At 66.5% G+C, this 115,343-nt stretch carries 87 protein-coding genes, 1 other RNA gene and 1 pseudogene (2 of these 89 cut by a window edge); 31 read left to right on the top strand and 58 right to left on the bottom strand.

All coding sequences use genetic code 11. The annotated features are described in order from the left end of the window. The 3 genes in view from HLH45_RS03010 to aroE are tightly spaced (each overlapping or abutting the next) and all read right to left on the bottom strand, a layout consistent with a single transcriptional unit that may run on beyond the window. A protein-coding gene (locus HLH45_RS03010) for a hypothetical protein (protein WP_008576468.1) crosses the window boundary here: on the bottom strand, window positions 1-145 show its 5' portion. 92 nt of this gene lie to the left of the window's left edge; the window shows 145 of its 237 coding nt (coding positions 1-145); it begins with the start codon at window positions 143-145; its stop codon lies beyond the left edge, outside the window. Beyond that, the gene (locus HLH45_RS03015) at window positions 142-516 is read right to left on the bottom strand and encodes a hypothetical protein (RefSeq protein ID WP_014091345.1); all 375 of its coding nucleotides are present in this window, start codon (window positions 514-516) and stop codon (window positions 142-144) included. The genes HLH45_RS03010 and HLH45_RS03015 overlap by 4 nt, the downstream gene beginning before the upstream one ends. Then, window positions 506-1,357 carry a shikimate dehydrogenase gene (aroE, locus tag HLH45_RS03020; protein ID WP_008576472.1) on the bottom strand — a complete coding sequence of 284 codons (852 nt, stop codon included), beginning with the start codon at window positions 1,355-1,357 and terminating at the stop codon, window positions 506-508. The genes HLH45_RS03015 and aroE overlap by 11 nt, the downstream gene beginning before the upstream one ends. A 64-nt stretch (window positions 1,358-1,421) precedes the next feature. Between aroE and HLH45_RS03025 the strand changes: the two genes are divergently transcribed. After that, window positions 1,422-2,303: a TolB family protein gene (locus tag HLH45_RS03025; RefSeq protein ID WP_033479111.1), complete on the top strand. Its 882-nt coding sequence runs from the start codon at window positions 1,422-1,424 to the stop codon at window positions 2,301-2,303. Between the two features lie 464 nt (window positions 2,304-2,767). On the opposite strand, the gene HLH45_RS03030 is transcribed toward HLH45_RS03025, so the two are convergent. Further along, window positions 2,768-5,302: a PepSY domain-containing protein gene (locus tag HLH45_RS03030; RefSeq protein WP_008576476.1), complete on the bottom strand. Its 2,535-nt coding sequence runs from the start codon at window positions 5,300-5,302 to the stop codon at window positions 2,768-2,770. A 229-nt stretch (window positions 5,303-5,531) separates the two neighbouring features. On the opposite strand from HLH45_RS03030, the gene HLH45_RS03035 reads away from it, so the two are divergent. Continuing rightward, entirely contained in the window at window positions 5,532-6,284 is a 753-nt protein-coding gene (locus HLH45_RS03035) for a DNA/RNA non-specific endonuclease (RefSeq protein WP_008576478.1), read from the top strand. 374 nt (window positions 6,285-6,658) lie between these two features. Here HLH45_RS03035 and hemB read toward each other — a convergent pair whose 3' ends face one another. After that, window positions 6,659-7,651, bottom strand: a complete 993-nt coding sequence (gene hemB, locus HLH45_RS03040) for a porphobilinogen synthase (protein ID WP_031424711.1) — start codon at window positions 7,649-7,651, stop codon at window positions 6,659-6,661. A gap of 224 nt (window positions 7,652-7,875) precedes the next feature. Continuing rightward, window positions 7,876-8,118 carry a hypothetical protein gene (locus tag HLH45_RS03045; protein ID WP_017156266.1) on the bottom strand — a complete coding sequence of 81 codons (243 nt, stop codon included), beginning with the start codon at window positions 8,116-8,118 and terminating at the stop codon, window positions 7,876-7,878. 223 nt (window positions 8,119-8,341) lie between these two features. Between HLH45_RS03045 and HLH45_RS03050 the strand changes: the two genes are divergently transcribed. Next, window positions 8,342-8,812 (top strand): hypothetical protein, encoded by a 471-nt coding sequence (locus tag HLH45_RS03050; protein ID WP_008576484.1) that lies wholly within the window; start codon window positions 8,342-8,344, stop codon window positions 8,810-8,812. A 99-nt stretch (window positions 8,813-8,911) separates the two neighbouring features. Here the strand turns inward: HLH45_RS03050 and HLH45_RS03055 are convergent, their stop codons facing one another. Continuing rightward, the gene (locus HLH45_RS03055; RefSeq protein ID WP_033479113.1) at window positions 8,912-10,702 is read right to left on the bottom strand and encodes a DUF885 domain-containing protein; all 1,791 of its coding nucleotides are present in this window, start codon (window positions 10,700-10,702) and stop codon (window positions 8,912-8,914) included. A 262-nt stretch (window positions 10,703-10,964) separates the two neighbouring features. Between HLH45_RS03055 and HLH45_RS03060 the strand changes: the two genes are divergently transcribed. Then, complete coding sequence (locus HLH45_RS03060; protein WP_074053315.1) at window positions 10,965-11,336, top strand: hypothetical protein; 372 nt, start codon at window positions 10,965-10,967, stop codon at window positions 11,334-11,336. Between the two features lie 241 nt (window positions 11,337-11,577). Here the strand turns inward: HLH45_RS03060 and HLH45_RS03065 are convergent, their stop codons facing one another. Together HLH45_RS03065 and HLH45_RS03070 are read right to left on the bottom strand one after the other, a co-directional pair. Next, window positions 11,578-13,830 (bottom strand): dipeptidyl aminopeptidase 4, encoded by a 2,253-nt coding sequence (locus HLH45_RS03065; protein WP_033479115.1) that lies wholly within the window; start codon window positions 13,828-13,830, stop codon window positions 11,578-11,580. A gap of 332 nt (window positions 13,831-14,162) precedes the next feature. Continuing rightward, window positions 14,163-14,852, bottom strand: coding sequence for a glutathione binding-like protein (locus HLH45_RS03070; RefSeq protein WP_008576488.1), 690 nt, complete (start codon window positions 14,850-14,852; stop codon window positions 14,163-14,165). Window positions 14,853-15,235: 383 nt separating this feature from the next. Between HLH45_RS03070 and HLH45_RS03075 the strand changes: the two genes are divergently transcribed. From HLH45_RS03075 to HLH45_RS03095, 5 genes are all read left to right on the top strand, one after another. After that, a complete protein-coding gene (locus HLH45_RS03075; protein ID WP_011348939.1) occupies window positions 15,236-18,250 on the top strand; it encodes a TonB-dependent receptor in 3,015 nt (1,004 codons plus the stop codon). 186 nt (window positions 18,251-18,436) lie between these two features. Continuing rightward, a complete protein-coding gene (locus HLH45_RS03080) occupies window positions 18,437-19,138 on the top strand; it encodes a SapC family protein (RefSeq protein WP_008576490.1) in 702 nt (233 codons plus the stop codon). Then, window positions 19,128-20,141, top strand: a complete 1,014-nt coding sequence (locus HLH45_RS03085) for a cupin-like domain-containing protein (RefSeq protein ID WP_008576491.1) — start codon at window positions 19,128-19,130, stop codon at window positions 20,139-20,141. The genes HLH45_RS03080 and HLH45_RS03085 overlap by 11 nt, the downstream gene beginning before the upstream one ends. A gap of 10 nt (window positions 20,142-20,151) precedes the next feature. Continuing rightward, on the top strand, window positions 20,152-21,717 hold the full coding sequence (locus HLH45_RS03090; protein ID WP_033479117.1) for a tryptophan halogenase family protein: 1,566 nt from the start codon (window positions 20,152-20,154) through the stop codon (window positions 21,715-21,717). A 139-nt stretch (window positions 21,718-21,856) separates the two neighbouring features. Continuing rightward, window positions 21,857-22,867: an energy transducer TonB gene (locus HLH45_RS03095; RefSeq protein ID WP_046932079.1), complete on the top strand. Its 1,011-nt coding sequence runs from the start codon at window positions 21,857-21,859 to the stop codon at window positions 22,865-22,867. Window positions 22,868-23,006: 139 nt separating this feature from the next. On the opposite strand, the gene HLH45_RS03100 is transcribed toward HLH45_RS03095, so the two are convergent. Genes HLH45_RS03100 through HLH45_RS03120 form a run of 5 tightly spaced genes read right to left on the bottom strand, consistent with a single transcriptional unit; the run spans window position 23,007 to window position 27,415 of the window. Then, window positions 23,007-24,200: an ABC transporter permease gene (locus tag HLH45_RS03100; protein ID WP_008571232.1), complete on the bottom strand. Its 1,194-nt coding sequence runs from the start codon at window positions 24,198-24,200 to the stop codon at window positions 23,007-23,009. Further along, window positions 24,197-24,943, bottom strand: coding sequence for an ABC transporter ATP-binding protein (locus HLH45_RS03105; RefSeq protein WP_008571231.1), 747 nt, complete (start codon window positions 24,941-24,943; stop codon window positions 24,197-24,199). Before HLH45_RS03105 ends, HLH45_RS03100 begins: the two co-directional genes overlap by 4 nt. A gap of 31 nt (window positions 24,944-24,974) precedes the next feature. Next, window positions 24,975-26,576: an alpha/beta hydrolase gene (locus HLH45_RS03110; RefSeq protein ID WP_046932077.1), complete on the bottom strand. Its 1,602-nt coding sequence runs from the start codon at window positions 26,574-26,576 to the stop codon at window positions 24,975-24,977. Between the two features lie 54 nt (window positions 26,577-26,630). After that, window positions 26,631-26,831, bottom strand: coding sequence for a helix-turn-helix transcriptional regulator (locus HLH45_RS03115; protein ID WP_008575151.1), 201 nt, complete (start codon window positions 26,829-26,831; stop codon window positions 26,631-26,633). Then, complete coding sequence (locus HLH45_RS03120; protein WP_008575149.1) at window positions 26,828-27,415, bottom strand: hypothetical protein; 588 nt, start codon at window positions 27,413-27,415, stop codon at window positions 26,828-26,830. Before HLH45_RS03120 ends, HLH45_RS03115 begins: the two co-directional genes overlap by 4 nt. A 463-nt stretch (window positions 27,416-27,878) precedes the next feature. Here HLH45_RS03120 and HLH45_RS03125 point away from each other — a divergent pair, with 463 nt between their 5' ends. Continuing rightward, entirely contained in the window at window positions 27,879-29,441 is a 1,563-nt protein-coding gene (locus HLH45_RS03125; RefSeq protein ID WP_008575147.1) for a GH39 family glycosyl hydrolase, read from the top strand. A 118-nt stretch (window positions 29,442-29,559) separates the two neighbouring features. Here the strand turns inward: HLH45_RS03125 and HLH45_RS03130 are convergent, their stop codons facing one another. After that, window positions 29,560-29,832 (bottom strand): metal/formaldehyde-sensitive transcriptional repressor, encoded by a 273-nt coding sequence (locus HLH45_RS03130; protein WP_008575145.1) that lies wholly within the window; start codon window positions 29,830-29,832, stop codon window positions 29,560-29,562. A gap of 64 nt (window positions 29,833-29,896) precedes the next feature. Here HLH45_RS03130 and dmeF point away from each other — a divergent pair, with 64 nt between their 5' ends. Then, window positions 29,897-30,898: a CDF family Co(II)/Ni(II) efflux transporter DmeF gene (dmeF, locus tag HLH45_RS03135; RefSeq protein ID WP_008575143.1), complete on the top strand. Its 1,002-nt coding sequence runs from the start codon at window positions 29,897-29,899 to the stop codon at window positions 30,896-30,898. An 85-nt stretch (window positions 30,899-30,983) separates the two neighbouring features. Here dmeF and HLH45_RS03140 read toward each other — a convergent pair whose 3' ends face one another. Continuing rightward, window positions 30,984-31,811 (bottom strand): ferredoxin--NADP reductase, encoded by an 828-nt coding sequence (locus tag HLH45_RS03140; RefSeq protein ID WP_011348949.1) that lies wholly within the window; start codon window positions 31,809-31,811, stop codon window positions 30,984-30,986. Window positions 31,812-31,847: 36 nt separating this feature from the next. On the opposite strand from HLH45_RS03140, the gene HLH45_RS03145 reads away from it, so the two are divergent. The 4 genes from HLH45_RS03145 to HLH45_RS03160 all read left to right on the top strand — a co-directional run bounded on the left by HLH45_RS03145 (window position 31,848) and on the right by HLH45_RS03160 (window position 35,408). Next, window positions 31,848-32,843: an ABC transporter ATP-binding protein gene (locus HLH45_RS03145; RefSeq protein ID WP_029820664.1), complete on the top strand. Its 996-nt coding sequence runs from the start codon at window positions 31,848-31,850 to the stop codon at window positions 32,841-32,843. Continuing rightward, a complete protein-coding gene (locus HLH45_RS03150; protein WP_029820666.1) occupies window positions 32,840-33,652 on the top strand; it encodes an ABC transporter permease in 813 nt (270 codons plus the stop codon). Before HLH45_RS03145 ends, HLH45_RS03150 begins: the two co-directional genes overlap by 4 nt. Continuing rightward, window positions 33,652-34,596: a 2-dehydropantoate 2-reductase gene (gene panE / locus HLH45_RS03155; protein ID WP_008575135.1), complete on the top strand. Its 945-nt coding sequence runs from the start codon at window positions 33,652-33,654 to the stop codon at window positions 34,594-34,596. Before HLH45_RS03150 ends, panE begins: the two co-directional genes overlap by 1 nt. Before the next feature lie 296 nt (window positions 34,597-34,892). Next, window positions 34,893-35,408 (top strand): hypothetical protein, encoded by a 516-nt coding sequence (locus HLH45_RS03160; protein ID WP_029820668.1) that lies wholly within the window; start codon window positions 34,893-34,895, stop codon window positions 35,406-35,408. Window positions 35,409-35,555: 147 nt separating this feature from the next. Here the strand turns inward: HLH45_RS03160 and HLH45_RS03165 are convergent, their stop codons facing one another. The 9 genes from HLH45_RS03165 to mgtE all read right to left on the bottom strand — a co-directional run bounded on the left by HLH45_RS03165 (window position 35,556) and on the right by mgtE (window position 47,500). Continuing rightward, the gene (locus tag HLH45_RS03165) at window positions 35,556-35,957 is read right to left on the bottom strand and encodes an acyl-CoA thioesterase (RefSeq protein ID WP_011348953.1); all 402 of its coding nucleotides are present in this window, start codon (window positions 35,955-35,957) and stop codon (window positions 35,556-35,558) included. 37 nt (window positions 35,958-35,994) lie between these two features. Continuing rightward, complete coding sequence (locus tag HLH45_RS03170; protein WP_008575128.1) at window positions 35,995-36,447, bottom strand: DUF3592 domain-containing protein; 453 nt, start codon at window positions 36,445-36,447, stop codon at window positions 35,995-35,997. Between the two features lie 37 nt (window positions 36,448-36,484). Next, window positions 36,485-36,811, bottom strand: a complete 327-nt coding sequence (locus HLH45_RS03175) for a thioredoxin family protein (RefSeq protein ID WP_008575126.1) — start codon at window positions 36,809-36,811, stop codon at window positions 36,485-36,487. Window positions 36,812-36,815: 4 nt separating this feature from the next. After that, window positions 36,816-37,268, bottom strand: a complete 453-nt coding sequence (locus HLH45_RS03180) for a flavodoxin (RefSeq protein ID WP_008575123.1) — start codon at window positions 37,266-37,268, stop codon at window positions 36,816-36,818. A 570-nt stretch (window positions 37,269-37,838) separates the two neighbouring features. Beyond that, window positions 37,839-38,882 (bottom strand): ribonucleotide-diphosphate reductase subunit beta, encoded by a 1,044-nt coding sequence (locus HLH45_RS03185; protein ID WP_005914812.1) that lies wholly within the window; start codon window positions 38,880-38,882, stop codon window positions 37,839-37,841. Window positions 38,883-39,058: 176 nt separating this feature from the next. Further along, window positions 39,059-41,557 (bottom strand): ribonucleoside-diphosphate reductase subunit alpha, encoded by a 2,499-nt coding sequence (locus HLH45_RS03190; RefSeq protein ID WP_008575121.1) that lies wholly within the window; start codon window positions 41,555-41,557, stop codon window positions 39,059-39,061. 602 nt (window positions 41,558-42,159) lie between these two features. Continuing rightward, complete coding sequence (locus HLH45_RS03195; protein ID WP_008575120.1) at window positions 42,160-43,203, bottom strand: DUF475 domain-containing protein; 1,044 nt, start codon at window positions 43,201-43,203, stop codon at window positions 42,160-42,162. 105 nt (window positions 43,204-43,308) lie between these two features. Then, window positions 43,309-46,017, bottom strand: coding sequence for a bifunctional acetate--CoA ligase family protein/GNAT family N-acetyltransferase (locus tag HLH45_RS03200; protein WP_008575117.1), 2,709 nt, complete (start codon window positions 46,015-46,017; stop codon window positions 43,309-43,311). Window positions 46,018-46,132: 115 nt separating this feature from the next. Then, window positions 46,133-47,500 (bottom strand): magnesium transporter, encoded by a 1,368-nt coding sequence (gene mgtE, locus HLH45_RS03205; protein ID WP_008575115.1) that lies wholly within the window; start codon window positions 47,498-47,500, stop codon window positions 46,133-46,135. Window positions 47,501-48,125: 625 nt separating this feature from the next. On the opposite strand from mgtE, the gene HLH45_RS03210 reads away from it, so the two are divergent. Together HLH45_RS03210 and HLH45_RS03215 are read left to right on the top strand one after the other, a co-directional pair. Next, a complete protein-coding gene (locus tag HLH45_RS03210; protein WP_008575113.1) occupies window positions 48,126-48,953 on the top strand; it encodes a carbonic anhydrase in 828 nt (275 codons plus the stop codon). Window positions 48,954-49,169: 216 nt separating this feature from the next. Beyond that, on the top strand, window positions 49,170-50,981 hold the full coding sequence (locus HLH45_RS03215; RefSeq protein ID WP_008575111.1) for a monovalent cation:proton antiporter-2 (CPA2) family protein: 1,812 nt from the start codon (window positions 49,170-49,172) through the stop codon (window positions 50,979-50,981). 104 nt (window positions 50,982-51,085) lie between these two features. Here the strand turns inward: HLH45_RS03215 and zwf are convergent, their stop codons facing one another. The 5 genes and pseudogenes from zwf to HLH45_RS03235 all read right to left on the bottom strand — a co-directional run bounded on the left by zwf (window position 51,086) and on the right by HLH45_RS03235 (window position 58,694). Beyond that, window positions 51,086-52,936 carry a glucose-6-phosphate dehydrogenase gene (gene zwf / locus HLH45_RS03220; RefSeq protein ID WP_008575109.1) on the bottom strand — a complete coding sequence of 617 codons (1,851 nt, stop codon included), beginning with the start codon at window positions 52,934-52,936 and terminating at the stop codon, window positions 51,086-51,088. Next, entirely contained in the window at window positions 52,933-54,732 is a 1,800-nt protein-coding gene (locus tag HLH45_RS03225; RefSeq protein ID WP_008575107.1) for a glycoside hydrolase family 15 protein, read from the bottom strand. The genes zwf and HLH45_RS03225 overlap by 4 nt, the downstream gene beginning before the upstream one ends. Before the next feature lie 63 nt (window positions 54,733-54,795). Next, a pseudogene (locus tag HLH45_RS21705) lies at window positions 54,796-55,094 on the bottom strand (phosphotyrosine protein phosphatase). A gap of 26 nt (window positions 55,095-55,120) precedes the next feature. Continuing rightward, window positions 55,121-58,441, bottom strand: a complete 3,321-nt coding sequence (locus HLH45_RS03230; RefSeq protein WP_014091380.1) for an ankyrin repeat domain-containing protein — start codon at window positions 58,439-58,441, stop codon at window positions 55,121-55,123. Continuing rightward, window positions 58,434-58,694 carry a YcgL domain-containing protein gene (locus tag HLH45_RS03235; RefSeq protein WP_005914803.1) on the bottom strand — a complete coding sequence of 87 codons (261 nt, stop codon included), beginning with the start codon at window positions 58,692-58,694 and terminating at the stop codon, window positions 58,434-58,436. The genes HLH45_RS03230 and HLH45_RS03235 overlap by 8 nt, the downstream gene beginning before the upstream one ends. Window positions 58,695-58,913: 219 nt before the next feature. Here HLH45_RS03235 and HLH45_RS03240 point away from each other — a divergent pair, with 219 nt between their 5' ends. Genes HLH45_RS03240 through HLH45_RS03260 form a run of 5 tightly spaced genes read left to right on the top strand, consistent with a single transcriptional unit; the run spans window position 58,914 to window position 63,809 of the window. Then, window positions 58,914-60,113, top strand: a complete 1,200-nt coding sequence (locus HLH45_RS03240) for a beta-ketoacyl-[acyl-carrier-protein] synthase family protein (RefSeq protein ID WP_008571172.1) — start codon at window positions 58,914-58,916, stop codon at window positions 60,111-60,113. Continuing rightward, window positions 60,113-60,886, top strand: coding sequence for a beta-ketoacyl synthase chain length factor (locus HLH45_RS03245; protein WP_008571171.1), 774 nt, complete (start codon window positions 60,113-60,115; stop codon window positions 60,884-60,886). The genes HLH45_RS03240 and HLH45_RS03245 overlap by 1 nt, the downstream gene beginning before the upstream one ends. Then, window positions 60,883-61,704: a glycosyltransferase family 2 protein gene (locus tag HLH45_RS03250; protein ID WP_008571170.1), complete on the top strand. Its 822-nt coding sequence runs from the start codon at window positions 60,883-60,885 to the stop codon at window positions 61,702-61,704. The genes HLH45_RS03245 and HLH45_RS03250 overlap by 4 nt, the downstream gene beginning before the upstream one ends. Continuing rightward, on the top strand, window positions 61,701-63,323 hold the full coding sequence (locus HLH45_RS03255) for an NAD(P)/FAD-dependent oxidoreductase (RefSeq protein ID WP_008571169.1): 1,623 nt from the start codon (window positions 61,701-61,703) through the stop codon (window positions 63,321-63,323). The genes HLH45_RS03250 and HLH45_RS03255 overlap by 4 nt, the downstream gene beginning before the upstream one ends. A 24-nt stretch (window positions 63,324-63,347) precedes the next feature. After that, the gene (locus HLH45_RS03260; protein ID WP_031424760.1) at window positions 63,348-63,809 is read left to right on the top strand and encodes a hypothetical protein; all 462 of its coding nucleotides are present in this window, start codon (window positions 63,348-63,350) and stop codon (window positions 63,807-63,809) included. Between the two features lie 3 nt (window positions 63,810-63,812). Here the strand turns inward: HLH45_RS03260 and HLH45_RS03265 are convergent. Together HLH45_RS03265 and fabG are read right to left on the bottom strand one after the other, a co-directional pair. Further along, window positions 63,813-63,888: non-coding RNA, sX9 sRNA (locus HLH45_RS03265), on the bottom strand. Between the two features lie 61 nt (window positions 63,889-63,949). Next, a complete protein-coding gene (gene fabG / locus HLH45_RS03270; RefSeq protein ID WP_008571168.1) occupies window positions 63,950-64,681 on the bottom strand; it encodes a 3-oxoacyl-ACP reductase FabG in 732 nt (243 codons plus the stop codon). A gap of 182 nt (window positions 64,682-64,863) precedes the next feature. On the opposite strand from fabG, the gene HLH45_RS03275 reads away from it, so the two are divergent. After that, on the top strand, window positions 64,864-65,403 hold the full coding sequence (locus tag HLH45_RS03275; RefSeq protein ID WP_008571166.1) for a hypothetical protein: 540 nt from the start codon (window positions 64,864-64,866) through the stop codon (window positions 65,401-65,403). 9 nt (window positions 65,404-65,412) lie between these two features. Here HLH45_RS03275 and HLH45_RS03280 read toward each other — a convergent pair whose 3' ends face one another. The 10 genes from HLH45_RS03280 to xanC all read right to left on the bottom strand — a co-directional run bounded on the left by HLH45_RS03280 (window position 65,413) and on the right by xanC (window position 72,404). Continuing rightward, window positions 65,413-65,844, bottom strand: coding sequence for a hotdog family protein (locus tag HLH45_RS03280; RefSeq protein ID WP_008571165.1), 432 nt, complete (start codon window positions 65,842-65,844; stop codon window positions 65,413-65,415). Then, the gene (locus HLH45_RS03285; protein ID WP_008571164.1) at window positions 65,831-68,197 is read right to left on the bottom strand and encodes an MMPL family transporter; all 2,367 of its coding nucleotides are present in this window, start codon (window positions 68,195-68,197) and stop codon (window positions 65,831-65,833) included. The genes HLH45_RS03280 and HLH45_RS03285 overlap by 14 nt, the downstream gene beginning before the upstream one ends. Beyond that, entirely contained in the window at window positions 68,187-68,468 is a 282-nt protein-coding gene (locus HLH45_RS03290) for a hypothetical protein (RefSeq protein ID WP_041469883.1), read from the bottom strand. Before HLH45_RS03290 ends, HLH45_RS03285 begins: the two co-directional genes overlap by 11 nt. Then, window positions 68,404-68,631 carry a hypothetical protein gene (locus tag HLH45_RS03295; protein WP_011348969.1) on the bottom strand — a complete coding sequence of 76 codons (228 nt, stop codon included), beginning with the start codon at window positions 68,629-68,631 and terminating at the stop codon, window positions 68,404-68,406. The genes HLH45_RS03290 and HLH45_RS03295 overlap by 65 nt, the downstream gene beginning before the upstream one ends. 138 nt (window positions 68,632-68,769) lie before the next feature. Then, window positions 68,770-69,417, bottom strand: a complete 648-nt coding sequence (locus tag HLH45_RS03300) for a LolA-related protein (RefSeq protein WP_014091387.1) — start codon at window positions 69,415-69,417, stop codon at window positions 68,770-68,772. Continuing rightward, window positions 69,341-70,315 (bottom strand): lysophospholipid acyltransferase family protein, encoded by a 975-nt coding sequence (locus HLH45_RS03305; protein WP_008571161.1) that lies wholly within the window; start codon window positions 70,313-70,315, stop codon window positions 69,341-69,343. The genes HLH45_RS03300 and HLH45_RS03305 overlap by 77 nt, the downstream gene beginning before the upstream one ends. After that, window positions 70,312-70,539 (bottom strand): ApeI family dehydratase, encoded by a 228-nt coding sequence (locus HLH45_RS03310; RefSeq protein ID WP_223866257.1) that lies wholly within the window; start codon window positions 70,537-70,539, stop codon window positions 70,312-70,314. The genes HLH45_RS03305 and HLH45_RS03310 overlap by 4 nt, the downstream gene beginning before the upstream one ends. Before the next feature lie 71 nt (window positions 70,540-70,610). Beyond that, on the bottom strand, window positions 70,611-71,360 hold the full coding sequence (locus HLH45_RS03315) for a lysophospholipid acyltransferase family protein (RefSeq protein ID WP_008571158.1): 750 nt from the start codon (window positions 71,358-71,360) through the stop codon (window positions 70,611-70,613). Between the two features lie 53 nt (window positions 71,361-71,413). Further along, on the bottom strand, window positions 71,414-72,097 hold the full coding sequence (locus tag HLH45_RS03320; protein WP_008571156.1) for a COG4648 family protein: 684 nt from the start codon (window positions 72,095-72,097) through the stop codon (window positions 71,414-71,416). Between the two features lie 37 nt (window positions 72,098-72,134). Beyond that, on the bottom strand, window positions 72,135-72,404 hold the full coding sequence (gene xanC, locus HLH45_RS03325; RefSeq protein ID WP_005914783.1) for a xanthomonadin biosynthesis acyl carrier protein XanC: 270 nt from the start codon (window positions 72,402-72,404) through the stop codon (window positions 72,135-72,137). Window positions 72,405-72,707: 303 nt separating this feature from the next. Here xanC and HLH45_RS03330 point away from each other — a divergent pair, with 303 nt between their 5' ends. Continuing rightward, window positions 72,708-74,057, top strand: a complete 1,350-nt coding sequence (locus tag HLH45_RS03330; RefSeq protein WP_033478397.1) for an NAD(P)/FAD-dependent oxidoreductase — start codon at window positions 72,708-72,710, stop codon at window positions 74,055-74,057. Further along, window positions 74,054-75,061: a chorismate transformation FkbO/Hyg5 family protein gene (locus HLH45_RS03335; protein WP_008571153.1), complete on the top strand. Its 1,008-nt coding sequence runs from the start codon at window positions 74,054-74,056 to the stop codon at window positions 75,059-75,061. The genes HLH45_RS03330 and HLH45_RS03335 overlap by 4 nt, the downstream gene beginning before the upstream one ends. A 305-nt stretch (window positions 75,062-75,366) precedes the next feature. Here the strand turns inward: HLH45_RS03335 and HLH45_RS03340 are convergent, their stop codons facing one another. Continuing rightward, complete coding sequence (locus HLH45_RS03340; RefSeq protein ID WP_033478396.1) at window positions 75,367-76,710, bottom strand: AMP-binding protein; 1,344 nt, start codon at window positions 76,708-76,710, stop codon at window positions 75,367-75,369. Window positions 76,711-77,306: 596 nt separating this feature from the next. Here HLH45_RS03340 and HLH45_RS03345 point away from each other — a divergent pair. From HLH45_RS03345 to hemF, 4 genes are all read left to right on the top strand, one after another. Continuing rightward, the gene (locus tag HLH45_RS03345; RefSeq protein WP_033478395.1) at window positions 77,307-79,667 is read left to right on the top strand and encodes a S9 family peptidase; all 2,361 of its coding nucleotides are present in this window, start codon (window positions 77,307-77,309) and stop codon (window positions 79,665-79,667) included. A 430-nt stretch (window positions 79,668-80,097) separates the two neighbouring features. Beyond that, window positions 80,098-80,814, top strand: a complete 717-nt coding sequence (locus tag HLH45_RS03350; protein WP_033478394.1) for a hypothetical protein — start codon at window positions 80,098-80,100, stop codon at window positions 80,812-80,814. Continuing rightward, window positions 80,811-81,380, top strand: coding sequence for a hypothetical protein (locus HLH45_RS03355; protein WP_008571149.1), 570 nt, complete (start codon window positions 80,811-80,813; stop codon window positions 81,378-81,380). Before HLH45_RS03350 ends, HLH45_RS03355 begins: the two co-directional genes overlap by 4 nt. A 417-nt stretch (window positions 81,381-81,797) precedes the next feature. Continuing rightward, entirely contained in the window at window positions 81,798-82,697 is a 900-nt protein-coding gene (gene hemF / locus HLH45_RS03360) for an oxygen-dependent coproporphyrinogen oxidase (RefSeq protein ID WP_008571148.1), read from the top strand. A gap of 848 nt (window positions 82,698-83,545) precedes the next feature. Here the strand turns inward: hemF and polA are convergent. Further along, window positions 83,546-86,347, bottom strand: a complete 2,802-nt coding sequence (polA, locus tag HLH45_RS03365) for a DNA polymerase I (protein ID WP_008571146.1) — start codon at window positions 86,345-86,347, stop codon at window positions 83,546-83,548. Between the two features lie 76 nt (window positions 86,348-86,423). On the opposite strand from polA, the gene HLH45_RS03370 reads away from it, so the two are divergent. Next, window positions 86,424-86,714, top strand: a complete 291-nt coding sequence (locus HLH45_RS03370) for a DUF2782 domain-containing protein (RefSeq protein WP_008571145.1) — start codon at window positions 86,424-86,426, stop codon at window positions 86,712-86,714. Window positions 86,715-87,077: 363 nt separating this feature from the next. On the opposite strand, the gene tssA is transcribed toward HLH45_RS03370, so the two are convergent. From tssA to HLH45_RS03425, 11 genes are all read right to left on the bottom strand, one after another. Continuing rightward, the gene (gene tssA / locus HLH45_RS03375) at window positions 87,078-88,121 is read right to left on the bottom strand and encodes a type VI secretion system protein TssA (protein WP_008571144.1); all 1,044 of its coding nucleotides are present in this window, start codon (window positions 88,119-88,121) and stop codon (window positions 87,078-87,080) included. Window positions 88,122-88,170: 49 nt separating this feature from the next. Beyond that, window positions 88,171-96,354, bottom strand: coding sequence for a two-partner secretion domain-containing protein (locus HLH45_RS22115; RefSeq protein WP_046932143.1), 8,184 nt, complete (start codon window positions 96,352-96,354; stop codon window positions 88,171-88,173). Window positions 96,355-96,365: 11 nt separating this feature from the next. Further along, the gene (locus HLH45_RS03385) at window positions 96,366-98,042 is read right to left on the bottom strand and encodes a ShlB/FhaC/HecB family hemolysin secretion/activation protein (protein ID WP_033478460.1); all 1,677 of its coding nucleotides are present in this window, start codon (window positions 98,040-98,042) and stop codon (window positions 96,366-96,368) included. Beyond that, on the bottom strand, window positions 98,039-98,500 hold the full coding sequence (locus HLH45_RS03390) for a hypothetical protein (RefSeq protein ID WP_033478461.1): 462 nt from the start codon (window positions 98,498-98,500) through the stop codon (window positions 98,039-98,041). Before HLH45_RS03390 ends, HLH45_RS03385 begins: the two co-directional genes overlap by 4 nt. Continuing rightward, on the bottom strand, window positions 98,497-102,198 hold the full coding sequence (locus HLH45_RS03395; RefSeq protein ID WP_046932144.1) for a bifunctional serine/threonine-protein kinase/formylglycine-generating enzyme family protein: 3,702 nt from the start codon (window positions 102,196-102,198) through the stop codon (window positions 98,497-98,499). Before HLH45_RS03395 ends, HLH45_RS03390 begins: the two co-directional genes overlap by 4 nt. A gap of 4 nt (window positions 102,199-102,202) precedes the next feature. Further along, entirely contained in the window at window positions 102,203-102,919 is a 717-nt protein-coding gene (locus HLH45_RS03400; protein ID WP_008574082.1) for a PP2C family protein-serine/threonine phosphatase, read from the bottom strand. Beyond that, complete coding sequence (gene tagF / locus HLH45_RS03405; protein ID WP_008574079.1) at window positions 102,916-103,491, bottom strand: type VI secretion system-associated protein TagF; 576 nt, start codon at window positions 103,489-103,491, stop codon at window positions 102,916-102,918. Before tagF ends, HLH45_RS03400 begins: the two co-directional genes overlap by 4 nt. Then, window positions 103,488-107,018: a type VI secretion system membrane subunit TssM gene (tssM, locus tag HLH45_RS03410; RefSeq protein WP_046932147.1), complete on the bottom strand. Its 3,531-nt coding sequence runs from the start codon at window positions 107,016-107,018 to the stop codon at window positions 103,488-103,490. Before tssM ends, tagF begins: the two co-directional genes overlap by 4 nt. Continuing rightward, the gene (gene icmH, locus HLH45_RS03415; RefSeq protein ID WP_008571954.1) at window positions 107,015-108,292 is read right to left on the bottom strand and encodes a type IVB secretion system protein IcmH/DotU; all 1,278 of its coding nucleotides are present in this window, start codon (window positions 108,290-108,292) and stop codon (window positions 107,015-107,017) included. The genes tssM and icmH overlap by 4 nt, the downstream gene beginning before the upstream one ends. Next, window positions 108,274-109,608 carry a type VI secretion system baseplate subunit TssK gene (gene tssK, locus HLH45_RS03420; RefSeq protein ID WP_033478593.1) on the bottom strand — a complete coding sequence of 445 codons (1,335 nt, stop codon included), beginning with the start codon at window positions 109,606-109,608 and terminating at the stop codon, window positions 108,274-108,276. Before tssK ends, icmH begins: the two co-directional genes overlap by 19 nt. Before the next feature lie 502 nt (window positions 109,609-110,110). Continuing rightward, window positions 110,111-111,001 carry an aldo/keto reductase family oxidoreductase gene (locus HLH45_RS03425; protein ID WP_008571956.1) on the bottom strand — a complete coding sequence of 297 codons (891 nt, stop codon included), beginning with the start codon at window positions 110,999-111,001 and terminating at the stop codon, window positions 110,111-110,113. 249 nt (window positions 111,002-111,250) lie between these two features. On the opposite strand from HLH45_RS03425, the gene HLH45_RS03430 reads away from it, so the two are divergent. Then, entirely contained in the window at window positions 111,251-112,132 is an 882-nt protein-coding gene (locus HLH45_RS03430; RefSeq protein WP_033478595.1) for a LysR family transcriptional regulator, read from the top strand. A 58-nt stretch (window positions 112,133-112,190) separates the two neighbouring features. On the opposite strand, the gene tagH is transcribed toward HLH45_RS03430, so the two are convergent. The 3 genes from tagH to HLH45_RS03445 all read right to left on the bottom strand — a co-directional run. Continuing rightward, window positions 112,191-113,522 (bottom strand): type VI secretion system-associated FHA domain protein TagH, encoded by a 1,332-nt coding sequence (tagH, locus tag HLH45_RS03435; protein WP_008571959.1) that lies wholly within the window; start codon window positions 113,520-113,522, stop codon window positions 112,191-112,193. A 319-nt stretch (window positions 113,523-113,841) separates the two neighbouring features. After that, window positions 113,842-114,390 (bottom strand): DUF6931 family protein, encoded by a 549-nt coding sequence (locus HLH45_RS03440; protein WP_008573306.1) that lies wholly within the window; start codon window positions 114,388-114,390, stop codon window positions 113,842-113,844. Then, window positions 114,387-115,343 carry the 3' end of a type VI secretion system Vgr family protein gene (locus HLH45_RS03445; RefSeq protein ID WP_008573304.1) on the bottom strand. The gene runs 1,011 nt beyond the window's last position, so the window shows 957 of its 1,968 coding nt (coding positions 1,012-1,968); the start codon falls outside the window, past its right edge — the gene reads right to left on this strand; its stop codon occupies window positions 114,387-114,389. Before HLH45_RS03445 ends, HLH45_RS03440 begins: the two co-directional genes overlap by 4 nt.

Below are 115,343 nucleotides of genomic sequence, written 5' to 3' on the forward strand. Positions count from 1 at the left end.
CGACGCCATTGGGCCCGAAACGTTCGTACAGCAGGCCGCCGCGATTGACCGCCGCCAGCGCCTGCGGATGCAGCAGCGTCCACACGCCCTGCCCGGCACAGACCAATCCAACGATCACCAGCAAGATGGCTTTGAGCGGGATCACGGGCGCGGACCAGTGCCAGCCGGCAAACGCTGCAGGCTGGCCGCCAGCGTCCACACCAGTACGCCGATGCCGACGGCCTGCATGGCCATCAGCACGAAGTGGGCGATGCCGACCACCACGCTGATCTGGCGCACGTTGCCTTGCTGCAGCAACACCATCGGAATCGCCTGGACGGCGACCTCGGCGAACAGGCAGCCCAGCAGCAGCCAGAGCGCGGCCAGCCCCGCGCGCCGCAGCGGGCTATGCGGTACGCGCCACAACAGAGCCAGCCCGAGCAGCACCGCAATCAGCATCGGCACGCGCGACAGCAGGCTAGTGACCAGGGTCAGCAGGATCGCGGTGGCATCGGCGCTGCCCACGTCAGTCGGCACTGACCAGCACGGTCTCGCGCGCGCGCAGCGCGGCATAGACCGGGTCGGTGTCCGGGCGCACGCCATGCCACAGCGCGAAGCTCTCGGCAGCCTGTTCCACCAGCATGCCCAGTCCATCGATGGCGTACCGGCATTGCGCCGCGCGCGCCCAGGCCAGAAACGCAATGGCGGTGTCGCCGTAATTCAGATCGACCGCGGCCGTCAGGCTGTTGACCAGACCCAGTGGCAATGCGAACGCACCGGCATCGCGGTCGCGACCGGCGGCAGTGGCATTGACGATCAGTTCGAAGTCGCCCAGCTCGCGCAGGTCTTCGATGTAACGCGAGGTCACCCGCGCCGGCTCGCCCAGCGCATCGCACAAGGCATCGGCGCGCTCGGGCGAGCGGTTCACCACCACCATTGCGGTGATGCCCGCCTCCAGCAGCGCCGGCGCCACACCGCGTGCAGCGCCACCGGCGCCCAGCAGCAGCACGCGGCGGCCACGCAGATCCAGGCCCTGGCGTTCGGTGAGATCGCGCACCAGGCCGGCGCCGTCGGTGTTGTCGCCCTGCCACTGGCCGTCGTTGCGCACCAACGTGTTCACCGCCCCGGCCAACCGCGCGCGATCGCTCAGGCTGCTGGCCAGCGCATAGGCGGCTTCCTTCAACGGCAGGGTGACGTTGGCGCCCTTGCCGCCCTCATCGGCGAAGCGTTGCAGCGCGGCGCTGAAATCCTCCAGCGGCGCGTCGATGGCGGTGTACTCCAGCGCAATGCCGGTCTGCTTCCCGAACTCGGTGTGGATGGCCGGCGACAGCGAATGGGCGACGGGGTGACCGAACACGGCATAACGGGATACGGGCATGAAACGCTCTCTGGTTGACTAGACTGTGCGCGACTTGGAGCCGCTCTTGAGGCAGGAACACCGCATGCACTATCGATGGACGCTGCTCACGCTGGCGGCAAGTTTACTCTGCGTCCCGTCTGCTTCGGGGCTTGCTGAATTCGGCATCGAGGGCATGGGTGTGGTCTCCACGCCGGCCAACGAGGCGCGCGCCACGCTCAGCCCGGACGGGCAGCGCATCGTTTGGGCCAGCGACCGAGCCGGTGGCACCGGCGGCTGGGATCTGTGGCAGGCGCAGCTGCGCGGCGGGCGTTGGCAGGACGCGCAGCTGCTGCCGATCAATACCGCGCAGGACGAGACCACCCCATTGTTCAGTGCCGACGGCCGCTGGCTGCTGTTCGCCTCCACCCGGCCCGGCGGCGCGGGCGGCAGCGACCTGTACCGTGCACCGGTGGATACGCAAGGCGCCGTGGGCCCGGTGCAATCGCTGGGCGCGGCGATCAACAGCGCCGGCAACGAGCGCGCACCGACGTTGTCGCTGGACGGCACACGCCTGCTGTTCGCCAGCGACGGTCATGGCGGTGCTGGCGGCATGGATCTGTTCGTCGCGCGCTGGGATGGGCAGGCGTTCACCACGCCGGTGGCCCTGGTCGACATCAATAGCGCAGCCGACGAGCTGGACGCAGCCTGGCTCGGCAACGGGCGCGCATTGGTCTGGGCCCGGGGGAAGACCGATGGCCCCAGCCAGTTGCTGCTGGCCATCTGCAAGGACGGTCGTTTTGCCCAGGGCTTGCCGCTGCCACTGTCGTTCAACGGGCCGCAGGAGCGCACTTTCGGCGCGGTCGTGGATACCGCCAAGCCGGGCGAATTGCTGGTGACCGGCAGCGCCCGTGCGCCGCGCGCAGGGCAGTTGGACATCTACCGGATGAAGGCACCGGCAGCCGACGGCGATGCGAGTTGCCGTTGAGTTGGATGGGTGCATCGGTCCGATCGAGACCATGTTGCCTGGGCATTCGCCGCAGAGCTGCTGATCACTTCCAATGCGGGGACAAGCAAACCGTGCGACGCGACGTGCTCATTCTTCGATAAACAGCCCGCGAACTGACTGGCGTTGTGCCTGCGCCGCTTGCTGGACCGTTGGCGGCATAGCTGCCGCCGTTAAACCACAGGAATGGGTTCATGGCGTGTCCCGCGCGCGACGAGGACAGCGCACGCTCGACCGGCGAGGCGTTGTTGATGGGTCCAACAGGTCGTCAGCCGACACAACGCTGCACAAATGCCATGCAAACGTAGAACGCTCGCCACTCGGAGTGGGCGCGTATCCGTCGTCCACGGTGGTCTGCGGCTCTCTGCTCTGCGCACCCGCACAATGCTCACTGGCCAGGTTCTGCTAGCCGATGTAAGGCGGGGCTGGCGCCGTCATCGCCGCGCTCAATACACATCGCGTCGATAACGGCCGGCCGCGGTCAGCGATTCCAATCGCGTGTCGCCGAGCAGTTCTCGCAAGGTTGCATCGACCTCGCGCGCCATGCTGTCCAGACTGCCGCAGACGTAAATGACCGCGCCGCGGTCGATCCAGTGTCGCAGCGTGTCGCCGGCGTCGCGCAAGTGATGTTGCACGTAGCGCTTTTGTGGTTGATCGCGCGAGAACACCCACTCCAGCTGCTGCAGATGCCCACTCGCCTGCCAGGCCTGCAGCTCGTCGGCGAACAGGCGGTCGTGCGCCGCATGCCGTTCGCCGAACAACAACCAGTGCCCATGTACGCCGGCCAACTCGGCCTCGCGTAGCAGCGCGCGCAGGCCCGCAATGCCGGTGCCGTTACCGATCAAGACCATCGGCATCGTTTCGAGCCGATGAAACCCGGGATTGGTGCGCAACCGTGCGCGCACCGGCGTGCCGATCGCCGCATGGCAGATCAACCACCCCGAACCCAGACCGGGACTGCCATCGGCACGCGTCGTCAGCCGCACCACCACCATCGCGGTGCCGTCAGCCGGTACGCTGGCGAGCGAATAATCGCGTGTGGGCAGCCAGGCACATGCATCCAGCCAGGTCTGCGGATCAGGGCGATGGGCAAGCGGCGTTGCGGGCGGCTCGGGCAGGACGCGCTCGGCGGCAGCCTGCTGCAATGGCAGCAGCTGCGCATCCACGTGCACCAGTGCGTCCGGCGCCAGGCCCCATGCCGCCAGACAGGCGCGCACTTGTGCTTGGGCATGCGCAGGCTGCACTTCGAGGATGTCGCCGGCCTGCCACTGCGCATCGGCAGGCGGCTGCAGATCGACGCGCCAGATCGGCGCCCCCTCGCTGCCCGGATTCAGATGCATGCGCGAGGAAAGGGTCCATTCGGTCAATTTGGGCCGTGCCAGCGGCGCCACGCGCATGGGTGCACCGGCGATCTGGCCCAGCTGCGCATGCCATTGCGCCAGCGCCTGCGGGTCGACGTTATCCAGTTCCACCGCAGGAAACAGCGCGCGTGCACCTTGCGCATCCAGCCACTGTTCGACACGCCGCGAGAACCCGCAGAACTGCGCATATTGGCGGTCTCCCAGCGCCAGCACCGCGTAGGTCAGGTGCGGCAATTGCAGGCGTTGCCGCAGCAGCCCACGCTCGAAACCGCGTGCCGCATCCGGTGGCTCGCCATCGCCAAACGTGCTGATCACAAACAGCGCATGCCCGGTGCGTTGTAGCGCCTGCGCATCCAGCTGCGCCAGCGAGCACACCTGCACCGGCAAGCCGGCGGCCTGCAGATGCCCGGCGGCCTGCCACGCCAGGCGCTCGGCAAAACCGCTCTGGCTGGCAAACGCAATCAACCACGGCGCCGCTTGCGAGGCCGGTGCTGCGTCTTGCAACACCTTGCGCGCAGCGCGCAGTTCGCGTTTTTTGCGGCGCCGATCCAGATACAGCATCCAGCCGGTGACGAAGAACACCGACATGCCCAGGCTGGCGAGCATCACCACGATGCGCCCGGGCAACCCGAAGAAACTGCCCGAATGCAGCGGGAACATGCTCGCCGCCAATTGCTGCCCGCGCGGCAGCAGCGCGTAGTCCAGGCGCTGCAGCAGTGCTCCGCTGTCCGGCGCGATATCAAGACTGTTGTAGGCGCGATCGTGAGCGGGATGGTCGGGCAAGAACCGCACATTCAACGGCTGCCCGGCGCGCGCGGGAATGCGCAGATCCAGGGCGGCGCTGCGCGTGGCGGGAATGCCATCGAGCGTGCGCTGCACGCGTGCAAGATCGACGGTGGCCGGGCGGTTATCGCCTTTGTCGCCGCGTATCGCAGGCAGGCCGCCAAGCAAGGCCATCATGCCATCGCGATACCAGGGGTAGGACCAGGTCAGCCCGGTCAGCGCGACCAGAAAATACACCAGCAAGCACCAGGTGCCGAACACCGCGTGCAGGCTCCACAAAAAACTGCGCCCCTGCCGCCGCCATTCCACCACCCACCAGGTGCGCGGGCTCCACCACCGTCGCGGCCAGCGCAGATACAGCCCCGATGCGCAGAAGAACAGCAAGATGAAGGCGCTCGCACCGGTGACCGCCTGCCCGCGTTTGCCGGCCGTCAGATTGCGGTGCAGGTCTTCGATGAAGGCAAACGCAGTGCTCAGCCGCGGCGGCGCGACCCGCTCACCCGTATAGGGGTCGAAATACACCCGGCCCGCGCCCTTGCCGGAGAGGCGCGCGGCAGACGGGCGCGCACCAGTGGGATCGATCAACAGGCGCGTCACCGTCTGTTTCTGCCCGGCACCGGCTGGCGCCAGATCGAGCCGTTGCAGCAACACATCCACCGGCAAGGGCTGCTCGCCCGCCGCATGCCGTTGCGCCAGTTGCGCAATGGCCGGATTGGCCATGCGCACGATCTCGTTTTCGAACGACATCGCCGCGCCGGTCAACCCCATTACCGACAGCACCAGCCCGGCAGTGATGCCGAGCAGCCAATGCAGCTGGAACAGGAGCGTCTTGATCAAGACCTGGACACGAAACAGGACGGCCGCCCATTGTAGATGAGAATGAGTCTCGCATCCGATCTGCATCGATGCCGACGGCGTTCTATGGCTCGCTGCACGCCGCGCCCGGCAGCGGTCTGTCTGGTCTGACGCGTGCTGCCGCGCCGTCATCTGCCGCACATGGCGCGGTCATCGTTTGGACATCGCGCCTTGCCACCTTCCTCACTTCCCTTGGCAAGCGAGCTCTGCAATGTCCTTCCTCCTGCGCGGTTGTGTGGCCCTGGCAGTGTTGTGCACGACCTCCGTGGCGATGGCCGCCACCCGTTGTCCCAGCCTCTACGCGAATGGCACCCCGCCGAGCGTGGGCAGCAGCACGACCCGCGCCACCGAGGTCTGCCACACCGAATACGTGTTGCTGGCCTCGGGCGTGACCAAGGACCCGGTGTATTCGGCCGAGCACCTCACCGACCAACAGGTTGCCGGCGCCGAGGCGATCGGCCGGGTCGGCTCCTTCCACGACGAAACCGGCATCCCCGCCGCTGATCGCTCGAAAAGTTCCGACTACACCAATACCGGCTACGACCGCGGGCACATGACGCCGGCCGGCGATGCATCGACCGAAAGTTCGGAAAAAGAAACATTTTCCATGGCCAATGTCGTCCCGCAGGACCACAAGCTCAACACCGGCGAGTGGGCGCACATCGAAGAGCAGGTGCGTCAGCTGGCCAAGCAGCACGGCGAGTTGTACGTGGTGACCGGCCCGGCGTTCGACAGCGGCACTGCAACGACGATCGGCACCGACAACGTCGCCGTCCCGACGTATGTGTGGAAGGCCATCTACGAACCGGGCGTGGGCGCGGGCGCGTATCTGTGCGTCAACGACAGCAGCATCAACTGCGACGTGGTGTCGATCGACGACCTGGTCGTGATGACCAACGTCGACCCGTTCCCCTCGCTCAGCGCCAGCGTGAAGTCGCAGGCGATCGCGTTGGTGCTGCCCTGAGACGGGATTTGGGATTCGGGATTTGCACCACTATCAGTTGCTGGCTCGGCACTGCGCCGTCGCCAGGCGCGTTGCGCGGCTGACCCGGAAATTTCAAGCGTAGCGCGCCGGTCCTGTTGCGGCGTACGCAAGCCATACCATCAAAAGGTTTGAACGCTAGTGCATGGGAGCGACGTGCCGTCTTGCATCTGATGCAGGCGGCACGTCGACTCCCCGCGATCCAGCGGGCGCTGGCGCATCTGTCAGGCTAACGACGCCCATCGAACCAGACCGCCCGCTCCAGACCCCACTGCACGCAGGCGACTGCCTGGCCGACGCGAGCGGCCCTCACTCTTGCGTAACTGAGTGGCAGCGCCGTCGCACCGTGCTCGCGCTCAGCGCGTTTCGCGCAACCAACGCGCCACTTGCGGGGCGAAATAGGTCAACACGCCATCGGCGCCGGCACGCTTGAAGGCCATCAATGCTTCGAGCACGCACTTGCGCTCGTCCAGCCAGCCATTGGCTGACGCCGCCTTGAGCATCGCGTACTCGCCGCTGACCTGGTACGCAAAGGTCGGCACGCGGAATTGATCCTTCACCCGGCGCACTACATCCAGATACGGCATGCCCGGCTTGACCATCACCATGTCCGCGCCTTCTTCCAGATCCAGGGCGATCTCGCGCAAGGCTTCATCGCCGTTGGCCGGGTCCATCTGGTAGGTGGTCTTGTCGGCCTTGCCCAGATTGCCGGCGCTGCCTACCGCATCGCGGAAGGGGCCGTAGAACGCCGAGGCGTACTTGGCCGAATACGCCATGATCCGCACGTTGAGATGATCGTCGGCATCGAGCGCGCGGCGGATCGCACCGATGCGGCCATCCATCATGTCCGAAGGCGAAATGATGTCCACGCCCGCCTGCGCATGCGACAACGATTGCTTGACCAAGGCCTCGACCGTGATCTCGTTGAGCACATAACCCTTCGCGTCGATGATGCCGTCCTGGCCGTGGGTGGTGTACGGGTCCAGCGCCACGTCGGTCATGACGCCCAGCTCCGGGAAGCGCGACTTCAACGCCCGCACCGCGCGCTGCGCCAGGCCGTCCGGGTTCCAGGCTTCGGCCGCGTCCAGGCTCTTGCCGGCCGGGTCGATCACCGGGAACAGGTCGATCACCGGGATGCCCAGTTCCAGCGCGTTTTCCGCCTCGCGCAGCAGCTCGTCCAGCGACAGGCGTTCCACGCCGGGCATCGACGCGATCGGCGCGCGGCCAGGCAGTTCGTGTACGAACACTGGCCAGATCAGGTCATCGGTGGTCAGCGTGTTCTCGCGCATCAACCGACGCGAAAACCCATCGTGGCGCATGCGGCGGGGGCGATAGTGCGGGTGGGCCATGACAAGGCTCCTGTAGACAGCGCATCAGTTTACGCCCGCCATGATGCGCAGAACGCGCTGCGACGCAGTGTCGCAGCGCTGCAACGGCACGCGGGTTCTTGCTCGCTTTCTCTCAGCCACAGGTCGAGCAAGGCGCCGACGTCTGGCGATGCAGACCCTGCCGGACACGCGCGCACCCGACACATGCACACGCAGGTGCGCATCGCCGCCTTGTCGAGAGCCCGTTAGATAATGCCGCCGCCCAGGGTCAGGCGCATCACCCCGACCACGATCACCAGGCCGTTGAGCACCAAGCCGGTCTTGGCACGGCCACGGTTGCCTGCCGAGGTGAACAACAGCGCGATGGCGGCGATCAGCGCGCCCACCGCCGCGAACGGAATCAGGAACCAGTTGCCCCAACCCAGCAGCGGAATGAAGGCCAACACCATCCAGAGCAGCGCCACGATGCCCCACAACAGGCTGATCAGTCCCACGTGCCACCTCGTCTTGAAGAAAGCACGAGCTTACCGGCGCGGCCGTCCTCACGCCGTGGGCGGGTGGTCATCATGACCAATGGCGGTTTGGCGGCAGCCTCACACCGGCATGGCTAGGGTGCGCCAAAGTGCGGCGCGATTCAGTCCAGGCGCCGGATCATCGCTGCCACTACGCGGATTTCATTACCCAGCTTTCATCACCCAAGGGGGGTCCACCATGCACAAGCAATCGCTGATCAGGAACGTCGCCATCGCCGCGGCGACCGCCGCCTTGCTGGCCGGTTGCGCCAGTAGCTCCAAGGTGATGCTGGGCCAGGCGCGCGCGCCGATCGACCCGGCGCAGGTGCAGGTGTATTCCAACGCCCCGGTCGGCTCGGTGGAAATCGCCCAGCTCGAATCGACCAGCGCCGCCGGCTTCGGCACCCAGGGCCAGACCGACGCTGCCGTGCAACGCCTCAAGCGCGAAGCCGCAAAGCTCGGCGCCAACGGCGTGGTCATCGTCGGCGTAGGCTCCGAACGCTCCGGCGGCGGCCTGTCGGTGGGCGGTGGCAGCTACGGCGGCCGCGTCGGCGGCGGCTTGGGGATCGGCATCCCCACCACCCAAAAGCGCGCGGCCGGAGTGGCGATCTGGGTGCCGGCGGGGGCACAGCAGCGTCCTGCACCGGACGTCTCCCCAGCGACGCGGTAAAGCCCGCAAAGAATCACCCGCATCACTGCGCCAGGGCGCGACGGAAGGCTGTTTGCGGCCTTTTATCGCGCCCTGTTTTTTTGAACTCCACGGAGCTGGTCAGCGCTTGGCCTGTTGCGCCGGAATGAACTGCGTCTCCACCGCCTTGGCCAGCTGATCCGGTGGCAGCAGGCCCTGGTCGAGCAGGAAGTTGTTGAAGGCCAGGCGGTCGAACTTTTTGCCCAGAGCCAGTTCGGTGCGCATGCGCAGTTCGAGGATGCGGGTGTAGCCGTAGAAGTAGCTGCCAGCCTGGCCGGGGGCGCGGACGGTGTAGCGGTCCAGTTCCTGGCGGGTCATGGCCGGCGAGAGGCCGACGTCGTCTTCCAGTACCTGGCGCGCGCGTTCGCGGTCGATCAGGCCCAGGTTGAGCATCGGGTCGAGCATGGCGCGGGCGGCGCGCAGCAGGCGTAACTGCAGGGCGATCAGCTGGCCGTCGAGCGGTTCGTACGGCACCATTTCTGCTTCGGCATACAGCGCCCAGCCTTCGACGTTGACCGAGTTGAAGGCGAACATACTGCGCGCCAGCGAGACGCCGCGTTCGACCATGGCGGTGAACTGCAGTTCGTGGCCGGGGCGGCCTTCGTGGGCGCTGAGCGTCCAGGCGGCCGAGCCGAAGTTGAAGTCGTCGTATTGCTCTTTCTTGGCGCCATCGGCGGTCGGGTTGCCCAGCGGCAACACGAACTGGCCCTGCTGGCCGGTATTGCCGATCAACGGGGCCGGCAGGAAGTGCGGGGCCGGTTGCGCGGCGCTTTCGGCGGCGCTGCCCAGGCGCATCTGCATCGGGCGGTTAGGCACATCGACGATGCGCTGCTGGCGGATGATCGGGTCGATCTGATCGATCACGCCGCGGTAGTGGGTTTCCAACTGGTCGTCGGCGATCTTGTTGCCCTTGAGGGCGCGGATCACCTGCACATAATCGCCGCCCTGCACGCCCTTGGCCTTGGCCACCAGCGGCGCCAGTTGGCGCATGGCCGAACGGGTCTCCATGAACTCCAGTTGCGCGCGCTGGATCAGCTGCTGCGGCGCGATATCGATCCCGACCTGCTTGAGCTGGAAAGCGTAAAGCGGCTCGGGCAGGCGGGTGTCCTTGCGCGCCTTGGGTAGCACGGTGGCGCGGGTCCACGCGGCGTAGTCCTTCAGTTGCGTGGACATGGCCTTGAGCGCCTCGTCGGCGCCGGCGATCTTGTACTTGGCGAACAGCTCGCCAATACCGGCGACGTAGGTGTCCACATTGGCCAGCGCCTGCTCTACTTCGCGCTGGGTGGGCTGCAGCAGGGCCTTGTTGCTCAGTTTTTCCTCGTAGCGCTGGCGCGCCAGCGTGGTGGTGGGCGTGCTTCCCGGTAACAGGCCGACGTAACGCTTGAGGCGATCCAGCGCCTTGGCGCGGCGCTCGGGCACGGTCTGGTCGGAGAGTAGACCGTTGAGACCACTGAAAACCGCCTCGGGAGCATCGCTCCAGGGCAACAGATACCGTTCGTTGAGCTCGCTGCCTTCGATGTTCTGCTCGGCCGCGCCGATCATGATCTGCAGGTCCTGGCGCACGTTGGCATCGCGCTCGGTGGTCAACTTCGTTTGCAGCGTGGCGCGCGCCTTGCGCATGGCATCGCGATAGCGCGCGGCGTTGTCCGGGCCGAGGTCGACGACCTGATCGTCGTAGCCGGGCACACCGAAGAAGCTGGCGTATTCGGGCTGGAACGGCGCCTGCGCATTGAGCAGGATCTGCGCATAGCCGTTGCTGGTCTGCACCCAGGCCGGGCTGGCGGGTACCTTGGCGGTGCTTTGGCTGGTCTGGGCCTGCAGCGGCAAACAGGTGCCGAGCGCCAGAGCGACGGCAATCACAAGAGGCTTCATCGAGAAGATTCCAACAGGGCGATGCGCGACCGTACGCGGAGCGCGCGGCGTCGACAACCTGCCGAAGGTCATCGTGCCTGCTGCCACAGTCCATCTTCTCACCGCACACTAAAGAATCGATGCAAGCAGACAGGCGAAGCGATTCAGACATTGAGCGGGAAAACAGAAGACTGCCCCCCTCCGAGGCCAGCTGCACGCATACCGACTTTGACTTACCATAGATAGAACGTACACTTCAAGAATCGGCACTCAAGGAATTGTCATGAAACGCTGGATAGGGATGTTTGCAGTTCTTCTGTTCACTCAGGCGGCTAGCGCAGCGGGACAAAGTGTTTATCAGGAGCTGGCATGCCGCAGCAATGACCCCTTTGTTTTTTGTACCCAGGGGTGCAAAGACGAGGACAAAAACTGGACTCCGATTGATCCGATCTCCGGAACCTGGGTCGCTGTTCCAGGCTACTGCCCATGGCCAACAAGTACCGGCCCATGTTGTGTTGGCAATGTCTGCTTCAACGTCTGGACACAGACCGCTGTCAAAGCAGTGGGCCAGTACATGAGTATTTGTCCTCAGGCGAAGAAGCAGGGCCAGTGGAAAGGAAAGCAACGGCCTGAAAAAGTTCCGTTTGACCATTAAACGGCGCCTTCCGGATACCGCTTGGTTTGAAGTGCAGCAAGCGCGGAGTTTCTTGCGAGCGCTGCACCTCTCTACGCGCAATTCTGCAGCGAGACGCGAGCCCTGCTTTATCCAAGGGTCGCCCGGCTTCAATACTATGCATTGAGCCGTCTACTCCTTAATGAGAAGAAAGCTTGAATCTCTGACCAAGGAGTAGTCGCCACTCTCTATTTTTCGTAGCTTTCGTCAGTCTCGAACAGAGCTATTCAACAGACGTCGGGCCCCCGACTGGCCCCAAGCAGCGTTTGATAAACGCTTCGGCAGTCTTGTAACGATGCAGCGCCGTGGCACCCGACATCCCATGCTTCGCACCGGGATACGTCATCAATTCGAATGGGGTGCCGCGTTGCTGCAGCGCGCTCATCAGCGCGGTGGAATTGGTGAACAACACATTGTCGTCGGCCATGCCGTGGATCAGCAGCAGCTTGGCGCGCAGGCCATCCAGATGCGTGGCGATGCGTGCCTCGCGGTAGCCTGCGGCGTTGCGAGCCGGCAGATCCATATAGCGCTCGGTGTAATGGGTGTCGTACAGGCCCCAATCTGTGACCGGTGCGCCGGCTACGCCGCAGGCATAGGCGTCGCTGTGCTTGGCCAGCAGCATCAAGGTCATGTAGCCGCCGTTGGACCAGCCCTGCACGCCGATGCGCTTGGCATCCACCCACGGCTGTTGCTTGAGCCAGGCCACGCCTTGCAACTGGTCGTCCACTTCCACCGTGCCCTGCCTGCCGTACAGCGCGCCACCGAACGCGCGCCCGCGCCGCGGCGTGCCACGGTTGTCCAGCGAAAACACCACGTACCCGCGCTGGGCCAGGTATTGGTCGAACAAGGCATCGCCGCGGCTGGGCCAGGCATCGAGCACGGTCTGCGCCGCCGGGCCGCCATACACGTAAACGATGACCGGGTAGCGCTTGGCCGGGTCGAACTTGTCGGGCTTGGTCAGCCGGTAATGCAGCGGTGTCTTGCCATCGGCAGCGGTGAGCGTGCCGAATGCGATCGGGCGCTGCGCATCGCGGTAATTGGCGTACGGATGCTGCGGATCGCTCAGATCGTTCTTCAGCAGCGTGGCGATCTTTTCGCCACTGGCGCGGAACAACTCGATCTGCGGCGGCGTGGTGGTGTTGGACCAGGTATCGACGTACACGCTGGCGTTATTTGCAAAACTGGCTGCGTGCGTGCCGTTGGTGACGGAACGCTTTTCGATCGCGCCACCGGCCAGGGGGACGGCGTAAATATGCGTTTGTGTGGGCCCGTCCTTGCTGGCGGCGAAATACACGTTGCCGGCCTGCTCGTCGACGGCGAGCAGGGCATCGACCACCCAGTTGCCGGAAGTCAGTGGCGTCAACGTGCGGCCGTCTTCGGATGCAAGATACAAATGCTCGTAGCCGCTGCGTTCGGAGTTCCAGAGAAAGCGGCCGTCCTTGAGAAACCGCAGGTCGTTGCTGAGCGGCACCCAGGTGGGCGAGGTTTCGGTGACGAGCGTGCGCTGCACGCCGCTGGCCAGCGTGGTTTCGATCAGCTCAAGGGTTTTCTGGTCGCGCGACTGCCGCTGGAAGGTCAGCCGCTGTGCATCGCGCCAATCCACGCGCGCCAGATAGATGTCCGGGTTCTTGCCCAGGTCGATCCAGCGCGGGGTGGCCTTGGCGCGCGGCGCGATCACACCTAGCTGCACCGCTACATTCGGCTGGCCGGCCTGCGGATAGCGCTGGCTGATCACTTCGGTATGGTCGGCATACACTTCCGGGCGCTTTTGCACCGGCACTTGCGATTCGTCGATGCGCGCAAAGGCGATCGCCGAGTCGTCCGGCGCCCACCAATAGCCGGTGTGACGATCCATTTCTTCGTCGGCGACGAATTCGGCCACGCCATTGCCGATGGTCTCGCTACCATCGTGGGTGAGCTGCAGCGCGTTGCCGTTGGCCAACTCGATGACCCACACGTTGCGCTCGCGCACGAAGCTGACGAAGCCGCCCTTGGGCGAGAGCTTGGCGTCGGTGGCGAAGCCTTCGCCGTGGGTGAGCTTGCGTACCGCGGCCGCGCCGGTCTTGCGCAGGTCGTACAGATACAACTCGCCACCGAGCGGGAACAGCAGCGCGTGCGCATCCGGTGCCCATTGGTAATCGACGATGCCGGTGAACGCGGCGATGCGCTGGCGTTCACGGCGGGCTTTTTCGACATCGCTCAAGACCTCGGTGCCGGGCAGCACGACCTTGGAATCGACCAGCAGGCGCGTCTGGCCGCTGGCGATGTCGTATTCCCACAGATCCAGCTGATTGCGATCATTGTCCTTGCCGCGCAGGAAGGTCACGCGCGAGCCATCCGGTGCCACCTTGGGCTTCATCAACGTGGGACCGGCAAGCGGCAATGGGCCGGTGATGGCCTCCAGGGTGAGTTTTTCGGCATGGGCCATGGGAACGGTGCTGAGCATGAGGGCAAGGGCTACGAACAGGGCGCGCATCGATGATCCTGTCTGACGACTGCGCACAGGATGCGGCGGCGTTGTGGATTTGAGAAGCGCGGCGATCCTGGCGTTGGCCGCTCAGGCGTGCGCGCGTTGGGATTGATGGGGCCGGGGATGCGCATGCATCGCAAGATGTCTGTGGACGATGGGGACTAACGCGCCGCTACGTATGGCGAGGGAGCGCAATTGGGGTCGCTGTCAGTCTCCGGCGATGCCGTACCCTCATCCCAACCCCTCTCCCGTGGGAGAGGGGCGCATGCCGCCCCGTTGATGTGCCGCGCGCGTTTGATGCGCGTGTACTGTTACGCATCCGCGCCTAAGACGTTGCTTCAACGCTTGCCGAACAGGTGCTTGCGCTCTTCATCGCTGAGCGGCTGGCCCGCATTGGGATTGACCTGCTCCTTGAGCGCGTAGGCGCGCTGGGTGGCGGGGCGGGCGGCGATGGCGTCGTGCCAGCGTTTCAGATGCGGGAAGGCCGAATAGTCCGGCTTGAGGTCGCCATACACTTCGATCCACGGATAGCTGGCCATGTCGGCGATGCCGTAGTCGTTGCCCGCCAGGAAGGCGTGGTCGGCCAGGCGCTTGTCGAGCACGCCATGCAGGCGACGCACCTCGGCGTTGTAGCGCTCGATCGCATAAGCAATCTTTTCCGGTGCGTAGACGTTGAAGTGACCCATCTGGCCGCTCATCGGGCCCAGCCCGCCCATCTGCCAGAACAGCCATTCCAGTGCAGCGATCCGGCCGCGGGCATCGCGCGGCAGGAAGCGGCCGGTCTTCTCGGCCAGATACAGCAGGATCGCGCCGGACTCGAACACGCTCTGCGCACCGCCGCCATCGGCCGGTGCATGGTCGACAATGGCCGGCATCTTGTTGTTGGGCGAAATCTGCAGGAATGCCGGTTCGAATTGCTCGCCCTTGCCGATGTTGACCGGCTTGAGGGTGTACTGCAGCCCCGCCTCTTCCAGAAACAGCGTGACTTTGTGCCCGTTGGGCGTGGGCCAGTAGTACAGATCGATCATCGTGCGCTCCAGTCAAAGGTGGTCGTTGCGGCAGGCCTGACTCAAGGGCGGCTGCCTGGCGTGCAGGCGTCGGGCCGGCAACGCACTCGCACCTGACGAATCCGCTTGCCAGGTGCGCATCCAAGGCGTGTGCCCGCTACCTCAGTGCCATCGCATCTTGAGAGAGGTTGCCATCCAAGCGCGATGGTAAGACCAAGCGTTTGCCTATGGCGGCATGACACACCTGGCTCGGTGGAACGATGTGTGACGCGACAGGGTCGCGGCCGATGCTGCAGTGCAAATTGACTTTGTTAAGGCTGCACTAACAAATGCTCGATTGTTCCGTCGACCTTTGCCTGCCCCCGTGGGGCCGGCCTTATCTTCTGTTTGGGGAAGCAATCACCGTGAGAGAGACTCGCACCCTGCCGCGCACGCGGCGCTTGACGTCTGCCCTGCTGTTCGCCTTGTCGACTCCGCTGGCCGCGCAGACCGCGCCGGCGCCGCAATCGGCATCCACTGTCCCGGGTTCCAGTCAGGCCGACCCCGCCACCCTCGATACCGTCCAGGTCAGCGGTATTCGCGGCAGCCTTACCTCGTCGATGAACGTCAAACGCGATGCGCAAGGCATCGTCGACGGCATCGTGGCCGAGGACATCGGCAAATTCCCCGATACCAACCTGGCCGAGTCGTTGCAGCGCATCAGCGGTGTGTCGATCGACCGCTCGCTGGGCGAAGGCTCGCGCGTCACCGTGCGCGGCGTCGGCCCGGACTTCAACCTGGTGCTGTTGAACGGCCGCCAGATGCCGGGCGCCAGCATCGAAGAATCCAATGCCTCCAACTCGCGTGCGTTCGACTTCGCCAACCTGGCGTCCGAGTCGATCTCCGGCATCGAGGTGTTCAAGACCAGCCGTGCCAGCACGCCCACCGGCGGTATCGGCGCGACCATCAACATCAAGACTGCCCGGCCGCTGGATAATCCCGGCATGCATGCCAACGTGGGCCTCAAGGGTGTGCACGACTCTTCCAACGAGAACCTGCCCGGCCGCTTGCAGGGCGATTCGCTGACGCCGGAAATCTCCGGCATCTTCAGCAACACCTCGGCCGACGGACGCTTCGGCGTGTCGCTGAGCGGCAGCTACCAGGAACGCGACTTCGGCTACAGCCAGGTCGGCGTCCCCAATGGCTGGCGCGCATTCCGCGGCGATTCCACCGCCTACGGCACCATTCCGCAGCCGGGCGCACCGGGTTCGGAAAACATCGTCAACCGCCCCGGTCCGAACGATATCTATTCGGTGCCGCAGAACCTCAACTACCGCGTGGTCGGCGTCGAACGCCAGCGCACCAACGGCCAGCTGGTGCTGCAGTACAAGCCGCTGGACAACATCACCACCACGCTGGATTACACCTACTCGGAAAACAAGATCCAGCAGCAGCGCAACGAGATGTCGGTGTGGTTCAACTACGGGCCGTCCGCCAGCTCCTGGACCAAAGGACCGGTCGCCGGTCCGATCACCTATTCGGAAATCGTCAATCCGCCCACCAGCGATCTGGCCACCGCCGGGTCCAATGCGGCCACGCGTAACCAGAACAAGTCGCTGGGTTTCAACGTGGATTGGGCGGTGAACGATCAGTTCAAGCTCAACTTCGACATCCACCGCTCCACCGCCGAAGCCGGCGCGGACAGCCCGTACGGGTCGAGCAACTCGCTGGGCGTGTCCGGCTTCTACCGCGGCACCTCGGTGGTGGATTTCAGCAAGGATTTCCCGGTGCTGCAGCAGCAGCTGGGCTTCGGGCTGAACGGCCTGGACCCGTCGCGCACGCTGGTCACCGGCTCGGCGTTCCGCAACAGCTACATGAAGTCGGAAATCGATCAGGCGCAGGTCAACGGCGATTTCACCTTCGAAAACTATTCGCAGTTGAAGTTCGGCATCGGCAGCACCGAGGTCAAGAACCGCTCGGCGTTTTCCAACGTGCAGCGCGACACCTGGGGCGGCAACGGCACTGCGGCCGATTATCCGGACGACCTGTGGATTCCCAGCTCGTTCGCGCAGTACTTCGATGCGATCGACGGCAGCGGCAATCCGGCGCAGTTCAACCAGCTGTTCCTGTTCGATTTCGAGCGCGCGCGCCAGGCCGCTGCGCAAGCCGCTGGCGACGAGTCGCTGTACCGCATCTCGCCGGTGTTCACCACCGACCGCCGCGTCACCGAAAAATCCAAGAACGCCTACCTGCAGTGGGGCAATAGCTGGGACGATCTGCGCGTGCCGATCAGCCTGGCGGCCGGTGTGCGTTACGAAGAAACCAAAGTGGAAGCGCGCGCGCTGGTGCCGGTGGCCGTGGGCATCGACTGGGTCGCCAACAACGAGCTGCCGATCCGGCTGGCCGACTCGGCGTTTTCCGGTGGCAGCGGCAAGTACGAATACTGGCTGCCCAGCCTGGACCTGAGCTTCAAGCTGCGCGAAGACCTGGTGCTGCGCGGCAGCTACGGCGAAACCATCGGCCGGCCCGGCTGGGGCGACATCCAGGGCGGGCAGACGCTCAACCAGATAGGCCGCATCGAAGGCGGCTCCGGCCAGGAAGGCAATCCGGGCCTGAAGCCATTGCTGTCGCACAACATCGACCTGTCGCTGGAGTGGTATTACGGCGAAGCGAGCTACGCCTCGGTGGGGTTCTTCCGCAAGAACATCGACAACTATGTCGGCGTCACCACCCGCAACGACACCTCGCTCGGCCTGCACACCCCGGTGGGCGGCGCCTACTGGAACCAGGCGCTCGCCAATGGCTGCGCCACTGCCGACCTGACCTGCATCCGCAACTACATCTTCCGCAACTTCGCCGGCCAGCCGGGCGTGGTCCGCGGAACCGACGACACCAATGGCAATGCCACCGGTACGATCAGCGGTCAGCCGGGCGACCCGGTCGCCAACTTCTCCATCACCGCGCCGGCCAACCAGCGCTCGGCCTCGCTGGATGGTTGGGAATTCAACGTGCAGCACATGTTCGGCCAGAGCGGCTTCGGCGTGTCGGCCAACTACACCAAGGTCGACTCCGGGTTGACCTACAACAACTACGTGATCGGCGAGCAGTTCGCGCTGGAAGGCTTGAGCGATTCGGCCAACCTGGTCGGTTTCTACGACAAGGGACAATGGCAGGTCCGTGCGGCCTACAACTGGCGCGACGAGTTCCTGGCCGCGCGTTTTGACGGCAGCGGCCTGCCCAACCCGGTCTACACCGAAGCCTATGGCCAGCTGGATCTGAGCATCGGCTACCAGTGGACCGAGAACCTGTCGCTGAGCCTGGAAGCGATCAACCTCACCAACGAGATACAGCGCCAGCACGGCCGGCAGAAGAACGAGATCATCTATGCCACCCAGACCGGCCCGCGCTACATGCTGGGCCTGCGCTACAAGTTCTGGTGATGCCGCTGGGCGATGCAGGACTGACTGCATCGCTACAGCAACCCACACGTTTCCCGGCAGCCTGGCTGCCGGGAAACGTACACGGCCGTTGCACCGCCCGGGGACGTAAAGGCATCCGGGGCTTGCCGTGCAATGGCGATTCGTTGAAGCATGGGCCACGCGCCCCCGCGTGCAGTGCCAATCCCCATGACCAATGCCGTGTTGTTGAACAATCTCGATCACCGCGATCTGCGGGTGATCACCGCGCACGGCGCCGCCTACGGCGATGACGTGATGTCGGCTGCGACCTTTCCGCAGGAATTTCGCCAGTTGCAGGCGCAATACCCCATCGTGTTCCATCGCAGCGGCGAGCGCAGTTTCCAGCCGCTGGCATTGCTGGGATTACGCCTGGGCGAGAACCTGTTCCTGGATGGCGCGCGTTGGGATGCGCCCTATGTTCCGTTGGCGATTCAACGCCAGCCGTTCCTGATCGGCGAACAGCCCGATGGGCCGATGGTGCATGTGGACCTGGACAGCCCACGCGTCAGCACCACCGAGGGCCAGTTGCTGTTTCGCGAACACGGCGGCACCACCGAATTTCTGGACCACATCAGCCAGGTGCTGCGCACGCTGCACGATGGCCTGGCGGCCAGCACGGCATTCGTCGAACGTGCGTTGCGTTACGACCTGCTCGAACCCTTCGTGTTCGAAGCCACCTTGAACAACGGCCTGGAATGCCGCCTGGCCGGGCTCTATGTCGTGCACGAAGAACGCCTGCGCGCACTCGATGAGGCGGCGCTGCTCGAACTGCACCGGCATGGCGATCTGGAACCGCTGTACATGGCGGTGGCCTCGATTGCGCAATTGCGCCATCTGCTCGAACGCATGAACCGCCGTCATGCCGGCTGAGCCACCCCCCATCCAAGAGCGTCACGGCCTGGACCGGCAACAGCTGGACCCGGCCATCCTTCGCTCCACCAGCCCGCTGGTGCTGCGCGGGCTGGTGCGCGACTGGCCGCTGGCCCGCGCCGGTGCCAGTTCTGCGCAGTCTGCTGCCGCCTACCTGCGTGGTTTCGACCGCGGCGAGGCGGTGGTGGCGCAGGTTGGGCCACCGGAGATCGGTGGGCGCTTTTTCTACAACGCAGACATGAGCGGCTTCAATTTCCGCCCCGAACGCGTGCCGTTGGGCGTGGTGCTGGACACCTTGCTGCGCGACCTGCACGCCTCCCAGCCGCCGGCGATCTACGTCGGCTCCACCACGCTGGACACCTACCTGCCCGGCTTGCGCGCGCACAACCCGATCGCGCTGCCACAGGGCGAGCCGCTGGTCAGCATCTGGATCGGCAACCGCACCCGGATCGCTGCCCATCAGGACCTGCCCGACAACCTGGCCTGCGTGGTTGCCGGGCGCCGCCGTTTTACGCTGTTCCCGCCCGATCAGCTGGCCAATCTCTACATCGGCCCGCTGGATCTCACCCCGGCCGGGCAGCCGGTCAGCCTGGTGGATATCGCCGCACCGGACCTGCAGCGTTTTCCACGCTATGCGCAGGCGCTGGACCACGCCCTGGTCGCCGAGCTGGCGCCGGGCGATGCGCTGTTCATTCCCAGCATGTGGTGGCATCACGTCGAGGCACTGGAGAGCTTCAACGTGTTGGTGAATTTCTGGTGGCGGCAGAGCCCGGCCTACATGGATTCGCCGATGAACGCGCTGATGCTGGCGCTGCTGACCATCCGCGACCTGCCGGCCGAACAACGCGCCACCTGGCAGGAAGTGTTCCGCCACTATGTCTTCGAGTCCGACGAAAGCACCGCCGCGCATCTGCCTGATGCCGCACGCGGCGTGCTGGCCCCGATGGACGACGCCAGCGCGCGCAGCCTGCGTGCGCGGCTGCTGCAACGCTTGAATCGCTGAGGATTTGACCATGCCCGACACCACGCCTTCGGACCCGCAACAGCGCCCGGTACGCCGCGTCGTCATCGCCGGTGGCGGCACGGCCGGCTGGATGGCGGCTGCAGCGCTGTCGAAACTGCTGGGCCGGCACCTGCAGATCACCCTGGTGGAGTCCGACGAGATCGGCACGGTGGGGGTGGGCGAAGCCACCATCCCCAGCCTGGTCACCTTCCACCGCTTGCTGGAAATCGACGAAGCCGCCTTCATGGCCGCCACCCAGGCCACCATCAAGCTCGGCATCGCCTTCGAACACTGGCGCGATGTGGACCAGCATTACATCCATTCCTTCGGGCATGCCGGAACCGACCACTGGAGCGCCGGGTTCCAGCATTTCTGGTTGAAGGGGTGCCAGCGTGGAGTGGCGCGCGACTTCGGCGACTACTGCCTGGAACTGCGTGCGGCGCAGGAAGGCCGCTTCGCGCACCTGCCCAATGGCGGCATGAATTACGCCTACCATCTGGACGCCGGGCTGTACGCGCGCTTCCTGCGCCGCTTCAGCGAAGGCTTCGGCGTCACCCGCATCGAAGGCCGCATCGGCCAGGTGGAGACCGATGCGCAAAGCGGCTTTCTCACCGCACTGACGCTGCAGGACGGCACGCGGGTGGAAGGCGACCTGTTCCTGGATTGCACCGGCTTTGCTGGCCTGCTGATCGGCAAGACGCTGGGCGTGGGCAGCGACGATTGGTCGCGCTGGTTGTTCGCCGACAGCGCGCTGGCGGTGCAGACCGAATCGGTGGGTCCGCCGGTGACCTACACCCGTTCGCGCGCCGACCAGGCTGGCTGGATGTGGCGCATTCCGCTGCAGCACCGGGTGGGGAACGGCCTCGTGTATTCCAGCCGCTACATGGACCAGGATGGCGCCCGCGCGGTGCTGGAACGCAACCTCACCGGGCGCGCGCTGACCGAACCGCGGCCGCTGCGCTTCACGCCCAACCAGCGCCACCGCGTGTGGGAGAAGAACTGCGTGGCGCTGGGCCTGGCAAGCGGATTCCTGGAGCCGCTGGAATCGACCAACATCCATCTGATCCAGCGCGGCATCATCCGCCTGCTGCAGACCTTTCCGCAGATCATCAACGCTGCCGACATCGCCGAGTACAACCGTCAGGCGGCCCAGGAGATCACCCACATCCGGGATTTCGTGATCCTGCACTACCACGCCACCGATCGCCGCGACACGCCGTTCTGGCGCGACTGCGCGGCCATGGACATCCCCGATTCGCTGCGCCACCGGGTGGAGTTGTTCCGCCAGAGCGGGCGGGTCTTCCATCAGGCCAACGAGCTGTTCGCCGAGAACTCGTGGGTGCAGGTGATGCTGGGCCAGGGCGTGGTGCCGCAACAGCACCACCCGGTGGCCGACCTGATGGGCGATGCGGAACTGGGCCGCTTTCTGGAGACCATCCGCGCCCGGGTGGAGGCGGCGCTGGTGCGGTTGCCTGCGCACGCGGACTTCCTGCAGCGCTACTGCCCTGCCCCGCCGCTGCCCGAACCGGCCGCTCGCGTGCCGGCCCCGCCGGTCATGGCGACCCCGGCGGGATAAATTTCGGCGATCTGCAGCGCAACCCTTGGCTTAGACCGCCCCAGCAATGCTAGATTGCGGCATTGCCGTCCATTGCGGGAACAATGGCCGGCGCTCGCCGCAGCAACGTTATCTTTCGCACTCGGGGTAAGGGGGACGCATGTTGGATCTGACACAGGGCCGTATGGCACGCCGGATCGCGCCGGTCATTTTGCTGGTGGGCCTGGCCGCCTGCTCCAAGCAGGAAGACAAGGCCGCCACCACCACGCCGGCGACCGGCGCCACACCGGCGGCAACGGCACCCACGCCGGCCACGGCGGTCTCGCCGCAGGTGCAGTCGATGGCTGCCGAACAATTGCGCGAATCGGCCACCAAAGCGCTGCAGGACAACCGCATGTACGCCCCGGCCGGCGACAACGCGGTGGAGTACTACCTGGCCTTGCGCGAGAAGCAGCCGCAGGATGCCACCGTCAACAGCGCACTGACCGATCTGCTTCCCTATACCCTGATCGCCGCCGAACAAGGCATCAGCCGCGAAGAATTTCCCGAAGCGCAGCGTTTGATCGCGTTGATCGAGAAGGTCGACCCGCAGGCACCGGCATTGCCGCGCCTGAAAAGCGGCCTGGAAACGGGCATGAAGACTGCTGCCAACCGCTCCGAGCAGGATGCCGAGCTGGCCAAGAAGCAGGTCGAGGACAAGGCCAAGCAGGCGGCCGAGCAGAAGCGTCTGGCCGAGCAGCAGAGCCGCGAGGCCGCCGCTGCCCAGCAGATTGCCGCCCAGCAGGAAGCGGCCCGCCAGCAGACCGCCGAGGCCGAGCGCCAGGCCGCTGCGCGGCGTCAGGCCGAAGCGCCGGCACCCACACCGGCGGCACCGCGTCCGGCGCCGGCAGCCGCCGCTGCAGCCGCACCGGCCGCGCAGTCGCTGCGTCCGATCAGCACCCCGGCACCGCGCTACCCCGCCGAAGCCCTGCGCTCGGGGACCTCGGGCGAAGTGCTGGTGGAACTCACGGTCGGTACCGACGGCTCGATCACCGCCTCGCGCGTGCTGCGCGCCAACCCGCCGCGCGTGTTCGACCGCGAAGCCCTCAACGCGGTCAAGCGCTGGCGCTTCGAACCGGTGGCCGCACCGGTGACCACGCGGCGTACGCTGTCGTTCAATCCGGGCGATTGATCGCTGGGTCGTTGATGACATGGAAATGCAAAAGCCCGCAGCGATGCGGGCTTTTGCGTTGTAGCGGTGGTGCAACTCTGGTGTTGCGCGTTGCAGGGTGCCGCCGGGACTTGCCGCAAACAGCCGCCACCCAATACCCTCAGCCCGAAATCGCCAACCGCTCCTGGTGATACCGGCGCACTGCCGCATACCACAGCAAGGCCGCCACACCGAAGCCGGCCAGCAGATACACCGCCCAGGTCTGCAGGTTGATGGTCTCGTGGCGGATCACCTTCAACAGCATCTGGTTCTGCGCCAGAAACGGCACCGCAAAATGCCACAGCTGCGTCTTCAGCGGATAGGCCATCAAGGCGTAGCCCGGCAGCATTGGCAGCAGCAGTAACCAGGTCATGTGCGCCTGCGCTTCCTTCATGCTCTTGGCCGCGGCGGCCAGATAGGTCAGCAGCGAAGTGCCGACAAACAGCATCGGGACCAGGATGAAGAGCATCTGCAGCATCGGCACGAAGCCGACATTGAGCTGGCGACCCAGGTTGGATGTGGACAGCTGCGCGCTCAGCTTGAACGCCAGCAAGGTGAGCAACAGCGACACCATGCCGATCACGCAGGCCGCAGCGATCTTGCCGCTGACGATGGCGCTACGCGGCGCCGGCGTGGCCAGCAAGGGCTCCAGCGACTGGCGTTCGCGCTCGCCGGCGGTGGCGTCCAGAATCAACGAGGCGCCGCCCAGAAACGAGGTGATCACCAGCAACACCGGCAGCAGCATCGCCATCATCTGGCCGCGCTTGGCTTCGGCAGTGGCCAGGTCCTGCGCGGCCACTTCCAGGGGCCTGGACACCTGCGCATCGATACCGCGCGCCAGCAGCCGCAATGCGCCGACCTGCTGGCTGTAGCCGGTGAGCGCGGCCTGCAGGCGCATGCTCGGCACATCGGCCTCGCGGCGGGTGCTGTCCTTGATGATCTCCACCAGCGCCGGCCGGCCTTCGCGCCAATCCTCGGCGTAGCTGTCGCTGATGCGCAGTGCCACATCCACATCCTGGTTGCGAATGGCCGCGGTCAGATCGGCTGGCGCATCCACGGCATTGAGCCCCTGCGCGGCCAGGAATCGCACCAGATTCGGTGCGTTGCTGCGCCCGAGCGTGGGGATCTCCAGCGGCTTGTCGATCTGCGTGCGCACGCGGCTTTCGCTCAACGCGCCCATGCCCAGGATCAGGATCGGGTACAGCAGCGGCGACAACAGCAACGCCAATGCCAGGGTGCGCCGGTCGCGCGAGATGTCCCGCAATTCCTTGCGCAGCACGGTCCACAGCGTGGACAACAACGATGTGGTGCTCATGCGTGCAGTCCCTCGTCCGAGCCGATCGCCTTGACGAAGGCGTCTTCCAGGTTGTGTTCACCGGTGGCAGCGCGCAGTTCGTCGGCGCTGCCGGCCGCCACCACCTTGCCCTTGGCGATGATGACGATGCGGTCGCACAGCGCGGCGACCTCTTGCATGATGTGGCTGGAAAAAATCACGCAGCGCCCCTCCGCACGCAGTTGTTGCAGGAAGCCGCGCATGGCGCGGGTGGTCATCACGTCCAGTCCGTTGGTGGGCTCGTCCAGGATCACGTTGCGTGGATCGTGCACCAATGCGCGCGCAATCGCGGTCTTGGTGCGCTGGCCCTGGCTGAAGCCTTCGGTCTGGCGGTCGAGAATATCGTCCATGTCCAACGCGCTGGCCAGCAGGTGCGTGCGCTGTGCGATCTGGCTGCGCGACAGGCCATGCAACTGGCCGAAGTAGGCGATGTTCTCGCGTGCGGTCAGGCGCTTGTAGACGCCGCGTGCGTCCGGCAACACCCCGAGTGCGCGGCGCACCGTCACCGGGTCGCGGGCGGCATCCACGCCATCGACCGTGACGCTGCCCTGGTCGGGCGTCATCAACGTGTAGAGCATGCGCAAGGTGGTGGTCTTGCCGGCGCCATTGGGGCCGAGCAGCCCGGTGATCTGGCCGTCGGCAGCGCTGAAGCTGACCCCGTCGACGGCTTTCACCAGACCGGTCTTGGTCTTGAACGACTTATGCAGGGTATCGACGACAATCATGCGAGCGCCTCCGTGGCGTGGTCGATGCGACTCATGGTTCCCATCCGTTGAACGAGGTGAAGGCAGGCACGGTGTTGAGGCTGGCAACGCAGGTGGTATCCAGCGCCTTGGCATCGGCGGTCTGCATGAACTGGCTCAGCACCTTGGGCATGCAGCCCAGCCGGAACACGCCATGCCCCTGCCCGGGCGCGATCACATGCCGGCCGTTGGGCAGCCCCTGCAGCACGCGCTCGGCGTAGCGTGGCGGCGTGACCGGGTCGAGCGCGCCGGAGAGCAGCAACACCGGCAAGGTGGAGCGGAACGGCGCGCTTGCGGCGGCCGGCGCCGGCTTGGACGGCCACACCTTGCACGGTGCGAAGAACATCTCGGCGACCTCGTTGCCCAGTAACGTGGTGTCCTGGTGTGCGGGTGGGTGATAACGCCCGGCATCTTCGCTGCACAACACCGACCATTGCATCAGGCGATTCATCTGATCGGACATGCCCGATGCGCTCATCTGCGCCAAGGCCATCAACGAGGCGTAACGGCCTGCGGCAGCTTCGTCCAGCACCAACGGCAGCAACGATGCGGTTTCCGGCGCATACGAGAAACCGAACGCCAGGCCGGCCACGGTGTCGGCAGTGACCTGCTCGTGGCGTAAGCCACCGGTGCGCGGGTCGCGGTAGTCCACCGCCACCGGTGCCTGCCGCAGCCGCTCGACCACCTGGCGCAACTGCGTGGCGGTATCGACTGGAAAGCGCCTGGCGCATGCAGGCTGCTGGCGGCATTGCGCAGACTGCAGCGCGATCGCATCTTCGAAGGTGCGCGCGAACTCGCCGCCGATCACCAGATCGTTCGGCGCCACGCCATCGATCACCACGGTGCGCGTGTGCTGCGGATAACGCGCGGCATAGTGCTGCGCCACGCGCGTGCCGTACGAGGCACCGATCAGATTCAGCGTCTGCACGCCCAGCGCTGCGCGGACCGCATCCAGATCGCCGATGGCTTCGCTGGTGGTGTAGTAGCGCGGGTCGGCGTCGTTGCGCAAACCGTCGGCACATCGGGCCGCATACGCAGTCAATTGCTCGGCGGAGGCCTGGCTGCTGTTCTCCAGCGCCAGCGGCTTGCCCGCCGCGTCGCGACACTCCAGCGGATGCGAGCCGCCGGTGCCGCGCTGATCGACCAGAAAGATGTCGCGCTGCTTGCGCACTTCATGCAGGCCCATGTCCACGATCGCCGCGACCTCAGTGGCCGATTGCCCCGGTCCACCGGCGATGAAGAACACCGGGTCCGGCGTGCTGCCGGCGCCGGCTTCGCTTTCCAGCCAGGCAATCTTCAACGCGATGCTGCGCCCGCTCGGCGCGGCCGGATTTTCAAGCACGCGCAGGCTCGCGCATTGCGCTTCGATGTTGCCGGCAGCACCACCAGCGCTCAGCGTGCACGGCGTGAACAGCAGCGTGCCGTAACGATTGCCCGCGGCAGTGCCGGGCGGCATTTTTGAGGCGGACTGCTGCGCAGTCGTACCCGGCGCTGTCGCGGTGGATTTTGCTGCAACGTCGTTTGCTGCGGCCGGCGCTGCGGCGCGCTGGCATCCGGCAGCCAGCATCGCCATCAGCACTGCCGCCACCATCGTGGATTGCTTGACCATCGTCATCCTGTCTCCTGGCATTGCCTGTCCCCCGACGCTGCATGCGGCCACACGTGACCGTTACTGCCCGTCTTCGTAAAGAAAAACGTGCTCGATCGATTCCCCAAACAGGCGTGCGATCCGAAACGCCAACGGCAGGCTGGGATCGTACTTGCCTGTTTCCAGCGCGTTGATCGTCTGCCGCGACACACCCAGCCGTTCGCCGAGTTCTCCTTGCGACCACCCATTGGCCTCGCGCAATTCGCGCACGCGGCTATTCATTCAAAACGACGCGCGTGGATGCTTTTGGTGATGCCGTAGATGGCGCACAGCAACGGAAACACCCACAGCATCGCCGCGCTCGCCGGAACATCGATCAGCGCGGCGGCCTGCAGAAATCCGGCCGTCATGTACGCACCGCTGACCAGGCCGGCGGCAATGGCGATCGCTTCCAGCTCGATCCGTCGTTGCATCTCGTCCGAATCGCGCACGTAACGCGCCACCGCACGAATGACCAGTACCACCAGCACCGCCGGCAGCAGGGCGATCAATACGCGCGCCCAGTGCGGCCCGACATGCCCGAGCAGATAGCGCCAGAACAGCATCACCAGCACGTACAACAGCATCGGGATGCCGAATTCGCGGTAGTACCGCCGCGCCAACGCCGGACGGGTGCTATCGCGCGGATTGCCGCGCGCCAGCCACATCGGCACCGACAGCAGCATGCATGAGCCACCAATACCGGCACTGACCCCGGCTAGGTAGTTGTTCAACGGCAGCACGTGCCACAGACCCAGCAGCCCAATGCCGAGCAAGACCAGTCCCACGCAGAACACCAGCAGCGCCTTGCGCTTGCAGCTAGTCATCGCACGGCCTCGGTGAAGCCATGACGCGCTGCCCGATCGCTGCGCGCACGCCCGGCGACCGTGCGCACAGCGCATCGCGTTGCGCGGTGATGCCTGCAATCCATGTGCCTATGCTGCCGCCGCATCTCAGTCGCCTGTCAAGTACGCTTGACAGGCAAGATGCGCCCACTGGCGCTTGCTGTCAAGCACCCTTTACACATTCCAATGCGGTTTTTTTTTGCGTCCGCCGTCATTGCCTGGCCCAAGCGGCGAACACCCGTCGCGGGATGTCGGCAGGTAAGACAGACGACACACAGCCGCCGCAGCGTACGCACGGCACATCCGATGCCAAGCCGCGGCAGCGGCCGCGTTCGCATGGCGGCTGCCTAGCGATGTTGTTGGCCCCGCGACATCACTCCGCATGTCGGCAGTGGTCTGCCGCATATGCGTTAGGCTGCCGGCTGGCACTTCAGCAGGAGCGGCGATGCGTTCACATGTCTTGTTGGCAGCGGCGCTGTGCTGCGTGACGGCTTCTGCACCGGCGCAGCACGCAGCGCCGCGCACGATCCAGCTGGATCTGGCCACGGCGGTTGCGCCGATCGATCGTTTCTACGACCTGTCGGTTGGCTCGGATTTTCCCGGCACCTTGATTCGCAGCGACACGCAGGCGCATCTGCTGCCTGCCGTGCAAGAGTTGGGGTTTCGCTACATCCGCTTCCACGATGTCTTCCATGATGTGCTCGGCACCGTCAAACAGGTCGACGGCAAACTGGTGTACGACTGGACCAAGCTGGATCAGTTGTACGACGCACTGCTGGCCAAACGCATCCGTCCCTTCGTCGAACTGGGCTTTACCCCAAGCGCGATGAAGACCTCCGAGCAGACGCTGTTCTACTGGAAGGGCAACACCTCGCACCCGGATCCTGCCAAGTGGAGGCAGTTGATCGATGCGTATGTGCGCCACATCCGCGCGCGCTACGGTGCCGAGGAAGTGCGCCAGTGGTATTTCGAAGTGTGGAACGAGCCCAATCTGAAGGATTTCTGGGAGAACGCCGACCAGCAGGCGTACTTCGATCTGTATGCGAACACGGCGCGCACCATCAAGGCGATCGACCCGCAACTGCGCGTCGGCGGTCCATCCACGGCAGGCGCCGCCTGGGTACCCGGGTTACTGGCCTTTGTCGCCAACAACAAGCTGCCGATCGATTTCGTCACGACACATACCTATGGCGTGGATGGCGGGTTTCTCGATGAAGACGGCAAGCAGGACACCAAGCTGTCTGCGTCGCCGGATGCCATCGTCGGCGATGTGCGGCGCGTGTGCGCACAGATCCAGGCCTCGCCGTTTCCGGATCTGCCGCTGTACTTCACCGAGTGGAGCAGCAGCTATACGCCGCGCGATTTCGTCCACGACAGTTACATCAGCGCGCCGTACATCCTGACCAAGCTCAAGCAGGTGCAAGGCCTGGTGCAGGGCATGAGTTACTGGACCTATACCGATCTGTTCGAAGAACCCGGCCCACCGCCCACGCCCTTCCACGGCGGATTCGGGCTGATGAACCGCGAAGGCATTCGCAAGCCGGCCTGGTTCGCCTACAAATATTTGAATGCACTCAAGGGCCGCGATGTGCCGCTGAGCGACGCACACTCCCTCGCCGCAGTGGACGGCACGCGTGTCGCCGCGCTGGTGTGGGATTGGCAGCAGCCCGTGCAGGCGGTGAGCAATACGCCGTTCTACACCAAACAGGTGCCCGCCACCGAAAGCGCACCGTTGCAGATGCGCATGACCCACGTGCCTGCCGGCACCTACCAGTTGCAGGTGCGCAGGACCGGCTATCGGCGCAACGACCCCTTATCGCTGTATATCGACATGGGCATGCCCAAGGCGCTTGCGCCGCGTCAGTTGACGCAGTTGCAACAGGCCACCCGCGATGCGCCCGAACAGGACCGTCGTGTGCGTGTGGGCGCCGATGGCGTGGTTGCCATCGCGGTACCGATGCGCAGCAACGATGTGGTGCTGCTGACGCTGGAGCCGGCGGCGCACTGACTGCAAGCGCCAGGGTGCCGCGCGTCAGGACGACGCGGCGCGACACGCACATGCAGGCCGTCCCGCGCGCCTGGACCATAACCGGCCGGGGATGAGCGCAATGGTGTGTCGGCCGCGCTTACTTCAGATAGGTCTTGAGGATGGCCGTGATGTCATCCACTGCCAGCTCACGCTCACCCAATGCATCCGGCGCGGCCACGTGATGCTTCAGGTGCTCGCTGAGCAACTCGACCATCAAGCCCTGCGCCGCGCCGCGAAATGCGGCCACCTGGGTCAGCAACGCGGTGCAGTCCACGTCTTGCGCCAGGGCTTTTTCCAGCCCTTCCACCTGCCCGCGGATCCTGCGCACGCGCGCGAGCAGTTTCGATTTGTCCTGATTGAGATGTGCCATGCCATATACCCCCTGGGGGTATTTAGGATACCCTCTGGGGGTACCTTAGCCAGAGCTACCGCCGATGTCGACCACGCACGCTGCGCCGCATTGCGCGCAGTCGCATACCTTTGCCAGCGCCAACCCGATCGCCGAGCGCAGCACCCGCAAGGCGGTGATCCTGACCGTGCTCATGATGGCGGTGGAGATCGTGGGCGGTTGGACGCTCAATTCCATGGCCCTGCTCGCCGACGGCTGGCATATGAGCTCGCACGCGTTGGCGCTGGGACTGGCGTTGTTCGCCTACCGCTTTGCGCGGCAGCATGCCGGCGATGTGCGCTTCACCTTCGGCACCTGGAAGGTGGAGGTGCTGGGCGGTTACACCAGCGCGGTCCTGTTGCTGGGGGTTGCCGCGCTGATGGCATTCCAGTCGGTGGAACGCTTGTTCACGCCCAAGCCCATCCAGTATCAGGAGGCCACCGTGATTGCGCTGATCGGCCTGCTGGTCAATCTGATCTGCGCATGGTGGTTGCGCGACTCGCATGGGCATGCGCACGGTCATCACCATGGTCACGTGCACGCGCATGACAGTCACGGACATGCGCACACGCACGAGGGTCATGGTCATGGCCAGGAGGCGCACAGCGATCTGAATCTGCGCGCGGCGTATCTGCACGTGGTGGCCGATGCCGCGACCTCGGTGCTCGCCATCGTGGCACTGGTGGCCGGCATGCACTGGGGCGTGACCTGGCTGGACCCGCTCATGGGCATCGTCGGCGCGGTGCTGGTCACCGCCTGGGCCTGGGGGCTGCTGCGCAGCACCGGCAGCGTGTTGCTGGATGCGGAGATGGACGCGCCGGTGGTGGCCGAAGTGAAACAGGTCATCGCCGAGCTTGGGCATGCGATCGACATCGCCGACCTGCATGTCTGGCGGGTCGGCAGCGAGCGTTATGCCTGCGTCGTCAGCCTGGTCACTGCAGCCGATATCGATGCGGAGCTGGTGCGCCGCGCACTGCAGATCCATGAAGAACTGGTGCATGTCACGGTGGAGCTGCAGCGCCCGGCGCTTCTGGACGCTGCCGGCTAAAACCGCAGCAACTTGGCGTCACACGCTGCAGGCCACAGCACGCCTGCAGACACAGGCGGCATCGACGCGCCGCCTGCATGCCACCTCAGACCTTGGGCGGCGTGGAGCTGACGTACTTCTCGCGGCGAATCTGCGCACTCGGCAGGCCGGCGGCTTTGAGCGCGTCCAGGCAGGTGTCCACCATGTCCGGGTTGCCGCACAGGTAGGCGATGTCGTGCGCGGCATCGGGCGCGAACTCGGCCAGGTGCTGCTGCACGTAGCCGTGCCGCACATCGGCATGCGGCTGCTCGGGCACTTCGCGCGAGAAGCACGGCACGTAGCGGAACTGCGGGTGCGCATCGGCAAACGCGCGGAAGTCGTCGCCGTACAGCAGCTCGGTCGGGGTGCGTGCGCCCTGCAGCAACACCACCTGCACACCGCGGGTGGCGATTGCCTCGGCCAGCAGCGGCAGCATCGAGCGGTACGGGGTGACGCCGGTGCCGGTGGCGATCAGCACGTAACGCTGGTTGTGATCGCCCGGCTGCAGGCAAAAGCGCCCGTAGGGGCCGCTTGCCTGCAACTGGTCGCCAATCTCCAGGCCTTCGAACAAGGCCGTGGCCGAGCCGCCGGGCACGAAGCTCACCGCAATCTCCACTGCCTCGCCCGGCCCCAGCGCATGATCGTGGATGGTCGCCAGCGAATAGCTGCGCTTGGTCGGCGTGCCATCGGCATAGTCGAAATGGATCTGGATGAACTGGCCGGGCTGGAAATCCAGCGGCTGGCCGTCGTCACGGACGAACTGGCAGTGGGCCACGGTGGGCGCAATCATGCGCCGGTCGACAAGCTTGAGGGGGAATTGAACGGGCACGAACGTATTTGGGACAGTCTGTGATCGGGGCAAGCCCCAACGGGCTTCTATAATAACGGGCTGCAACTCGCTGCGCCGTCACCCTGGCGCGAAGGACCCGGCTTGAATTCCCCATCTCCCCGTGCGCCCGCCCTGCGCGTGTGCGATCTGCGCAAGACCTACGACAACGGCACCCAGGCGCTCAAGGGCGTCTCGCTGGACGTGGCGCCAGGCGATTTCTTCGCCCTGCTCGGCCCCAACGGGGCGGGCAAGTCCACCTTGATCGGCATCATCAGCTCGCTGGTGAACCTGTCCGGCGGCCAGGTGGAAGTGTTCGGCACCGACCTGGTCGCCCACCGCAGCGATGCGATGCGCCTGATCGGCCTGGTGCCGCAGGAAATCAACTTCAACCTGTTCGAAAAGCCGTTCGACATCCTGGTCAATTACGCCGGCTTTTACGGCATGCCGCGCAGCCAGGCGCAAGCACTGGCCGAAGTGGAACTACGCCGCGCCCACCTGTGGGAGAAGGCCCAGGTGATGAGCCGCACGCTCTCCGGCGGCATGAAGCGCCGGCTGATGATTGCCCGCGCCATGATGACCCAGCCGCGCCTGCTGATCCTGGATGAACCCACCGCCGGTGTGGATATCGAAATCCGCCGCGACATGTGGCGCGTGCTCAAGGACATCAACGCCGCCGGCACCACGATCATTCTGACCACGCATTACCTGGAAGAAGCCGAGCACCTGTGCCGCAACCTGGCCATCATCAATCATGGCCAGATCGTCACCCAGGGGCCGATGCGCGAACTGCTGGCCAAGCTCGACGTGGAAGGCTTCCTGTTCGATATCGACGGTGAGCTGCCCGCGCAGTTGCCGGTGATCGAAGGCACCACGCTCACCGCCATCGACGGCCACACGCTGGATCTGGACATGCCGCGCGCGATGGACCTCAACCGCGTGTTCGCCGCGCTGGGCGACGCCGGTATCCGCGTGCGCTCGATGCGTACCAAGAGCAACCGGCTGGAAGAATTGTTCGTTCGTCTGACCGGGCCTGGCGAGACCGTCGCCGCCCCGGCTCCTGCCGCAACGGCGCCCGTGCGCCCGGCAGGCCACCCATGAGTCCTTCGGAGCCGTCGATGTCCGCCACGCCCGCCACACCCCGCCAACGCAACTGGATTGCGCTGGGCACCATCGTGCGCCGCGAAGTGCAGCGCATCCTGCGCATCTGGGGTCAGACCCTGGTGCCGCCGGCCATCACCATGACGCTGTACTTTTTGATCTTCGGCGGGCTGATCGGCTCGCGCGTGGGCGAGATGGGCGGCTACAGCTACATGCAATTCATCGTGCCGGGCCTGGTGATGATGAGCGTGATCCAGAACAGCTACGGCAACATCTCTTCGAGTTTCTTCGGCGCCAAGTTCGGCCGCCATGTCGAAGAACTGCTGGTCAGCCCGATGCCCAATTGGGTGATCCTGTGGGGCTACGTGTCCGGCGCGGTGCTGCGCGGGGTGATGGTCGGGGCGATCGTGCTGATCATCGCGATGTTCTTCACCCCGGTGCGGATCCCGCATCCACTGGTCACGCTGACCACGGTGCTGCTGGGCGCGACCATCTTCTCGCTGGCCGGCTTCGTCAATGCGGTCTACGCCAAGAAGTTCGACGACGTGGCGATCGTGCCCACCTTCATCCTGACCCCGCTGACCTACCTGGGTGGCGTGTTCTACTCGGTGAAACTGCTGCCCGGCTGGGCCGAAGCGGCCACTCACGCCAACCCGATCTTCTACATGGTCAACGCGTTCCGCTACGGCCTGCTCGGTAGCTCGGACGTGCCGATCTGGGTCGCCTACGCACTGATGCTGGGCTTTGTCGCCGTGCTCAGCGCGCTGGCGCTGTGGTTGCTGCGGCGGGGTGTGGGGCTGCGGAGCTGATGGCCATGCGCATCCTGATCCTGGGCGCCGGCGGTACCGGCGGGTATTTCGGCGGGCGTCTGGCGCAGGCCGGCGTGGATGCCACCTTCCTGGTGCGCGAAGCTCGTGCAGCGCAGCTCCAGGCCAACGGCTTGCGCATCCGCAGCCCGCTGGGCGATGCCGATCTGCAGGTGGCGCATGTCACCGCGCAGGACTTGCCGGCATTGGTGGCGCAGCGGCCGTTCGATCTGGTGATCTTGAGCTGCAAGGCCTACGACCTGGACAGCGCGATCGAGGCGATTGCGCCGGCGGTGGGCGAGCACACCACGGTGTTGCCCATCCTCAACGGGCTGCGCCATTACGCGGCCCTGGACGAGCGCTTCGGCGCCGCGCGGGTGCTGGGCGGGCTGTGCTTCATCAGCGCTACCAAGGGCGAGCACGGCGAGATTGAGCACCTGGGCAAGCCGGCGGCGATCACCTTCGGCGAGCGTAGCGGTGACGCACATTCGGCGCGGGTGCAGGCATTTGCCGCCGCCTGCGCGCAGGCCAGCATCGACTACGTGGCCAGCACCCAGATCGCGCAGGAGCAGTGGAACAAGTACAGCTTCCTCACCACACTGGCCGCGGCCACGTGCCTGATGCGTGCGCCGGTCGGCGCGATCGTGGCCACCGACGACGGCCGCGCGTTGATCAACGGCCTGTACAACGAATGCCTGTGGGCTGCCGATGCGGCCGGGCAATCGATTCCCGAGCCGGCACGCGCCAAAGCGTTGCAAACGCTGCTGCAGGTGGATTCGCCGCTCAAGGCCTCGATGCTGCGCGACCTGGAAGCCGGCCAGGACGTGGAAGCGGCGCAGATCGTCGGCGACATGCTGGCGCGCGTGCGCGAAACCGGGCGCAACGCGCCTCTGCTGATGGCGGCCAATGTGCACCTGCAGGCGTATCAAGTGTTGCGGCATAGTTGATCATGGCGGGCAACTGGGGCCGCCTGCGCGTGTGAGCCGTCTCCGCCATCCGCGCTTCGGGCACCTTCCCCGCAGGCGGGGAAGAGCGCGGGACAAAGGATGCGGGTCGCTACACGGCAATGGGTCAAAGGCCTGCATATACACTCCACCGCATTGCTCTGGAACGTCACTTCTCCCGCTCGCGGGAGAAGGTGGCGCAACGCGCCGGATGAGGGCGCGCCGGGTTGGCGCAGCCTTCGCGCTGCAACGACGCGGTGCACACGATGCTCTGCTTCCCATCGTCCGCCTCGCCCCTGATGAAAGCGCTCAGCCACCTGTTTCGTGCCGGTCATTTCGTGATCCTGGCGTTCTTCGTGCTGTGCGCGGCGGGCCTGGTGACGATGGCCGGGCTGGAGTTGTGGCACGGCTTCACACCCGGCGGCGACATGGTGGTGCGCGACCGTTTCAACGTCGTGCTCGAAGCCATCGGCCTGCTGACGGTGGCGCTGGTCACGCTCGAATTGGGCCAGACCATCTTCGAAGAAGAGATCCTGCGCGACGTCAAGGTCAGCGGCCCGACGCGCGTGCGGCGGTATCTGTCGCGCTTTTTCGTGGTCATCGTGATCGCGCTGGCAATCGAAACGCTGGTGTCGATCTTCGAACTGATGCATGCCGACCCGGCCAAGCTGCCTTACGCGGCTGCCGTCGGCTCCTGCGCGGCACTGCTGCTGATCGCCTGGGGTGTGTTCGTCAAACTCAATCGCAGCGCCGAAGAGCTGGAACCGGAGGCGATGGAAGAAACCAAGCGCGAAGACCGCGAAGTGCAAGAGTAAGCGCGCTCACGGCGGCGAGCACCATGTCGCGAGCGGTCGTCAGGCGGGTGTGGATGAAGCGCAGCAACCGCAGTGCACGTGATACATACCGCACCGAGCGCCGGCTGCGCCCACATGGCGGCAGCGCAGTCGTCTTATTCGCTGCTCTTAGCCGGCTGCCGGCAGCGGCGGCACCGCCGTCGGCTTGCCATCGGCATCGAGCGCAATCATCACGAACTGCCCGCGCGTGCACAGCTCGCGTGCGCCGCTGAGCAGGTCTTCGGCGATCAGTTCCACTTCCACCGTGATCGAGCTACGCCCCACCAACACCACGCGGGCGATGGTTTCCACCATCTGGCCCTGGCGGATCGGCAGCTTGAAATCCACCTGATCCGAACGCGCCGTCACCACGGTGCGGCGCGCATAGCGCGAGGCGGCCAGGAACGCGGCCTTGTCCATCCACGCCAGCGCCTGCCCACCGAACAGCGTGCCCAGATGGTTGGTGTGATTGGGAAACACGATCTCGGCCATGCGGGCTTCGGTCGGTGCAACGGGCGTGGAACTGGTCATGAAGAAGTGCCGTAAGAAGGAAGGATAGCCAGCCCGATCATCTGCGCAGCGGCGGCAGGAAGCTCAGGTCCAGGTGGTAGCGCACTGGCCGCTGCGGATCGACGAACACCCGCAGCGACTGCCCCTCGCGCAGGAACGGCTGCGGATCGGTCCACAGATTATCGCTGCGATACTCGGTCAAGGTGTCGTGCGTGCGGTCGTGGCGATGGGCCAGGATACGGAACGGGTGCACGCCGTTGACCTGCAAAGACGCATTGCGTTCAACGCACACAAAACGCGCCTCCACCACCGTGCCATGCCGGCGCAACCACGCAGCACGGCGCGCATGCCAGACGCGATAACCGAGGATGCCACCACCCACGCCGCCGAACGTCACGCCCAGCAGCAACAAGATCCAGCGCGCCTGATCCGGCAGCAGCGCCACACCGGTCAACAAGCCCAACCCCGCCAGCAGGAAGCTCCAGGCGACGATGGTGACCGTGGTGTTCATTGCCGGGCGCCTCGCATCGACCGGGCGCCCGTCGCCATCACAGGCCGCTACGGACCGCCGCTTCCACCTGCGCCGGCGACTGAAAGCCGGGCAGACGCGCCACTTCACTGCCGTCGCGGTAGAGCGCCAGGGTCGGCGTCTGGCGCAGGCCCAGCTCGCGGAAAAAATCATGCCCTAATACTTCAAGCTTGACCTTTAACAACGCTAAGCCGCCTGCGGCATCGCTCTTCGCGAACCTCTCCAGAGACATATCGAGCATCCGACATCCAGGACAGTCGTCCTTATAAAAATCCACGAGCGCGCGCGGGTGCTCGGCCAGCGCGGCAATGTAGTGTTCAGGCGAGGTGACTGTAATGGTCTGCATCGTGTCAATTGTGTTGGCATTGGGCCAGGACTTGATCGGTCCAGGTAGAGATGATCTGCGCATCCGTTGCACCGTGGGGCATCTGCTCGATGGTCAAGCGCGCAAAGGGACTGGAGAAGAACTGTGCGATGCGGTGTACGGCACCGCAATAGTACTCCTCACCCCACTGTGTTTCGCCGGTGCCGAACACGGCTACGCGTGGTGGCTTCCCGATCATCTCCACCAAATCGACGATGAAACGTTTCATTTCGGCAGGCGTACGCCCTCCGTTGGCCGTCCAAGTGCCAAGCATGAACAAGTCATACTGATCTAGCGTCAGCGATGCGTTCGCCAGAGTCTGCATATCGGTTTCAATCCAATCCAATGACAAGCCATGCTCTACACAGCGAGCACGAATCATCCGCGCAACATCGCGCGTGTTGCCGCTAAGCGATGCAACCGCAAGAAGGATTTTCATGTGACGTATTCATGAGATTGCAGCTCGCGTCTTGAACGTCGCAGAGCCCTGATTGATATCTATAAGTAGCATCTTAGTTCCATGCCAACATTTCACTCAGTTAGGGCGCCGGCACACCGGCGCCCTTCCCATTTCCCCAGAGATCACGCCTGCAAATTAATGGCTAGGCAGTGAACGAAAGTGTTGACACACATTCTCCAGGCGTCCATTTCGGAACCTGGTGTACGAATGCACGAACACACTCTTGAAGAGAGTTTTCATGTTGACCTCTTGATCAAAAGAGGCGCAATGAACCGGTGGAAATGGATCTGGCTATCCTACGGAATGCGACCGGCGGCACTAGGCCTAGCGGCCAACTCTCTGTAGGATGCTCGTTGTCAGCGAGTGCAATTGTTGACGAAGCTCCAAATCTGGTGTAGTGCGGATCGCCTCTAGCATCCGTCTATCCCGGGCATCGAGTGGCTACTGTGCGTTAGCGCGCACACAGCCACTCGTTTGATCTGAATCAACTAAGTTGTAAAAGATCAATCTAGAACCCGCCCACAGTGGCGGGTTCTTTTTTGCAGCGCTTTACAAGTCGTCGAAGCCGTTATCCGAATTGGTCTTCTTGTACGAGGCATTACGCATCTCGAAGAAGTCGGTCTTGGTTTCGGTGAAGTTGTCGGCGTAGGCCTTGATCCACGGCATCACGTTGTCGTTAGCGCCTTCGTACAGCTTCTCGATGCCGAGCATGCCGGCCATCTTGTTGGCGCGGTACTTCACGTAGCGGATCATCTCGTCCACGTCGATGCCGTCGATGCCGTCCAGCACTTCGGCAGTCCACTGGGTTTCCAGGTCGATCGCGTGTTCGAAGGCCTTGTGCACGTAGTCGGTAAGCTCGTCGCCCTGCAGCGCCTGGTTCTCGCCGATGATGGCGCGAATCAGCTCGCTGATGAACTTCGAATGCGCCAGTTCGTCGCGGTTGATGAAGCTGATGATCTTGCCGGTGCCGGTCATGCGGTTCTGGCGCACCAGATTGTAGAAATACGCAAAGCCGGAATAGAAGTTGATGCCTTCCAGGATCGAGGACTGGATCAGCGAACGGATCAGCGTTTCGGCCGTCTTCTCGCGCATGAAGTCTTCGTAGGCGCCCATGATCGGCGCGTTGCGCTTGATGATGGTCGGGTGCGTGCGCGCGATTTCGAACACGCGGTTCTGGTCGGCCAGGCCGGTGATCGAAGCCAGCACGTAGCTGTAGCTCTCGTTATGGATCACTTCCTGCTGGCCGATGATCGCGGCATTGGCATGCGCGGCCGGGTCGGTGATGTATTCGGCCACGTTGTAGATGAAACGCGTCTGCGGCGAATCCAGCGTGGCCAGCAAGCCGATGATCGAATCGTAGGCATTCTTTTCGCGCGCCGACAGCTCGTTGTACTGGCGCGCGTCGCCCTTCATGTCCACCTCGTCGGGGATCCAGAAGTTGGTCGACAGTTCCTTGTAGGCCCGATAGAAGGACGGGTACGGAATATCGTTCCAGTTGAGGATGCCCGAGGTCTGGCCGTTGATGATGCCGGTCGAACGGTTCGGGTTGCGCGGCTCAAGGATCTTGATGCGGTCGAGCGGTGTTGCGGACATGGGTTTCTACTCGTGTTTCAGGCGCCGCGCGTACAAACAAAAACGGCGGCGCAACAAATCAATCTGGAGGAAAGCCCCCTGAGTCAGGGGGCGCGCCAAAGGCGCGGGGTGTGGGAGCTGGTGAAGCAGGGTCCACGGTTCGCAACGCGAACCGTGGAAGCGAAGCGCGAATGCGCTTAGCTACTGCACCACTCGCACTCACTGATGTCGATATCGTTGGAGCGCACGTAGTACGTGGTCTTCAACCCTTCGCGCCAGGCGGTCATGTGCAGGTCCAGCAGCGTGCTCGCACGGATGGTGCTGGGCACGTAGAAGTTGAAGCTGATCGATTGGTCCACATGCCGCTGGCGGCGCGCGTTCTGGCGCACGCTGGCGAACTGGTCGACCTTGTAGGCACCCTTTTCGTAGTACGGCCAGGTCTCCAGCGACAGGCCGGGCGCGGCAACCGGACGACGGAAGTCCTTCTTTTCTTCGTAGTAGAACGCGCTGTAGATCGGGTCGATCGAGGCGGTGGAACCGGCGATCTGCGCGGTGCTCATGTTCGGCGCCACCGCCAGCATCCACGCATTGCGCACGCCATTGACCGCCACCTGCGCCGACAGCTCCAGCCACTGCGGACTGTTGTAGTCGCGTGCACGGAAGTACTCGCCGTTGTGCCAGTCGCTGCCGCGGAACACGCTGTAGGTGCCCTTTTCCTTGGCCAGCTCCATGCTCGCCTGGATGGTCAGGTAGTTGATGCGCTCGTACAGCTCGTCGCTGTAGTCCTCGGCTTCCTTGGCATTCCAGTGGATGGACTTCTGCGCCAGCAGATGATGCCAACCGAAGGTGCCAAGACCGATCGCGCGGTACTTCTGGTTGGTGATGGTGGCCTGCGGCACCGGCAACTGGTTCAGATCGATCACGTTGTCGAGCATGCGCACCTGGATCGGGATCAGGCGCTCCAGCACGTCGGCGCCCAGCAGATCGGCCTGGTCGGCCTGCACGGTGATCGCGCGGCCCAGGTTGATCGAGGACAGGTTGCACACGACGAAATCGCCCGCCTTCTTGGTGGTGACGATCTGATTGCCGCTGATGATCTCCTGCATCATCCGCGTCGGGCTCATGTTCTGCAGGATCTCGGTGCACAGGTTGGACGAATAGACCATGCCCTCGTGCTTGTTCGGGTTCTTGCGATTGACTTCATCGCGATAGAACATGAACGGGTTGCCGGTTTCCAGCTGGCTGACCATGATGCGCTTGAAGATCTCGATCGCCTTGACCGTCTTGCGCGTGATGCGCTCGTCGGCGACGACTTCTTCGTACTTGCGACGGAAGCTGCCGTTGGCGTCGCCCTTCTTCTCGTCATAGAAGTCCTGCAGGTACCAACCCTTGATCCGCTTCACTTCGTGCGGGTCGAACAGGTACCAGTCGCCGCGGCGCTCGACCGCTTCCATGAACAGGTCGGGGATGCACACCGAGGTGAACACGTCGTGCGCGCGCAGGCGCTGGTCGCCGTTGTTCAGGCGCAGGTCCAGGAACGCTTCGATGTCGCGGTGGAAGATGTCCAGGTAGACCGCGATGGCGCCCTTGCGCTGGCCCAGCTGGTCCACCGACACGGCGGTGTTGTTGAGCTGCTTGATCCACGGCACCACGCCGCCGGACGAGTTGGACACGCCGCGGATCGCCGAACCCGACGAACGCACATAGCCCAGGTAGGCGCCGACGCCGCCGCCGTGCTTGGACACGCGCGCCACGTCGGTATTGGAGTCGTAGATGCCCTGCAGGCTGTCGTCGACGGTGTCGATGAAGCAGCTCGACAGCTGGCCGCCGACCTTGCCGGCATTGGCCAGGGTCGGGGTTGCCACCGTCATGTACAGGTTGGACAGCGCCCAGTAGGCCTCGCCCACCAGCTGCATGCGGCGCTCGCGGCTGCCCTTGCCGGTGCCGATCTCGTCCTGCATCAGGTACAGCGCGATCGTCAGCCAGCGCTCCTGCGGCAGTTCGAACACACCGCGCGAGCTATCGGTGGCCAGGTAACGCGTGGCCAGCAGGTACAGGCCGTTGTAGGCGAACAGCTTGTCGCGCTCGGGCTCGATCATCTTGCCGGCTTCGATCAGCTCGTCCTTGGAATAGCGGCGCAGGATGTCGTTGGAATAGACATTGCGGTCGGCCAGGCTCTCCTGCAGGCCGACGAACGAGCCGTACTTCTGGCTGGCGTCGTAGAAACGATTGCGGCTGGCGCGCTTGTACAGGCGGCGCAGGTACAGACGCGCAGCGAAATGCTCCCACTCCGGGGTGGTCAGGTCGACGCGGGCTTCGGCCTCGCGGATCAGGTGATCGACCAGGTCGTCGGCGTTGACGCTGTCCTTGCGCTCGACAAACCCGAACACCGAGCGCTTGTAATCGGCCACGTCCAGCTGCGGGAACTCGGCATGGATCTGGTCGATGGCGCGATTCAGGCGCTCCGGCTCGAACGGAATCTTGCGATTGCCCGCTTCTTTCGTGATCCAGGTGGAGACGTTTTGTTCTTCGATGGTCTGTGCGTGCATTGCAATGGCTTGGCGGGGAGGCGGCACGATGTCCGACGGGTCGGTCAATTCCGGCGCGCCGCAGGCGGGCGCGGCAACGCTGGCGGGAACGCTGGTGGGTGTTGCGGTACCGGCGGCGATCGCGGAAAGGGTGTCGTTGGTGGTCATGCGTCCTCCATGCGTAGGCACACGAACCTGCCGGAGCAGGCAACGACCGAGCGGCGTCCAGGGTGCACTGGCGACACAGGACGCACAGCGCGCAGGCCATGGCCTGCGGCGGCATCACCCACCAATTTCCCTCAACTCCCACGGCCGCCATCACGCGGTGTGCTGTCGCATGATGGTGTTCGGTGGCAACGCGCTGCCGTCATCGGGCCGGAAGCGACCGCGGCAATGCCGGGGCGCGTACAGGTCGCTGAGATGGGAGCCGCAGGCAATGTCGCACTTGCGCATCGCCTTCGTCTGATCGGTGCCACTTGGGGGCGGTCACCACCGAACCCCAAGATAGTGGGGTACCCCCAGGGGGTCAACACCAAATGTGCCCAAATTGCGCCGAGCCTTGCGGCACAACGGGCTGCGCTGACGAGCGGTCGCCTCGCGCGGCGGGAGGACGAATCCGACTGCGCAGGTCAAGTCGGGAGGGTCCTGATTCGTTCGCCGCACTCACTCGCCGTCGACACCAGGCGTGCTATCGGTCGCGTTTTTTTACCCGCCGGGCGCCCACGCGCCGGCCAGCCGTTCAGCGACCGCGCAAGCTCGCCGGTGATCGCTCAGATCTCGGTCGGCCCGAGATGGTGGCGCTTTCGGTAGCGGATCGACGACCACACCGACGCGGCGATGAAGGCCACGCCGATCAGGCCGGTCAGCACTTCCGGCACGTGGTAGACGGTGCCCACCAGCATGATGATCGCCAGCACGCCGATGGCGTAATGGGCGCCGTGCTCCAGGAACACGAATTCGTCCAGGGTGCCCTTGTGCACCAGGTAGACGGTCATCGAGCGCACGAACATCGCGCCGATCGCCAGGCCCAGCATGATGATCACCACGTCGCGGGTGATCGCGAAGGCGCCGATCACACCGTCGAACGAGAACGAGGCATCCAGCACTTCCAGATACAGGAACGCGGCGATGCCCGAACGCTTGGCCGGGCCCATGCTGCCGTCTTCGCTCTCTTCGGCCTCGAACAACGCATCCACGCTGCCGACCAGCAGATACAGCAGGATGCCGCCCAGGCCTGCGAACAGCACGCTCTGGAAGATGGCCTCCGGCAGGAACAGCTTGGTGCCCAGCAGCACCGACACCGCCACGATCACCGACATCGCATCGGCCTTGCCCAGCTTGCCGACCAGCCGCTCCACCGGGCCCAGCCAGTGCAGCTTGCGTTCCTGGTCGAACAGGAAATTCAGGAACACCAGCAGCAGGAACATGCCACCGAAGGCGGCGATGGAAGGGTAGTTATCGGTCAGCACCTGGCTGTAGCGGTCCGGCTCCTTCAGCGCCATCTGCATCACCGGCACCAGGCCCATGCCGGTGGCCACCGACACGATCACGATCGGGAACACCAGGCGCATGCCGAACACGGCGATCAGGATGCCCACGGTCAGAAACAATTTCTGCCAGAACGCGTTCATGTGCTTGAGCACGCCGGCGTTGACCACCGCGTTGTCGAACGACAACGACACTTCCAGCACGCTCAGCACCAGGCACAGCCACAGCGCCTGCCAGATCCCCATCGATGAGGTATGGCCCCACCACGCAGCCAGGCCCAGGCAGATGGCGGTGACCACGAACGACATTCTGAAATCGCGAAACATTGACACTCCCAGGCGGGCCGAGACGACAGCCGGAGCAATGGGCCAGATCGAGGCCTGGCAGCCCGGCGTGCAGTGGAGGATGGGGGACCGCGGCGTGACGCAACGTCAGGCCGGGCGCGGCTCGCCCATTATAGGGAGTGTCACCGCCATCAGGGTCGCATCGTCCGGATCCGGGCGCACGCCAAAGCCCAGGCTCTGGCACATCGCCAGCATGGTGCGGTTCTCGCGCAGCACCTGGCCTTCGATCTGTTTGAGGCCCAGCCAGCGCGCGTACTCGATCATGATGCGCATCAGCTGCCAGCCGATGCCGTGGCCCTTGAGGTCCGAGCGGATCAGGATGCCGTACTCGCCGCGCTGGTAATCGGCATCGGCGTGCAGGCGCACCGCGCCGAGCATGTCGCCGGTCTTGGGGTCGATGGCCACCAGCGCGATGGAGCGGGCGTAATCGAGCTGGGTCAGCCGGGCAATGAATTCATGGCTGAAATGCTTGACCGACTGGAAGAAGCGCAGGCGCAGGTCTTCGTCGGTGACGCGGGCGAAGAAGGCGCGGAACAGCGCGTCGTCTTCCGGGCGCACCGGGCGCACCAGCGCATGGGTGCCATCGCCCAGGCCGATCTGGCGCTCCCATTCCTTGGGGTACGGGAAGATCGCAAAGCGCGGATGGCCGCGGCCCTTGTGCAGCTTGCGCGCCGGCGCCACCGCCACGCGGGCGTCCAGCGCAATCACCCCATCGCGGTCGGCCAGCAGCGGGTTGATGTCCAGCTCGGTGATTTCGGGGATGTCGGCGGCCAGCTGCGCCAGCTTGACCAGCACCAGCGCCACCGCACGCTCGTCGGCGGCCGGCACGTCGCGGTAGGCCTTGAGGATGCGCGAGACGCGGGTGCGGCCGATCAGTTCGTGGGCCAGGCGCAGATCCAGCGGCGGCAGGGCCAGCTCGCGGTCGTTGATGACTTCCACTGCGGCGCCGCCGCGCCCGAACACGATCGCCGGGCCGAACACCGGGTCGTCGGCGATGCCGGCGATCAGTTCGCGCGCCTTGGGCCGCAGCACCGTGGGCTGCACGATCACCCCTTCGATCACTGCATGGGGATGCGCGGCGCGCGCACGCGCCAGGATGCCGGTGGCCGCTTCGCGCACCGCCGCCACGCTGGACAGGTTCAGGCGCACGCCATCCACGTCGGACTTATGCGCGATCTCGCTGGACAACACTTTCAATGTCACGGTGCGGCCGACGGCCAGCAACGGGTCGGCCAGCAATGCCGCCTCGTTGGCGGTGGCGGCCACCTGCAGCGGTACGACCGGGATGCCGTAGGCGGCCAGCAGGCGGTTGGTGGCGACCGGATCCAGCCAGCGCCGGCCGGCCGCCAGCGCCTCTTCCACCAGCGTGCGCGCGATGCCGGCATCCACGACGAAGTCTTCCGGCAGGCTGGGCGGGGTTTCCATCAGCGCCGCCTGCGCCTCGCGGTAGCGCACCAGGTGGGTGAAGCCACGCACCGCATCCGATTCGGTGGCATAGGTGGGCACGCGTGCGGCGTTGAGCGCGGCGATCGCCGCATCGTCCTGGCCCAGCCACACCGCAAACACCGGTTTGTCGCGCTGGTAGCGGTTGCGCTGGTCCAGCGCGCGGGTCAACGCCTTGGCCGCATCGGCCGAGGAGGTGAACGCGGTGGGCACATTGACCACCAGCAGCGCGTCGTTTTCCGGATCGTCCAGCAGCGCTTCGATCGCTGCGGCATAGCGCGCGCCGTCGGCGTCGACAATGATGTCGACCGGGTTGCTGCGCGACCAGCCTTCCGGCAGCGATTGATCGAGTTTTTCCAGCGTCTTGGGCGACAACTCGGCCAGGGTGCCGCCGCGCAGCACCAGCTGGTCCACCGCCAGCTGCCCCACCCCGCCGCCGTTGCTCAAAATGGCCAGGCGCCGGCCCGGGAAACTGCCGAGCCGGCCCAGCGTTTCGGCGGCGGCGAACAGCTCGTCCAGCGCGCCCACCCGCAACAACCCGGCGCGTGCGAACGCCGCGCCGTACACCGCATCCGAACCGGCCAGCGCCTGCGCGTGGGTGTCGGCATTGGGATTGATGCGGTACTGGCGGCCGGATTTGACCACCACGACGGGCTTGGCGCGCGCGGCGGCACGTGCGGCCGACATGAACTTGCGCGCATCGCCGATGCGTTCGACGTACAGCAGGATCGCGCGAGTGCGGTAGTCGGTGGCGAAGTAGTCGAGCAGATCGCCGAAATCCACGTCCAGCGTATCGCCCAGCGACACCACCGCCGAAAACCCGACCGAGCGCGCCACACCCCACTCCACCAGCGCGGCGGCAATGGCGCTGGATTCGGAAATCAACGCCAGGTCGCCGGCCTGCGGGCAATGCGCGGCGATGCTGGCATTGAGCCGCGCATGCGGGGCGATCACGCCCAGGCAGTGTGGGCCGAGGATGCGCATGCCCTTGGCGCGCGCGGCCGACTCCATGCGCGCGGCCGGCGAGCCGGGGCCGCTGCCCAGGCCGGCGGTGAGGATGATGGCGGCCGCCACACCACGCCGCGCGGCGATGGAGACGATGCGCGGCACGATGCGCGCCGGCGCTGTAATCACCACCAGGTCCGGTACCCACGGCAGATCGGTCAACCGCGCCACCGTGCGCACGCCATCGATCTCGCTATAGCGCGGGCTCACCCAACCGATCCGGCCGGGAAACCCGGCCGCGCGCAGGTTGCGCACCACCGCCCGCCCGGCCGAGCGCTCGCGCGGGCTGCCGCCCACCACCGCGACGGTGCTGGGACGAAAGACCTGCTGCAGGTGGTACGTACTCATCGGACGGGGGACGCGAATGCCATCGCGCTACGGTACACGCACTGGCGTTTCAGGGCATGGGGTGACGGATGCATGCGCACGTGCATGCATCCGTGATTACCCGAGCGCGAGGCCTCTACAACAGCGTGCCGCTCAAGATCAGCGCGGCGATGCTGAAATAGATCACCAGGCCAGTGACATCCACCAGCGTGGCGACGAAGGGCGCCGAGGCGCTGGCCGGGTCGAAGCCGAAGCGTTGCAACACGAACGGCAGCATCGAGCCGGACAGCGAACCGAAGGTGACGATGCCGATCAGCGCCGCGCCGATGGTCAGCGCCACCATCTGCCAGTGCGGGCCATAGTCGTACAGGCCGGCGGTCTGCCAGATGGTGATGCGCACGATCGCCAGCACGCCCAGGATCGCGCCCAGGGTCAGGCCGGTGGGCAGTTCGCGCAGCGCCACTTTCCACCAGTCGCGCAGGCGGATTTCGCGCAGCGCCAGCGAGCGGATCAGCAGCGAGGTGGCCTGCGAGCCGGAATTGCCGCCCGAGCTCATGATCAGCGGGATGAACAAGGTCAGCACCACCGCCTTGGACAGCTCGTCCTCGAAGTGCTGCATCGCGCTGGCGGTGAGCATTTCGCCCAGAAACAGCACGCTCAGCCAGCCGGCGCGTTTCTTGATCATCTGGCCGAAGCCAATCTGCATGTAGGGCTTGTCCAGCGCTTCCATGCCGCCGAACTTGTGCACGTCTTCGGTGGATTCGGCGATGAGCGCATCGAGCACATCGTCCACGGTGACGATGCCGAGCACGTGGCCGCGCGCATCCACCACCGGGATCGCCAGCAGGTCGTGGCGACGGATCAGCCGTGCCACTTCTTCCTGGTCCAGTGCCGGGTCCACGGTGACCGGGGGATTGACCTGCGCCACGTCCAGGATCGGCGCCTCCGACGCGCCGGTGATCAGGCGGCGCATGGTCACCACCTGCTGCAGCACGCGGGTGTGCGGGTCGAGCAGATAAATCGCGTAGACGGTCTCGCGGCTGCGCTCCACTTCGCGGATGTGCTGCAGGGTGCGGCCCACCGTCCAGTCCGACGGCACGGCCACGAACTCGGTGGTCATCAGCGCGCCGGCGGTGTTGGGCGGGTAGCGCATCAGCGCCTGAATCGACAACCGCGCCTCGGCACTGAGCAGCCACAGCAGCGGCTGGCGCTGCTCGGCATCCAGGCCATGGAAGATATCGGTGGCGCGGTCGTCGGCCATCTGGCCAAGCAGCGTGGCGGCCTGCTCGGCCGGCAGCGACGCCACCAGCATGCTGGCATCGCGCAACTCCGGCTGTTCGAGCAATTTCACCGCGCGCAGCAAAGGCAATGCGGCCAGCACCTGCGCCGCGTCGTCGCGGTCGAGGGTGTTGAGATATTCCACCGCGTCGGCCGTGTTGAGTTCGGCCAGGGGTGCGGTCAGTGCATCGACGCCTTCGGCAAGGCGCAGGGTTTGATCGTACATGGTGGTTCGCCTGGTGACGACCGTCGTCGATGACAGCCGGCGAACCTGGGCCTCAGGCGCGCGCCAGCTGGGTCATCGACCCGGGTCTAGGGTGACTGTCGCTGGACATGGGTAAGGGCTCCAAAGGTGCGTACCGACCGGTGATCCGGGCGATGGCGCGGCGCAGTCTGCGCGCCTGAGTCGGCTTGGTCAATGCCCTGCGCGCAGGCCGCTTAAAGCGCGTTATGCACGTTAAGACGAGATGCGTTGGCCGCCAGCGGCACGGAGCGGGCGCCGCGCGGCTTGCCTTGGCGCCAGTCAAGCCGGCCACGTAGTACCCGCTCCGCACCGCTGGCGGCCAACCCTCCGGGAAGCGCCCTGTGGCGTGCCGGCGCAGGGGGGTTGCGCAGCGTTGCGGAAAGGCTGGGACGCTCGCGCGGCGATACGCCAATGCGTGCCGGGCAGGCGGGTTGCCAGGTGCCGATGCACCGCCGAGATGGCGCCGCGCAACCGCCTGTCGCCGCGCCGTGCTGACCGTCACAGTTCATTGCTACAGTCCGCTTCCCGCAGCGCCCGATGCGTTGCTCTTACGCGATGGCATCGGCCATCGCATCCACGCAGTGCGTTTTCCTTCCGGAGTTTGTGCATGCCCGTTTCAAGGTCGCTTCTGTTACGTCGCATCAGCCCGCTGTGCCTGTGCATCGCCGCCGGATGGGGCGCGGTGGGCATGGCGCAAACCGCACTGCCCGAGAGCACGCCGGTGCAGGCGCACGAGACCGCGCCGCACAGCGGGCACGAATGGGGCTATACCGGCCCGGAAGGTGCCGAGCATTGGGCCGAGCTGGCCAAGGAAAATGCGCTGTGCGGCAATGGCCAGCAGAACAGCCCCATCGACCTGAAAGGCGCCATCGACGCCAACCTGGGCACGCTGCTGTTGAGCTACAGCGCGGTGCCGCTGGTCGTGCGCAACACCGGCCATTCCATCCAGCTGGATCTGCACGACGGCGGCACCATGGCGATCGGCGGCAAGCAGTATCAAGCGTTGCAACTGCACTTCCATCACCCCAGCGAGCACCTGTTGAACGGCCGGCGTTTCCCGATGGAGGCGCATCTGGTGCACCAGGGCCCGGACGGCACGCTGGGCGTGCTGGCGATCTTCTTCGAAACCGGCAAGGCCAACCCGGCGTTCCAGCGGGTGCTCGACGCCATGCCCAAGGACAAGGACCAGACCCGGCAGGTCACCAACGCAACGGTGAGTGCCGAGGCGTTTCTTCCGCCGAGCAATCAACGCAGCTTCTATCGCTACGAAGGCTCGCTGACCACGCCGCCGTGCAGCGAAACGGTGGACTGGGTGGTGCTCAGCCAGCCGGTGCAGGTGTCGGAGGCACAGATCAACGCGTTCGAACGCGTGTACCCGTTCAATGCGCGCCCGCTGCAGCCGCTGGATCGGCGTTTTCTGCTTAAAAGCCGCTGATTGCTCGCACGGAGTGTCGACCGTGTGCGGTGCCATGCGCTGCATGCGCACTGACCGTGCAGGCGCAGGCGGTGCCGGACTGATCCGCGCGCGCATCCGCAGATAGGTGCCGGGCCGCATCGCGCAGCCGCGCGTCGTCGCCGTGCAGATGGCACACGCGTGCGCGCAGGCCAACGGAACTGCGCGTCATAATGCGTGCCTCAATGGAGAGTACGCATGCATAGCGGTGGTCTGGAACTGGCCTTGGTGCTGATGCTGGCCGCCATCGTGGCAGTGCCGGTGTTCAAGCGCTTCGGCCTGGGTGCGGTGTTGGCCTACCTGGTCGCCGGCGTGGTGCTCGGGCCCGATGGCGTGGGCGTGGTGCAGGATGCCGAACGCATCAGCGGCGCGGCCGAGATCGGCGTGGTGATGCTGCTGTTCGTGATCGGGCTGGAACTGTCGCCGGCGCGCCTGAAGGTGATGCGCCATTCGGTGTTCGGCGCTGGCGCCACCCAGGTGCTGGTGACGGCGGTGATCCTGGGCGGTTTGTTGATGGCAGCCCAGTTGGGCTGGAAGAGCGCGTTGATCGTCGGCGTGGCGCTGGCGCTCTCCTCCACCGCGGTGGGGCTGCAATTGCTGGCCGAACGCAAGGCGCTGAGCAGCGACTACGGGCGGCTGGCGTTTGCCATCTTGCTGTTCCAGGATCTGATTGCGATCCCGTTGCTGGCGGCCATTCCGCTGCTCGGCGGCAGCAAGAATGCAACGCTTCAATGGCAGGACGTGGCCAAGGCGATGGCGGCCCTGGCGCTGGTGATCGTGTGCGGGCGCTTTGTGTTGCGTCACCTGTTCAACGTGGTGGCGCGCACGCGCATGCCGGAGGTGTTCACCGCCAGCGCCTTGCTGGTGGTGCTGGGCACCGCCTGGATCATGCAGGAGGCCGGATTGAGCGCCAGCCTGGGCGCCTTCATCGCCGGCGTGTTGCTGGCCGATTCAGAATTCCGCCACGAACTGGAATCGCAGATCGAACCGTTCGAAGGCTTGCTGCTGGGCCTGTTCTTCATCTCGGTGGGCATGGGGATCGATCTCCACCGCGTGGTGGCCGAGCCGTGGTTGATCGCAGCAGGCGTGGCGATGTTGCTGGTGGTGAAGTTCTCGCTGCTGGTGGGTATCGGCAGCGTGGCCAAGCTACCGCTGCGCAGCAGCCTGATGCTGGGCAGCGTGCTGTGGCTGGGCGGCGAATTCGCCTTCGTGGTGTTCAACGAAGCCGACCGCGTGGGCCTGCTGGAGCCGGCCAATCACGACCGGCTGGTGGCCATCGTGGGCGTGTCGATGGCACTGACCCCGCTGTTGCTGCTCGGCATGCAGCGCATCCTCAACGGGCCGCTGCGCGTGCGCGCTCCCAAGCCTGATCGCCCGTACGACACCATCGATGCACAGACCCCCAAGGTGCTGGTCGCCGGCATGGGCCGCTTCGGCCAGGTGGTCGCGCGCCTGCTCACCGCACGGCATGTGCCGTTCGTCGCGCTGGAACACAACCCGGACACGGTGGAAGACCTGCGTCGGTTCGGCAGCCAGCTGTATTACGGCGACCCCACCCGCCCCGAGCTGCTGCGCGCTGCCGGTGCCGAGCGCATCAAGGTGTTCGTGATCGCGGTGGACGACCCGGACACCAACATCAAGACGGTGCGGCTGATCCGTCGCCTGTACCCGCAAGCCACCGTGCTGGCGCGTGCGCGCAACCGCCAACATGCCTGGAAACTGATGGACCTGGGCGCAGAACCGTTCCGCGAGGTCTTCGCCTCCAGCCTGGAGCTGAGCGAACGCGTCCTCACCTCGCTCGGCCTGGGCGAAGCCCTCGCACACGATCACGTCAAACGCTTCCGCCAGCACGACGAAGACCTGCTACGCCGCCAGCACCTGGTCTACGACGACGAAGCCAAGGTCATCCAGACCTCGCGCGATGCACGTGCCGACCTGATGAACCTGTTCGAAGCCGACGTCAAGGCGGATGTGGATGGGGAACCTGCACCCACCACGCAGGACCGCTGAGCTCTTCCGAAGGAACGCGCCCGCGCGCGAACAGGCGTTAACGGAAAGCCCGCCGCGCGCGGGCATGCTCCTACATTTGCAGCGAGTGCATGCCGCTCGCATCCTCAGCGGCGTGGCGTACGCGCTGCGGTTCTGCTCACCGATTTCTTCGCTGCACCGTTGCCCGCCGCAGTCTTGCTAACCGTCTTGGCGGCGGTTTTTGCGACCTTGCTGGTGGCGCGTTTGCGCACCGCTTTCTTGGCCGCGCTGCCAGACAACGTCGCCGCATCCTGCGAGGACTTCGCTGTAGCGGCGGACGCGCGTCTGGCAGACGCCCTGGTGACTTTCTTGGCCGGTGCCTTGCCGACCTTGCTTGCCGTCTTCCGGGTGGCGTTCTTCACCGGCGTCGCAGCACCAGCACGCGCTTCTGGGGGGCGGCGTGGTGGGGGTTTGCGGCCGGGGGTGAGGGCGCGCCAGGCGTGGCCGCCGTTCATGGCCAGCAGTGCGTCGGCGGCCGAGGGGCCGGCGCTGCCGGCGGCATAGTTGGGGAAGTCGCTGGCCGGTTGTTTCCAGGCGTCCAGGATCGGCTGCACGATGCGCCAGGCGCCTTCCACCATGGCCGCGTCCTGGAACAGGCCGGCTTCGCCGTTCATGCAGTCCTGCAGCAGGCGTTCGTAGCCCACGGTGTATTCCTTGGGAAACCAGTCGCGATAGCGGAAATCCATGCGTACCGGCGCCAGTGCGACCTGCGCGCCGGGGCGCTTGACGTCGAACTGCAGCGAGATGCCCTCGTCGGGCTGGATATGCAGCACCAGCCAGTCGGGGCCATAGCCGCCCACTTCGGTGCTGCGGAACGGGGCCAGCGGTGCGGGCTTGAAACGGATCGCGATCTCGGTGGTGCGTTCGCGCAGGCGCTTGCCGGTGCGCAGGTAGAACGGCACGCCGGCCCAGCGCCAGGTGTCGACCTGCAGCTTCATCGCCACATAGGTTTCGGTGTCCGAATCCTCGGGCACGGTGTCTTCTTCGCGATAGCCCGGCACCGCATTGCGATTGACCGCGCCGGAGGCATATTGCCCGCGCACCACATCTTCGGGCCTGATCGGGCGCACCGCCTCGATCACTTCGGCGCGACGGCGATGCATCGCCTCGGTAGTGAACGCCGCCGGCGGTTCCATCGCAATCATCGCCAGCAACTGGAACAGATGGTTCGGCACCATGTCGCGCAGGCAGCCGGTGGGGTCGTAAAAGCGTCCGCGCCCTTCCACGCCGATGGTTTCGGCCGCGGTGATCTGCACATGGTCGATGCGGTCGCGATTCCACACCGGCTCGAACAAGCCGTTGGCGAAACGGAACGCGAGAATGTTCTGCACGGTTTCCTTGCCCAGGAAATGATCGATGCGGAACACCTGATCTTCGTGCAGCACCTTGGCAACCGTGGCATTGAGATGCTGGGCGCTGGGCAGATCGTGGCCGAAGGGTTTTTCCACGATTACCCGGCGCCAGCCTTCGCCTTCGTGTTGCCTGACGAGGCCAGCCTCGCCCAGGTTGAGCAATACCGGCTCGAAGAAGCGCGCGGCGGTGGCCAGATAGAACAGCACGTTGCCCTGCGTGCCATAGCGCTTGTGCAGCTTGTCCAGCACGCCGCCCAGCGATCGGTAGGCTCCCTGATCGGTGAAGTCGCCGCGCAGGTAATGCATGCGCTCGCGCAACCAGTCCCAGGTGGCGGTATCGAATTCGTCGGTCTGGAATTCGGCATCGCGACTGCTGAGCAGCTGCGTCATCGACTGCCCCATGTTGGTCCGCCACGCGCGTTCGCTGATGTCGCCATGATCCATGCCGACAATGGCGAACTCATCGCCCAGCGCACCGGAACGGCGCAGGTTGTACAGCGCCGGCATGACCAGGCGCTTGGTCAGATCGCCGCGTGCGCCGAACACCACGATGATGCACGGCGGTGTGGTTGCTTGCTCACTCATGGATGCGTTTCCTTTTCGCCCATGCGTCCATGCAGGCGCAATGCCGCATTGACCAGGGCCACGTGGGAATACCCTTGCGGGAAGTTGCCGAGCATGCGTTTGCTGCGCGGGTCGTATTCTTCGGCGAGCAGACCGACGTCGTTGCACAGCCCGAGCAGGCGTTCGAGCAGCGCACGCGCCTGGTCGGTGCGGCCGAGCAATGCGTAGTTTTCCACCAGCCAGAAACTGCAGGCCAGGAAGGTGCCTTCGCCGGCCGGCAAACCGTCGGCGCTGTCGTCGGCGCGATAGCGCTCGACCAACCCGTCGATGGTCAGATCGCGTGCGATCGCATCGGCGGTGGCGGCGATGCGCGGATCGTCCGGCGGCAGAAAACCCACGATGGGGATCAGCAGCAGCGAAGCGTCCAGCCGGTCCGAGCCATAGCTCTGCACGAAGTGACCGTCCGGATGCACGCCTTTTTCCAGGACTTCGGCTCGAATCTCTTCGGCAATGCGGCCCCAGTGCGCACGCTTTTCTGCGTCTGCATTGGTGATGCCATCGCGCGCGCCGCAGTCGAAGGCCAGCCAGGCCATCACCTTGGAGTGCACGAAGTGGCGGCGCTCGTCGCGGATTTCCCAGATGCCCTCATCGGGTTCGCGCCACAGGGTTTCCAGCGTTTCCAGAATCTTTTCCAGCAGCGACGCAGACGATCCGTCGTCGTCGGACGGCAGGCCCACGCCCTTTTCGCGGGCGTAATGGAACGCGCCGATCAACTCGCCATACACATCGAGCTGGAACTGATCCACCGCGCCGTTGCCGATGCGCACCGGGCCGGAATGTTCATAGCCGGGCAGCCAGTGCGCTTCCCATTCCTGCAAGCGGCGCTCACCGGCAATGCCATACAGCGCCTGCAATTGATCCGGCGAACCGGCAATGGTGCGTTGGACCCAATCGCGGAAGGCTGCCGCTTCGTCGCGGTACCCGGCCTGCAACAACGCGATCAGCGTGAACACCGAATCGCGCAGCCAGCAGTAACGGTAATCCCAGTTGCGCGTGCCGCCCAGATGCTCCGGCAACGAGGCAGTGGGCGCGGCGACAATGCCGCCGGTGGGCAGATAACTCAGCCCCTTCAACACCACCAGCGAGCGGCGCACCTGCTCGGTCCACGGCCCGACATCGGTACAGCGGCGCGCCCAGCCGTGCCAGAACGCGGTGGTGCGTTGCAGTGCCTGTTCGGCGTCGATCAAGGGCGGCGTGGCTTGATGCGAGGCGCCGTGGCTGAGCAGAAACCAGGTGCTTTCGCCCTCACGCAGGGTGAAGTCGGTTTCGGTGCCCATGTCCTGGCCGCGCAGTGTTTGCGGCGAACGCAATGCAAGCTGATCGGGGCCGGCGATGGCGCGGATGCCATCGACGATGCGCGTCACCCATGGCACCGTGCGGCCGTAGTTGAAGCGGAAGGTCAGGCGCATGTGCATCGGCACGCTACCCTGCACGCAGCGCACGATACGCACCAGATGCTGATGGACTTCGCCGTTTTCGCTGGCGACCATGAAGTCGATCAGTTCCACCGTGCCGTTGTCGGTGATCATGCGCGTGCACAGCACCAGGCTATCGTCCTGGTAGGCGCGCTCGCTGCGGAAGTCGGCAGCCGGCGACAACGCCCATTGCCCGTGTTGTTCCTCACCCAGCAACGCAGCGAACACCGCATCGGAATCGAAGCGTGGCAGGCACAGCCAGTCGATGGTGCCGCGATGGTCGACCAGGGCCGCGCTGTGGCAGTTGCCCAGCATTGCGTGGTCCTCGATACGCACGCTCATTGGTTGGGCGCTTCCTTCCGGCGAAAGAACGCGCAGTCTTGCATGGGCCGTGTCGGGATCAGGTTACGACTGCGCCGGTAAACCCAGCAGCGGTGGCACCGTGTGTTCCAGGCGGCGTACCAGTGCCGGGTGCATAGACGCATCCTCGTCGGGACGCTGCAGGCAGATCACCCGGCGGTGGCGTAGGTGCGCGGCGACGCTCCATGACCAGCACCACCTCTGCCTCCTGTAATAGCCCTGGGGTGACCTGCACTTGCGCATCGGCCGCCAGCCGGCCGATTGCGCCCGCACGCCGGGCCAGCGGCGAAGACGCGCTCGGCGGTGAGGCTGCGCAGGCGGGTGCGGCTGCACACGAACGGCACCCGCAGCGGTTACCCGACGCGCTGGTTCAGCGGCCTTCGCGCAGGAAGCGCGCCATCGAAGAGACGCCCGGCAGCGCCGGTTCGAACTGGCCGGCCACGTCGATGAAGCCGCGCATGATGGCGATTTCGCGCGGGGTACGGTTGAGCGCATCGCGGCGGTCGGCATCGGCACCGGCCCGCAGCAGGCGCTGCACCAGCAGCGGCAGGCCGTGCAGTGCAGCCAGATGCAGCGGGCCGAAGCCGCGCTGGTCGGCCACATCCAGCGAGACATCTTCGTCGAGCAGGCGTTCGACGCCGGCCAGCACCACCTGCTCGTCGCAGGAGGTACCCGGTTCGGCACGCGCGCCCAGCAACAGCAGCAACGGGCTGACCCGGCCACCGGCCAGGTAGTCCGGGTCGGCACCGGCCAGCAGCAAGGTGTCCAGCAGGGCCAACAGGCGGTTCTTGTCGCGCGCGGTGAAGCCGTACAACGCCGCGCAATGCAGCGGCGCCAGCCCCTGATTGTCGGTGGCGTGCACGTCGGCCGCGGCGGTGAGCAGGCGCGCCACGATGTCCGGCAGGCCCAATGCGCAGGCCAGCATCAGCACGGTCACCCCGCCCGGCAGGCGGTGTTCGATCTGCGCACCGGCCTGCAGCAAGGCGGCCACGATCTCGGTCTGGCGCATGCTCACGGCCGCCGACAACGGCGTGGCGCCGCTGTTGGCCGCGCGCTGCGGATCGGCGCCGCGGCCGAGCAGATGCGTCACCACGCCAAGATGGCCACCACCGGCGGCACGCAGCAGCGCGGTGCAGCCTTGCGCGTCGACGGCGTCGACGGCGAGGCCGAGATCGATCAGGCGACGCACCGCATCGGTATCGCCGGTCATCGCGGCGGCCGGCACATCCGCTTCGCGCAGCGTGCGGCGCGGCAGCGACCAGATGCGCCAGTCCAGCCAGTCGGCCAGATCGCGGCGGCCGATCGACAGCGCCACGCCCAGCGGGGTCTGCCCGTCGGCAGCGCGCGCTTCCGGCGAGGCGCCCTGCTTGACCAGCAGTTTCAGCGAGGCATCGCGGCCCAGCGCGGTGGCCAGATGCAGCGCGGTCATGCCGTGGCTGTCGCGCGCTTCGCGGTCCACCCCATGTTCCAGCAACCACTGCTGCAGGCGCAGCCAGCCCAGCCGCACCGCCAGCGACAACGGCGGATCGCCGGCAGCCGACGGAGCGAAGGGGTCGGCGCCACGTTCGAGCAGTTCCAGCGCGAACTGTTCCAGCCCGCGCGATGCCGCATCGTGCTGCACGCAGGCACTCAGCAGCCGGGTCAGGCCACCGGCGCCTGCCGGCGAGACGCCATGCCGTAGCAACGCCTGCAGCGCCGGTACCGCCTCCACGCCGCGCGAAAGCAGCGCAAACATCGGGACATCGCCGCAGGCGTCGCGCACTTCGGCATCGGCGCCATGGCGCAGCAGCCAGTCGACCGCCTCGGCGTTCAAGGCCAGATGCGCATCGTGCAGCAGGCCGCCTAGTTCTTCCGGGGCGCATAGCCGCGCCAGCGCGACCAGACCGTCGCGCTGCCCGAGCTGCAGGCCCTCGCGCAGCAGCACCAGCGGCGGGCGATCGGGCAGCACGGCAACGCCAGGCGCCTCGCCCTGCGCGTCGCTGACCGCGGCCGGCAACGGGTAAGCGGGATCGAGCAGCTGCACGATCGCCCAACGTCCGGCCTCGGCGGCCACATCCACCGCGCGGCGACCGTGCGCATCCACGCTGTCGGCAGGTACCTGCAGGTCCAGCAGGCGGCGGATCAGCGCCGGCGACACATTGTCGGCGGCGCAGGCCAGCATCAACGCGTTGCGGCCGTCGCCATCGATGGCCAGCACATCGGCCTTGCGCGCGACCAGGCGTTCGAGCACGGCGCTGCGTGCCTGGCGCGCGGCATCCAGCCACGGCGTGCGGCCCAGCAGATCGCGCGCTTCCAGATTCGCTCCGGCCGACAACAGCGCCTCGACGATGTCGCCGTGGCCGGCCAGCGCGGCTTCGTGCAGCGCACTGCGACGCTGGCGATCGCGCGCATCCACACGCGCCTTGTGCTTGAGCAGCAACTGCACGCCGGCCGGGTCGTCTTCTTCGGTACCGGCTGCCGCCAGCAGCACCGGGGCGCCGCCCTCCGGTTCGGACTGCGCGCCGCGCTCCAGCAGGAATTTGGCCAGCCGCCAGTTGCCGACCTGGCAGGCCATCGCCAACGGCGAATGGCCTTCGTTGTTGAGCGCGTCGAGCTCGGCGGCGGCATCGCGCAACAGCGCGGCCACGCCCGGGTCGGAACTGCGCACGGCGTGATGCAAGGGGGTGTTGCCGTCGTTGTCGCTGGCGCGCGGGTCGGCGCCATTGGCCAGCAAGGTCATCACCGCATCCGGGCGGCCGTGCCAGCTGTCGCGGGTGGCGGCCAGCAAGGGGGTCATGCCGCGATGCGGTTGATTGACGTCGACGCGGCGCACGATCAACTCACGCAGCAGGCGCAGATCCGGCAATACGGCCGCCAGCGCCGGCAGGCTGCGTTGATCGCGCCATTCCGGCAGCGGCAACGCCTGCGGGTCGGCACCGGCCTCGAGCAATTGCAGCGCGCGGTCCACCCGGCCACTGCGCGCGGCCTCGAAGAGTTCGGGCACCAGCTGATGCCGGGCCACCGGTTCCAGCGGGCGCGGTTCGGCGGCGGCTTCGGAGAAGAAATCGGCGGCCTGGCGCGTATGCGGCGCATCGCTGCGCATGGGTGCGGCGGTGCGTTGCAGCAGCAGATGGGCCACCGGCAGCAGCACACCGGCAGCCACCGCCAAGCCCCAGCGCAGGCCGCCGGACAACCAGCCCGGCCAGGCCAGCACCACGGCCAGGGTGCACACTGCCAGCACCAGTGCAGCCGCCAGCAGGCCGCGCCAGGCATGCAATTCCTGCGCGGCCAGCGCCTGCCAGCGTGGCGCCAGCGCGCCGCCGTCGCGTTCCACCTCGCCCCACAACGGCCACGTCCGCCACAGCCCCAGTAAGGCAGCGCTGACTGCGACGCTCAGCGCCAGCGCGGCAGCCAGGCTGCCGCTGTCGCGCAGGGCGGTCAGCGGCCAGCTGATCAGCGCAGCCAGTGCCAGCAGGCCCACGCCCCAGATGGCCAGCAACGGCGGCAGCGCCTGCGCGACCGCGCGCGGCTGGCCCGGCACTGCGCGCGTCCCACGTGCCCACGACACCGCCAGCGCGAACGCCGGCTGCGCCAGCCACAGGCTCAGCGCAGCAACCACGCCGCCAATGCCACCGAGCAGGCAGAGCACCACGCCAGCCGCACCGGCCAGCGTTGCGGCGCGCATCCGTGCGCCACGCACAGGCTCAGTCATGGTCGCACTCGCCTGCGAGCACGATGGTCTTGGGCAATTGCAGATAGAAGCCGTGCTTGCCCAGCGCCTCGCGCACCGTGGCCGCGTCGGCCTGCGCCAGCCGGCGCTCCGGCGTCAACGCCACATCCAGCACGAACGTCAACGGCGCCAGCTGCGCCTGCACGGCGGCAGGAAGACCGGAGAAATCGTCACGTGTGGCGAGATAGACGAAGGTGTCCTGCTTGCGTTGGCTTTTATAGACGTAGGCGTGCATGCGCGCGTGGTCGCGCTCGGAAGAGAGATGTGTCGCGCCGATTGTGTCGCAATTGCGGCGACGGCGAAAGCGCGGCCTGTGCGAAAAATCCCAGCCGCGTCAGCGACATGACGGTGACGTTCAGTTGCGCCGTCCACGGGACCCACGCGCGCCATCGATATACTGACCGCACTTTTTGCCAGCCAGACCATCGTGAGCCAAGCGCAGCATTCGTCCCAGATGGCCCCGGTTGCCGTCACCGCGTTCACTTCCACCACCGCACTCGGTGCCGGGCTTGCCGCCCAGGCCGCCGCGTTGACCGCCCGACGCAGCGGCCTGCGTCGCAACGATTTCGGGCCGCAACCGCTGCTGCCCTGCTGGGTCGGGCGCGTCGATGGCGTTGAAGAGGTTGTGCTGCCCGATTCTCTGCACGCGTGGGATTGCCGCAACAACCGCCTGGCCTGGCTGGCACTGCAGCAGGACGGGATGGCGCAGGCCGTGCAGGCCGCCGCGCAGCGCTACGGCGCCGAGCGGGTAGCGGTGATCATCGGCACCTCCACCTCCAGCATCGGCGCCAGCGAAGAAGCGTATACGCGGCTGGTCGACGACGCCGACGGCGCGCGCTTCCCCGAGGATCTGAATCGCCCGATCGTGCACACCCCGCATTCGCTGGGCGACTTCGTGCAGCACGCCACCGGCCTGCGTGGCCCGTGCGTGACCGTGGCCACGGCCTGTTCGTCCAGCGCCAAGGTGTTCGCCCAGGCGGCGCGGCTGATGGAGGCCGATGTGATCGACGCGGCGCTGGTCGGCGGCGTGGACACCTTGTGCGGCAGCGTGCTGTTCGGCTTCAACTCGCTGCAGGTGGTGGCGCCGGAGATGTGCCAGCCGTTCGACGCGCGCCGGGTCGGCCTGAGCCTGGGCGAGGCCGGCGGCTTTGCGCTGCTCGAACGCCCGGCCGCCGCACCGGATGCCGCGCTGTGGCTGTACGGCTACGGCGAATCCAGCGACGCGCACCATATGTCGGCGCCGCATCCGCAAGGGCTGGGCGCGCAGCTGGCGATGCGCGGTGCGCTCGACCGCGCCGGTCTGGAGCCGGCCGCAGTGGGCTATCTGAATCTGCACGGCACCGCCACGCCGGCCAACGACAGCGTGGAAGCCGCCGCAGTGGCAGCGATCTTCCCCGGCACCTTGCACGCCAGTTCGACCAAGGCCTGGACCGGCCACACCCTGGGCGCGGCCGGCATCGTCGAATCGGTGATCGCACTGCTCGCGCTGCGCGACGAGGTGCTGCCCGGCACGCTCAACAGCGACATCCCCGACCCGGCCTGTGGCCCGCAAATCCGCTTCGACAACGCCCATGCCCGCATCGATTACGCCATGAACAACTCCTTCGGCTTTGGCGGCAACAACTGTTCGCTGCTGTTCGGGCGGGCCCGCTGATGCTGACCGCGACCATCGAAGGGATCGGCTTCTGGACCCAGGGTCTGCCCAACTGGGACGCTGCCAGCGCCTTCGCGCGCGGCGGCGCCCTGCAGGAAACCCCCGCCCGCCCGGCGCCGCAGCTGCTGGCCGCCAACGAACGCCGGCGTGCGCCGGATACGGTGGCCGTGTCGCTGGAAGCCGCGCTGGCCGCCTGTAACGCCGCAGGCCGCGACCCGGCCAGCCTGCCGTCGATCTTTACCTCGACCTACGGCGACCTGGCCATCTCCGACTACATGTGCACCACGCTGGCCAGCGATCCGTTGGCGATTTCGCCAACCAAGTTCCACAACTCGGTGCACAACGCCGCCGCCGGCTACTGGACCATCGGCGCCGGTGCGATGACCCCGGCCACGGCGATGAGCGCCAGCCTGGGCAGCTTTGCGCAGGGCCTGCTGGAAGCGCTGGTGCAACGCGCTGCCGGCGCCCAGGCCGTGCTGCTGGCCAGCTACGACGCCCGCTCGGTCGGGCCGCTCGGGCGTGTCGCCCCCAGCCAGGGGCTGCTGGGTAGCGCGCTGGTGCTGGGCGTCCCCGGCCAGGCCGGCAAGCCGCGGCTGCACGCACATCTGGACGACGGCGCGCCCTCGCCCGGCGATGGCGCGCTGGCGCGCCACATCGCCGGCAATGCAATGGCGCCGATGCTGCCGCTGCTGGACCTGTTGGCCGGCAATGGCGGCAGCGTGGCGCTGTATGCCACGCCGGGCCGGGTGCTGCGCGTGGAGGTCCGGCAATGAGCCGGCAACCGCTGAGCCGCGAGGACACCGCCATCCTGGTGCCGGCCTTGAACGAGGCGCTGCGCATCCGCGAAGTGGTCACCGACGCGCTGACCTATTGCGCGCACGTCATCGTGATCGACGACGGCTCCGACGACGGCACCGCCGAGTGCATCGCCGGCATGCCGGTCACGCTGATCCGTCACCCGCAGCGCATGGGCAAGGGCGCGGCACTGCGCAGTGGCTTTGCCGAAGCACAGCGGCTTGGCATGCGCGCGGTGATGACCATGGACGGCGATGGCCAGCACAAGGCGGCCGATTTCCCGCGCCTGCTGGCCGCCGCCAACCGCCACCCAGGCTGCGTGATCATCGGTGCGCGCATGCGCAAGCGCGCCACCCAGCCCACCATCCGCCGCATCGGCAATGATTTCGGCGACTGGGGCATTGCCTGGGGGTGCGGCTTCGGCCTGATCGACAGCCAAAGCGGCCAACGCTTGTATCCGGCCTCGGTGTTCACCCTGCCCAACGTGCCCGGCGAGGGCTTCGTGTTCGAAGCGCAGCTGCTGATTTCGGCCGCGCGCCAGGCTGGCGCGCGCGTGGTCGCCGTGCCGATCGAGACCCGCTACGCCGGTACCTCGCCTGGCACCTTCCGCAAGAGCCATTTCCGGCTGGTGCGCGACCTGTGGAATATCACCTCGCACGTGGTCAAACAGGTCTGGGCATACGGCCATGTGTGGCGCGAATATCGCCGCGTGCGCGCCAACCCGGTGATCGTTGACGATCCCGATGGCGAATTTGCTACTGTCCCCGCGGTCACCAAGAGCAATCACTCCTCATGAATGCACAGCGCGCCGATGTCGTGATCACCGGGGGCGGCCTGGCTGGCCTGAGCCTGGCCCTGCAACTGAAGCAGCGCGATCCGCAGCTTGCCATCACCGTGCTGGAACGGCGCGCGCATCCGGTCCGCGAGGCCGCGTTCAAGGTCGGCGAATCCACGGTGGAAATCGGCGCGCATTATTTTGCCGACGTACTGGGCCTGCGCGAGCATCTGGAGACCGAGCAGATCCGCAAGTTCGGTTTCCGGTTCTTCTTCTCCGACCAACGCCACGACATCGACCGCTGCACCGAACTGGGCGTGAGCAAGATCCTGCCCACGCCGTCGTGGCAGATCGACCGCGGCCGCTTCGAAAATTTTCTGGGCGAACGCGCGCGTGCCCAGGGCATTGCCTTCATCGACAGCTGCAGCGTCAAGGGCGTGGACCTGTCCGAAGACGACAGCGACCACGCCGTGCGCTTCGAACGCGACGGCACGCCAGGCACGCTGGGTGCGCGCTGGGTGGTGGATGCCAGCGGACGTGCCGGCCTGCTCAAGCGCAAGCTCGGCCTGGCGCAGGACAACGCGCACAACGCCAATGCAGTGTGGTGGCGCGTGGAAGGCCTGATCGACCCCAACGGCTGGTCGCAGGACAGCAGCTGGCTGCAACGCTGCACGCCGCCGGACCGCTGGCGTTCGACCAATCACATGTGCGGGCCGGGCTACTGGTTCTGGCTGATCCCACTGTCGTCGGGTGCGCATTCGCTGGGCATCGTCTGCGATGCAGACCTGCATCCGCTGGAGAGCATGAACACCCACGAGAAGGCGATGACCTGGCTGCGCACGCATCAGCCGCAGGTGGCCGCCACGCTCGACCAGGCCGATTACCGGCTGCAGGACTTTCTGTTCCTGCGCAACTTCTCGTATGGCTGCAAGCAGGTGTTCTCGTCGCAGCGCTGGGCACTGACCGGCGAAGCGGGCGTATTCCTGGACCCGTTCTATTCGCCGGGCAGCGACTTTATCGCCATCTCCAACACCTACATCTGCGAATTGATCGGCCGCGACCGCGCCGGCAAGTCGCTCAGCCCGTACGTGGAGCTGTACCAGCAGCTGTATTTCTCGTTCTACGAAAACACGCTGACGCTGTATCAGGATCAGTACGCGCTGTTCGGCGACGAGCAGGTGATGCCGGTCAAGGTGATCTGGGATTACACCTATTACTGGTCGTTGCTGGCACCGCTGTTCTGCAGCGGGCGCATCGCCCATCTCAGCCTGCTCTCGCGCATGAAGAACGACTTCCTGCACGCGCGCGACATGAACCTGGCAATGCAGCAGGTGCTGCATGCATGGGGCGTGCGCAATACCGCCCAGGGCATCGCCGCCGGTAGCGGACGGCTGCTGGACCAATACCTGATCGGCTGGTTCAACGAACTCAATGGCGCCTTGAACGACACACTCGACGATGATGCGTTTGTCGCACGCATCCACGGCAATGTCGCGCAGATGGCGGTCCTGGCGCGCGAGATCCTGCAACAGGCACGTCAACGCTACCCCGACCTCCCGGACTACGGCCTGGAGGCATTGACTGCCGGTGCCAACGGCGAAGCGATTCTTACCGCAACCTGGTACGCCGACGCGGCGTGAGGCCTACAGAATTAGGTGTGCGCCATGAAACTTACCTGTTTCGCTATATCGATTGCGCTTAGCACACCGACTTATGCTGCGGAGATTGCCTCATGCTCAAATCCCGCAGGAAAAGGCTACTACGCCGAAACAGGCATCATCACGGCAAAAGACAGCGGCTGGAACGATGAAAGGATCACAGGCGGTCTGACCAAGCTCTCAAAGCAGGGGGACGATTACGATCTGATTTATGTAGATGTTCGCCAGGAGATAGTGTCAGCTCGTGAGGAAGGAGCACGGATAATGCTTCTGAGCCGAGGCATCAGTTCGTTATCCGTTCTGGTTGTTTATCCAGGGAAGACGGCCGAGGTTTACACCTTTCTCAAGACATCCTCAGGAAAGCTGGAATACATCCACACGCTTAGTCGTGCTGGTGATGAGGTCCTCATTACCAAGGCATCCGTGATGCGCGGGGAATGTCGCTACATCAACTTCGATGCAATTTAGGGCGGCTACCAAAACGTAGCGAGCAGTCGCCAGGTGGGCGTGGACGGCGCACAGGAACCGGAGTGTACGAGTTGTACATGAGGATTCCGAGCACCGGCCGCGCCCGCCTGGCGGCTGCGCAGTAGTTTTGGTAGTCGCCCTCAGCCCATCCCACCATTGACGCCGATCACCTGGCCATTGATGTAACCGGCCGCGTCCGAGCACAAAAAGGCGACCAGCGCGGCCACTTCATCGGGCTTGCCGACGCGGCCGGCCGGCACCAATTGCTTGATCACCTCCGGCGCGAAACTGTCGCCAACCATGTCGCTATCGATCACACCCGGCGCGACCACATTCACTGCGATACCGCGGCTGGCCATTTCGCGCGAGAGCGACTTGCTGGCGCCGTGCAACGCCGCCTTGGCGGCGGCGTAGTTGGTCTGCCCGCGGTTACCCAGCACGGCCGCCACCGACGACACGCTGACGATGCGGCCCCAACGCGTGCGCGCCATCGGCAGCAGCAACGGCTGGGTGACATTGAAAAAACCGTGCAGCGACACGTCGATGACGCGGTGCCACTGCTCGGCATTCATGCCTGCCATCGGCGCGTCGTCATGGATGCCCGCGTTGTTGACCACGATCTGGATCGGGTCAGCGTCCAGCAAGCTCTCCAGCGCCGCCGAACTTGCCTGCGCGTCGGCCACATCGAAGGCCACTGCCTGTGCGCTGCCGCCATCGGCCACGATCGCGGCAACCACCTCGTCCGCACGCGCCAGATTGCGATTGGCGTGCACGATGACATGCCGGCCCTGCGCAGCCAGGTGGCGGCAGATCGCACCGCCAAGATCGCCGCTGCCGCCGGTAACAAGTGCGCGTCTTGCAGCTGAGTTCATAAGCCACGAACCATATGAGCAGATAAGGAGCGTTATCGTAGATCAAGCTGCCCGTTGAAGGACGGACTCTTGGTACTTCTCGCGTATTTGCCTGACCATGCCGCAAATCCGATCGCTGCCGCTTGAGCGCTTTCGAATCCGGCTGGTAGCTTTCGAACACGGGCGGCGATGAACGAAACGAGATGAATGCAGTGAACTTGGCGGGCCTTGGCAAGCAAGGCGAGGACGCGATGAATGCATGGCTGCAGCTGCATGGCTTCAGCTATGTGGCCATTTGCCAAGCGCCGGACACCTTCGCGCCGTTGTTCGGCACAGCGGTCAAACGGCCGGATTTCCTGCTGCTGCTGGAGTCGATCGGCTTGATCGCCATCGACGTCAAGAACCGCAACAGGTACAAGAAAACCTGTTACAGCCTGCCCTATGAGGATGAACTCAGACGCGCGGTGGCGTTTGAGCGGCTGTTCCGCATTCCGGTCTGGTACGCCTATTTCAATCGCGAAGACGCTGGCCAGTCCTTCCATTGGATCAGCGCCTTGAAGGCACTCGAAGTCGGCGAGATCAAGACGCCGCACGATGGCAGTGCGGAATTCCTGTCGATCGGTCTGGAGCATTTCGAGCATCTGCACAGCGGCAGTGACATCGCGCGGCTGTATGCGCACCGCCTGCCCGGCGTCGGCAATCTGAGCGCGCTCATCGCGGCGAAGACACCCGTCAATCCCTGAGCGCAGGCCTCAGGCGGCACCCAGCATCACGGTGGCGCGTCCTTCGGCAAGCAATTGCTCGCCATGGGTCAGGCGAAAACTGTATTGCTGGCTGTCGTCGCCCTGCATCAACACCTGCGCCTGGCAGTGGATCGCATCCGGCAAGGTGTCCAGATACACCACGTGCAATTCCACGCTACGCAGCGCGACCAGCATGCCCGGGCGTACCGGCATGCCGGATTGGCGACCCAGCAATCCGCCATGCACGGCCATGGCCTGCGCGCCGTACTCGCACAGATGCAGCGCGCGCAAACGCCCGTTGCACCGCAGCGGATGCGTATCGCTGCGGTGTGCGTAACTGCGCAGCACAATGCGCTGTGCATCCCACTCAATCACTTCTTCCCACAGGCACATGCTGCCCTGGTGCGGAATCAGCGCAGCGATTGCGTCACGTCCCTGCATGCGGCTCTCCGTTCGCGGTGCGTTCCAGCGCCGGTTCGCGCGACACCAGCAAGGCCAGAATGAAATTGAACAACACGCCCAGCGCCACCGTGCTGCCGATGGCACGCAAGACCGGGATACTGGAAGCGGCCAACAGCGCAAACACCAGCAGTGTCATCAGGCTGCAGACGATCAACGCGTGCAGCGTACGCAGCTGGTCGGCGTGATCGTCGCCGGCATGATCGAAGAACAGCGCGTAATCCAGGCCCAGACCGGCGGCCAGGATCAGCGCGATCAGATGGAACAGATTGAGCTCCACCCCGGTGCCGCGCAGGATCGCCAGGATCAGCACCGTGGTCAGTGCCATCGGCAGCAGCACCCGCACGATGCGGCGCGGGCTGCGCAATGCAATCGCCACGGTCACCGCCAGCAGCAATGCGGCAAGGACCAGCGCACCGAGCACGCGTCCGCGGTAGGCGGCCACCAACGATTCGGAGGCGTCCTTCAGATCCAGCAATTGCGCGCCGCTGCCCTGCACGGCGGCCGCCAACACCGCCGGATCGCGCAGGCCGGTCAACGACACCAATGCGGTGCTGCGATCGCCACGGCCGAGCAGCAGGCCACCGACCGACGTGGCCAGCGGCGAGCCGCTCAGATCCTTCGGCAGCAGCGGTGCGGCGCGCTTGGCGGCGTCCAGATCCTGCAGGAACGGCGCAAACGCATCGCTGCGGAATGGCGTGGTGGCCACGGCGCGCTCGGTCAGCGCGCGCGCCTGGGCGGCATCGGGCAATGCGGCCTGTCGCGCACGCTGGGTCTTGGCACTGGGCAGATAGCGTGCCGCCATGTCGTAACCGAGCAACACACCATCGCGCACCAGCGCATCCAGACGCGGGCGCAACTGCTCGCTGGCCTGCAATGCCGCTTCATCGCTGGCTGCCGGCAGCGCCAGCACGTAACGCACATCCGGCGCGCCCAGCTCCTGACGCAGATGGGTGTCCTGCGCCAAGGCCTTGGGTGGCACCGGGGTCAGCTTCGACAGATCGTTCTGCCAGAATTGCCCGGGCGCGAACACGATCACCGCAATGCCGATCACGGCCATCACCGCCAGGCTGATGCGTGGCCGCGGCAGGCGCGCAATGCCACGCCACAGCACCGCCAGCAGGCGCGAGTCCGCGTAGTCGCGCGGGGCCGGATCGATCAAGGCCGGCAACAGCCAGCGCGTGGTGACCGCGGCGGTGGCAAGTCCGGCGATGGTGAACACCGCCAACTGCCGCAGGCCGTCCACGCCGGAAAACAGGAAGGTCACATAGGCAATGCAGGTGGAGACCACGCCGGTGGCCAACGTCGGCCACAGGTGCCGTGCGTTCTCGCGCGGATCCAGACCGGGGCGCTGATGACTGAACAGGTGGATCGGGTAATCCTGCACCACGCCGATCAGCGTGAAGCCGAATGCCACGGTGATGCCGTGCACGCCGTCGAACAGCAGTGCCACCGCACCCAGGCCGGCCAGACCGGCGCTGGCCAGCGGCAGCACGCCAAGCACCGGAATCTTCCAGCTGCGGTAGGCCACCAGCAGCAACAGCACCAGGCCCACCGTATCCAGCGTGCCGATCCACTGCGCCTCGCCCTGCGTGCGCGCGGTGATTTCCACCGCGAATGCGCCCGGCCCGGTCAGCGTCAGCCGGGTGGCGGTGCCCTTGCTGACCTTCGCGAACGCCGCTTGCACGGCGTCGTAGGCCAGTTGCTGGCCGGTGGGGTCGAAGCCTGCCGCGCGGGTCTGCACGATCAACAGCGCCGAAGTGCCGGCGCGATCGAACCACACGTCATTGCGCGTGCGCGGCATCGCTGCCGGCTGCAGGGTTTCGGCCAGATGCAGGATTTCCATCGTGGGGTCGCGCGGCAGCAATGGCTCCACCATGGCCGCCGCCGGCGAGCCCAGATCCTGCACGCGCGCCTGCAACGCCGCTTCCAGCGTCGGCGCGTCGAGCGGGGTCTTGTCGAAGCTGTCGCTGAGCAGATAGCGGTACGGCAGCAAGCGCTTGGGAATCGCCTCCAACCCGGCATTGCCGCCGTTGCTGACCAGTTCGAACAGCTCCGGCTGCGCGGACAGCGCCTGGTGCAGTTGCTGCGACTGCTCGGCCAAGGTGACCGGATCGTTGTTGGACAACGCCATCAGCAGCAACCGCGATCCAGGGCCTTCGCCGAGTTCTTCGATCAGCAGTTTTTGCGCCGGCGTGCGTGGGGCGGGCATGAACTTGCGCAAGTCCCCAGTGACCTTGAGCGTCTCACTCAACCAGAAGCCAGCCACTGCCAGCAAGGCCAGCCAAAACAGCGCAAGGCCGATGCGGCGGTTTGCGTTCAATTCAAGCGCCATGGCATGCATATCCTGCTGCAGCGGCCGAACGCCCGCCGGCCGCGCGCGCGGCATCGGGCTGCAACGACGCGTTGTTTTTCCTGAGGGCGGGCATGAACTTGCGCAAGTCCCCAGTGACCTTGAGCGTCTCGCTCAACCAGAAGCCAGCCACCGCCAGCAGGGCCAGCCAAAACAGCGCAAGGCCGATGCGGCGGTTTGCGTTCAATTCAAGCGCCATGGCATGCATATCCTGCTGCAGCGGCCGAACGCCCGCCGGCCGCGCGCGCGGCATCGGGCTGCAACGACGCGTTGTTTTTCCTGAGGGCGGGCATGAACTTGCGCAGATCGCCAGTGACCTTGAGCGTCTCGCTCAACCAGAATCCGGCCACCGCCAGCAGGGCCAGCCAAAACAGCGCCAGGCCGATGCGGCGGTTTGCGTTCAATTCAAGCGCCATGGCATGCATATCCTGCTGCAGCGGCCGAACGCCCGCCGGCCGCACGCGCGACATCGGTCGTTATTGGCAACGTGCGGGTTTCAGCTGCGAAGGGTGTGATGTGTTTAGAGACGACCGGCGCAACCATCCCGCGCGCGGTCACGCGCCCGAACCGTGGCAGAGCGCGGTCAGCGCGGCGGCATCGGTCACGCCGGCGGCCGCGCGCGCGGCACCGGCCAGCAGGGTGCGCTGCATGTCGCCCTTGGCGGGCACGCTTTCGATACACCGCAGTTCGTCGTTGCCTCCGTACAGGCGCAATTCGTGCACCTGCTTGGCCACGGCAGCGTCCTTGGGCTGCAGCGTCAGCTGCCAGGCCTGCGGCTGGCCCTGCCCACTGACGCGGTAGTGCTGCTCCAGCAGCGCGCGGTCGCCGGACAGCAACGCGCCGAAGCCGGACTTCAAACCGGCCAGCTCGGGCACGCGGCTCAACGAGAAACGGCGTGGCGATTTGCCTTCGCGTTCCAGCACGCCTTCGTCGCCGGTCAGCGTGGTGGTTTCGTGGTACGGCGCACTGACCTCGCGCACCAGGGTCTGCGCGTCCGGGCGACGGTAGTGTCCTTCCACGCGCAACGGCGTCTTCAGCAAGGCCGAGCCGCGCAATTCGACGAATTCGGTGTTGACCGGTGCGGGGCGCGCCAGGCGCTGCAGCACCTGCCCGACGTCCAGCGTCTCAGGCGGTGCGGCGCATAGCGGTGCGGCGCTGAACAGCAGTATCAGCATCCACGGCAGGGTGCGGCACATCGGCATGGTGGGTGTTCCAGAAATCGTAGAAGTTGAACCAGTTGTACGGCGCGTAGCAGGTGTAATGTTCCAGCCTGGCAGCGTAATCGCGCATGAGTACCGCAAGCACCGGGGCGCGCTGACGACGCGGCACGTCCAGGCCCTCGCTGAAGGTTTCGAACGCCAGCTCGTAGTGATTGCCGCCGTGATACAGGCCGAACGCCAGCACCACCGGCACCTTGAGCGCCGCGGCGATCAACCACGGCGAGGTCGGGAACATCGCATTGCGACCCAGGAACATCGCCGGCAGCGCCGGGTCGCCTTCGCGCGGACGATCGATCAGCAGCGCCACCAGCGCACCGGCATCGGTGGCTTCCTTGATCGCCATGACGATCGAGGTCGCATCCATGCCGGCGTCGATGATGTTGGCGGCCAGCTGCGGGTTGAGCGCCCCCAGCAGGTCGGTCATGGCGCGGTTGTGCGCCTTGTCCAGCACCACCTTGACCTGCACGTCCGGGCGCTCGGTGGCCAGCACGCGCAGCGCATCGAAGCTGCCCAGGTGCGAGCCGAAGATCAGCACGCCGCGGCCGCGGTCCATTTGCGTGTGCAGTTGATCCAGGCCGGTGATGTCCACGCGGAAACGCTGCATCTGCCCGCACAGCATGTACACCCGGTCCAGGATGGTCGAGGCGAAGGTATGGATGTGCCGCGCCACATCGCGCAGCGTGGCTGGGCGGCCCAGCACCCGCGCCAGGTAGGCACGCGAGGCGGCGCGCTCGGGGCCACGCACCAGCAGGAAGTACAGCGTGATCGGATACAGCAGCGCACGCCCCACCGCACGTCCGGCGTGCCGTGCAATGCCGCGGATCAGCCACAACGCAAAGCGCCCGCCACCTTCCGGACGCTGTTTCCAGTGCTTGCTCATGCCGCCGCCTCGGCCACCAGTTCGCCGCTGACCAGCAACGCCTCGGCGCGCTGCACGCGGAAGCGCCAGCGCGGGCCATCGCCTTCCAGCGTGACCGAGGCGGTCTGGCCGGGCAGCAAGGGCTGCACGAATTTCACCTGCGGCAGGCGCATGGCCGCGCGCGGACCATGCAGGGCTTCCACCGCCTGCAGCACATGGTCGAGCACGACTACGCCAGGCACCACGGGACGGCCCGGGAAATGTCCGGGCAGGCAGGGATGATCATGCGGCACAACGAAATCCATAAGCGCAGAACTCAGATCCTGGGTTGAAGCATTGCAGCCACGGCCTTGTGTGCCTGCTCGGTCAATTGTTGGCGATCAGGCGCATCCGGCCCGGTCACCGCGATCGGCGCACCGATCCGCACGCGGATGATGCCCGGCCTCACCCTGAACAGGCCATCGACCGGCAAGACCTTGCCGCAGCCATCCAGCGCCACCGGCACCACCTGCACGCCAGCATCGATAGCAGCCTGCAGTAGCCCGGCCTTGAATGGCAATAATGCGCCGGTACGGCTGCGGGTGCCTTCGGGAAACAGACACAACTGTTTGCCCTCGCGCAGCAATGCGGCCGCCTGGCGCCGCACCAACGCCCCTGCCCTGCGGCTGTCGCGGTCCAGAAACAGCATGCCGGCGGCGCGCGCATACCAGTTCACGAAGGGCACCTTGCGCATTTCTTCCTTGAGTAAAAAGCGCAGCGGCACCGGCAAGGCATGGAACAGCGCGCAAATGTCGATGATCGACTGGTGGTTGCTCACGAACAGATAGTTCTTGGACCAATCCACCCGCTCGCGCCCTTCCACGATGACGGTGGCGCCCGCACCGCGGAACAGCACCGGCGCCCACATCCAGCTGCCCATGCGCAGCAGGCGGTCGGCGTCGCGCGTGATCGCCAGCGATGCCAATGCGTAGACGATGCCGCCAGCGGTAAAGGCCAGCGTGAACGCCAATTGCAACAGGTTGAACACAGCCCACGCCAAGCGCGACGGCATCCTTGCCAACGGCATTTTTGTCTTGTCCCCGAAAATATGCACGTCCGTCGCTGCCCCAGGCCACGCACTCAGCGCAGCAGATCGCGCCAGAAATCCGGCCCAAGCCGCGCCATCTGACGCAAGAAGTCTGGCAGATTACGATAGGGGCGCTGTGGAAACCAGCGGCCACGCAATAGATATTCCCCAACGAAGAAGCCGCCAATCACCCCATAGGCGAGCAGGTTGGCGAACAACGAGGCGCGCGCGTCGCTGATCGGCAGCGGCGAGGCATGACCCAGCTGCGCGAGCACGCCGCTGGGCTCGGCGCACAGACCCAGCACCAGATTGGCCAGGGTCAGACCGCACAGCAGCACTGCCCAGGCCAGCGTGAGGCGGCGCGTATAGCGGCGTTGTTCGGGCGTGATCAGCATGCCGGCCTGGCCGTACAGGCCCTCGACGATGCGCGTGATCAGCGGCGTGCGTCCGGCCCGCAGGCTGCGCCCGAAAAACCAGGCCACCCAACCGGTAAATACCACCGGCGGCGCCGCCAGCACCAACATCGCATACGGCGAATGCCACAGCGCGCCCAGCCCGGCAAGCAGCAACAGCGCCAACGCCCAGGCCCAGGGCCGGCGCGCAACCATCGGTTCGATCAACACCATCAGCACCAGCAAACCACCGGCGATGACGGCCAATTCCGGGCGGTGACTGGCATTGGCCCAATGCGCCAACGGCGAATACGCCACCGCCAGCAGAACGCCCAGCCCCAGCACCCACGCGGGTGCGTCGGGGGATGGCGCAGTTGGCAGATCAGACGGTCTTGTTGGCTTGGACATGCGCCGACAGTGCGCGCAGCGACGCGAAGATGCGACGGTTTTCGTCGTTGTCAGAGCGCAGCTGGAAGCCGTAGCGCTTGCTGATCGCCAGCGCCAGTTCCAGGGCGTCGATCGAGTCCAGCCCCAGCCCGGTATTGAACAGCGGCGCCTCCGGATCGATGTCGGCGGGTTGGACGTCTTCCAGGTTCAGACTTTCGACCAGGAGTTCGGCCAGTTCACGTTCGGCAGCGGTTTGCGAGGACATCCAGGATTTCCACAGGTCAGGGTCGGGCAACAAGAGTGAGAACAAGCAGGAGCAGCGCGGACGAGCATCGGCATGCATGAGCGTCGCGCCGGGCCGTAGTGTACGTTGCCGCCGCTGCCAATCCGAGCATCTGCCGCGCGGCTGGCCGGTGCCTGCACGTGCTGCCGGTCGTTCTTCACATATGAATCGGCGGGCCGCAAGCTGGCCGGGCCGCCGGTCAGGCTATCATGACTGCATGACGCTCGCCCGCCGCAGGTTCGTTCCAGGATGACTTCCACCGCTGTTCGCCTTACCCCGACCGCCATGCCGGCAGCCGGGCCGGCTCCCGGACCGGAGTGTCCGGATGTCCTGATCGTCGGCGGCGGCCCGGCTGGCTGCACCGCGGCCATCGCACTTGCCGAGCTCGGTTGGTCCGTGACCCTGCTCGAGAAGGCGCAGCACCCGCGCTTTCATATCGGCGAGTCCTTGCTGCCGATGAACATGCCGATTCTTGAACGCCTTGGCGTGCTGCAAGACGTGCGCGCCATCGGCGTGCTGAAGCGTGGGGCGGATTTTCCCAACGACAGCGGCGGCTACAACACGTTCCGTTTCTCCCACGCGCTCGATGCCAAGGCCGATTTCGCCTTCCAGGTGCCACGTGCGCAATTCGACCACGTGCTGTTCCAGCGTGCGCGTGCGGTGGGCGTGGATGCACGCGAGCAGGTCTGCGTGGAGCAGGTCGCATTCGACGGCGAACAACCGGTGCTGCAGGCACGCACGGCAGACGGTGGCGTGCAGCAGTTCCGCCCGCGCTATCTGCTCGATGCCAGCGGCCGCGACACCTTTCTGGGCAACCGCCTCAAGCTCAAACGCGCCAATGCAACGCATCAGTCGGCCGCGGTGTTCAGCCATTTCCGCGGCGTGACGCGACGCCCGGGCGAGGATGCCGGCAACATCAGCATCTACCGGCATGCGCACGGCTGGATGTGGCTGATTCCGCTGCCGGACGACATCATGAGCGTGGGCGCGGTCTGCTACCCGGAGTACATGAAGACCCGCAAGGGCGACAGCGAGGGCTTCTTGATGCGTACGCTGGCGCTCAATGCCGAGCTAAACGCGCGCATGCTCGGCGCCGAGCGCGTGGCGCCGGTGCATGCCACCGGCAATTACGCCTACGAATGCACGCGCATGGCCGGGCCGCGCTGGTTGATGCTGGGCGATGCCTATACTTTTGTCGACCCGATGTTTTCCTCTGGCGTGTTCCTGGCCATGCACAGCGCCGAACGTGGCGCGGCGATGGTGGATGCGGCACTGCGCGTACCGCAGTCGGAGGCGAAACTGCAGCGCGCCCTGCAGCGCGAACTGACGCGCGGTGTGGATGAATTCAAGTGGTTCATCTACCGCTTCACTTCGCCCACCATGCGCGCCTTGTTCGCGCACCCGCAAAACACCTGGCAGGTGGAACAGGCGGTGGTGGCAATGCTGGCCGGCGATGTCTTCGACGCCCCCAAAGTCCGCATCCGCCTGCGCGCCTTTCGCGCCCTGTACGCACTCACCACCTTGTCGATGATGCCGCGCGCCTGGCAGTCGTGGCGCCATCGCCGGCGTCAGGCCAAGCTCGGCTTCGACGGCGACACCTTGCAATGCGACACGCAACAACGAGACGCTCAATGACCGCTTCCCAGGCCCAGACAACGCACGCCGTGCGCCATCCCCGGCTGCAGGTCGACTATGTCGACCAGACCGACCCTGCCGTGCTGCTGACCGACCCGCAGGTGCTGGCCGTGTTCGGCTTCGGCGATGCGGCGCCGCGCCTGCACGACCCGCGTTATCTGCGCGTGCCGCTGCAGCCGTACCAGGCAAGCGTGCTGGAAGTGTGGCGCACCGATGCGCCGGTGAGCAGCGGCCGCGATGGCAACATCGCCTGGTCCAGCGATGGGCACCTGCAGTTCGGCGTGATCGAGATCGACGAGCAGGATGTCGATATCGAAGAAGCCGCTGCCAGGGCATATGCGGAAATCACCGCCTTCGTCAGCAACGGCCAGACGCCGCGGTTGCTGCGGATCTGGAATTACCTCGACGCCATCACCCTGGGCAGCGGCGATCGCGAACGTTACCGGCAGTTCTGCGTGGGCCGTGCACGCGGGTTGGGCGCATTCGACACCGCGCAGTTGCCGGCGGCCACCGCCGTGGGCCGTTGCGATGCCGAGCGCATCATCCAGATCTACTGGCTGGCCGCCACCAATGCCGGCACGCCGCTGGAAAACCCGCGCCAGGTCAGTGCCTACCACTACCCGCGCCAGTACGGCCCGCAGCCGCCCAGTTTCGCCCGTGCCATGCTGCCACCGGCCGGCAGCGACATGCCGCTGCTGCTGTCAGGCACCGCTGCGGTGGTGGGCCACGCCTCGATGCATACCGGCCAATTGCTGGCGCAGCTGGAAGAAACCTTCGCCAACTTCGACGCCCTGCTTGGCGCCGCGCGTCAGCATGCACCGGCGTTACCGGCGCAGTTCGGCGCCGGCACCCGCCTGAAAGTCTATGTGCGCGAGCGCGACGACCTGCCCCGGGTTGCGCAGGCACTGGATGCCCGCTTCGGCGATGCGGTCCCGCGCCTGCTGCTGCACGCCGTGATCTGCCGCGATGAGCTGGCGGTGGAGATCGATGGGGTGCATGGGTGATGCCACGTGCCGCGGAGGCCATCTGCGGCGATCGATCGAGCAGCGCCCACGGATGGCGCGATGCGGGCTGACCTGATGCGGGCATTCGTGCCGCGCATCTGTGACCCCGCATCGAAGGCGCCACACAGGTGCCGATGAACGCCGCCAACACCGCTGCGCTGACGACCAGCAAGGCGGCAACGCTCTGTGGCCTGCGTCGACCACGCCTGCCCGCGCGTTCTTCGCGCTGTGTCTGCGGCCATTCATCGCCACGCTGACTGTCGCGTCCATGACGCCTGCTGCTGCGCGCACGTGGCAGGCCACGCTCAGCCGTTGAGCAATCCCAGCACCACATCGCGCGGCAGCTTGCCGGTTTCGTTGCGTGGCAAGGCGGCGACCTTGCGCAGGCGGCGCGGCAGGAAGACCGGGTCCACGCTGACGCGGAGCGCGGCCAGCACCTGGGCTTCGTCGAGGGTGGGGGCGACCACCAGCGCGGCGATGCGGCCGACCGCCTGGCCGGGGTCGGGCGCGAGCTGCACGATGGTCCCGTCGATGACGCCGGGAATGGCGAGCAAGCGCCGTGTCAGATCGGCCAGCGATGCGCGCTTTCCGGCGATTTCCAGCAGGTCGGCCTGGCGGCCGCGCACCTGGAAGCGGCCGTCGTCGGCCACGTCCATCATGTCGGCCAGCAGCACCGGCGTGGCCAGATGCGGCGCATGCACCAGGGTGCCTGCAGCCTGCGTTTCAAGGCGCACGCCGGGCAGAGGCGTCCACGCCGCTTCCAGCGCCGTACGGCGCACGGCGAACACGCAGGTTTCGGTGGAGCCGAACATCTCGCGCACCTCACCGCCGAAACGCGCTTCGGCGGCAGCGGCGATCTCCGGCGCCAGCGGCGCGGTGGCCGACACGATGCCGGCCAGCGGCGGCAACGCCACGCCGGATTCGACCAACGCACGCAGATGCACCGGTGTGGTCACCAAGACACGCGGCGCGGGAATATCGGCCAGTGCACGTGCCACGTCGTCCGGAAAGAACGGGCGCCCGGCGTGCACCGCCAGCGTGGTCACCATCGGCAGCAGCACCGACAACTCCATGCCGTACATGTGCTGCGGCGGCACGGTGGCGACCACGTGCGGGACGGCATCGGTGTGCGTCCACAGACTTTGCAGCGCAACCAGATCCTGGCGCGTGCTGGTCAAAAAACTGCCCCATGTCTTGGGATTGGGTTGCGGGCTGCCCGTGCTGCCGGAGGTGAAACCGATCGCCACCAGCGCATCGTCGGCCAGCTGCGGAATCGGGCCCTGGGCCTGCGGCAACTCGGCCGGCAGCTGCCAGTACCGCGGCGGCGCCAGCTCCAGCGTCAGGTCGCCCAGACAATACGTATCGACGTAACGCGCCTGCACTTCGCCCACGACTGCCGGCGCTCGCGAGGACGGCAGCAGCGAGACCTGCCCGCGCAGCGCACATGCATAGAACGCCACCATGAAACGATAGCGGTCCTCGCACAGATTCACCGCATGGCGGCCCGCGGGCAGCTGCTGCGCCAGGCCGTGCACGTGCGCGATGAAGGTCGCCAGACCGACCGACTGCCCCGCGCGCCAGGCCAGCGGCCGGTCGGGCGCACCAACAGCCATCGGATGGGAAATAGCGGGGGCAGGCAGGCTGGACATGGAAACCGACGGTCGCAAAAGCGCGCTAGCTTGGCCGCCACCTGCGCCGCTGGCAAGTCAGGGGTTTTCCTCTGCGACGCGCGAAGTGGATCGCCGCCAGGGTGTGGCATGCGGGTGGCCAGGCCAGTTGGTGTGAGACGCGCGCCTTGTGCGGCATGGCACATATCGTCGCTGCACGCGGCAAGTCTTCACCAGTGCGTGGTTGCGCTGGGCAGTGCGATACGCCGACGGGCTGCAGGTGTGCAGGGCAGTCGTGCGGCGCCTCTGCGCAGGTGCGCTTCCATACGAGATTTTCGTTGCGTTCGTCGGCGCATGTGCCAGTTGAGCGCGTGGCGTTACCAGTCCAGTGCCGTGGCGTTGAAGGATTCATTTGCGCTGTCGTGTCTTGCAGCGCCGATGCCGCGCACCGCTCTCATCTGCGAGTGCATGCTTGCGCAGCGCAGGCCCATGGTCGCGCCCGCTCATTGCGCGCTTACAGGTGCTACCGGGCGCTGCATGCAGCCACGCACGCATGACCTGTGGCCCAAGCCTGCTGCGAAGGCGAACTGCTAGGCTTGCGCGCTCTCCTTTGCGTCCAGCCGTGTCCGATGCCTAGATTGTTGCCGTTGACCCTTCTGCTGCTGGCCACCACTGCGCATGCGCAGTCTGCCGCCCCGCTCACCATCGAACAGGCGATGGCCGACCCGGACTGGATCGGGCCGGCGGTGGACCAGGCCTGGTGGCAATGGGACGGCAAACAGGTGCAATACCTGCTCAAGCGCGATGGCAGCCCGGTGCGCGACACCTATCGCCAGGGCACCGGCGGCGGCACCGCCGAGCGTGTGGCCGATACCGCGCGCGCCGGCCTGGATGCGGCAAACCCCAGTTACGATGCCACCCGCCAGCGCATGCTGTTCGCACGTAACGGCGACATCTTCCTGCGCGATCTGCGCACAGGTGCGCTGACCCAGCTGACCCGCAGCAACGAGACCGAATCGCGTCCGCAGTTCGCCAGCGACGGCGGTGCGATCTGGCGCGCGGGCAACAATTGGTACCACTGGCGCGCCGACGGCGGCACCGCGCAGGTGGCGGTGGTCAAGGCCGAGCGCGACCCCAACGCCGCTCCCAAGGCCGACGTGCTGCGCGAGCAGCAACTGGCGACGCTGGCCACCTTGCGCCGCGACAAGGAGCAACGCGACGCGCTGCGCACGCAGGAAGACGCCTGGCGCCGCGCCGATGCCACGCGTGCGGCGGCGCCGGTGTATCTGGGCGATGAGGTGGAGATCGTCGACAGCGCGTTGTCGCCGGACGGCCGCCATCTGTTGGTGGTCACACAGGCCAAGAACGCCGACGAAGGTCAGGCCGGCAAGATGCCCAGGTACGTGACCGAATCCGGTTACGAAGAATTCCAGGAAGTGCGCACCCGTGTCGGCCGCAACGCCCCGGCAGCGCATGCGCTGTGGCTGGTGGATGTTGGCGCGGGCACGGCCAGATCGCTGTCGTTCGACCCACTCCCCGGCATCGCCACCGACCCGCTGGCGGCCTTGCGCAAGGCCGCCAAGCGCGACCCCCTGAAGGGCAACCGCGCGGTGCGCGTGGAAAGCGATGGCGACGGCAGCGGGCCGGCCGTGCACTGGAGCGATGACGGCCGCAACGTGGCGGTAGAAATTCGCGCGGTGGACAACAAGGACCGCTGGATCGCCAGCGTGGACCTGGACAACGCCAGGCTGCAGCCGCGTCACCGTTTGAGCGATAGCGCGTGGATCAACTGGGACTTCAACGATTTCGGCTGGCTGCCCGACAACCGTACGCTGTGGCTGCTGTCGGAAGAATCCGGCTATTCGCAGCTGTACACCGTGGAAGGCAACGGCAAACCGCGCCAGCGCACGCGCGGCAAGTGGGAAGTGTCGATGCCGGTGCCCAGCGCCGACGGCAGCGGCATGTTCTTCCTGTGCAACCAGAAATGGCCGGGCGATTACGAAGTCTGCAAGCTCGATCTGCGCAACGATCAGCTCACCGAGATCACGGCGTTGAACGGTGTGGAAGGTTTCAGCCTCTCGCCCAACGGGCAGCAGTTGCTGGTGCGTTACTCCGGCAGCTATCTGCCGACCCAACTGGCCGTGGTACCGGCCACAGGCGGTCAGGCCACCGTGCTCACCGACACCCGCACGGCAGCCTTCAAGGCGCAGCCGTGGATTGCGCCGCAGTACGTGCAAATCCCGTCCAAACACGGTGCCGGCACGGTCTGGGGCAAGTATTACGGCCCCAAGACGCCCGAGCCGGGCAAGCAGTATCCGATCGTGATGTTCGTGCACGGCGCCGGGTATCTGCAGAACGTCTCCGAACGCTACACCCCGTATTTCCGCGAGCAGATGTTCCACAACCTGCTGGTGCAGCAGGGCTACATCGTGCTGGACCTGGACTATCGCGCCTCCGAAGGCTACGGCCGCGATTGGCGCACGGCGATCTATCGCAACATGGGCCACCCCGAGCTGGAAGATTATCTGGATGGCCTGGACTGGCTGGTCGCCACCAAGCAGGGTGATCGCACACGCGCCGGCATCTATGGCGGCTCGTACGGCGGCTTCATGACCTACATGGCGCTGTTCCGCAGCCCTGGCACGTTCAAGGCCGGGGCGGCGCTGCGCCCGGTCGGCGACTGGATGCAGTACAACCACGAGTACACCTCCAACATCCTCAACACGCCCGAGCTCGATCCGGAGGCCTACAAGATCTCCTCGCCGATCAATTACGCCGAGGGCTTGCGCGACCACCTGCTGATCGCCCACGGCATGATCGACGACAACGTGTTCTTCAAGGATTCGGTGGACATGACGCAGAAGTTGATCGAGCTGCACAAGGACAACTGGCAGGTGGTGCCGTACCCGCTGGAGCGCCACGGCTTTACGCGCGCCGATTCGTGGCTGGACGAGTACAAGCGCATCCTCGAGCTGTTCAATGAGCAGGTGAAGCCTTAGAGCATGCCAGGTACTTCGAGGTGAGGGCGAAGCGTCCTGTGGCGCGTCGAGACAGGGCGTGCGCCTTGCCCAGAGGTCGGCCGCCAGCGGCACGGAGCGGGCGCCGCGCGTCTTGGACGCGGATGCCGGGGTCAGGCCATCTCGCAGTCACGATGCGCCCTCACCACCCGCGCAGAACGTGACCGATCCGGCCATCCGCAGCGACGCTGCGATCAGGATCAACGACGCGGCACGTGCGCGGGCAAAACCAACACCGGCGTCTGGGTTGCTTCCCGCTCACCTGTTGCTACGCCAGTGGCTCTAAGCTTGGCGCAGGACCGGTAACGCGCCATCGCCGCACGCGTGCTGCTGCACCGGTCCGCCGCATGACCGGTGCGCCGCCGGCATGACGGCGCTTCCACTCACCACGGGCGCAGGGAAGGGAGACGCGATGGGCCTGTGGGACCGTTTGTTTGGACGCAAGAGCACTGCGGCAAACACGCCGCGCACGGCACCGACGGCTGCGCCTGTCGCTGCCGCAGACGTGTCGGAAGCGGCGGCCGAGATCGATCCCGCACTGCAACCGGCGCTGAGCGCGTTTCAGCGCGGCGACCATGTGGCTGCCTACAACGCTGCGCAGACGCAGCGCCACCTTGGTGCCGATGCGCAGCGCCTGTGCGCGCTGTCGTTGAGCGCGCTGGACCGCTATCGCGAGGCCTACCCGTACTGGCTGGCGCTGTATGCGCTGGAGCCCACGGCACACAACGCACTGCAGCTGGCAACCACCTCGGTGATGTGCAACGAGATCGCCCAGGGCGAGCAGTGGTTGCTGACCTTCGACGATCTCAATGCACAGGAGCGGTCCACCTCGCCGGCGACCGCGCGTACCAGCTTCCTCACCGTGCTCACCCGCGCCGGCCACGGGGCGCACGCGCTGCCGCACCTGGAATGGCTGCGCGAGGCATATGCTGGCATGTCCATTACCGACAGCCATTTCCTGTACGTGCGCGGGCTGCCGTTTCTCGAAGCATTTCTTGAGCGCAGCACGCCGCTGTTGCGCCAATGCCTGCCAGCCGACGCAGTGCCCGAGTGGTACGCGCACCTGCAACCTGCGCTGGATCCGCCCGGGCAGGCGATGGTGGCCGCCCACATCGCATCGCTGCAATGAGCGCCGTCCGGCCAGCATCGGCGCGCCAGCGCGGTGGCTTCGTCACTCCGCTGGCGTGGGTTTCCCTGTTGCTGGGGGCGGTCAGCGTGCTGGCCAATCTGATGCAGATCGCAATGATCGCACTGGCGCCAGGTGCGGGATCGCTAGGGCTGCCGGAAGGCATCACCCTGCCCCCCTCCTGGCAATGGCTGATCAATCACGCGCTGTCGTTATCGGTCGCCGGCGTGGTGCTCTCGGCTGCGTTCTGCTGGTTGAGTTGGGCGCTGCTGCAGCGACGCGAGTGGGCAAGGCGTAGCTTCGTGGCGGTGTTGCTGGTGACCGGGCTGCTTAATTTCGGCGGACTGGCGTTGATCGGGCCCTTGTTCGACGGCGTGCAGACGCTGCTGCCCGCCGATGTGCTGCAAAGCCCGGAGTGGCCGCAGATGCAGGCACGTTTGCAGGCCACCCAGCAAATGGCACTGGTCCTCACCGGCCTGGGTGCGCTGGCGATCGGCTGCGTCCACGCAGCATTGGCATGGCGGCTATGCACGCCCGCTGTCCGCGCGGAGTTTTCGCAAGCTGAGTGACTTGATAGCCGGTAAGGACGTTGCAGCCTGCAGCAGTTCAGCTGCCTTGCAACGAAATACGCCTCGCTCGCCAGTTGCGCATCGAAAACTGAGAGCTTGCGTGTGCGGTTGCCTGGCTATCTTCAATCCCAGCTCGAATGCACGGCGCCCGCATCGCTCGCGGCACACGCCGTGAACCCATCCTTGCGGCAAGGACACTGCACCACACGTTGGTCGGCAGTTTATGAAGTAGCTCCTGATACGGAAACGGCGCTGTAGAACAAGCGAGTCTCGCCCCTCGGTTGCGCTGGCATACGACCATCTCGACTGGTCATTGCCCAGCGGTGATCACTGCGCCGTCATCCCGCATCGCACTGCGACAAACGGGCGCGCTTGCGCGGGATGCACCGCGCGGAGCGCACGGCTTAGAATTGGGACATGAACGAATTCGACCGTGTACGCGATTATCTGACCGACCTGCAGGACCGCATCTGCGCCGCTGTGGAAGCTGCCGACGGTAAGGCACGCTTCGCCGAGGACCTTTGGAAGCGCGAGGAAGGCGGCGGTGGCCGTACCCGCATCCTGCGCGACGGCGCGGTGTTCGAGCAGGCCGGCATCGGTTTTTCGGATGTGTCCGGTACGCGCCTGCCGCCGTCGGCCAGTGCGCACCGGCCCGAGCTTGCCGGTGCGACCTGGCGTGCATGCGGCGTCTCGTTGGTGTTTCATCCGCACAACCCGTATATCCCGACCACGCACATGAACGTGCGCTACTTCCGCGCCGAGCGCGATGGCGAGGTGGTGGCCGCCTGGTTTGGCGGTGGCTTCGACCTGACTCCGTTCTATCCCTTCGATGAGGATGTGCAGCACTGGCACCGCGTTGCACAGGCGCTGTGCGAGCCGTTTGGCCAAGAGCGCTATGCCGCGCACAAGCGTTGGTGCGACGAATACTTTTTCCTGCGCCACCGCAATGAAACGCGTGGCGTGGGCGGGCTGTTCTTCGACGATCTGGGTCAGGATTTCGAGCGCGACTTCGCCTACCAGCGCGCAGTGGGCGATGGCTTTCTGGATGCGTACATACCAATCGTGCAGCGGCGCAAGGACACACCCTACGGCGAGCGCGAACGCGAGTTTCAGTTGTACCGTCGTGGGCGCTACGTGGAATTCAATCTGGTCTACGACCGCGGCACCCTCTTTGGATTGCAGAGCGGTGGGCGCGCCGAGAGCATCCTGATGAGTTTGCCGCCGCGGGTGCGCTGGGAGTACGGCTTCACGCCGGAGCCGGGCAGCGCCGAAGCGCGGCTGGCCGATTACCTGATTCCACGCGACTGGCTCGGTTGATCGAAACGCCGCCGTAAGGCGTGGCGTGCTGGCGGACGTCCACGCAGGCGGTGGCATTGGCGGGCACGTTACAGCGCGTCGCGATCAAGTGCGTTGCCTGCTGACGGCTCGATCCACTGCGCGTCATCGGTGCGCCAGGCTGCCCGGCGACAGCGGCCGCACAGGTGCGGATTGCGCGACGCGACGGCGCCCTGGTCCTTGGCAGAATGAAACTCGCCCACCAGCGCCGGTAGCGGTAGCGGTAGCGTGCATGGCAGGCGCGCGCAAACGCAACAACCGTAAATCGATAGATGAATACGCGTGCTGCCCGCCCATAAACTGAATGAGCAGCATGGCCTCGTACCGCCGGCGCAGCATTCCCTCTGCATCGCCGCACCCGACGATGAGCGGGCATTTACGCTGCAACGCGGCATGCATTTGAGCTTGGCGCAAAGCGAACGCGTTGCCTGCGCGGGTCTTGGAGTGGTGTCGCTACACGCCACGCGCCCTGCGCACACCGAAGGCACCTGCAGCATCGCTGTTAACGCTGCAGCGCTTGCGCATAGTGGAAGGACACAAATAAAAAGCCCCGCAGACCAGGGGGAGGTCGGCGGGGCCAGGGAACGGAAACTTGGGGAGGAGTTTCCGCTCCGAGATCTGCTCCAGGGGATGGGAGAGATCTACCGACAGGCGTTGCGCCCGTCGAGGGATATAACAACATTTTCTACATTGATGGATCGTGAAGATAACTGTTAAAAAAATGTAGAATTTAGGGGGTATTCATTCCATTAACTCAGCTGAATTCACATTATGTTTGGAACGGATTATTGCTGATCTGCGTATTCAGCATATCGCAGCCATTCGCCGCATCAATGCGCCTGGTCCCAATTATCGCCAACGCCCGAATCCACCATCAACGGCACGCGTAATTCAGCTGCGCCCGCCATGCGCGTGGTGACCTCGCTCAGTAGCGTATCGACGAAATCGATATCGGCTTCGAACACCAGTTCGTCGTGCACCTGCAAGATCATCTTCGCGCGTTGCGCGTGGTTGGCGATCCAGCCGTCCACGTTGACCATGGCGCGCTTGATGATATCTGCGGCGGTGCCCTGCATCGGCGCGTTGATGGCGGCGCGCTCGGCACCGGCACGCTGGCCCTGGCTGCCGGCATTGATGAAGTCCAGATACAGCCGGCGCCCGAACACCGTTTCCACGTAGCCCTTGTCGCGCGCCTGCTGGCGGGTGGTTTCCATGAAGTCGCGCACGCCCGGGTAACGGCTGAAGTACAGCGCGATGTAGTCCTGCGCCTCGCCGCGGCCGATACCGAGCTGACGGGCCAGGCCGAAGGCGCTCATGCCGTACATCAGGCCGAAGTTGATGGCCTTGGCGGCGCGGCGCTCATCGCCGCTGACGGTGTCGATGGTGCGGCCGAACACTTCGGCGGCGGTGGCGCGGTGGACGTCGGCGCCGGATTCGAACGCGCCCACCAGTCCGGGGTCGCCGGACAGGTGCGCCATGATGCGCAGCTCGATCTGCGAATAGTCGCAGGCGATCAGCTTGCGTCCGGCCGGGGCGACGAACGCGCGGCGGATGCGACGACCGTCTTCGGTGCGGATCGGGATGTTCTGCAGGTTCGGATCGGACGAGGACAGCCGCCCGGTGGCGGCGCCGGCCTGGTGGTAGCTGGTGTGCACGCGCCCGGACTGCGGGTGGATCATCTCCGGCAGCTTGTCGGTGTAGGTGCTGCGCAGCTTGGCCAGGCCACGGTATTCCAGGATGACCCGCGGCAGCTCGTGCTGGTCGGCGATGGCTTCCAGTGCTTCTTCGTTGGTCGAGGGCTGGCCCTTGGGCGTCTTGACCACGGCGGGGAGCTTGAGCTCGTCGAACAGCAAAGCCTGCAGCTGCTTGGGCGAATCCAGGTTGAAGCTGCGCCCGGCAAGCTCGGTGGCTTTCTGCTGGGCAGCGAGCATGCGCTTGGACAGGTCCGCACTCTGGCGGCGCAGTTCGGCCGCATCCACGCACACACCGTTGGCTTCGATGCGGGCCAGCACGTCCACCAGCGGCATTTCGATGTCGCGGTAGACGCGCTCCAGGCCCGGTTCGCTGGCCAGCCGGGGGCCGAGCACGCGATGCAGGCGCAAGGTGATGTCGGCGTCCTCGGCGGCGTAGCGGGTGGCGTCTTCCAGGCTGATCTGGGCGAACGGGATCTGCTTGGCGCCCTTGCCGCAGACGTCTTCGTACTTGACGGTGTCGTAGCCGAGATAGCGCTTGGCCAGGCTGTCCATGTCGTGGCGGGCACTGCCGGAATTGAGCACGAAGCTCTCCAGCAGGGTGTCGTCGGCATAGCCGGCCAGCGCCACGCCATGCCGGCGCATCACGTGCAGGTCGTACTTGCCGTGCTGGCCGAGCTTGCGCACGGCCGGGTCGGTGAGCAGTGGCGCCAGTTGCGCCAATGCCTGGGTACGGTCGAGTTGAGCCGGCGCACCGGGGAAGTGATGGCCAAACGGCAGGTACGCCGCCTGGCCGGGCTCGGCCGCCACGCTCAGGCCGATCAAATCGGCCTGCAGCGGGTCCAGGCTGTCGGTTTCGGTATCGAAGGCGAACTGCCCGGCGGCACGCAGCCGCGCGATCCAGCTGTCGAGCTGCTCCTGGGTCAGGATGGTCTCGTACTGGCCGGGCGCCGACAGCGACGGATCGAGATCCACCGCGGCGTTGACGGGGCCGGAGACGAAGCCGGTGCCGCGCGCGCGGCCCGGTTCGGTGCGCGCAGTGGCAGCAGCAGCGCCCAGCGCCACCGGCTCGGCCAGCAGGCCCGCCTGGGCGGCCGCACCACCGAGTTCGCGCAGCGCCTGGGTGAAGCCGTAGCGGGCGTACAGCACCGCCAGCGCCTCGGCGTTGGGCTCGCGCAGGTCCAGCGCGCGCGGGCCGCTGGCCAGGGTGACATCGGTCTTGATGGTCACCAGCTCACGGTTGAGCGGCAGGCGTGGCAATGCGGCGCGCAGGTTGTCGCCGATCTTGCCCTTGATCTTGTCGGCGTTGGCGATGACGCCATCGAGCGAGTCGTATTCGGCCAGCCATTTGGCGGCGGTCTTGGGGCCGCACTTTTCCACGCCGGGCACGTTGTCGACGGTGTCGCCCATCAACGCCAGCAGGTCGACGATCTGATCGGGCCGCACGCCGAACTTGGCGATCACCGCCGCGTCCGAATCCATGCGGCTGCCGCTCATGGTGTTGACCAGTTCGATGCCCGGACGCACCAGCTGGGCGAAGTCCTTGTCGCCGGTGGAGATGGTGACCTGCAAGCCATCGGCGGCGCCCTGCAGCGCCAGCGTGCCGATCACATCGTCCGCTTCCACGCCATCGATGCGCAGGATGTCGATGCCCAGCGCATGCACGATGTCGCACATCGGCTGCACCTGCGCGCGCAGGTCGTCGGGCATCGACGGTCGGTTGGCCTTGTAGTCGGCATACAAGTCATCACGGAACGTTTTACCGGGCGCATCCACCACGAAGGCGATGTAGGCCGGGCGCTCCTTCAAGGTGGCGCGCAACATGTTGACCACGCCGAACAAGGCACCGGTGGGCTCGCCCTGGGCATTGGTCAGCGGCGGAAGCGCGTGGAACGCGCGATACAGGTAACTGGACCCGTCGATCAGGACTAATCTGCTCATGGCCCGATTCTACGCTGCACGCCCAGGGCACACCGCGCCAGCGCATACTGGCTGGCGATCAACACGGATAACGACAATGAACAAAGCACGTCTTTTGCTGCTGCCGTTACTGCTGCTCGGCGGCTGTGCCACCGGCGGCGGCGACCGCGCCGGTGGCGATATCCCGGCTGGCGCCGATGTCACCAGCAAGACCATGGGCAACGGCGACAAGGTCGACGAATACCGCGTCAACGGTCAGCTGGAGATGGTGCGGGTGACGCCGGCGCGCGGGGCGCCCTACTTCCTGTACGACCGCGACCATGACGGGCATACCGACGCGGAAAAGGACAAGGTCAACAAGGTGTATTGGCAGCTCTATAGCTGGTGATTGGGGAGTTGGGATTCGGGATTCGGGATTCGTGGGGCATGCGTCGGGCGTTGAAACGCCCGGTGGCGTTGCGTTTTTGATCTGCGGTTCATTGCCTTGGCCGAATTGCCGCCGTGCCCGGAGATGTCCCCTTGCGCACAGCGCGCCGCACACCCGCGTGGTGCGCTTGCGGTAGCGCTGACGATGGGCTGCCGGCATGCAGCGGTGCCCGGTGCTCTTTCACACGATTGGGCGCTACTCAACCGTGTTCACGATTGCTGGGCGCACCGCTCAGCGTGCCCTGCCTGTCCAGCGCAACCGCTGCTCGGCGTTCCCTGCCCGGCGGGACACCAGGTGCTCGGGTTTCTTGCCTGGCGATGCGGCTCAGGTTTCTTCCAGCGGGCCGGTGACGCGTTGCAGTTCGTCGATGCCGGCCGGGGCCAGCTCCTTCATCAGCGCCAGGAAATCGCAGCCGACCAGGCGTTGGGCGCGGCGCAGCAGCATCGGCACCGGGCTGGATGGTTCGTGCCGGGCGTAATAGGCGCAGATCTCTTCCAGCCGCCGCTTCACATCCTCGGGGCCGGCGATCTCGTCGTTGCGGCGGGTGGCACTGGTTGCCGTGGCGGCGGCGTGGCCCTCGCCGGCAGCCTGCTCACCGTCTTCAGTGACCGCAAGGACGCCCTGCCGCGCTTGCCAATGCGGCAGTACGAAGCGCTCCAGATCGCGCAGGTCGGTCAGCAGCGGCCGCAGGTCCGGCGCAGCGGTGCCGACGCGCTCGCTCAGCAGCGCATCGATCGCGCGCGCCTGCCGCAGCGCCTCGGCAATGGCCTGGGCGGAGGTGGCCAGCGTTTCCGGCGCGCAGTCCTGGCAGCAGGCTTCGATTTCGGCCAGGCTGGGGCCGCTCTGGCCGTCGGGCAGCTTGATGCTGCCGTTGGCCACGCGCAGATCGCGCAGGCTGAAGCGGCCCAGCCGCGGCGACTGCACGAACGCGGTGGTGCGCAGCGCACCGAGCAGGCCCATCGGGTCGCTGAGGCCGACCAGCGCATTGATGCGCGAGGTCGGGTCGTTGTCGTCGTCGGCATCCAGCTGCGGATGCACGCTGTCCCAATGACGCTCGAGCAGGCCGTGGATCAACGCCAACGCATCGGCCCAGCCCGGCAGGCCGCGCAGGCGCAACCAGGCGGCGCCGAGCTTGCCGGCCACGCGCAGGTCGCGGCTGCGCCGGCTCAGCTCCAGCGCCAGCGCCTGCACCTTGTCCCAGTCCGGTTCTTCGGCGGCGATGACGCTCTCGCCCAGCGAGCGCTCGGCGCGGGCCGACGATTCGCGCTCCAGGCGCAGGAATTCCGGGTCGTATTCCAGATCCGGTCCGGCCGGGGCGTCGTCGCCGAGCGGCGCCAGCAGGGTCTCCAGGGAACTGTCGTCTTGCATGGCACGGCCTCCATCGGGGAAGCCGCCGCGGTGGGCGGCGGCAGGCAGGTCACTCGGGATTGCAGACGGCATCCGGGTCGCCGGCGTCGCAGGCCGGCTGCTGGTCGTCGGGCAACCGCAGGCCGGGGCGGACCAGGCCGAAGGCGCGGTACGGGGTACCGCTGGCCGACAGGTCCACGAAGGCCACGGTGCGGCTGGCCGAACTCTGCGCACGGCCGGCAAACGCCGAGGCCGGCACATTGAAGCCGGAGCCGCCGGCCAGATCGAGCAGGCTGCCGTCGACCGTCGTGGCGTTGAAATACGCCGGCGGCGCGCCGATCGCCGCCACGGTCTGGGTGCCGGTACCGATCACATAGATCGGGTTCTGCTGCGTACCGATCTGGCCGGTGGCGGCAAAGGTGCCGGTGCCGTTGCGCAGCGGCGCACGGCCGTCCTGGAACAGATTGCCGCGGACCGACAGGAACATCGCGCTGTTGCCGGCATCCACGCTGTAGCTGCTGCCATTGGCCAGCACCAGCAGCAGGTCGCCGCCGTTGGTGAAGCTGAACCCATTGCTGGCGACGAAGTCGCCCAGGCGTACGACACGGTTGTCGACGAAACCGGCCGCATCGCCCAGCACCACCGCGCCGCCTGCGCTACCGCTGAGCAGGCCGGCGGTGATCGAACTGCCGGCGCGCTGGCGGATGCCGGCAGCGGCCTGCAACCAGCTGGTGGCGCCGCTGAGCTGGCCGCTCAGCTGCAGCTCGCCGCCGCTGCGCAGGCGCAGCGAGGGGCCGCCGTCGACGCGGCCGCTGACCAGCAGCGAGCGATTGCTGACCAGATCCAGGCCTTGCGCGCTGAAGTCGCCGAGCGCGTCGATGGCGTTGCCACTGCCGGTGAGCGTGACCGCCCCGGCGGCATTGCCGCCGAGCTGACCGGCGCGCAGGTTGCCGGCGTTCTGGGTGATCGCCCCGCCGCTGCTCAAGGCCACGCTGGCGCCTTCAACGTCGTGACCGAGTGCCACGCCGGTGCCGCCGCGCAGGGCGATGGCGTTGGCGCTGAGCGCGCCAGCGGTGGTGAGCTGGCCACCGGCCTGCAGACGCAGGGCATCGCTGGCTTGCGCAGTCGCCGCCAGGTCGTTGCGATCGACGATGGCGATGCTGCTGCCGCGCGCCTGCACCGTGCCCTGGAAATCGTTACCGGCCGCATCCAGCACGATCGCACCGGTGCCGGCATCGAGCACGCTGTTGCCCGCCACGGTCAGCGCGCCTTGCTGGGTAATGCCGGCAGCGGTGGCCGCAGGCACGGCGATCGCCTGGGCAACGATCGTGTTGGCCTGGGCCGTTGCTGCACTCCCGCTGCGTGCCACCAGCGCACCGCCGACGCGCCCCTGGCCCAGATCCAGGCCGGCGCCGCTGGCGACATCCAGTGCATCGACCTCCAGATTGCCCAAGACCAGCGCATTGCGATCGCGCACGCTGGCCGCGCCGCCGCTCAGGCTCACCGCCGCCTGGAAATCGTTGTCGGCATCGGTCAATGCAATGGCAGCGCCACTGCTGTTGATGCGGGTAATGCCAGTGACGGTCAACGCGCCGCTCTGGGTGACGGCGCCGCCACTGCTGGCCGCATCCAGATCGCCATCGACCAGGCCAACGCCCAGATTCAGCGCGCCGCTGTTACGGACCTGCAGGTCGCCGGTGTTGAGCGTGCCCAGGGTCAAGGCATTGGCATCGCGCACGCTGCTGGCCCCGCCGCTCAGGGTGAGCAGGCCCTGGAAGTCGTTACCCGCCGCCTCCAGGGTGATGGCGCCGCTGCCGGCATCGACCGTGGTGTCGCCTGCGACGAGCAACGCGCCACCGGTCTGGGTGATGGCGGCATTGGTGCTGTTCAAGCGCAGCGCGTTGCCTGCCGTGAGCGTGTTGCTCAGCGCGATGCCATTGGCGCCGGTCAGTTGCACCGTGCCACCGCGCAAGGCGCCGGCGGTGCGCAAGGTGCCGCCGTTGGCTGTCAGCGTCAGCGCGCCGGTGCCGGTGTCGATCTGGCTGGCCGGCAGGTTCAAGTCACCGCCGGCGACCAGCGAGATCGCCGCGTTGGCACCGCTGCGCACCGCAGCGATGCTGAGGTCGTTGCGATCCTGCACGGCGATGGCATTGCCGGTGAGCGCAACCGCGCCGACGAAGTCGTTGTTGGCATCGGTCAAGGCGATGTCGCCACTGCCGGCATTCAAGCTGGATGCACCGCCGACCGACAAACCGCCGCTCTGGGTGATCGCTGCATTGCCGCTGGTGCCGTTCAACGCGCCACGCACCACCCCGTTACCGAGATTCAATGCGCCACTGCTGTTGGCGGTGAGTGCATTGGTGGACAGCGTGCCGAAACTGAGCGCGTTGCCGGCGATCTGCACGTCGCCTGCCGTGAGATTGACCACGCCGTTGAAGGTGTTGCCCGCGGTATTGAGCGTGACGTTGCCACTGCCTGCATTGACGGTGGTGGTGGTGCCAACATCGAGTGCCGCGGCGGTCTGCGTGATCGCGGTGTTGCTGCTGCTCAGCGACAGCGCGTCTGTGGTGGTGATGGTGTGGCCGATGGTGAGACCGTCGCGTGCGGACAGGGTGACGTTGCGGCCGCGCAAGTCGCCGCCGGTGCTCATGCTGCCGCCATTGGCGATCAGGGCAAGATCGGCGGTGCCGGTGTCCAGGTCCTGCACGGAGAGGTTCAGTGCGCCGCCGGCGGTCAACGCGATGGTGCCGTTGGCACCGGCGTTCAAGGCATTGATGGTGAGGTTGCCGCGATCGGCCACCGTGATGCCGGTGCCGGTGAGACGGATGCCGGCGCCAAAGCGGTTGCTGCCGTTGTTGAGCGCGATGCTGGCGCTACCGGCATCGACGGTGCTGGTGCCCACCACGTCGAGTGCGCCGGCGTTCTGCACGATGGCGGCGTTGGTGCTGCGCAGGGCGAGCGTGTTGGCGGTGACGGTGTGGCCCAGAGTCAGGCCGTCGCGTCCGAACAGCGTCACGTTGTTGCCACCCAGGGCTGCGGCCGTGCTCAGTGCGCCGCCGTTCGATGCCAGGGTCAGGTTGCTGTTGCCGACCGCGATAGCCTGCGACGGCAGGCTCAAGGTACCGCCGGCGGTCACTGCAACACTGCCGTTGCCGGTGCTGGTCAATGCGGCAAGACTGAGGTTGTCGCTGTCGGTCACGCCAATACCGTTGCCGGTCAGGCTGACGCTGTTGAAGTTATTGGCGGCTTGCAGCAACGAGATCGCACCGGTGCCCGCATCGACCGTGGTGGCGCCGCTGACCAGCAGTGCGCCGCCGCTTTGCGTAATCGCGGCATTGCTGCTGGCAAGCGACAACGTGCGCGCGGTGATGTTCTGGCTCAAGGCCAAGCCGCTGTTGGCGCGCAGGCTCACTTCGTCGCCAAGCAGTGCGGCAGACAGGCTCAGGCTGTTGGCGATCAGGTTGATATCGCCGCTGCCGTTGTTCAACGTCGTGCCTGGCAGGATCAGGTTGCCGCCGGCGGTCAGCGCGATCGTGCCGCCGTTGTTGCTGGTCAACGCCGAGAGCGTGAGATCGTTGCTGTCGCGCACCGCGATGCCGGCGCCGGTCAGGCTCATGCTGCCCTGGAAGTCGTTGCTGCCGTCGATCAGCGCGATGGCGCCGCTGCCGGCATTGAGGGCGGTGGCGGCATCGACGATCAGTCCGCCGGCCTGGCCGATGGCGCCATTGCCGCTGCTCGCAGCAAGGGTGCCGGCAACGCGGCCGCTTCCCAGGTTCAATGCGCCGTTGCTGGTGGCGGTGAGGTTGGCGGTGTTCAGCGTGCCCAGCGTCAACGTGCTGCTGTCGCGGATCGACACCTCGTTGCCGGTCAGGCTCACTGCACCGCCGAAGTGATTGCCGGCACTGCCCAACGCGATCGCGCCGGAGCCGGTGTTGAAGCTGGAGGTCGAACCGATGCGCAAGGCGCCTGCGGTCTGATTGATCGCACCGTTGCTGGTGGACACCACCAAGGTGCTGCTGTCGATGCTGGTCGCCAACGTCAGTGCGTTGGCGCTGAACAGCGAGACCGCATTGCCGGCGAGATCGCCGCCCAATGTCAGCGTGCCGTTTTCTGCGCGCAGCGTCAGGTCATCGCTGCTGGTCAATCCGCTGCCGGGCAGCGTGAGCGAGTTGCGTGCGGTGAGCGCGATGGTGCCGGCTCCACCGTTGTTGAGCGAGACCACGCTGAGATCGTTCGCATCGACCACCGCGATATTGCGGCCGGTCAGTGCAAGGCCGTTCCTGAAGTCGTTATCGCGTGCGAGCGAAATGGCGCCGTTGCCGGCATCGACGGTGGCAAGGCCGCCGACGTCGAGCACCCCTGCATTCTGGAAGATCGCGTTGGTGGTGGCAGTCAGGCCCAGGCTGCCACTGGCGGTGACGTTGTGATTGAGCACGATGCCATCGCGGCCGCTCAGGCTCACGTTGCCGCCATTCAAGCTGCCGTTCGTGCTCACTACGCCGCCATTGGCGATCAGGCTGAGCGCGCCGGTGCCGGTGCTGAGGTTTTGCGTGGGCAGCGTGAGCGCGCCGCCGGCTGTCAGGGCGATGGCGCCATTGGTGCCGTTGCTGATCGAGGAGATGCGCAGATCGTCACGATCGACCACGCTGATGCCGGTACCGGTGAGGCTGACGCCGCTGCGGAAATCGTTGCTGCCGTCGGTCAGCGCGATGGCGCCGCTGCCGGCGTTGAGGGTGGTGGCGGCATCGACGATCAGTCCGCCGGCCTGGCCGATGGCGCCATTGCCGCTGCTCGCAGCCAGGGTGCCGGCAACGCGGCCGCTGCCCAGGTTCAATCCGCCGTTGCTGGTGGCAGTGAGGTTGCCGGTGTTGAGCGTGCCCAGCGTCAGCGCGCCGCTGTCGCTGATCGACACGCCGTTGCCGGTCAGGCTCACTGCGCCGACGAAGTGATTGCCCGCGCTGCCCAGTGCCAGCGCGCCGGTGCCGGCGTTGAAGCTGGAGGTCGAACCGATGCGCAAGGCGCCTGCGGTCTGGTTGATCGCGCCGTTGTTGGTGGACACCGACAAGGTGCTGCTGTCGATGCTGGTCGCCAGCGTGAGTGCGTTGGCGCTGAACAGTGACACCGCATTGCCGACCAGATTGCCGCCCAATGTGAGGGTGCCGCTGTCTGCGCGCAGCGTCAGGTTGTCGGTGCTGGTCAATCCGCTGGCAGGCAGCGTGAGCGAGTTGCCTGCCGTGAGTGCGATGGCGCCGGCGCCACCGTTGTTGAGCGAGACCACGCTGAGGTCGTTCGCATCGGCCACTGCGATATTGCGGCCGGTCAATGCAATGCCGTTCATGAAGTCGTTATCGCCTGTGAGCGAAACGGCGCCGTTGCCGGCATTGACGGTGGCCAGCCCGCCAACGTCGAGCACGCCCGCGTTCTGAGTGATTGCGGCGTTGGTGGCAGTCAGGCCCAGGATACCGCCGGCGGTGACGGTGTGATTGAGCGCCACGCCATCGCGCGCGCTCAGGCTGACGTTGCCGCCGCTCAAGGTGCCGAGCGTACTCAAGGCACCGCCATTGGCGACCAGGCTGAGTGCGCCGGTGCCGGTGGAAAGATTCTGCGTGGGCAGCGTGAGCGCGCCGCCGGCTGTCAGGGCGATGGCGCCATTGGTGCCGTTGCTGATCGAGGCGACGCTTAGATCGTCGCGATCGACCACGCTGATGCCGGTGCCGGTGAGGCTGACGCTGCTGCGGAAATCGTTGCTGCCGTCGGTCAGCGCGATGGCGCCGTTGCCGGCGTTGAGGGTGGCGCTGCCATCGACGATCAGTCCGGCGCTCTGGCTGATGGCGCCATTGCCACTGGTTGCATCCAGGGTGCCGCGGACGCTGCCGCTGCCCAGGTTCAACGCACCATTGCCGGTGGCGGTGAGGCTGCCGGTATTCAGCGCACCCAGCGTCAGCGCGCCAGTGTCGGCGATGCGCGTGTCGCCGCCGGTCAGCGTCACCACGCCCTGGAAATCGTTGGTCGCTTCATCCAGTTCGATGGCGCCGGTTCCGGCATTGACGGTGCTGGTGCCGGTGGCGGTCACGCTGCCGGCGGTCTGGGTGATCGCGCTGTTGGTGGTGGTCAGTGCCAGCGTGCCGCTTGCTGTGACGTCATGCCCCAGAGTCATGCCGGCAGTGCCTGTGAGGTCCACGTTCGTGCCGGCCAACGCGGCGCGCGTGGTGAGGCTGCCGCCGCTGGACAGGGTGAGGTTGGCGCTGCCGGTGTTGATCGCCGTTGCCGGCAAGGTCAATGCACCGCTGGCACGCAGCGACAGCGCGCTGTTGTTGCCAAGATTCAGGGTGCCGATGGCCAGATTGCCGGCAGCGTTCAACGAGATACCGCGACCGGTGGCGCTGACCAGATCGCCAAAGGCGTTGCCGCTGTTGTTCAGGGTGATCGCACCGGTGCCGGCAGTGAGGTTGCTGGTGCCGACGATGGTCAGGAAGTTACCGGCCGACTGGGTGATCGCGCCGTTGTTGCTGGTGGCGAGCAAGGCACCGCCCACCCGGCCGCTGCCCAGGTTCAACGCGCCGTTGCTGATGGCGGTGAGATCGTTGACGTTCACCGCACCCAGTGTCAGCGCGCCGCTGTCGCTGATGCGCGTGTTGCCGCCGGTCAGCGCCACCACGCCCTGGAAGTCGTTGCCTGCGCCGTCCAGCGTGATGGCACCGGTTCCGGCATTGATGGTGCTGGTGCCGGTGGTGGCCACGCTGCCGGCGGTCTGGGTGACCGCGTTGTTGGTGGCGGTCAACTTCAGCGTGCCGCTTGCCGTGACGTCATGCGCCAGCGCGATGCCGCCGCGACCGGTGAGGTCCACGTTCGTCCCGGTCAGCGTGGCGCGCGTGCTGAGGCTGCCGCCGCTGGACAGGGTGAGGTTGGCGCTGCCGGTGTTGATCGCCGTTGTCGGCAAGGTCAATGCGCCGGTGGCACTCAACGACAGCGCACTGTTGCTGTCGAGGTTCAACGTGCCGATCGAGAGATTGCCTGCCGCGTTCACGGCAATGCCGTTGCCGCTGGCGCTGAACAGGCCACCGAAGGTGTTGCCGCCGTTGGTCAGCGAAAGCGCACTGCCGGACTGCAGGAATTGGCTGGTGCCCGTCACCGCCAGCGCACCGGATTGGGACAACGCGACCGTGTTGGTCAGGCTGAGGTTGCCGCCTACATCCAGGTTGCCGAGGCCGCTGATCTTGTTGGCGCCGCTGAAGGTGGCACTGCCACCGATAAAGCCACCCAGGCTGCCGGCGGTGTAGATGCCGGTCTGTTGCACGCCGCGACCGGTGCTCAGGGTGATCGCCCCGGTGCCGGCATCGATGCTGCCGCCGCCGGCGACGTCGAAGCTGCCACCGCCGGAGGCGATGAGCGACACGCTGCCGTCGGGGCCATTGGACAGCGACGCCGCACGAATGGTGCCGCTGTTGTTGATGAGTCGATCGAAGATGCCTTGCGCCGCGCGCGCCTGCAGCTGGATCGCGCCGCCTGGCGCGCTCAGGGTGCCGGAATTGTCCACCGCTTCGGTCGCCAGACTCAGCTGCAGCGGCTTGTCGATCAGCACGCCGAAGCCGCCGCTTTCGAACGTCAGCGTGGCTGCGTCGGCACCGGCGAGCGTGATGTTGCCGGCGGTGGCGGTGATGGTGCCGCTGTTGGACGCCCGGCCGCCGATCAACACGGCCGACCCGGCAGCGGCGTTGATGGTGCCGCTGTTGATGACCTGCGCCACGGTCGTGCCGCCGGCATCCAGGCTGTAGTCGCCGCTCATGAACTTGGACACGGTGGTGCCCAGCGTACTGACCACCAGGCCGCCGACATTGATGTTGGCGGTGTTGCCGATCAATACGCCGTTGCTGTTGAGCAGGAACACCTGCCCGTTGGCGTTGATGTTGCCGTAGATCTGCGTCGGGTTGCCGCTCTGCACCAGGTTGAGCACCACCGAACTGGCGCTGGGCTGGTTGAAGATCATCGTCGCCGACGAGCCGATGTCGAACGCCGACCAGGTCAGCGCCATGCGCGAGGAGGTCTGGTCGACGGTCCGGCTGCTGCCGTTGACGGCATTGATGGTGCCGGTGCCGCCGGCGATGCTGCCGCCGGTCGGCAGCTGGTTGGCCGCCACCTGGGCCAGGCCGCTGACCGGCATGGCCATCAGGGCAGCTGCCAGCGCAACGGCCAGCGGGCAGTGACGCAACGGGAGCGTGCGCGGCGAGGTCGCGGTATGGATGGTGGCGTGCATGCGCAGATCCCTCAGAAAGTGAAGCCGAAACGCGTGTAGATGCGGGCGTCGTCGCGTCCGTCGGAGGCATCGCGCGCACCGGTCGGAAGCGCGGCGCTGATGCGCCACTCGAAATTGGCGTACTGCGGCAAGCGGAAGGTCAGGCCCACGCCGGCGGCATCGAAACTGGCCGGCGCCAGGCGGCCATTGGCGGCGAACACGCGGGCGTGGTCGGCGAAAACATCCAGCTCCAGCAATTCGCGCCAGGGCCGGCCATTGAACGGCGATGCGGCATCGGCAAAACCGGGGGCATCGATGTGGTATTCGAGCGCGGTGTAATACCCGCGGTCGCCCAATGCATCGGAGACCGGATAGGCGCGCACGCTGTCGGGCCCACCGACAGCGAACTGCTCCATCGGGGTCAGCGTGTCGTCGCTGTATTGGCCGTTGAACTTGAAGTACAGCCGCTGCGTGCGGGTGAGGTATTGCAGGCGCGTGTAGGCCAGCCGCGCGATGGTGAAATAGCTGTCGCGACCGGGGCTGATCTGGTCCACCGGCGCCGAGCGGTCGCGCAAGGATTGCCGCACGCTCCCCTGCAGCAGATCCACACCGCGCCAGCGCAGGTCGGTGCGCCGCAACGACAGGCCCAGTTCGGCGACATCGAACTGCTGGTCGGACAACTGCATGCCCAGCGCGCTGAGCTTGGATTGCTCGCGCAGATAGCGCGCCGAGCCCTGCAGCTGCAGCGTTTCGGTGTTGATGAATTTCCAGTCGGCGCCGGTGTAGACGATGGAGGTCGGCCCCTTCAGGCCAAGCCGGGCGAACACGCCGTTGCGCACTTCCAGTTCGCTGCGGCTGGCGCCCACCACCGCGCTCAGGCCGGACACGCTGCCGATCGGCAGGCCATAGGACAGCGCGCCGATCTGGCTCTGCCGCGGCGCCAGCGAATAGGCGTAGTTGGCGGCGAACACATCGCCCAGGCGGAGCGGACTATTCCAGGTGATGCCGGCCTGGGCGCGATAACGGCCGGTCAGCTCGGTGCCGTAGTTGTTGCCGCCCAGGGTGATCACATACGGGCGGGCGGCCTCGCTGGCGACCAGCACCACGTCGGTCTCGCCTTCCTTCTGGCCCGGCTGCAGCACCGACGACACCGACACGCCCGGCAGATCGCGCGCATACAACAGCGCGGTGTCCACGTCCTGCTTGCGTAGCGGGCGGCCCTGCAGCTGGCGCAGCGGTGCCGACAATGCATTGCCGCGGTAGCGTGCGGCGCCCTGCACGCTGATCTGGCCGATGCGCCCTTCCAGCACGCGGATGTCGATCAGTTGGTCGGGGCCCGGCGTCTGCGCCGGCAGATAGGCCGTGCTGACGATGAAGCCGGCCTGCCGGTAGGCGCGGGTGACCGCATCGGCGACCGCCTGCAATTGATCGAAGCGCAATGCCACCACCGGCTGGCCCTGGGCCAGCTCGGCGAAGGCAGCGTCGGCCACGGCCTGCATGCGGGCCGGGTCGATGCCGGCTTCCGGGTAGTGGCCCACATCGCGCACGCGAAAGCCGCGCACCTGCACGGTGACCGCCTCGGTCCGGTCCCTCATGGCCGGCACCGCCGCTGCCGACTGCGCAGCAGCCGTGGCATCGGTCGGCGACTGCGCCCACCCAGGTGCGGCCAGCAGTAGGCACGCGGACACCGCCGCGGCCAGACACGTCATACGCATACGTCCATTTCCCCTGAGACCATCCGGTGTTGCGCATGGCCGACGTGTCCCGCTGCGCACGCAGGCGCCACGGCGGCGACTGCACGGCGATCGGCGTGTCTGACCTCGCCCCTTGCTGAACGTCGATCAAACCCCGACGTACATTTATGCAATGTTAGCAAGATTATTGAGATGAGCATCACGATTATGAAGACCGCTGCCACCTGACTGCGCAGTTTGCGTGCGACCGGATGCCCCGACAGCGGGCCCGGCCGGGCAGCAGGCGAACTCGGCAAGGCGTTGCGCAGGGTCACTCCCTGGGTCTGGCGGGCGGCGTCCAGTACGCGCCGACGGCGTGCGCGGTACTGCTCGCGGTCGAGTTGGCCCTGCTGATGCGCCAACGCCAGCGCCTGCAGCTGCGCATTGGCCGGGTGCGCAGCGGCAGCGGTGGGCGACGGCGGGGCGGCGCTCACGGCAGCTCCCGCAGCACGCGCAGGCCCACGTCCGGTTGCGCCGAGCCGTTGTCGGCGCGGCTGGCCTGCACCGTGCAATCGGACCAGTAGCTGGAAAAACTTCCGCCGCGGGCCTGCACGCCTGTTCCGGTCGATACCCATTCCCAGACATTGCCGGTGAGATTGATCAGGCCCCAGGGATTGGCATCGCGCCCGCGTGCCGACACCGGTGCGCGCGCGGCATCGCCGGCACTGGCGTTGGGCGGCACGCAATTGCTGTCTTCGGCCTGCCGCCAGTTGCTGGCCGCCTGCGCGGCATGCAGCCACTCGGCATCGCTGGGCAGCCGGTACCGCCAGCCGCCGCTGCCGATGGTGAGCCAGCGCAGATAGGCGCGCGCCAGGGTCAGGCTGATATTGCGCACCGGCGCGCGCGCCAGCTCCGGGGTGGCGGCGGCCTGGGCGGTACAGCGGCCGGTGGCCTGGCAGAACAGGTTGAAATCGGCCACCGCCACTTCGCCGCGCGACAACGCGTACGGCTTGCCGCCGGCGATGGCCGGGATCACCACCAGCATCGGCCCGCGGGTCTGCCCGAGTGTGTCGAAGCACGCCGCAGCACGCCCGGCCAGGCCGGCGCAGGGATCCGGGCCGGTAGGCACCGGCGGCAGGCTGTCGGTATCGTCCGCGTTGGCGGGCAATGCCGCAGCGGCGGGGTCGCGCGCAGTCGTTGGGGTGGCGGCGGGCTTGGCAGCGGATTTGCCGCGCGCCGGTCTTGCGCCGGCGGCCGGCGCAGCTGTCTCGGTGGCGCCGCCCGGCGACACGCTGGCGTCGGCCGGCGCATCGGCGGCGGGCGCGCGTTGCAGACGGGCCGACAACGAGCCTTCCGGCAATTGGCCGGCCGCCTTCATCTGCGCCTCCAATTGCGCCAGCGCGGTGGCGTCGGTGCGATAGAGCGTTTGCAGGCGCCCGGCGAGTTGCTGGCGTTCGCCGGGCGCCAGCGTGCCCGCGGTCATCACTGCGGCGGCCACCGCATAACGGGTTTGCGCGCTGCGCAGTTCGTCGCGCTGGCCGAGTGTCTGCAGCCCTTGCCTCAGCAGGTCGGCCGCCTGGGCGTATCGCCCGTGTGCGAACGCATCGCCGGCGGTGTTGCGATACACCTGCGAGAGCAGTTGCGGGCCTTCGCTACGCAACAACGGATGGTCCGGTTGCAGGGTGCGGATGCGCGCCAGCGCATCGCGGGTCTTGCCCAGATCGTTGGCGGCGGCGGCGCGGCGCAGCGACTCGATCCGCGCGGCCAGTTCGGACTCGGCGCTTTCGCGTGCCAACGCTTGTTCGAGCTGGTGCTCCAGCGTCTGCAGGCGTGTGCGCTGGGCCAGCAGGCCGGCCGATTGCGGGGCCACGCCCAGGCCGACATCCACCAGCGCCTGCGCGCCAGCCAGCTGTGCGGGGTCGCTTTGTGCGGCAACCGCCGTGCTGATGGCCTCGGCCAGCGCGCTGCCCTGGCTGCTGCGCTCGGCCGCCGGCAGTGCGGCCAGTGCGGCGTCGATACGCGCGCGCCAGGCCGGGTCGGTGCTGGGGTTGGCCAGATCGGCAGCCAGTGCCTTGCGCGCGCTGTCGGCATCGCGCGGCGCGGCGGCAACCGGCGTGCGTTTGGCTTGCTGCTCGGCCACGCCGACCTCGGCGCTGCGCAACTGCAGGCGCAACGAGTCCGGAAACGCTGCGCGCGCCTGTTCTACTTCGGTCCGCGCGGTGGTGAGTTGCCCGGCCGCCACCGCCTGCGCGATGGCCGCGTCCAGGCGTACTTCCAGTGCGGAATGGCGCAGCAGGCTGCTGCCCGGATCGATGCGGCGCACCTGGTCGAGCGTGGCCAGTGCGTTGTCGGGCTGGGTGCGGAACAACAGCCCGGCATCGAGCTGGCGATTGAGTGTGGTGTCGAGCGCGTTGAGGCGTTGGTTCTTTTCGCGCTCGATGGCCTGGCGACGCGCATCCAGCGCGGGCGAATACAGCCGCAGCCGGTCGCGCAAGGCGAACACCTGCAACGCGCCGCGGTAATCGTCGCGGCCGTTGGCCGGATTCCACAGCGCGTCCAGGCGGCGCAGCAGGAAATCTTCGATGAGGTCGCTGCGGTCCATCAGCACGCGCCGGCGGTCATCTGCGCTCAGGCTGGACAGCGCCTGCATGACCTGGGTTTCGTCGCGGTACTGCTGCGGGTCCTGCGCACCGAAGCGTGCGATGACCTCATCCAGATGGCGCTGATGCAGATAACGCGATGCGCCCCACCCGCCCACGCCGACCAGCGCGAGCGCGGTGGCGCCATAGCCGATCAACGGCAGCGCGCGCTCGCGCAGCGGCACCTGGCGCAGGCCGTCGAGCAGTTGGTCCACGCGCGTGAGCCGCTGCGCAGCCGGGAATGCCACGGCCGCGCACAACGTGGCGTACTGGCGACGGGTCAGGCCCGGCACCGGCGGCGGGCGGCGGCCTTCGCGCAGCGCCACTTCGGCACTGAGTTTGTCGAATGGGTGCTTGCCGGTCAGCAATTCGAAACACACGCAGCCCAGCGCGTACAGATCGTCGGCCGGGGTGGGCGCCTGTCCGCGGATCATTTCCAGGCTGGCATAGGCCGGCGTCAATGCGCCCAGCGTGGCCGCATCGAACACGGTCTGTTCGCCGGCGACATCGGCCGCATGCTTGCCGGCGCGTGCGATGCCGAAATCGAACACCTTGGCCACGCCATCGCGGGTGACCATGACGTTGCCGGGCTTGAAATCCGAATGCACGATGCCGGCCGCGTGCGCGCGCATCAGCGCCCGGCCCATGCCCTCGATCAGCGGCCAGGCCTGCTTGAGCGGCATGCCGTTGTAGGCCTGTTCGCGGATCAGCGTTTTCAGGTCGCAACCGTCGATGTATTCCATGGTCATGAAGACCAGGGTGCGATCCTTGTCGAAGTCGTACACGCGCACGATGTTGTCGTGGGCCAGCTTCTGCGAGCGGCGCGCTTCGCGCTGCAGGGCGACCAGTGCGTCGGGATGGCGGCGGAACTCGTCGCTGAGCACTTTGACCGCCAGCCACGGGTCGCGGTCGCGTGCTTCCACCTTGCGTTCGTCGCGGGCCAGATACACCACCCCCATGCCGCCGCGGCCGAGTTCGCGTTCGAGCTGGAAGCGGCCCTTGAGCAGGCTGCCAACACCGGCATGATCGCCACCGGTAGCTTCGGCCAGGTGCTGCCAGCTGGACAGGCTGGCGGTACCGGCCGTACCGGTGCCGGTGCCCGTGCCGGTCTGCGTGCCGAGGTGGGTGGGCGTGCCCAGCCCCAGGCTGGTGAGGCTGGGCGCATCGCCGGGCAGGGGCTGCGCCGGTTGCACGCGGGTGATGTCGTCTTCGACCACGCGCGCCGGGCCGGGTCGTGGCATCACCACGGTGGCATCGTCGTCGACCATCGTTGGCGTGGGTATTGGCTGCTGCGTTGGCGTTGGCGACGGGGCAGGCGCAGGCGCAATCGCACGATCGCGCAACGCATCCAGCCGGCTCACCAGCGTGGTCACGGTGGCATCGTCGAGCAGGTGCTGGCGTTGCAGCGTCCACAGCGTTTCCACCCCGGCACGGTATTCGGCCTCCGGTACCGCGGCGCGCTTGCCCAGCGCGGCCAGGACGGCATTGAGGTCGAGCGCGCCGCGGCGCATGGCGGTGACCAGTTCGGTCACGGTGGCGGTGTCTTCGTGCATGCACTTACTCCTGCAGGCGGACGACGACGGCGGTGACGTTGTCGCGTGCCGCCCTCCCCATCGCCAATTCGAACAGACGCGCCAGCAGCGCGCGTGGATCGCCGAAGCGATGGCATTCGGCATCCAGCTCCGGGTCCGGGATTTCCTTGTTGATGCCGTCGCTGCACAGCAGAAACTGCGTGCCCGGCAGGCTCGGCATCAGCACCCAATCGACGAACAGCGGCTCTTGCGCACCCACCGCGCGCGTGAGCACGCCGGCCGCCGCGGCGCTGGCGTGTGCGCTGCCGAACTGGGTGACATCGTCGCGCACGCCGTGCACGTGGTCGCGGGTGAGCTGGCGCAGCGGGCCGCCATGCTGCGCGTAGATGCGGCTGTCGCCGACCCAGCCGCACAGCATGAAATCCGGGTCGTGCACCAGCACCACCACGGTAGTGGCGATCATGTCCACGCGGCGCTCGCGCGCAACCTGCAGCAGCTCGCGATTGATCTGCGCCAGGGTGTCGTCGATGGCATCCAGGAAATCGCACAGGTCGGCCGGGCGCACCAATGCGCTCAGCCGCTGCACCAGCAGCTGGCTGGCGTAATCGCCGGCGCTGTGGCCACCCAGGCCATCGGCCACCACCCAGAGGCCGGCGTCTTCGCGCAGCAGCAAGGCATCTTCGTTGAGCCGGCGCACCTTGCCGGTTTCGGTGTGCCCGGCCGATTGGTAGGGCGCGCTCATCGGGTCACCTCGGTGATGTCCTGCTCGGCCAGCAACCACTCCAGATACATCTGGGCGGTGGGCAGCCCGTCGATCGATTGCGCGGCCGCGCCCAACCGCCACCACAGCGATTGGCCGGGCGCCGGTACATGCGTGCTGGAAGGCGCGGCCGGCACGCCGAGCGCGCGCAGCGCGGCATCGAATCCGGCCGCATCGGTGCGTGCGCGCAAGCTGCGGCCCAGGCACGCAGCCACCGCGCCGAACCATGCCGCCGACGGCAGGCACAGGTGCGGCAACGGCATTGCCACGGTCAGCGGAAAACAGCGCCCCACGCGGTCTTCGCCCGGGCCGAGCAGGCCGGCCCAGGCCTGCGCGCCGCACACGCCCGGCCCCAACGCAAACGCGCGCAGGCCGCTGTTGCGATACGCGCCAGGCCAGTGCTGCCCGAGTTGCTGGCGCGCCGTGTCCAGGCAGTTGGCGAACTGCAGGTCCCACGGCTGCACGAAGCTGGCCGGCAGGCGCCGCTGCACGAAGTCGCCCACGCCGGGCAACTTGCCGTGGAAACCGAGTGGTTCGTGCGCCGGCATGCTCATCGGCCGCACGCGAAGTGCTGGACGTCGCTGTCCAGAAACGGGTGGCGCAGGTTGCCGGCCCGCAGCGGCACCTGCACGTCGTGGCCGCCAAGCGCGAAGCGGGCGACAAAGCGCAGGTCCGACGGGTTTTCCAGGTGCCCGGCCTGCAGCGCGCGGAACAGCGCCCAATCGCCCTGGTAGTCCAGCGTACCCAGCGCCACGCCATCGGCGCCGAAGGCGGCGATGGACACATGCCCCGGCACCGGCCCGGGCCAGATCATCGGCATGCTTTGCGCCGCGCCGGGCTGGTAGTCGTAGCGCTGGCCTTCGATATCCAGCGTCAGCCGGGTCACGCCTTCGCCCAGCGTGGGCGCCAGCACGGTAAAGCCGATCTGCGGCGTGGGCCCGCCGCGAAAATATTTCTGCCGGATCCGCTGCGCCAGTTGCAGTTGCACCGGCAGACCGGGCGCGCCGATGACCGCGTCCGGGCCATCCTTCCAGCGCCATTGCGGGGACTGGGTGTCCAGCAGCGGTTTGACGGTGCCGGTATACAGCGCATCCAGACGCCCGCCGCTACCGAACAACTCGCCGAAATTCTGCAGCGGGATCTCCACCTGCGCCTGCGGATCGAACGGGTAGCGGCCGCGCACGAAATCCGTGCACACCTCGCCCACCGATTGCCTGACCTGCGCATCCAGCGCGGCGCGTGCGCCCTGGGTCATCAAGGTGGCGCTGCTGCCGGCCAGGCTCTGCAGCCAGTCGGTCACCGGCGGCGGCAGTTGCGCCATTTCCTGCCGGGCCAATGCCAGTTGCGCGTTGGCCGCCGCGGCATCGCCGCCGCCCTGGGAAATCACTAGCAATTGCTTGCCGAGCTGATCGAGCACGCTCAGCAGATGGTCCAGCGGCGTGCTGCCAGGCGCGCCTGCGGCCAAGGCGTTGAGCGCCAGAAAATGCTCGCTGATCGCCGCACCCGGTGCCGGCGCTGCAGCTGCGCCACCCTCGGCGGGCGTGGCCAGCGCGGCGCTCATCGCCGCCCCGCCGGGGAGTTTGGCCGCGGCGGCAGTCGCCTTGGTGCCTGCCGAGTTGGCGGCAGCCGCCAACGCGCGCTGCGCGGGGTCTACCGGTGGTGCGCGGTCCATTGCCTGGGTGTGCTCGCCGACCACGCCCAGCAGCAGCCGCAGCGGCGAACTGGGCCCGGCCAGCTTGGCGGCCGTGGCGCTGGCACCGGCCAGATCGGCCGACGGGCGCAGTTGCAGATCGGCCAGCAACGCATCCCAGTAACGGATGTAATCGGCCGTGTAGCGCTGCCCCACTTCGCGCACCAGCGTGGCCTTGGCGGACGCATCCAGCGCCGCACCGCCGAAGACCCAATCGTCGCGGCCGAAGCGTTCCACCGCCTGGCCGATGCCATCGCGTTGCAACGCGGCGAATACCGGCTGGGTGTACAGCGCCGGCACCGGGGTGGACAACGCCGTGCCACTGCGGCGCACGAAGGTGTCGGCCAGCAGGCCCAGCGCTTTATCCAGCCGCAACGGCGTGCCGTCCGGCGGGGTCAGCAACAGGTTGCCGTAGATCAGTGTCGATAGGTCGGCGGCGCGCAGGCTGGCGCGCGCCTGGGCGATGCGCTGATTGTCCAGCGACAGCGCACGCACGCGCGTGGGCGAATCGAGCACGGCCTGCAGATGCGCACCCAGCGCCTGCTGCAATGCCGGCTCGCGCGGGAACAATTTTGCCGCTTCGATGGCGGCCAGCGCGCTGAGTTGCGCCGGGTCCAGATGCTGCGGCTGGCCCAGCATCAGATAGCCCTTGAGCGTGTAGTACAGCGCCTGCGGTGCCTGTGCGTTATCGACCAGACCGGTGCGCAGGCGCACCGCCAAGGCCGGCAACAAGGTGGCGTTGAGCTGACGCAGGTAGCCGGCCTGCACTTGCTCGCCCACCGCCTGGCCCTGGAACAACCCCATGCGCAACGACCACGGCGCGCCGGCGCGATACTGCTGCGCCACCTTCACCACCGCCTGCGTGGCATCGGCTTGCTGCAGGGTGCGCGCGACGTACTCGGGCATGCCGGTGGCGGCATTGGGATCGGGCACTGCCGGCCGCGCGTCCAGTGCAGCGCGTACCTGATGCAGGTACGCACGGTTGCCCACGTAGCTGAGCCCCAGCCCGGCCAGCACTGCGCCGGTGAGCAGCGCCACACCCGCGTACGCGGCGGCCTGCAACCACGCCCTGCGGCGCTGCCGGGTGGGCGGGGTATTGGCCAGGCCGGATTCGCGCAGCACCACCTCGCGCAGCAGCCGCTCGACGAAAAAGGTGCGACGTTGCGCGCCCGGCGCCTGCACGCGCGCTTCTTCTAGGCCGAAGGTGCGCGCCACCGCGCCCATCATGCGGTCGATCGGCGTGCCGTCCTGCGTGCCGGAGGTGAAGTACACCCCGCGCAGCAACGGTGCCGGGCCATACGCATTGCCGGCGAAGGTGCCTTCGACGAATTGCCGCGCACGCTCGCCGAGTGCGGCAACCTGTTGCGGAAACGACAGGATCGCCGCACGCCGCAGACGGTCGCGTTCCAGGTGCAGGCGTTCGAACAGGCGCGCGCTCAGCTGCTGCTGCAGCACGCCGAACTCGTCGGCGAACCTGCGCGCCGCCTGCCCGTCCAGGGTCTGCGCCAGCGCAAACGTCATGCCCCACACCTGGTTGCGCTGCGCCGGTGTCAGATCGTCGAAGAACTCGCCAAAGCCGCCGATCAGATCGCACTTGGTGAAGATCAGATACACCGGCACGCTGGCCTGCAACTGCTCGGCCAGTTCGTCCAGGCGGCGGCGGATCGCCTGCATGTGGGTGTCGCGCTCGGCATCGTCGAGCAGCAACAGGTCCGACATGCTCATCGTCACCAACACGCCGTTGAGCGGGCGGCGCGGGCGATAGCGTCGCAGCAGGCGCAGGAAATCGCGCCACGCGCCGGCATCCACCGCCTGGTCCGAATCCTGCGTGGTATAGCGCCCGGCGGTGTCCAGCAACACCGCTTCGTCGGTGAACCACCATTCGCAATCGCGGGTGCCGCCGACGCCGCGCAACGCCGCATCGCCCATGCGCGCAGCCAGCGGAAACTGCAGGCCCGAATGTTGCAGCAAGGTGCTCTTGCCCGAACCGGGCGGGCCGATCAGCGCATACCACGGCAGCGTGTACAGATCGGCGCCGCCGCGCCGCTTGCGTAGCAACTGGATCGCCTGCTGGAAGCGCGCCTGCAGCTGCGCGCGTTCCTGCCCGCTGCGCAGCTCGCGGTCGTCGTCGCGGCCCGGCGCCGCCAGCGCGCTGGACAAGGTCGCCGCACGTGCCTGCGTGCGCCAGCGGCGCAGCGCCAGCACGCCCACCCACACCACCACCAGCAACACGATCGCCAGCAGCCGCGCCGCCACGCTGCTCAGCGGGCTCCAGCCGGCCAGCGCCACATACGGCCCACCCGCCCACAGCAGCACCGACAGCAGGCACAGCGCCAGCAGGCCAACCACCACCGTTGCGCTCAGCTTGGACAACAGCGTCTTCATCGTCATTCCCCAGGCTGGAACAGGATCTCCACGCGGCGATTGCGCGCGCGGTTGGCCGGCAATTGCACTGGCCGTGCGATCGGTTGCGAATCGCCAGCGCCAATGGCGTCCACCCGCCCCGGCGTACTCAGCTGCGCCTGCAACACTTGCGCAAGCGCCTGCGCACGTGCGGCCGACAAGGCGTAGTTGTCCTGGAAGCGCAGCGAGCGCACCGGCACGTCATCGGTGTGCCCGACCACGATCACCCGCCCTGGCAATTGCTCGATGGCCGCTGCAATCTGCGCGATCAAGCCGCGCTGCTGCGGCTCCACCTCCACCCCGCCGGAGGCGAACATCGCCGCGCTGCTCAGGCGCACGCGCGTCTGCCCGTCGGCCTGTTCGTCCACGCGCAGCAGGCCGGCGCGTTCCTGCGCGGAGAGCAACTGCTTGAGCCGCACCGGCGGCGGCGGCACGGGCGCAGCGTCCGGTGGCGTGGCCGGCGCAATGCCCCATTGGGCAGCCTGCGCACTGATCGGTGCGGACAGGCTGTTCAAACGCGCCTGCAACCACACGAACGCCACCACCACCACGCTCACCCCCAGCAACGCAGCCGCCCACACCGGCAGATAGCGGCCCAGCCGGCGGCGGTCTTCCACCCCGCGCCAACGCGGGGCCAGGCTGTCCGGCGCCGGGCCGCGCGCCGCACGGATGCGGCGATAGACATCGTCCTGGATGGCCGCCAGCGTCACCATGCCGCCGGACTCGATCTGGTAGCGGCCGACGAACCCCAGCGCCAGGCAGAGGTACATCAGCTCGATCAAGTCCAGATGCCGTGGCACATCGGCGCACAAGCGCTCCAGGATCTGGAAGAACTTGGCGCCGCCGTACGATTCGCTGTGGAAAGTCACCAGCAAGGTCTTCTGCGACCAGCCGCTGCGCTCGCCCCACGGCGCATTGAGCACCGCTTCGTCCAGCAGCGCGCACAACACGTAGCGCGCGGCGGTGACCGCCTCCACCGGCGCGCCGCCATCGCGTGCACGTTGTTCGAAGCGGCGCACCTGCGCCATCACCTGCTCGCGCAGGCGGGCCACATCGGGCGATTGCGCACTGTGGCGCAACTGCACCGCCAACAGCAGCAGCGGCGTGGCGGCCTGCACCAACGGGTTGACGCTGCGGCCCAGCAGTTCGCTGATGTCGGTATCTTCGCTGGGCACGCCGCCCTCTGCGGCCGGCAGCGGTGCGGCGTAGGCAGGCGCCAGATCGGCAACAGGTCGGCTCATGCTCAGCTCCGGATCGCCCACAGTTGCAGGTCCAGCCCGGCGAATTCGCTGCCGAAGTGGAATGCGATGCCGCCGGAGGTCTTCAGCGTTCGCCACAACGCTGCGCTCTTGTCGAATTCGAAATACAGATAGCCGGCGTGATACGGAATCTGTCGCGGCGCCACCGGCATGGGCGTGGCCACGATGCCGGGCAACTGCAGATTGACCAGATCGCGAATCTGCTCCACCGGCCCGATCTTGGCGTGCGCGGGCAATTGCCGGCGCAACTCTTCGCTGGGCATGTCGGCCTTGGCCGCGAGCACGAACGCTGCGCTGTCGAGCAGGCCCGGGTCCGGCACCATCGCCACCCACACGCCGAACTTGCGCGCCTGGATCGGCAGCGGCGTGGCGGTCTGTTCCAGCACTGCGCTCAGGCTGCTGCGCAGGGCGCCGATCACCGGCTCGAAACTGTCCTGCTGCGAATCGTGCCGATAGGCGGGCCATGCAGGGGGGCGCTTGCCGGCAGCGGTGAACGTGCTCAATTCGCCGGCCAGCGCCACCAGGGCACGGAACAGCTCTTCCGGATGCGCCAATGGCGCGGCGGCCCAATGCGCCATCTGCGGCTGCCAACGGTTGACCAGCTGCAGCAGCAGAAAGTCTGCGATATCGGCAGCACCGCCGCGATCGGTCAGCGTCACGCGCGATGCCAGCGCCTCCCCGCGCTGATGCAACAGGCCGAGCAATTCGGTGAGAAACGTGGTCAAGCGCGGCGCCGCCAGGCACACCATCGCGCTGGGAATGAAATGCGGGTCCAGCACCACCTGGCGGTCGGCGCGCGTCTCGATGATGCGCGCCACCGCGATGCGGTCCAGCCCTTCCAACGGCTGCGAGTGCGGCAGCAACCGCGTGCTCAACCCGCCGACTTCCATCAACACCGCTTCGCTGGTGCTACCGGAGGCGTCGTTGCTCTCGGTCTCGCGCACGCGGTAGCGAAACAGCTGATCGGCCGGCGATTCCGGGCGCCCCAGTTCGGGTTGCGCCGGCACCCGCAGCGGCACGGTGAGATAGACGATCTGGTCGCGGCAAGTGGGCTCGACCTCCAGCGCCACCGGCAGCGGGTCGTCGCCCGGCATGGCGAAGGGCGTGCCATCGGCGAACACGCCACGCGCACGACGCAGGCCCAGCTTGCCGACCGCCAGCAGATCGGTCTCCCATTCCAGCTCGCTCACGCCCCAGGCATGCGGCCGCAACCGCGCCGCACGCAGGTCGACGTAGCGCTCCAGGTAGCGTTCCTGCTGCTGCAGATGCTGCGGGCGCAGGAACAGCCCTTCGCTCCACACGACCTTGTTGTTCTGCATGATCCACCCGCTGAGAAAAAGGTCGGCCACCGATGCAGCGCACAGGCGTCCACACCGCGTTGCATGCGACTGCCAGGCATGCCTGCAGGAACGCCTGCGCGCTGCGTTGTCGGGTGCATTGAGCTGCGTTGCACGCGGCACGCCCGGCGGTCATTGCCGACGCAAGCGCCGCACCGCCGATGCGTGTCGGTGGAGCGATTCTGCGGCGCACCCAAGGTGGTCACCCGTCAAAACGTCTCAGGCGCCGTGCCCTGTCGGACAGGCGCCAACGCATGCGCCGCTGCCGTCAGCCGGTCACGTTGCGGTCATTGGGCGAGACGTTGGGCTGTGGGGCGCTGGCCGTGAGAGCAGGCCAGCGGTGTCGATGCGGCAGGCGCATCGTGGAGCGGCCAACAAGACCTCGCGAGTCGTCTGGGCGGCGTGGATGGTGCGTAGGCACCCGCCTGGCGATTGCGCGGAGACGGGTTGGCCGATCTCCATCGGCATGTTGCCACCCACCTTCCTATTGAGCGCCACTGGCCTCGGCAGCGATGCCATCGAGCGTTGCGACCTGCTCGGCCGACAGGCTCAGCTCGGCGGATGCGAAGTTCTCGCGCAGGTGCGGCACCGACGATGTTCCCGCGATGACCAGGATGTTGGGCGAGCGCTGCAGCAGCCATGCAAGTGCAACCTGCTTCGGCGTCGCGCCTACCTGCCTGGCAACGCCCGACAGCAGCTCCGACTGCAGGGGCGAAAAGCCGCCGAGCGGAAAGAACGGAACATAGGCCACACCCTGTTGCGCGAGCATCTCGATGAAGGCGTCGTCGTCGCGCTTGACCAGGTTGTACTGGTTTTGAACGCAGACGATGCTGGCCAGTGTTTGCGCTTGTTCGAACTGTCGCGCAGTGACGTTGCTCAAGCCGATGTGGCGTACGAGGCCCTCGCGTTGCAGCTCGGCCAGGCACGCGACCGGTTCGGCGATCGAACGCTCGTCGGTGTCCATTGCCGTGCCCAGCCTTACGTTGACCACGTCCAGTGTCTCCAGGCCGAGGCTCTGCAGGTTTTCATGCACCTGCCGCCTCAGGCTTGCAGGCGACACATCGATATTCCACGAAGCATCGGGGCCACGGCTGAAACCGATCTTGGTCACGATGACCAGATCGCTGCGATAGGGATGCAGTGCTTCGCGGATGAGTGCGTTGGACACATCGGGTCCGTAGAACTGCGCGGTGTCGATGTGGTTGGCGCCCAGGGCGATTGCTTCGCGCAACACCGACAAGGCCGATGCCTTGTCGGCCGGAGGTCCCCAGACATGCGGTCCGGGTAACTGCATGGTTCCGTAACCCATCCGATTGATGGCAAGGGTGGTGCCGGGCAGGGTCAATGTGCCGCCAAGGGGCTTGCCGCTGTTCATGGGAATCCTTTTGGTGTGTATCCGGGTGATGTGCCAAACCGCCGCGTGTGTTGGGACACGCCGAGATTGCGACGGGATCTTTCGCGTGGCTTGAAGAAGCAAGAAGCAACGCGGGACGTGCGCTGCGGCGACTACGTGGCCGCTGCCGCGGCGCAAGGGAACTGTACGTAGGCCACCCTTGTGCGACAATCCGGCACAAAGCGGACGGGCCGTACGGATTGCCGAACAATGAGCGGTCACCTGGCAGACATGGAGGCTTTCGTGCGCGTGGCGCGCGCGGGAGGGTTTCGAGAAGCCGCCAAGAGCGCGGGTGTGAGCGCATCGACCTATAGCGATGCGATCAAGCGCATGGAGGCATCGCTCGGCGTGCGGCTGTTCAACCGCACCACACGCAGCGTGGTGCTCACCGATGCAGGCAATGCGTTGTTGGCACGCATCGCGCCCGCCTTGCTGGAACTGGAGAACGCCAGGGAGGTGGTCAGCGCCTTTCGTGATACGCCGACCGGCACGCTGCGGCTGAACGTGCCGGTCAGTGCCGCGCGCCTGGTGCTGCCGAGGATCCTGCCGGCGTTTATGGCGGCGTACCCGGACATCACGCTGGAGATCCTGACCGAAGAAAGTTTTGTCGACGTGATCGCCGCACGCTGCGACGCCGGCATCCGCTATGGCGAACGGCTGCAGCAGGACATGGTGGCCATCCCGATCGGCCCGCGCGTGCAACGCATCGCAACGGCGGCTGCGCCAGGCTACCTGGACCGGCGCGGACGCCCCACCCACCCGCGGGAACTCGTTGCCCACGACTGCATCCGCGGGCGCTTCCCAAGCGGCGTCATTGCAGAGTGGGAGTTCGAGCGCGACGGTGAAGTGGTCACCATCGTTCCGCAGGGGCAATTGCTGGTGGAGATCGGCGGCGGGATCGAGCTGGCGATCCAGGCGGCGATCGCCGGAAGCGGCATCCTGCATCTGTTCGAACAATGGCTGCAGCCGCAGTTCGACGCAGGTGTGCTTGAACCCATCCTGCGCCCGTGGTGGCAGCCATTCCAGGGCCCGTACCTGTACTACCCCAATCGCACCCTCACACCGCCGGCGCTGCGCGCCTTCATCGAGTTCGTCAAGACTCTGCCTGAATAGCGCGCCGGCAACGCCGCCGGTGTGCCCGTGCAGACGGGATGCGATTGGATGAAGCGTTCTAGATCCCGCGCCCCGCCGGCTGCCGCCGTGCCGATTTCAGGCGCGCCAGTTGCGCTTCGTAGGCACGCGCGAACTCATCGCCGAACAGGCGACGGAAGCATTCGTCCGGGTCGCTGCGTAGCTGCTCGAAGTTGTCGCGGTAACGCTCCCAGTAACGCCCCTTGCCACCGAAACTCAGGCGCTTGCCGCCGGCGTCGGCTTCCTGCTCCAGGCGGTCCGGGCTGAAGTGGAACAGCATGGCGTCGAAGGCCGCGCGCATGCCGGCCAGCATCGCCATCTGATGGCAGCGGATATCGTCGAAGGCATCTTCGAACGCTGGCACGCCGGACAGAAACGACGCGCTTGGCGGTGCGAGCAACTTCTGCAGCGCATCTTCGGCGGTGGCGGCGAACTTGAGCGGATTGTTCTCCGAGCGCTGGATCACCGTGACCGGCAGCCGGAAAGTGTTCTTGATCTCTGCGCGTGCACGCAGCACGTCCATGACGCCGTCGACCACGATGGCGAAGATGCGATCCAGCTCCGGCGGCACCGTCGTTGCCGCCGATGCTGCGGCTGCAACCGGCGCCGCCGGCGGCGTGAATGGCGAAGCCACCGGCGCGGCCATGGGCGATACCGCAGGCAATGGCGCGGGTGGCGCAAAATCGCCAAGCGTCATGTCCCAGTTTTCCGGCAAGGTGGCACGTGCATCGGGACTGGCCGGCGGACGGAAATGGTCGTGGCGGGCGTTGCTCTGATTCCACGCGCTGGGGCTGGCATCGCGCGCCGGCGCAGGCAACGGGTCGAGCAGGCGCAACGGATCCAGCTCGCGGGATGCGCCGCCCAGCAGCAGATCGTCCAACACTGCGTCCACCGCAGGCCGCGCCGCAGGCGGCGTGCCGAACTCCAGCAGATCGAAGCCCGCTGTGGCGGAGGGGGCACGCAACGTCGACGGCGGTGGCGCAACCTGGGTGCGGTCGTCCATCGCATCTGGCAGCGGGTCGAATACCGGTGTTGCCGGCGATGCTGCGGCCAGCGATTGGACCTGCACCTGGATCTCGAAGCTGTCCAGCTGCAGGCGGTCGCCATCGCTGAGCGCGGACGGGTCCGCACGCGTCAGCGCAGTGCCGTTGAGCGACATGCCGTTGGTGCTGCGGTCTTCGATGAAATACATCCCGTTGAGGAAGCGCACCACCGCATGCGTGCGCGAGACACCGGGCGCGGCCAGGATCCAATCGCTTTCGTCGGAGCGGCCGATGCTGCCGCCGGTTCCGGCAAAGCGCTTCTGCGCGCTGGCGCCGAACTGCGCGGCCTGCGCGCCGCTGACGGTGGGAATCAACTGCGAACTGGACACGCCATGGACTCCTGCATACGGTGATCGGAAGGTGCGACTGGCATGGGTGTATGTCGGCAGAAAACGCTGCGTGCGTCATTGCCGGTGGAGTGCATGCGGCAAACGGACATCGCCTGCGCTGGAGCACAGTCGCAAAAGCTGATCGCCGTGCGCCCCCGCGCTGTCGGTTCGGCACCGAGGCTTCTTCTGGTGCTGCAGCTTGGCGTGTGTGCCGCATCCAACCATGCTTTGGAACACCAGCTGCGTCTCGCGCAGTTGGCGCCGATGCCGCGCCCACGATGTGCCGCGCGCGGATCGCCACTCCGACAATTAGTCAACTTCATGGCGCCCCCACACTGGTCAGCAACTCCATGGCATGCGCTGCATAGCCGCTGCGCCGCGCCTCCAGTTGCGCCGGCTCACGCGCGGCCAGCAAGGTGATGGCCGCGGCCACCGCGCGCGCCGTGAGATGGTCGGCCGGCGGCACCGGCGTGGTCTGTTGCGGCGGCGCCAGGCTGCCGCCGGACCAGGCCACTGCCGCAGCCAGCCACGCGCCCAGCGAGACATAATCGCCGGCATGCGCAAATGCCTGCGCGGCGCGACGATGCGCCTCGCTGGGCTCGCGCACCCACTTCTCGGCCAGTGCCGCGCCGGCGCGGTCTTCCTCGTCCAGGGTTTCGCCGCGCACGCATTGGCACAGCCAGGCCACCGCGTAGCGCTTGGGCAGCAGGCGCGCGAGCAGCTTGATGGCATCTTCGCCATGACCGCTGGCCAGCAGCGCGCTGACCGCCGCCTGCGGCGTGATCGGCGTACTAAGCTGTGCGCAGGCCGGCGCAGACAGCTGCATCTGCGCACAGGCCTGCGCCAGCGAGAGCGTGGGCGCGCTCATCCGATCATGATCAGGCCGCCGCCGACCTGCACCAAGGCGTCGGCCTTGATGCTGACCAGCGGGCCCTTGAGCGTGGCCGAGGCACCGGCTTCGGCGCTGAGCATGCCGCCGGAGGTCAGTTTGAGCGTGGCATCGCCAGCCACCTCGGTGGCCGGCGATTTGGCCTGCAGCTGTGCATTGGCCAACAGCTTGATGGCGGTGGAGGTGATCTTGGCCTCCGAGCTGGCATCGACCAGGATCTTGATGCCGCTTAACACGATCTCGCCGTTGTGTTTCATCACCAGCCGCGCGCTGCCGGTCACCAACTCGATCTCTTCGCCGGCTTTCAGCAGCAGCTTCTTGCCGACCTCCACGCTGTCGTTGTTGTCGATCCGCGCACGACGGTCGTGCTTGACCGCCAGTACCCGATCGTTGTCGATGGTACTGGTGTGGTCGTGCTGCACCTCTTCGCGCAAATCGCGCTGCGCGCGCAGGTAGAGTTCTTCCGCGCCGGCCTTGTCGTCGAAACGCAACTCGTTGAAATCGGCAGCGCCGCCCAGCAGGCTGCGGCTGCGCACGCCGCTTTGGGTCTTGTTATCGGGCAAGGAAAACGGCGGCGCATGGTCGCCGTTGTAGACGCTGCCCACGATCAACGGGCGGTCCGGGTCGCCTTCCAGAAAGCTCACCACCACTTCCTGCCCCACGCGCGGCAGGCTCATTGCGCCCCAGCCCTTGCCCGCCCACATCGAAGCCACACGCACCCAGCACGACGGCGCGGCATGCGGGCGTGCCGCAGTGGCCCAGTGAAAGGTCACCTGCACGCGGCCATGCGCATCCACCGCAATGTCCTCGTCGGTGTCGCCGGTCACCACCGCCGTCTGCAGGCCGGCAATGGTTGGCGTTGCGGTGCGTTGCAGGCTACGGAACGGCAGCCGGCTTTCCATCACCTGCACGCTGCTGGAAAACGGCGGCTC

This window comes from Xanthomonas euvesicatoria (assembly GCF_013112235.1).
Lineage (GTDB): Bacteria > Pseudomonadota > Gammaproteobacteria > Xanthomonadales > Xanthomonadaceae > Xanthomonas > Xanthomonas euvesicatoria.

Bases quoted from the DNA above. Each gene is read 5' to 3' on its own strand.
- aroE (WP_008576472.1), bottom strand. From the start codon at position 1,357: ATGCCCGTATCCCGTTATGCCGTGTTCGGTCACCCCGTCGCCCATTCG.
- HLH45_RS03025 (WP_033479111.1), top strand. From the start codon at position 1,422: ATGCACTATCGATGGACGCTGCTCACGCTGGCGGCAAGTTTACTCTGC.
- HLH45_RS03035 (WP_008576478.1), top strand. From the start codon at position 5,532: ATGTCCTTCCTCCTGCGCGGTTGTGTGGCCCTGGCAGTGTTGTGCACG.
- hemB (WP_031424711.1), bottom strand. From the start codon at position 7,651: ATGGCCCACCCGCACTATCGCCCCCGCCGCATGCGCCACGATGGGTTT.
- HLH45_RS03050 (WP_008576484.1), top strand. From the start codon at position 8,342: ATGCACAAGCAATCGCTGATCAGGAACGTCGCCATCGCCGCGGCGACC.
- HLH45_RS03055 (WP_033479113.1), bottom strand. From the start codon at position 10,702: ATGAAGCCTCTTGTGATTGCCGTCGCTCTGGCGCTCGGCACCTGTTTG.
- HLH45_RS03060 (WP_074053315.1), top strand. From the start codon at position 10,965: ATGAAACGCTGGATAGGGATGTTTGCAGTTCTTCTGTTCACTCAGGCG.
- HLH45_RS03065 (WP_033479115.1), bottom strand. From the start codon at position 13,830: ATGCGCGCCCTGTTCGTAGCCCTTGCCCTCATGCTCAGCACCGTTCCC.
- HLH45_RS03070 (WP_008576488.1), bottom strand. From the start codon at position 14,852: ATGATCGATCTGTACTACTGGCCCACGCCCAACGGGCACAAAGTCACG.
- HLH45_RS03080 (WP_008576490.1), top strand. From the start codon at position 18,437: ATGACCAATGCCGTGTTGTTGAACAATCTCGATCACCGCGATCTGCGG.
- HLH45_RS03085 (WP_008576491.1), top strand. From the start codon at position 19,128: ATGCCGGCTGAGCCACCCCCCATCCAAGAGCGTCACGGCCTGGACCGG.
- HLH45_RS03090 (WP_033479117.1), top strand. From the start codon at position 20,152: ATGCCCGACACCACGCCTTCGGACCCGCAACAGCGCCCGGTACGCCGC.
- HLH45_RS03095 (WP_046932079.1), top strand. From the start codon at position 21,857: ATGTTGGATCTGACACAGGGCCGTATGGCACGCCGGATCGCGCCGGTC.
- HLH45_RS03100 (WP_008571232.1), bottom strand. From the start codon at position 24,200: ATGAGCACCACATCGTTGTTGTCCACGCTGTGGACCGTGCTGCGCAAG.
- HLH45_RS03105 (WP_008571231.1), bottom strand. From the start codon at position 24,943: ATGATTGTCGTCGATACCCTGCATAAGTCGTTCAAGACCAAGACCGGT.
- HLH45_RS03110 (WP_046932077.1), bottom strand. From the start codon at position 26,576: ATGACGATGGTCAAGCAATCCACGATGGTGGCGGCAGTGCTGATGGCG.
- HLH45_RS03115 (WP_008575151.1), bottom strand. From the start codon at position 26,831: ATGAATAGCCGCGTGCGCGAATTGCGCGAGGCCAATGGGTGGTCGCAA.
- HLH45_RS03120 (WP_008575149.1), bottom strand. From the start codon at position 27,415: ATGACTAGCTGCAAGCGCAAGGCGCTGCTGGTGTTCTGCGTGGGACTG.
- HLH45_RS03125 (WP_008575147.1), top strand. From the start codon at position 27,879: ATGCGTTCACATGTCTTGTTGGCAGCGGCGCTGTGCTGCGTGACGGCT.
- HLH45_RS03130 (WP_008575145.1), bottom strand. From the start codon at position 29,832: ATGGCACATCTCAATCAGGACAAATCGAAACTGCTCGCGCGCGTGCGC.
- dmeF (WP_008575143.1), top strand. From the start codon at position 29,897: ATGTCGACCACGCACGCTGCGCCGCATTGCGCGCAGTCGCATACCTTT.
- HLH45_RS03150 (WP_029820666.1), top strand. From the start codon at position 32,840: ATGAGTCCTTCGGAGCCGTCGATGTCCGCCACGCCCGCCACACCCCGC.
- panE (WP_008575135.1), top strand. From the start codon at position 33,652: ATGGCCATGCGCATCCTGATCCTGGGCGCCGGCGGTACCGGCGGGTAT.
- HLH45_RS03160 (WP_029820668.1), top strand. From the start codon at position 34,893: ATGAAAGCGCTCAGCCACCTGTTTCGTGCCGGTCATTTCGTGATCCTG.
- HLH45_RS03165 (WP_011348953.1), bottom strand. From the start codon at position 35,957: ATGACCAGTTCCACGCCCGTTGCACCGACCGAAGCCCGCATGGCCGAG.
- HLH45_RS03170 (WP_008575128.1), bottom strand. From the start codon at position 36,447: ATGAACACCACGGTCACCATCGTCGCCTGGAGCTTCCTGCTGGCGGGG.
- HLH45_RS03175 (WP_008575126.1), bottom strand. From the start codon at position 36,811: ATGCAGACCATTACAGTCACCTCGCCTGAACACTACATTGCCGCGCTG.
- HLH45_RS03180 (WP_008575123.1), bottom strand. From the start codon at position 37,268: ATGAAAATCCTTCTTGCGGTTGCATCGCTTAGCGGCAACACGCGCGAT.
- HLH45_RS03185 (WP_005914812.1), bottom strand. From the start codon at position 38,882: ATGTCCGCAACACCGCTCGACCGCATCAAGATCCTTGAGCCGCGCAAC.
- HLH45_RS03190 (WP_008575121.1), bottom strand. From the start codon at position 41,557: ATGACCACCAACGACACCCTTTCCGCGATCGCCGCCGGTACCGCAACA.
- HLH45_RS03195 (WP_008575120.1), bottom strand. From the start codon at position 43,203: ATGTTTCGCGATTTCAGAATGTCGTTCGTGGTCACCGCCATCTGCCTG.
- HLH45_RS03200 (WP_008575117.1), bottom strand. From the start codon at position 46,017: ATGAGTACGTACCACCTGCAGCAGGTCTTTCGTCCCAGCACCGTCGCG.
- mgtE (WP_008575115.1), bottom strand. From the start codon at position 47,500: ATGTACGATCAAACCCTGCGCCTTGCCGAAGGCGTCGATGCACTGACC.
- HLH45_RS03210 (WP_008575113.1), top strand. From the start codon at position 48,126: ATGCCCGTTTCAAGGTCGCTTCTGTTACGTCGCATCAGCCCGCTGTGC.
- HLH45_RS03215 (WP_008575111.1), top strand. From the start codon at position 49,170: ATGCATAGCGGTGGTCTGGAACTGGCCTTGGTGCTGATGCTGGCCGCC.
- zwf (WP_008575109.1), bottom strand. From the start codon at position 52,936: ATGAGTGAGCAAGCAACCACACCGCCGTGCATCATCGTGGTGTTCGGC.
- HLH45_RS03225 (WP_008575107.1), bottom strand. From the start codon at position 54,732: ATGAGCGTGCGTATCGAGGACCACGCAATGCTGGGCAACTGCCACAGC.
- HLH45_RS03230 (WP_014091380.1), bottom strand. From the start codon at position 58,441: ATGACTGAGCCTGTGCGTGGCGCACGGATGCGCGCCGCAACGCTGGCC.
- HLH45_RS03235 (WP_005914803.1), bottom strand. From the start codon at position 58,694: ATGCACGCCTACGTCTATAAAAGCCAACGCAAGCAGGACACCTTCGTC.
- HLH45_RS03240 (WP_008571172.1), top strand. From the start codon at position 58,914: ATGGCCCCGGTTGCCGTCACCGCGTTCACTTCCACCACCGCACTCGGT.
- HLH45_RS03245 (WP_008571171.1), top strand. From the start codon at position 60,113: ATGCTGACCGCGACCATCGAAGGGATCGGCTTCTGGACCCAGGGTCTG.
- HLH45_RS03250 (WP_008571170.1), top strand. From the start codon at position 60,883: ATGAGCCGGCAACCGCTGAGCCGCGAGGACACCGCCATCCTGGTGCCG.
- HLH45_RS03255 (WP_008571169.1), top strand. From the start codon at position 61,701: ATGAATGCACAGCGCGCCGATGTCGTGATCACCGGGGGCGGCCTGGCT.
- HLH45_RS03260 (WP_031424760.1), top strand. From the start codon at position 63,348: ATGAAACTTACCTGTTTCGCTATATCGATTGCGCTTAGCACACCGACT.
- fabG (WP_008571168.1), bottom strand. From the start codon at position 64,681: ATGAACTCAGCTGCAAGACGCGCACTTGTTACCGGCGGCAGCGGCGAT.
- HLH45_RS03275 (WP_008571166.1), top strand. From the start codon at position 64,864: ATGAATGCAGTGAACTTGGCGGGCCTTGGCAAGCAAGGCGAGGACGCG.
- HLH45_RS03280 (WP_008571165.1), bottom strand. From the start codon at position 65,844: ATGCAGGGACGTGACGCAATCGCTGCGCTGATTCCGCACCAGGGCAGC.
- HLH45_RS03285 (WP_008571164.1), bottom strand. From the start codon at position 68,197: ATGGCGCTTGAATTGAACGCAAACCGCCGCATCGGCCTTGCGCTGTTT.
- HLH45_RS03290 (WP_041469883.1), bottom strand. From the start codon at position 68,468: ATGCCGCGCGCGCGGCCGGCGGGCGTTCGGCCGCTGCAGCAGGATATG.
- HLH45_RS03295 (WP_011348969.1), bottom strand. From the start codon at position 68,631: ATGGCGCTTGAATTGAACGCAAACCGCCGCATCGGCCTGGCGCTGTTT.
- HLH45_RS03300 (WP_014091387.1), bottom strand. From the start codon at position 69,417: ATGCCGATGTGCCGCACCCTGCCGTGGATGCTGATACTGCTGTTCAGC.
- HLH45_RS03305 (WP_008571161.1), bottom strand. From the start codon at position 70,315: ATGAGCAAGCACTGGAAACAGCGTCCGGAAGGTGGCGGGCGCTTTGCG.
- HLH45_RS03315 (WP_008571158.1), bottom strand. From the start codon at position 71,360: ATGCCGTTGGCAAGGATGCCGTCGCGCTTGGCGTGGGCTGTGTTCAAC.
- xanC (WP_005914783.1), bottom strand. From the start codon at position 72,404: ATGTCCTCGCAAACCGCTGCCGAACGTGAACTGGCCGAACTCCTGGTC.
- HLH45_RS03330 (WP_033478397.1), top strand. From the start codon at position 72,708: ATGCCGGCAGCCGGGCCGGCTCCCGGACCGGAGTGTCCGGATGTCCTG.
- HLH45_RS03335 (WP_008571153.1), top strand. From the start codon at position 74,054: ATGACCGCTTCCCAGGCCCAGACAACGCACGCCGTGCGCCATCCCCGG.
- HLH45_RS03340 (WP_033478396.1), bottom strand. From the start codon at position 76,710: ATGTCCAGCCTGCCTGCCCCCGCTATTTCCCATCCGATGGCTGTTGGT.
- HLH45_RS03350 (WP_033478394.1), top strand. From the start codon at position 80,098: ATGGGCCTGTGGGACCGTTTGTTTGGACGCAAGAGCACTGCGGCAAAC.
- HLH45_RS03355 (WP_008571149.1), top strand. From the start codon at position 80,811: ATGAGCGCCGTCCGGCCAGCATCGGCGCGCCAGCGCGGTGGCTTCGTC.
- hemF (WP_008571148.1), top strand. From the start codon at position 81,798: ATGAACGAATTCGACCGTGTACGCGATTATCTGACCGACCTGCAGGAC.
- polA (WP_008571146.1), bottom strand. From the start codon at position 86,347: ATGAGCAGATTAGTCCTGATCGACGGGTCCAGTTACCTGTATCGCGCG.
- HLH45_RS03370 (WP_008571145.1), top strand. From the start codon at position 86,424: ATGAACAAAGCACGTCTTTTGCTGCTGCCGTTACTGCTGCTCGGCGGC.
- tssA (WP_008571144.1), bottom strand. From the start codon at position 88,121: ATGCAAGACGACAGTTCCCTGGAGACCCTGCTGGCGCCGCTCGGCGAC.
- HLH45_RS22115 (WP_046932143.1), bottom strand. From the start codon at position 96,354: ATGCACGCCACCATCCATACCGCGACCTCGCCGCGCACGCTCCCGTTG.
- HLH45_RS03385 (WP_033478460.1), bottom strand. From the start codon at position 98,042: ATGACGTGTCTGGCCGCGGCGGTGTCCGCGTGCCTACTGCTGGCCGCA.
- HLH45_RS03395 (WP_046932144.1), bottom strand. From the start codon at position 102,198: ATGCACGAAGACACCGCCACCGTGACCGAACTGGTCACCGCCATGCGC.
- HLH45_RS03400 (WP_008574082.1), bottom strand. From the start codon at position 102,919: ATGAGCGCGCCCTACCAATCGGCCGGGCACACCGAAACCGGCAAGGTG.
- tagF (WP_008574079.1), bottom strand. From the start codon at position 103,491: ATGAGCATGCCGGCGCACGAACCACTCGGTTTCCACGGCAAGTTGCCC.
- tssM (WP_046932147.1), bottom strand. From the start codon at position 107,018: ATGACGATGAAGACGCTGTTGTCCAAGCTGAGCGCAACGGTGGTGGTT.
- tssK (WP_033478593.1), bottom strand. From the start codon at position 109,608: ATGCAGAACAACAAGGTCGTGTGGAGCGAAGGGCTGTTCCTGCGCCCG.
- HLH45_RS03425 (WP_008571956.1), bottom strand. From the start codon at position 111,001: ATGAACAGCGGCAAGCCCCTTGGCGGCACATTGACCCTGCCCGGCACC.
- HLH45_RS03430 (WP_033478595.1), top strand. From the start codon at position 111,251: ATGGAGGCTTTCGTGCGCGTGGCGCGCGCGGGAGGGTTTCGAGAAGCC.
- HLH45_RS03440 (WP_008573306.1), bottom strand. From the start codon at position 114,390: ATGAGCGCGCCCACGCTCTCGCTGGCGCAGGCCTGTGCGCAGATGCAG.